This is a genomic window from Aromatoleum anaerobium (assembly GCF_012910705.2).
GTDB classification, from domain to species: Bacteria; Pseudomonadota; Gammaproteobacteria; order Burkholderiales; family Rhodocyclaceae; genus Aromatoleum; species Aromatoleum anaerobium.
The window spans coordinates 1-115,343 of record NZ_WTVG02000036.1; the positions used below are offsets into that span (position 1 = coordinate 1).

Below are 115,343 nucleotides of genomic sequence, written 5' to 3' on the forward strand. Positions count from 1 at the left end.
TTGATGCCGAGGCGCTTGGCGGTGCCCGCGTTGATGATCACGCCGGTGTGGCCGCGCACGTTCTGCGCGACTTCGCGCATCAGCGCGATCGAGACGTTGCCGCCGGTGTGGTACTGCATGCTCTTGGTCGCGAGCAGCCACAGCGGGAAGTCGTCCGGGTTGGCGCCGGCATTTTTGAGCTGCTCGGTCCAGCGCCCGGGCACGTCGTGCCACTCGGGCAGCGCCGTGTATTCGGAGAGCTGCGCGTCCCACCAGTGCATCTTCTGTTCGTGCAGCCGGTTGCCCAGTTCCCGGCCGATCCGCAGCAACCGCTCCTGGTACGGCATCTCGTAGCGGAGATTGTGCTTCTCCATCGTCGGCGTGAGGTACCAGTCGAACTTCGACATCGGCACGGTGTAGAAGCCGTGCTCCTTGAACCATTCGAGGTCGTGCGTCTCGGCCCCGTGCGACAGGCTCGCGGAAGACGCCTTGCAGATCGCGTCCCAGATCGCCTCGACGCCATGTTCCCGGCTTGGGTCGAGGGTATGGTCGTACTGCTCGCCTTTCAACGGCGCCCCGCCCCCGGCGCCGCGGTTGAGCGCCGTGTTGTAGCCTTCGAGCAGCCCGGTGCGCTTGGCCAGTTCCGTGCTGATCCACGTGAAGTCGCGCGCCTCGCCCTGCGGCGCGACCGCGGGCTGGCGCAGCACGACGCCGCGGTGCTCCCAGAACTGCTCGACGAACTTCGTGCCGCCGACCTTGATCATCTGCAGCGACTCGAGGTCGGTCGCCTCGGGCAGCAGCACGTCGGCCATCCAGTTGGTCTCGTCCACCGTGTAGGCAAAGCACACCGTGAAGGGAAACGTCGCGATCGTGTCGACCAGCGTCGGCGTGTCCCAGAACGAGATCGCCGGGTTCGAGCGATAGACGAACCATACGTCGGGCAGCGTCGGCACCGGCATCGACCAGTCGCTGGGCACTTCGCGCAGGTGCATCCACGCCAGTTGCGTCGGGCCCAGCGCCTGGCTCCAGGCGCTGTTGCCGACGATCGGCACGAGCGTGCGGTGCGCGTTACGCCCCGTCGGCGTCGACACCCAGTGTTCCTTGTCGGTCGGGTTGAAGTTCTGCGCCATGAAGCCGTCTTCGCCGGCCTTGACGCTGACGTGGCGATCATCGTGCGGGCGGTTCAGCCGCACCGTCGTGCCGAGCGTGCCGCCGGGGTTCTCGAGCGCGCCGACGAGGGTCGCCAAGAGCGTGCGCGCCCAGCAGCATTCGAACGCGCCCCAGCCGTTGTTGACCGACTTGCCGAGCGTCACCGCGACCGGGCGCAGCGGCAAGGTGTGGCCATCGATGTCGATCGTCGCGCCGATCGACGCGGCTTCGAGGTATTCGTTGGCGATGCGCCGGATCGTCGCCGCCGGCACGTCGCACACGCCTGCCGCCCATTCCGGGGTGTATTTCTTCATGTGCTCGACGAGCATCGTGTACGCGGTCTTGCCTTCGACCGTGCCCATTTCGCGACACACATCATCGGCGTCGACGCTCACGGCACCGGCCACGGGGAAGCATCCGGCCACCGCCGGCACTGCACCCGCCGTATCGAACGGCACGGCGCGCCCGCTCGCCTCGTCCCACAGCAGCGGTTTGCGTGTCGCCGCGTCGCGCAGGTACAGGCCATCGGGGCCGACGAGATACGGCGACGAGGTGCGATCACGCAGGAACGACACGTCGAGCTTATCCAGACCCTGTTCGCACACCAGCACGTGGATCAGTGCGAACATGAACGCCGGGTCGGTCTTCGGCCGGATCGGCACCCATTCGGCCGAACACGCGCCGGTCACCGACAGATGCGGCTCGACCTGCACGCGCTTGTAGCCGCGCACGCGCGCCCCGGCGTGGCGCGTCACCGCACAGGGGCCGCCGGAGGCTTCAACGTTCGAGCCGATCGAGATCACGTAGTCGGCGAGCGGCGTGTCGGCCGCGACCGTGAACGCGCGGTGCCAGAACTCGCCGTACAGGTGCTCCGAATGCACGCACTTGACGCCCTGGCCCGAACCGAAGCTGAAGTCGATCGGCCCCCACGCCGAAAGAAAGGCCGGGAACGTACCCATGTACATCGCCGGCGTGCCGCCGTGGCCGAAGCTCGCCGCGAGCCGCGGCAGGCCGGCTTCGTCCGTCACCCCTTTCGCGCGCGTCGCGGTGAGTTTCGCGGCGACCAGATCGAGCGCCTCGTCCCACGACACCGGCACGAAGCCGGGATCCTCGTTGCGCCCCTTCTTCGGGTTCGTGCGCTTCATCGGCTGCAGCACGCGGTGCGGATTGTAGGTCTTTTGCACCAGCCCGTAGGCTTTCACGCACACCCGCCCGCGCGCCGGATGCACGTCCTCGGCGGCGAAGTTCGGCTCGATCTCGGTCGCCACGCCGTCGACGACTTTCACCGTCATGAAGTCCGGGCCGGCGACGCAGTTGTAGCAGTAGCTCGCGACCTTGGCGACCGACTGCGGCTTGGGGGCAAGCGTCATGGTGTTCCTCACCTCAATGAATGCGTTGCGGGTGCGAATACACGCTGTGGCGCGCGCCGCGTGCAAACCCGATCAATGTGACCCCGGCCGCTTCGGCCAGGCGCACCGCCATGCCGGTCGGCGCCGACACCGCGGCGACGACCGCGATGCCCACCGCGGCGGCCTTTTGCACGATCTCGTAGCTCGCGCGGCTCGTCATCAGCACGAAGCCCTCGTCAAAGGCGTCCCCGTGCGCGGCGACCGCGCCGATCAGCTTGTCGAGCGCGTTGTGCCGGCCGACGTCCTCGCGCACGAGCGCGACCGCGCCGTCCAGGCCGCACCATGCGGCCGCGTGCACTGCGCCGGTCAGGTGGAACAGGTGCTGCCGTGCGTGCAGTTCTGCCTGCGCGCGGGACAAGGCGCCGGTGTGCAGCACGCCGCGGCTTGCGTTAACCGTTCCCACGGGGCGAGCAACGATCTGGTTCAGGCTCTCGATGCCGCACAGCCCGCAGCCGGTGCGCCCGGCCATCGCGCGGCGGCGCTGGCGCAGCCCGGCGAACCGCTCGCCGGCGATGCGCATCTGCACTTCACAGCCTTGGGGATGTTCGACGACTTCGATGTCATAGAGCTCGCACGCATCGGTGATGATGCCTTCGCTGAGGCTGAAACCGAGCGCGAAGTCTTCGAGGTCCTGGGGTGTGGTCATCATCACGGCGTGGGAAAAGCCGTTGTAGACGAGCGCGACAGGGACTTCTTCGGCAACCATGTCTTCTTCGCAGATCGCGCCGCCATCGACCCAACGCTCGACGTCGTATTGGCCATGAGCCACTGCCATGAAATCAGGACTGCGTCGCATCGTCCACCTCATCAACCGCTATCGCCAGGCCCTCGGACATCCGTCGGACCAACCACCGCTTCTGAAAGTCACGATACGAATCGTGCTCAACTTAGTCAATAGTTTTGTATCACGTTAGCAGCAATTGTCGAGGATGGTTGACCTAGATCAAACAGAGCCGGAGGGCGAAGCTCGGGCGGCGCTGATGCGCGGCGCGCGAACCCTCCGCGCCGGTTTCTGGAATGTGCATCCAGGCGCTAGAATCGATCCGCATCAAAGGCGCCGCGAGCCCCCACCCTACGGAAGACGTCATCAAAACAATGAAGAGCCGATTCATCGCGCAGTGGATCAACGACTACCTGGCCGAGCGCCGCGTACGCGCGAACTCCCTGATCATCACCATCTACGGAGACTTCATCGCCCCGCACGGCGGGACGGTGTGGCTCGGCAGTTTCATACGGCTGGTCGAGCCTCTCGGCCTGAACGAGAGGATGGTCCGCACCAGCGTCTATCGCCTGTCGCAGGACAAGTGGCTGGTTTCCGAGCAGATCGGGCGCAACAGCTATTACAGCCTCACCGCCTCCGGGCGGCGGCGGTTCGAACATGCCTACCGCCGGATCTACGACGCGCGGCAGCTACCGTGGAATGGCGAATGGCAGATCGTGATCCTGCCCTCGACGCTGGCCGCACCGCAGCGGGACGCGCTGCGCAAGGAACTGTCGTGGGCGGGCTACGGCACGATCGCTCCGGGCGTGCTTGCGCACCCATCGGCGGATACCGAAACCCTGCTGGAAATCCTGCAGGAGACCGGCACCCACGACAAGGTCGTGCCGATGACCGCCAACAATCTGGGCGCGCTGTCGAACCGCCCGCTGCAGGATCTGGCGCGCGAATGCTGGAACCTGGAGGCAATCGGGGCAACCTACCGCGAGTTCGCAGACCGGCTGCGCCCGGTGCTGCGGGCGCTGCGCACCGCTCGCGACCTGGATCCGGAACAATGCTTCCTCGTGCAGACCCTGACGATGCACGATTTTCGTCGCGCCCTGCTGCACGATCCGCTCCTCCCCGATCAACTGATGCCTGTCGACTGGAGCGGCTCGGTGGCCCGCGAAGTGTGCCGCGACATCTATCGCATCACGTACCGCCTCGCCCAGCAGCACCTGATGGCGACGTGCAGGACGCCGAATGGCCCGCTGCCGCCCGCCGCGCCGTATTTCTACGAACGTTTCGGCGGCCTCGAAGACACTACGCACCGGGAAGCGGCGGAGCAGCGGTAGCGCAGAAACCCGCCTTTGCTGACTGCTGGCCTGGAAACCGTTCCTGATCAATCAATCCACAACGCGTTCTTGATACACAAAAAGCGCTTTCGCGCTTTTTGTTTGTATCCCGTCACGCTCTTCTGTCCGCAGTTGCACTGCAATGGCCGGGTAGGCCGGGAAGAGACGCTACGCAGCGACCAGCGGCACGATGGCATCGACCGGACAGACGTCGATGCATTGCGGCGAGTCGAAGTAGCCGACACATTCCGTGCATTTGCCGGCATCGATCACGAAGATATCGTCTCCGGTGGCGATTGCCTCGTTCGGACACTCCGGAACGCACACGTCGCAACTGATGCAGTCGTCGTTGATCATCAAGGCCATTGCCGCTTTCTCCTGTTTTGTACGCTTGGGGGTCCATGGTGATTCGGCCCGGGTTCGCCGGAGGGGTGCATCGGCTGGACGCACTCGCCCGGCTATCGCCAGCATTCCGATGGCCGAACGGTAACACCCGCATTGCTCCAAGTCAAATTGTTTGACGTCTAACAATATAACCGCAGTTCAACGCGACGCCGATCTACGGTAGCATTCGAGCCTGGAACCCAAGTAGCGTCTGTGACGCCAAGCCCGGAATGGACATGACAAGAAAGAAGACATCCGCAGACAAAGGCCTCGATTTCGGCATTCTGCCCAGCCTGGCCGGCTATCAGCTGCGACTTGCGCAGATCGCGATCTTTCGCGATTTCGCCGCTGCGCTTGGCGAGTTCGACGTCACGCCCGGACTGTTCGGCGTCATCGTCATCATCGACGCGAACCCCGGCCTGAAGCAGAGCGAGCTTGCCCGCGCAGCGCACCTCGACCGCTCGACGGTGGTTTCGGTGATCGACAATCTCGAACGCCGCGGCCTCGTCGAACGACGGCCGGCCGACAACGACCGTCGCTCGAACGCGCTGGTGCTCACCCCGGACGGAGTCGCACTGCTGAAAAAGCTCAAGCGACGCGTCGGCGAACACGAGAAACGGCTGGTCGAGCACCTGTCCGAAGAGGAGCGCGCCACGCTGGTGACGCTGCTGCAGAAGATCTTCCCGGAACAGCGTTAACCCCACGCGCCGCCCCACGGGCGCAACGAATTCAGCCCCCGCACTGCCCATCGGGGCGCAGCGCGGGGACCGGGCCGCATCAGAACGGGAACTGCCGCTGCCCCAGTTGCACGGTGATCCACTTGAGCTCGGTCATCTCGTCCATCGAGTGATGCCCGCCCTCGCGGCCGAAGCCGCTGTCCTTGACGCCGCCGAACGGCACGTGCGGTTCGTCCATGATCGAAGAGTCGTTGATGTGCACCATCCCCGCCTCGAGCCGCAGCGACAGGTCGAACGCTTTTTGCAGGTCATTCGTGATCAGGCCCGACGAGAGCCCGTAGCACGAGTCGTTCGCGAGCGCGAGCGCCGCCTCGCTGTCCGCGGCGCGGATCACCGACACCACCGGGCCGAAGCTCTCTTCGCTGAACACCAGCATGTCTGGCGTCACGCCGGCGAGGATCGTCGGCTGGTAGAAAGCACCGTCGCTTTTTCCTCCGGTGAGCAGCTTCGCACCTTTCGCGACCGCGTCGACGACGTGAGCGTCGAGCACGCGGCACTGCTTGCGGTCGATCAGCGGGCCGATCACGGTCTGCGGGTCGTGCGGGTCGCCGACCTGAAAGCCCTTGATCTTGGTGGTCAGCTTGTCGCAGAACGTGTCGAAGATCGGCGCCTCGACGATCAGGCGCGAGTTCGCCATGCACACCTGGCCCTGGTGCAGGAAGATGCCGAACGCGGCGGCATTGACCGCGTAATCGACGTCGGCGTCCTTGAGCACGATCAGCGGACTCTTGCCGCCGAGTTCCAGCGTGATGCGCTTGAAGTGCTTGCCGGCCTCGGTCGACAGCTCCCGCCCCACTTCAGTCGAGCCGGTAAAGGTGATCATGCGGATGCGCGGGTCGGCGACGAAAGTGTTGCCGAGCACTGAACCTTGCACCGGCACGACGTTCAGCACGCCTTTCGGCAGGCCGGCGGCCGCGAAGATTTCGGCGATCTTGAGCCCCGTGACCGGCGTGTAGGTTGCAGGCTTCAGGATGAAAGTGTTGCCGGCGGCGAGCGCGAGCGCGACTTTCTTCGTCGCGAGGAGAAACGGGAAGTTGAACGGCGCGATGCCGGCGATCACCCCCAGCGGCCGGCGCACGCTCATCGAGAACACGCCGGGACTGTCGGACGGCATCGTCTCGCCGGTGATGCGTCGGCATTCTCCCGCGGCGCTGCGCAGCAGGTTCACGACGAACGAGGCCTCGAACATCGCCTTGCCGAAGGTCGAACCCGCTTCGTCGATCAGCACCTCGGCGACTTCCGGGATGCGCTTTTCGAGCACGTCGGCAGCACGCAGCAGAATCGCCTCGCGCTCGTTCGCGAGCGTGCCGCCCCAGCTTTCACGCGCGCGGTACGCCGCGGCGATCGCGCGCTCCAGATCCTCTGCGGAAGCCTGGTGCACGCGCCCGAACACTTCTCCCGTCGCCGGATTGAGGTCGTCGAGGATCGTGCCCGACGACGACTCCGCCCATTCGCCATCAATGAAGAGCTTGTATTCCTTCATGAGTGACCTCCTCACAGACTGATGCCGCACCGGCCCGGCGCGATGATGTTGTTCGGATCGAGCGCCTTCTTCAGGCGCTTCTCGATGTCGCGCTTGACCGGCCCGTAAGTCGCCGCGACCTTCTCGGCGAACGCGGTGCTCGCGCGGTACATGCCGTAGCCTTCCTTCGCGAAGGTGTGCAGCAGCTCGTCGTAGCACGCGTACGCGTTCTTCTGCTGCGTCTCGTCCGAACGGTCGTAGAGGAGGTCGATGACGTGATGCATGTCGCGCCAGCCGACGATGAATTCACCGACGTAGTCGAAGCCGTACTTGCCGAGGATCTCCTTCGCCATCTTCATCTGCTTGAGCGTCTCGGAGCCTTTCGCCTGCGACACCGGCGCGAACCAGATCGAGCCGCCGCCGCCGCGCCAGTTGTAGAGCCCGAACTCGCCAAGGTTGGGCTTGCCCTTCATCAGGTCGAAGCGGTATTCGAGCGCCTTGCTGCCGCGCGAAGCTTCCTCGGTGATGATCTTGCCGCCGGTGGCGGCCGCGACCGCCTCGATGATCTTCCAGTTCGCGTCGTTGGTTTCCTTGGTGCCGTAGAGGCCCGCGTACACGTTCCACGCGCCGATGTTGTGATCGGCCTGGATCTTCAGCACCGCGTCGTCGGAAATCGCGCCCGGCCCGGTAACGTAGTCGGTGCGCTTGACCGGGGTGCACGGCGCCTCCCACAGCGTATGGGCGATCACCACCGCGTTCGGAATCACCATCGCGATACGCAGCGGGCGCAACGCATCGACGATCTTCGTGATGTCGGTTTCGTTCGGATACTGGATGCAGAACGGGCGGAAGTCGGGCGGCGCCGGCATCAGCCACATCCCCATCTTCGTGACGATGCCGTAGTTCGACTGCGTGAAGATGCCGTCGAGCGTCGGTCCGTAGCCCCACTTGAACACCTGCCAGGTGTTGGAATTTTCCATCGCGCCCATGCCGGTGCGCAGTACGTCCCCGTTCGCGAGCACCACTTCCATGCCGCACGAGAACATGAAATGTTCGCCATACGGCGTGTAGCCGACGCCGCGATCGACCATGTTGCCGACCGGGCCGGCAATCGCCGACGGCGCGGGGCACGAGAACCACAGCGGCAGGTTGTGTTCCTGCAGGTAGTCGTAGAGCTGCTGGTAGGTCACGCCAGGTTCAACGAGCGCGGTGCACAACTCCGCATCGACCTCGATGATGCGGTTCATGCGCTTCAGATCCATGACGATCTGGCCGCGCTCGACGGGTGCGGCCGAACCGTAGCCGATGTTCTTGCCGGTCGAGATCGGATAGACCGGCACGCGGTACTTGTTCGCAACCTTCATGATTTTCCGGATCTGCTCGACGCCGTCGGGCATGACCGCCGCGGATGGGGCGTGCTGCGCGTCGGGCACCGGAATCATGATCTTGCTGTACGGCGCGAGCGGCTCCTCATCGACGAGCACGTACTCGGCGCCGACGATGGCGCGGATCTCCCGCATCGCCTTGTCGAAATCGCCCACCGTCACGCCTTTCGGCAATGCCCTTTTGTTTGAACTCATGCTGCTGTCTCCCTGGATGTATGACGCCGTCCGATGCTCGAGGTGTTGATGACGAAGGATACGAGGCTCGCCGCGGAAGCGTCGTTCGCAAGTGCGAATCCGTCTTTGGCAACCGCTGTCGGGCTGCCCGAGCTGGCGCGTCCACGGCCGACCGCCTGCGCGTACAGGTGCCCGATGCGGTCTGCCGGCGACGCGACGCCATCCGACCAGACGAGGTTCGATTCGAGGCCGGCAACGGTGCAGCAGTTACGGACATCTCGTGCTGACACCCTGTGGTGCGTCTGAATCACGCACGCCGCCCCGCGCGAAGCCGCGAGTTGCTGGACGATCACCGCGGAGGCATCGTCCATGACCCCGATCAGGTGCCCGTTCCGCGCGCCGTCGAGGATTGCCATGACGCTCGCGAAGCGACCAAGCTCGTCGCCGTGCGGCGCAAGCCGGGCAACGCGCATGCCTGCCGCATCCAGGCTGCCGCCGATCCGCCCGGCGAGCGCCGCCGCAAAGGGCAGATCGACCTGGCGGACAATTGTCACCGCGGCCCCCGCAGCGACACCGGCAGGCGTCGCTGCCGCGAGCGCCCCGAGCGGCACTCCCACCAGCGCTCCGCCCCCCACCATTCCCTTGAGGAAATCACGTCGTTCCATCACGCGCCTACTCCTTTGCCTTTGCAAGCGGCGCACCGCCGCCGATCAACCGGGCGACATCGACAAGCGCCGCATCGTCGATCTCGCTCGGCCGAAAGCTCGGCATCGCCCGATTGCCATAGCGCACAACGCGCTCGACGTACGCCACCGGAAGCTGGCGACCCTTGAGCACCGGCCCGACGTTGGCCTCATGACAATGGCTGCAGACCTTCTCGTACCTGCGCCCCGTCCCGCCACTGTCCCGCCCCGGCCCCAGCGGATCCCAGCATCGCCCCGGCACCGACCACCCAACACGCCAACCTCTTGGCACGCATCCCGTTTTCCTCCCTGTTCATGGTCTTTGCGACATTCTCGAAAGGGGATTAAAGCAAAGGCCGTGCCGAAAGCTTCATAGCATGAAAGTTTTCGTGTTAACAGTTACTTATAGAACCGAGGAGAACACCGTCCGCAGCCGGTTGGGTGTCTGGAATCTGAACACATCGAGGTCACCCCTCGCTTCGGCCGCTCGCTTCGCGACGTCGCGCCGGCGCTTTCGTGGCAGTGTTGCAAATCGGGGCAGTGTCGGTTTTTGCGACAAAACAGCGCGAGTGAGAGTTACCGCCGACAGTGCGACGGCGAGAAATCGAGCCAACTCCGGGATGAGTAAGCCGTGGTGGCGCCTCCGATCGTAGACACAGCAGCCCACCATTACTCGATCATCCAATAGACATAAAAATGCTTTTGGTCTATCCTGTCGCCACGTAACCGAATATTTCCAGCAGTGGACCAACTGAAACACGCTTACGCGGCACGGCTTGAATCATTTTTACCAGCAGTCCGCGTACCGGCACTGAAGCCCTACATATAAACGATGGGCGCGTAATGCTCACGTTCACGTTAACGGGCTGAGATACGATGAAAGGAGCACCATGAGACACTTTATTTTTGGCGCTGTAGTAGCGACCATCTTAGCAGGGTGCGGAACCACCAATAACTATCTTTCCCAAAAAACCAAGACCGTCGAATACTACCGAATTTACGATATCAAGACCGCAGCCACCCGACAGAGTGTGGCAAAGGCAGCCAGTGACGGTATCGGACGAAATGTTGGCAATGCTCAGGAAGCCACGCCAATCCCAACTTCAGGAGAAATTCCTGAAAAGGCGGGTCGATTCAAGCTCGTCAATCCCCTTGAAGGTACAAGGTTGGCGGCGTTGGCGGGCGGGGCGGGTAGCTTGGGCTTTCGCATGGCCACATGCGAAGGGGCCACATGGACCGCTAAAGCCGAAAGGCGCGTTACAGGCAGCAACAATCTGAACCTCACTGCATGCCTCTTTCAATATAAGAATGGCTATCATCTTGACATGTATGCCGTCTTTGTCAAACATGAAGGTGGTCTAATTCAGGTCAGCAGAGACATGGCAAATGCGATAGTCGGTACACCCGAGGAATGGACAGAGAAGGTTTTTCTCGACATCGTGCGTTCAATCGGTGCTAACACCACTGCCGAAATTGCCCTGCTTGAAGCCCAACCGGAGATCTCAGGTACTCCGTGGCTCGACCCGCTGGACCACATACCGCAGCGCAAGTGATAGATCGGCAGACCGTCGGCCGTCTGCATCACGCTCAGCATAGGACTCGACGAGCTGGACGTAACGGCGGTCGGCGGAGGTGGGGAGCGCGCTCGCCGAAAAGGACGTTCGCGACCTCCTGCATGAAAATGCTAGCGTTGATCATTGCGCGCCAGGTAGGCTCCCAGCGCGTCGAGTTCGGCGTCGCTGATCTCGGTCTTGCGGAAGAACGGCATGACCGAGATTCCGTTCCGGACGAATGCCTTGACAATCTCCGGTGACAGATCGGTGCGCTGCTCCAGCGCTCCTGCGAGGGCGCCCTGATAGCGATGATCGAGCGCCTGGGTTCCCGGGTGTCCGGGACCGATTCCGTGGCACGAGACACACCATTCCTGGAATACGGCCAGGCCGCGCTCGGCCTCCGTCTGTCCGCCGGCCCATGCCTGTCCGGATGCCAGCGCCGTCACCAGGGCGGTACATACACCAAACAGCTTTTTCATCATGAATTCTCCCGGTATCGTTTGGGCCAGATGCCTCCGCGTCCTGGCGCCAGGATGCCGTGGGGGTCGATGGCATCCTTGAGCCGTTCCTGGAATTTCAGCAGGATGTTGTTGTTGAAGGAGTAAGTTGCTGCCACCGCATCCTGGAATATGGGCGGCGTGCGGTATTCGGACCAGCCGTTCTCGGCAGCCAGGGTGATGAGTTTGTTGAAGTCGTCAACGGACTTCCTGTTGCGCTCCTTGTCGGAACGGGAAACGAAAACAGGGAACAGGTAAAGGTAGGTACGGTACTGCCATGACATGGGCACATTGGTGACGCTGATGGGGGCCGACGTGATGTTCATTTCGCGCGCGGCCTTGGTGAATACCTTGTGCGCGTGGATGAATTCTTCACCGTTGCGGGGGACGATCGGTGAGAACCACGCATGGCCGTCCCCGGTCGGGTAGACCTGGGAGCGGGAAAAGGAGTGCTCAAAAACGTGCAGGCCGAAACGGATGAAATTTCTGGGACGCCACCCGATTTGCTGCAGATGTTGTTGCAGACTCAAGGGGACGGAAAATCGATTTCCCTGGAGGGAATAGAACGAACCCTGGTCGAGAATGCTGTCTCCATTTCAAATGGCAATTACTCCGCGGCGGCGAGACTGCTTGGCATCACCCGGTCGCAACTGGCGTATCGGTGCGAAAAATACAAACTCGAAGGCGAGGCCTGATGGCCGGCCGGCCGGACTGCATGGGTCAGTACTGGTTTTTCGATGCTTGGAGTTGGCCGTCTGCACGCCCCTGCGCCGACTTTTGCACTGCATGACGAAGGGTCGTGCCATCTGCCCTGCATAGGGTTCGCCTCCCTGCAGGGCAGTCCGCAGCATTCAACCACCCGCCGCGGCCTTGGCGACAAAAACCGGAAGCGGCGAGTGGGTGAGCACTTTCTGGGTCTGGGACCCGAGCATCAAAGCCTTCAGTCCACGACGGCCGTGCGATGCCATATAGATCAGATCGCAGCCCTTTTCCTGCGCGACCTGAATAATCTGTACATACGCTTCCGAGCCGACGCGCACAACCGCGTCACAGACCAGCGCCGCGGCCTGGCCCGCTTCCAGGGCTTTCGACAGGATGTGCGAGGCTTCGCGTTTCATCTCGTTTTCAAACGTTTCGGGGGACAGCGTGCGCATCAGTGCACCCTCCTGCGTGGCGCCGTAATCCTCCGCCATCGTGAAGAAGGTTATCCGGGCGCCGAGGGCGCGGGCGAATTCCACTGCCTGCGCGAGCAGAGAGCCCGCCAGTTCCGATCCATCGAGTGGCACGAGTATGTGACGGTACATTCCATTTTTCCCCTTGTTTTCAGCCCAGCACAGGTTTTTTCGGCCGCAGCAGGAAATGCCCCAGCGCCGGCAGCAGGATGAGCGCGCCGAGCATGTTCCAGATGAACATGAACGCGAGGAGTATCCCCATGTCGGCCTGGAACTTGATCGGCGACCAGGCCCAGGTGGCGACAGCCAGGCCCAGCGTGATCCCGGTCAGCACCACCACCTTGCCGGTGAAGATCAGGGCCTTGTAGTACGACTCGGACAGGCTCATGCCTTCCTTGAGCCGCGCCAGGGTGACCGTCATCACGTACAGCGCGTAATCGACGCCGATCCCCACCCCGAGCGCGATCACCGGCAGGGTGGCGACCTTGACGCCGATGTTGAGCCACACCATCAGCGCCTCGCACAGCACCGAGGTGATCATCAGCGGCACCACCGCGCACACCACCGCGCGCCACGAGCGGAAGGTGATGAACGCGAGCACGATCACCGCCGCATAGACCAGGAACAGCATCTGCACGTTGGCCTTCTTCACCACGATGTTGGTCGCCGCCTCGATGCCCGCGTTGCCCGCCGCGTTGAGGAAGCGCACCTCCTCGGTGTCGTGGCGCGCGGCGAAGGCTTCGACCACGCCGACCACGCTGGCGAGCGTGTCGGCCTTGTGATCCTTGAGGTAGGCATAGACGGTGAGCAGGTCGCAGTTCTGGTTGAACATCTCGCGCGGGGCGCGCGTGATGATCGCGTTGAGCATGTCCTGCGAGCGCGGGATCTCGAACCACTTCAGGCTGCCCTCGTTCATGCCGGCATTCGACGCCTTCGCGAGGCCCGCCAGCGAGCTGGTCGCTTCCACCCCCGGCAGCTGCTGCAGCTCGCGCTCGAGCGCATCGACCGCCATCAGCGTGTCGTACTGGCCGCAGGCGTATTGCGGCGTGCGCACCATGACGATGTACACGTCGCTGCTCGCGGCATAGTTGGCCGTCATGAACGCGTTGTCGCGGTTGTAGCGCGAGTCCGGGCGCAGCTCGGGGGCGCCGGGGTCGGTGTCGCCGATCTTGAGCTGAAAGCTCACCGCAAGGCCCACCGCCCCCATCGCCAGCCCCGTCAGCACCGCGATGCGGGCCCATTTGCGCTGCGTGAACAGATCCAGGAAGGCCCAGAACGGATGCTTGCCGTGGTGGGCGCCGCCCGCCTCCATCAACTCGGCCTTCAAGCTGCGCTGGGCGGCGACCGGGCTCACCCCGGTGTAGGACAGCAGGATCGGCAGCAGCACGAGGTTGGTGAAGATCAGCACTGCGACCCCGATGCTGGCGGTGATCGCCAGATCCTGGATAACCTGGATATCGACAACCATCAGTACCGCGAAGCCGACCGCGTCGGCCAGGAGCGCCGTCAGCCCGGCAAGGAACAGGCGGCGAAAGGTGTAGCGTGCCGCCACCAGGCTATGCGTGCCACGCCCGATGTCCTGCATGATGCCGTTCATCTTCTGCGCGCCATGGCTCATGCCGATGGCGAAGACGAGAAAGGGCACCAGCACCGAGTACGGGTCGAGTTCGTAACCGAGCGTGGGCAGCAGGCCCAGCAGCCACACCACGGCCACCACCGAGCACCCCACCACCAGCAGCGTGCTGCGCAGGCAGCGGGTGTACCAGTACAGCACGCCGGTGCAGATGACGATCGCCCCGGCGAAGAACATCATCACCTGCTGCAGGCCCTCGATCAGGTCACCCACCACCTTGGCGAAACCGGTGACGTGGATCCTGATCTTCTGCGACTCGTACTTCGCGCGCAGCGTCTCGATGCGCTTTGACAGCGCGTGGTAATCGATGCGCTCCCCGGTGTCGGCGATCTTGTCCTGCAGCGGGACAAAAATGATGCTCGATGTATAGCTCGCAGCCACCAGCTGGCCGATCTCGCCGGAGCGCTCGACGTTGACGCGCACCTGCTCGAGGCTCTGCGGCGAGCCGTCGTAGTCGTCCGGGATGACCGGCCCGCCGTCGAGCCCTTCCTCGGTCACGCCGGTCCAGCGCACCGCGGGCGCCCACAGCGACTTCATGTAGGGCCGGTCGACGCCCGGCATCAGGAACAGCTCGTCGCTCATCTTGCGCACGGTATCGAGGTACTCCGCGTCGAAGATGTCCCCTTCCGTCGTCGCCACCGCGATGCGCAGGCTGTTGCCCATGCCCGCGAGCTGACTGCGGTTGTCGAGGAAGTTCACGATGTAAGGGTGGCTGGTCGGGATCATCTTGTCGAACGCGGCGTTCAACTTGAGTCCGAATGCCTGGTAGCCAAGCACCAGCGTGGCCAGAAAGCACAGGGTGACGATGATCAGGCGATTGTTGAACAGCACGCGCTCGGCAAGCGAACCGGAACGCGCATCGAAGTCGGCAAGATTGCCTATGACCGCTTCAGCGGGAAGTGAATAGGCCGACATTATCTACTTTCCCTGACAACGAGTCGGGCTGCGTCGACACGGTCGAGGCCGCGTGCGCCGGACATGACGAGTGCGCCGTCGTCGCTCTGCACCAGCGCGGTGACCGCGTTGGGGGCCTTGGCTTTGAGTGCGCTGAAACTGCGCCCCTGGTCGTCGCTGCGCAGCAGCCGCCCGCTCTCGTCCGCCAGCACGACGGCGCCGTCCTTGAGCCGCACGCCACTCGTGATCGTAATGTCCTGATCGATGGCGATCTGCGTCCAGGCCGCGCCCCCGTCCCCGCTGCGCCACACATTGCCCCTCAAGCCGTACGCCAGAACAGTGTCTTCAGCGAGCGAAAGGACGCCGAAGAACGTGCCGGGGTAAGGCGTCCTGACTTCGGCGAAGGAAAGCCCGGCGTCATCCGAATGAAACAGCGCGCCCTGTTCTCCTGATATGAGCAGTTTGGCACCGTCGGCACGAACCTGATAAAGATGTTTGCCGCGCGGATTCGGCAGGCGTGCCATGAAAGCCTGCCAGGACTGGCCGCCATCCTCGGTGGCAAGGGCGAGTCCGTAGGCGCCGACCACGTAGCCGCGACGTTCGTTGGTGAAACTCACGCTCAGCAGCGGCTTGTCCGGGCCGTCCTCGACCATCCCCTGGGCATCGCGCAGCAGCCGCCCGGCCCCTTCCCTGCCGCCGGTCGCTGCGAGGGCCTGGGCTTCTTCCAGCACCTGTTGCGCCGCCTGCCGGCCCTCCAGTTGGCGCACCCAGCTTTCACCGCCATCCCGGGAATGCAGCACGATGCCGCTATGGCCGACCGCCCAGCCCAGTTTGTCATTGACGAAGCAGACATCGGTCAGCGCCACGCTCGAAGGGACCGAACGGGCCTGCCGCCAGGTTTTACCGCCATCGTCCGAAAGGAGCACTGTTCCCCGGGGGCCCACCGAGACCAGCCGATCCCCGGCTCGTGTGACCGCCAGCTGGACAGCGCTGGTGGCGCGCACATCTATGCTTGCCGCCACCTCCATCAGATCCGGCACAGGCTGGCCGGCAGGCGCCGCCACCGCAAGCTGACCCATCACACTCAAAAGGGTGGCAGCCATCAGGGGCCGCACTGCAGTGTTGAAAACCATATTGCTTACTCTCACTCGCGCTTCGCCACGCCAGGACAGACCCTGTGGATCCGTGCTGAGGACGGAACGTCATTCAAAAGCGAAAAACCCGGGTTGAGAATCAAGGGCCTGCCTGCCTGTGGCCGGGCAGGCCCTTTAACGACTGTCAAGCAGCCCGGCGAGATCAGCGTGAGGCGTCGGCGGCGACGGCATCTCCGGTGAAGAAAGTCTCGGGTTTGCGCGGCACGACACGGTATGACTCGTCATTCAGGCCCTGCACCGTGCTCATCGTGCCCGCCTGCAGGTTGAATACCGTCACCTGTTTGACCAACATCGCCGGAACGGCGGGGACAAAGAAGTTCGGCATCTGCGAGGTGCGCCACAGCTTGCCTTCGGAATCGTAGCCGTCCATCAGCACCAACAGCGCAGTATCCTCATCGAAGTAATACTTGCGCTTCGGCACCGCATGACGCTTGCCCGACACCACCGTGGCCTCGACTTCCCACACCCGGTGCAGTTCCCAGCGTACCTTGGCGGGATTCAGGTGGAACTTGTCGTAGGCTTCCGCCACCTTGGCCGTGACCAGTTCATTGTTGTTGTAGGGAACGTACATCTCGCGCTTGCCGACCAGCTTCCATTCGTAGCGGTCGGTGTGGCCGAAGAAACCTTGCACCTCGTCGAAATAGTTCGCGCCCGAGGCGACAAAGTCCGGCGTGTCGTAGGCGACCGTCGGCGCGCGGCGCACGCGGCGCTGGCCGACCAGGTACTGCCAGGCTTGACGTGAGGTCTTGGGATCGATGCTGTCGCGAATGACCAGCGATTCACCCACCTTGAAGGACGGCGCCGTGGTATTGAAGCGCTGTATCGAATACTCGCCCTTGCTGTCCTTCGACCACGTCTCCCACGAGCCATCCTTGTAGTGGTAAGGGTATTGCCAGAAGTTGTCGTTGCGGGTGGCCAGCGTATGGCTGCCATCCGAGGAGCCGACGATGTTCTTAAAGCCGAATTCGACCGACTCGGGCTCGACCCGCAGTAGATAGTTCCAGATGACCTCCACGCCGGTCTTCGGGATCGGGAACGGGAGGCCGCCGAAACAGCCCTCGATCGAATGGCCGCCTTCGGTCGTCTTGCAACTGGTCGCATTCTTGAACGTGTTTGCAGCCACGTGTTCCGGCACCGTCGCCGTGCGATGCGTCGGATAAACGTCGACACGGAAGCTTTCCGGGTATTTCTTCAGCAGCGCCTGCGTGCCCTCGGAGAGCTTGTCCGCATGCTGGGCCATATTGGACGCAGTGATTTGCAGGACCGGCTTTTCATTCGGAAAAAGGCTTACCGGAATGTCGCCGACTTTCGCGCCTGCGACCGCGCCGGCATGCCCTCCCGTCCAGGCCGGGATGGTTCCCTCCTTATTGCCGGCTTTTTCCCCGCCGAGCGGCGTAAGGGAGGTTTTCAGCTTGCCGGCTTCCTCTGCACTGACTGCGGCCCATGCCGGCTGAATGCCTGCGATCAGTGCCAATGCCATCGTGCATACCACTGTTTTCTTGTGCATAACTAGTCTCCGTCTCCTCAAGCTTTAGGTCCGATATCAGAACGTGCGCTGAATCGTGAGCGATACGAAATCGCGGTCGCCATGAAAATTGTCATAGGACAGCTCTCCTGCCGGATTCACCACCGAACCCGAGGAGCCGATATAGTGGGTGTAATTCAAGCCGCCCTGCCAGGTCTTACGGTAATCGGCCTTTACGCCAATGCTCAGGCTGCCGCCATTTTCAGACGGGAACAGAACGCCATTGACGGAGGAGCGCCCCGCCAGGCCATAACTGACCCCGATCGGCACCTGCAAATCAAGCCCGGGAGCGACCTGGAAATATTCCGGGGTAAAAACGAACTGGAGGGCGCTCGCTTCACGCGTGGCATTGGGGTCGAGCACTGCCTTGTTGTCGGTGACGCTCAACACCCGGTTGTAGGCAAACTCGCCTACAAAGGCCGCCCCCTCCCAGAGCGCATTGGCCGGCAGAACGGTGATCGCCGAAAGGCTCACATGCATCGTCTTGCCTTTCGGAAAGGTGGCGTTGTCGTCGTTGTCCGCGCCCCCCAGACCCAGCGCGATGTTGCCCGAAGCCACCAGCGGCTGATTTTCGCGGAAGGACAGTTCGCCCGAGACGTTCGTCTCCCCCAGCAGCGTGGCAAAGCTTGCGCCTACGGTGCGGATGTTTTCCGCAAAAACCAGGACGTAATCGCCGTCCGTGCCGTTGGCCGGATCGGCGTGCAGGCCCGGCCGTACGTAAAACTGCGGGAGCTTGTCGTGAAACTGGGCGGCGTACAGTCCGTACTCGGTGTCGCCGGCGCGGAATTTGACCTGCATGCCGCCCTGGCCGGAGTCCTTGGCATCCAGGTCGCCTCCGCGGTGCAGCGTGCCGTTCGGTCCGAAAGGGCCATACAGGAATTCACCGCCTGCCCCGGGGAAATCCGCAAACGCAAAATAGCTTCCCGCTCCCGGCAGTCGCGATTCGCGCCATTCGTACTGATAGTAGGCGCCGACCGATACTTCCGGGCTGAGCTGCAATTGGGCCGAAACCTGCCCGACCGGGCGGGCGACTTCCTTGAACTGCGAGTTCGGCACCGACAGGGCACGGGCCAGATCGAGCGGGGTCTGGGCTCCGGCGATCCCGTTGGCGCCGAAGTAAAGGGTTTCGCCGTAGAGCTGGGTGAAGCGTCCTGCCTTCAGGTTGAGGCCCTTGCCGGCAATGTCGGTTCGGCCATAGATAAAGGCATCAAGGAATTCCGCTTTCCGGCCGTGCAGCTTTTCGGTGGCCGTCGTGAATTCGTCGAAATCCGCGGAGCGCTGGTTGAGGGACCCGGCGTGGCGTGGGCTGCGGTCATTGGACTCGTTGTAGACCTGGTCGTACCAAGCGGCGCCGCTGACGCGGATGCCCATGTTGTTGCGGTAGCGCAAGTCGAACTCGGAGAGCAGGTCAACCCGGTTCGAAATCAGGCCGCGGGAGAAATTACGGTCGCCGTCATCGGTGTTGATCTGCGCGCCTGCATCCGAGGCCGGCCCGCTCGCGTCCTGCTGCTCGACACGCCAGCTCGCATTGTATTTGACGGTATTGTCCCAGCGCATCGACAGATCGGGATTGCCTGTATCGATGGTGACGCCGAAAACTGCCCCTGAAACCGCCATGCCTGCGCAAAGGGCGGCGACGGCCTTGCTGACTGATTTGATGCGTGGCGTGCAATTGTGGTTAAGACGGGGCTGCTGGTCGTTCACGACTTCCTCCTCGAGCAAATACAACTGTGGTAAATGCAAAGTTGGTATTTTTATATGAAACGAAATACTCAGGATTTTCAACAGTATTTCGAATGGCAGGGCTGGTGGAATGCTGTTATTTGCCCTTGATTGTTTCGAGTAAATTCAATGCTTGAGTCATGAATGCTCGAGGTGAACTTCGGCTTTTGCAAAGATCCGTTCTCGGGCCGGCTGTCCGCATGAACGCCGGAGATGCCCGATTCCGGATGACAAGGAATAAAAAGCATGGATCGTACCAGTTGCCTTGTTAATGTCTCTGCTGCATCGCAGTAAAAAATGACCCCCTTCAAAAATCTGGCTTTAAGCGTGTGACATCCGCAGTGCCTTGCGCAGTGCAAAAGAAAATCGGTTTGCAGCAGGTTCATAAAATTGTGAAACCTCGCTCAGAAGGTGCTGCGGAACTTCATGATTTTCGTGCTTCCGTTCATGGTCTTGTACTCGCAGTTTTCCGCATCAGGCAGACCGGCGACGCGGGCTCTCGAATTCAGCAATAAGAGTGAATCGCATTCGCGAGGTGTGCCGCAGGGCGGGCACGGAGATTTTCCATATGCTAAAACCATATACAGGATGTCACAAGATTCCGCTGCGTGGGGGTGCACCTTCCGGCAGGTCAGAACGGGTAATGACGGGGTGTGGTCTGCATCGTGATCCAGCGCAGTTCGGTGAAAGCCTCGATGCCGGCCTTGCCGCCGAAGCGCCCGTATCCCGAATCCTTGACTCCGCCGAAGGGCATCTGGGCCTCGTCATGAACGGTGGGGCCGTTGATGTGGCAGATACCCGACTGGATGCGTGAGGCCACCTGCCAGGCACGCGCGAGGTCACGCCCGAACACGGCTGCGGCGAGACCGAAAGCGTTGTCGTTGGCGCAGGCAATGGCCTCCTCGATGCCGCGCACGCGAACGATCGCCTTCACCGGGGCGAAGGTCTCCTCGCGGTAAATGCGCATATCCGCGCTTACCCGATCGAGCAGCGTCGCCGGCATCAGGGTGTTGTCGGTCTTGCCGCCGCACACCAGGGTAGCGCCCTTGGCCAGCGCGTCGTCGATCAGCGCGTTGCAGCGTTCGACCGTACCCATGTCCACCACCGAACCGAGCACCACCGGCCCCTTGCGCGGGTCGCCCAGCGGCAGGCCGCGCGCGCGTCCGGCGAGGCGTTCGACGAAGTCGTCGGCGACTGCAGCATCCACGATGATGCGCTCGGTCGACATGCAGATCTGCCCCGAGTTGGCGAAGGCACCGAAGGTCGCCGCGGTCACCGCAGCGTCGAGGTCGGCGTCGTCGAGCACCACCAGCGGTGCCTTGCCGCCCAGTTCGAGCACTGCGGGCTTGAGGTACTTGGCGCAGGTCTGCGCGATCAGGCGGCCGACCCGGGTCGAGCCGGTGAAGTTGACCCGGCGCAGCGCCGGGTGGGCGACCATCGCTTCGACTACCGCACCGGCATCGGCGGGCGCGTTGGTGACGAAGTTGACCACGCCGGGGGGCAGGCCCGCTTCCTGCAGCGCCTCGATGATCAGGCCGTGCGTGGCCGGGCACAGCTCCGAGCCTTTGAGCACGACGGTGTTGCCGCAGGCCAGCGGGGTGGCGATCGCGCGCACGCCGAGGATCACCGGCGCGTTCCAGGGCGCGATGCCGAGCACCACGCCGGCGGGCTGACGCACCGCCATCGCCACGTTGCCGGGCACGTCGGAGGGAATCAGCTCGCCCGTGATCTGGGTGGTCAGTGACGCGGCCTCGAGCAATATGCCGGCTCCCAGGCGCACGTTGAAACCGGCCCAAATGCCGGAGGCGCCGGTCTCGGCGGCCATTGCCGCGGCGATAGCGTCACTCTTGGCCTCGAGCGCCCGGGATGCCTTCAGCAGCAGCGCCCGCCGTTCGCCCGGACCCATCGCGGCCCAGGCGGGAAACGCCGCTGCGGCGGCGTCGACTGCGGCGACCGCATCGGCTGCAGTGGCGGCGGGCGCGCGCGTGGCCACGCTGTGGTCAAGCGGGTTGCGGCGCTCGAAGCTTGCGCCGTTGGCGGCAGCACGCGGCTCGCCGCCGATCAACATGCGGATGTCAGTCATGGAGTGGTTCCTCGAGCGGCAATTGCGCCAGGTCCTGTCGCCGCACTGCGGCCGGCGAAGGGAAAGTTTGAATATGGCGGCGTCCCGGCCAGCCCCCCACCATTCCCTTGAGGAAATCGCGTCGTTCCGTCACGCGCCTACTCCTTCCCAAGCGGCGCACTGGCAGCCAACAGCCGCGCGACATCGGCAAGCGCCGCATCGTCGATCTCACTCGGCCGAAAGCTCGGCATCGCCCGATTGCCGTGGCGCACGACGCGCTCGATGTACACCACCGGAAGCTGGCGACCCTTGAGCACCGGCCCGACATTGGCCTCATGACAATGCGCACAGACCTTCTCGTACACCTGCGCCCCGTCGCGCCACTGCCCCGCCCCTGCTCCGGCGGCCCCCAGCATTGCGCCGGCAGCGACAATCAAACACGCCACCCTGTTGGCACGCATCCCGTTCTCCTCCCTGTTCCTGGTCTTTGCGGCATTCCCGAAACGGGATTAAAGCAAAGGCCGTGCCGGAAGTTGCAGAGCGAGAAAGTTATCGTGTTAACAGTTACTTATTGAACTGATCAGAATCCCGCCGGCAGTCGACTTGGTGTCTGGAATCTGAACACATCCAGGTCAACACTCGCCTCGGCCGCTCGCTTCGTGACGTCGCCCCGTGGCTTTCGTGACGGTGTCGCAAATCCGGGCAGTGTCGGTTTTTGCGACAGGCGACGCGAGTGAGTGTCACCATCGCGCAGCGTGACGCGGAGAGACCGAGCAAACAGCGCGATCCGGCAGTCTCTGTCATGGGGAATCAAATCAGCCGGCCGCAAATACGCATCGGCGGAACATGCGCCGACGAGTCACGGATATACCGGATATACCAATACCCGCAAGCCATGATGCGGTTGGCCTAACGTAGCGTTTCCGGAACCAAGCGACCTATGCGGCACGCGCGCAACAACAGCGGAAGCAGCGCAGGCATCGGAAACCGCGAATGGAACCATGACGATTTCGTCATGGTTCCCGGAATATCGTGTCGCAAACACCAGCCCTCGACATTCCGCTGACTGGATAGCGGGAGGCACCGAGTTCCGGATCAGCCGCCCTATCAAACAGCAGTGATACATCTGGCAGGGGAGTCGGCGGCGACGCGATTCCACGCGACATACGCGGAGGTGATCCCCAATACGACGGCGGCGACCGGCCCGGCCGCCACCATACCGATGTTCCACGCTCCGGCGCCCCACCCTATCGACCCGAGCAGCGAGCGCGCCGTGACACACTCTGCCAGGCCGCGTGAATTTGCGTATTGCACGGCGCCGAGCTTCAGCCCGACCACCGCAACAATCCCCGCTGGCGTGCCGATGAGCGCTGCAACCGCCGGGTTGCCTTCCGCGAATCCCATGCCGAGTGCCGCTGCGGTTGTGCCAATGTCGGCGGCCTGCCCGGCCATCGCGAGGTCCACCGCGGCGGCGGATTCGATGACGGCGTGTTCCTCGCGTACCACTTTGCCATCCTCCACATACAAGGACATGACGCCGCGTTGCTCGTAGGGCTGGCCATCGAACAGCATTGCGGTGTAATACCATGCGTCGATTCGGCCATCGAATTGCTGCGCGTGGGTGATTTCGATTGTCCGGCCGGTCGATCTGGAATAGAGGGCGGCGTAGTCCGGCTCGTGGGCAAGAAATGTCCCGTCCTCATATCGCGCCTTGAATTCGTCGAGCGGGGAAGCGAACGCGTGGGCCGCCATGGCTGCCAGCGACAGGACGACCACAAGTGCCGCCAGGAACGCCGTTGCGCACCTCGGAAACATACCAGCCCCCTGCTCCCACCGATGCGGCTCGATCACCGGCATACACAGAATCAGTCTCATGGTTTTCCCCTTGGCGGATTGTTGAAATCACCGCATGCGTTCGGTTTGCGCTTTAAAAATCCCTGATCAATTGACGAATTGGAGAAGCGTGGAAATGGGGTCAGAGTCGACTTGTTTGCGTTCTCCTTCACCGACGAGATGGGAAGAAAGTCGGGTCTGCCTCCCGTTTTCCGCCTTCCTGTTCCCTATTTCTGGCGCGCCTTGCGTCGATCGGTAAAAGCCAGCGCGGCGAGCCCGATTCCGAGCAAAGCGAGCAGGTCCGGCTCGGGAACGGCGGTCGGGCCGATATCCGAGGGACGGGCGACGACGATGCCCTTGAAGGTCAGATCCAGCGCATAGGCGGAACGGGTCGCGGCGACCCCGACATCGGCATCGGAGAAGAACAGACGGTACGTGGAGCTGAAGGTCCCCTCGGCCGAGGTATCCATCATCGCCGTGTAACCGAGGAGGCCGCCGGCCTCCAGACCGGCAAAAGTCGCGAGATCGCTGCTGAAGGGCCCGGAGAAGGGGTCGAAGCCGTCGAGATCCAGGCCGACGCGATCGCCCGCGAGGTTCAGGATGTCGAAGCTCAGGCTGGCGGTTTCGTCCAGGAACAGCGTGCCGAAATCCAGCGTCAGCGCCGTGAGGCCGGGCGCCGCGTGCAGCAGGTAATCGTAGGTGACGCCGACCTCACCCGCCCACGTCACGCCGTAGCTCGTGGTCTCGGTACCGGTGAAAAAGTTCGTCGTCTGCGTCGCCGACAGGGTCGGCGCACTGCGGCTGACGTCGATCGTGCCGCCACCGACGTAACTGCCGAGATCCGCGGAAGAAATCGTCGCCGTGAGGTTCGTCGCGGCCGACGAAGTCGTACCTGCCCCGCTGCAGGCCCCCTTGCGATTGTCCGTACAGCCGTCCGAACCGCTGATCGCCGGCGAAAAAGTGTTGTTCACGCCCGGCGCGACAATCCTCGCGGTGCTCTGCCCCGTGCCGGTGGTGGTGACACTCGGGTTTGATCCGCTATTCGGTCCGTCGGTGGATGACACAGTCACAGTCTGCGTCCGCGTCGAAGTGAGATTCAACGTCGCGCCCGTCAGCACGCCGGCGCTCGCGTCGAATTGCGCCAGCTCGCTGGTGCCGAAACTTGCGCCGCTGACGGTCGTCGCGCCCCCGCCCTCGGTGTCGGTGACGCTCGCCGAATCGCCGAAGGTCACCGTATCCGTCATCAGCAGCGCATGCGCTGCGGACGGCACAATCGCCGCGAAGAGTGACGCAATGGCGATGCCGGAAGTTCTGAGCTGTGTTTGCATTTTTGTTGTCCTTTGCATTTGCGGATGGAATACACGCAAAATCCCCCTGCCAGCTCCGCAATGCATTTTCCGGACCAGACTTTAAATTCCCTTTCCTCCCAAGCCTTTGCAAATCAATACCGGGACGCCGAGCAGGCGAATGTAAAAATTTCCGACAAACCTTCAGAACGAGGTCTGCCTCACCTTCTGCGAGATCACGTCAGGAAAATGGGACCAGCCGCGGCATTCCGGTGACAGGACAGCGGCAAGCGCCAGGCCCCGGTGGCCGTGGCGGCAGCGGTGCCTGGCGGTCGCTCGCTACCCGGCCAGTTGCGCCGCGCGCAGAAAGCGATAAACCGTCGAGCGCGATACGCCCAGCGCCGCGGCGGCCGCGCTGACGTTGCCGTCCAGTTTGTCGAGCACCCAGACGATGTAGTCGCGCTCGAAGTCTTCGAGCGGCGTGATGGCGGAAAAGGCACGCTGTGCAGCCGGCGTCGACGCTTTTTCCGGCGGGATCGACAGGATCGAGCAGACCGTCGCCTCGTCGATCGTCTCGCCGTCGTTGAAGACCAGCAGGCGCTCGATGACGTTGCGCAATTCGCGCACGTTGCCGGGCCACGGATAATCGACCAGGCGCGACAGTGCCGCCGGAGAGACACGCGGCAGGCGGGTTACATGGGAGGCGGCGCGGCGCATCAGGTAATCGACGAGCAGCGGGATGTCCTCGCGCCGCTCGCGCAGCGCCGGGACATGGATATGGACGACGTTCAGCCGATACAGGAGGTCGTGGCGGAACTTGCCCTCCGCGACCAGCGCATCGAGGTCGCGGTGCGTCGCGGCGATGAGCCGGGCGTGGGTGTGGCGCAGTGCCGTCGAGCCCAGTTGCCGGAATTCGCCGCTGTCGAGCACGCGCAGCAGCTTCGCCTGGCACGCGGCGGGAAGTTCGCCGATTTCGTCGAGGAACAGCGTCCCGGCGCTCGCGACCTGGAACAGGCCGTCCTTGTCGCTCGTCGCACCGGAAAACGCGCCGCGTTTGTGGCCGAACAGTTCGCTTTCGACGAGATCGTCGTCGAGCAGACCGCAGTTCAGCGGCACGTACGATTCGGCCGCGCGGCCGCTCCAGCGGTGCAGCGCGCTCGCGACGACCTCCTTGCCGGCGCCGCTCTCGCCGGTGATCAGCACCGGCAGGTCGAGCGGTGCGGCCTTGCGGACGAGCGCGAGCGTGCGCTGCCAGGCGGCGCTCGCGCCGATCACGGCCGCCTCCTCCGGACCGCGCAGATGGGCAATTTCCGCGCTCAGCGCCGCGCAGCGCTGCGCCATCGCGCGCTTTTCGAGCGCACGCTCGACGACGATGTCGAGCTCGGTCAGCTTGTAAGGCTTTGACAGGTAGTCGAAGGCACCGAGCTTCATTGCCGAGATCGCGGTGTCGACGTTGCCGTGGCCGGTCAGGATCACAACTTCGATCAGCGGATCGAGCACCTTGAGGCGCTTCAACACCTCGATGCCGTCGATGCCCGGCATCTTGATGTCGACCAGCGCGAGGTCGATTCCGCCGTGCTGCGCACATTCGAGCGCCGCCTCGCCGTCCGCGGCCTCGCTGAGGCGGTAGCCGGCGCGGCCGAGCCGGCTGGTGAGCAACTGGCGGTACAGCGCCTCGTCGTCGACGATCAGGATATGCCCGTTCATCACTGCGCGCCCTCGATGCCGGCTTCGTCGTACGGCAGCAAAATCCGGAACCACGCCCCGCCTTCATGCCGGTTGCCGCAGGTGATCCTGCCGTGCAGCTCGGACATGATCCCGTAGCAGATCGACAGCCCCAGGCCGGTGCCGCGGCCCGGCGGCTTGGTCGTGAAGAAGGGGTCGAAGACATGGTCGATGACGCCCGCAGGCAAACCAGAGCCTTCGTCGAGCACGCCGAGTTCGACGGCGTCGTCCGCGCACCGCAGCTCGACCCGCAGCCGGCCCGCGCCATTCATCGCGTCGCGTGCATTCTTGACGAGATTCTGGATCACCTGGTCGAGCAGCGTCGGATTCGTGCGCACCGGCGCCAGGCAGTCCTCAATGTCGAACGTGATCTCCAGCCCGCGCGTGAGGCCGACATCGCGGTACGAGGCAAAGCGCTCACGCACGTACAACGCGACGTCCACCGGTTCGATCGGCGGGGTCTGCCGGCGCGAGAAAAGCAGCAGATTGTCGGTGATCGCCTTGCAGCGCTGCGCCTGTTCCTGGATCGTCGTCAGCCCGTCGCGGATGATTTCCAGGTCGGGGATCTGTGCTGCATTCGGGATCGCCTCCATCAGCGCTTGCAGCTCTTCGGCGAATCCGGAAACGAGGCCGAGCGGATTGTTGATCTCGTGCGCGATGCCGGAAGCGAACTGCCCCAGCGAACTGAGGCGATTCGCCTGCGCGAGCTGGCGCTCCATTTCGCGCCGGGCGGTGATGTCGCGTGCGACCCCGATTACGCCTTCGGCTTTTCCGTTCGCCAGCAGCACCGCGGTGCTGACTTCGAGGAGGCAGTTCGTCCCGCACGGCGCCTCGATCGCGATCTCGAACGGCAGCCCCGGCCCGCCGGCCAGGCGCCGCCGGAAATCCCGCTCCACGCGCAATGCCGACGAATGCAGCATGAATTCGCCGCAGTGCCGGCCGATCGCGCGGTCGGCCGGCACGCGGAGGAGCTCCGCCATGCGCGTGTTGACGAAGCTCAGGCGCCCGTCCAGATCGAGGATGTACACCGCGTCGTTGATGATGTCCTGGATCTGCTGTTCACGGTTTTCGAGCCGCGCGGCATATTCGGTGAGCTTGCGTTCACGTTCCTGTTGCGCGGTGACGTCGAGCGCGAGGCCGCTGTAGCCGACGATCTTGTCGCCCTTGATGACCGGCTCGACCTGCAGCTGAACCGGAAAAGGATGTCCTGCCGAATCGCTCATCACGACGTCGAGGCGGCTCACGCTGCGCTGGCGCGCGCTCTGCTTCAGGAAGCTCGACGCCTGGGCGCGATACTCCGGCAGCACCAGATCCTTCAGACGCAGCGACGGCAGCTCGGCCTCGTCGATGCCCAGGCGCGTGCGCCCGGCCTTGTTGAGCTGCACCAGACGGCCGGACAGATGCAGCGCGAAGACGATTTCCGGCAGGTCCTCGATCAGGTTGCGGTAACGCTGCTCGGACGCCTCGAGCTCGCGCGTGCGCTCGAAGACCTTGGTTTCGAGGCCGTTGATCTGATCCTTGATGTTCAGCGGCTGGAAATACTTGCGCAGTTCGGCGAGTTCGGGCGAACAGTCGTCGGCATTCATCAATGTCCACGAACAGCGCTCGTCGCCGCGCCCTTCGCATTCATGTTCGATGCAGATCATGTCGGTCTGGAACACGAAGGACGCGAAGCCGGACGCGTAGCCGGCCAGCGTCCAGCACACCGCCTCATGAGAGCGGCCGAACAGGCGCAAGTGCTGTTCGGCTTCGTAGGAGCGCTGCCAAAAGCCGCCCATGCGATAGCGCCGGCGCTCGCAGTCGATCTCGACATAGCGGGTCTCGACTTCGGCGATGCCGGCGAACATGTGCGTGCGCGGGCCGCCGCGGACGAACTGCTCGATGGTGTCCGGATGCATGTACGCGGCGAGGAGGCCGGCATCCTCGTGGCCGCAGCTGAAGCCGTAGCGCGTCAGGACGACTTTCGCCGCCTCCGCGCCGAGCGTCTCGACGAGCTCCTTGCGCAGCGCTCCCATCGCATCGGTATGCAACAGGATCGCGCGGCGGCCGCAGAACTCGATCGCTCCCTCGTTGGGCCGGAGCTCGACAAGGGAGAAGAAATCAAGTTCGTCCGCGCGCATTCCCGTTCTCCCCTGCCCTGGCAGAATTTTCCCAAAGCGCGCGGCGCAAACCCAAGTCAGGACACGCCGACTGCACTCTCGTGCAACGCCCGCAGACGTCCGCGCTGAAGCTTGCCGGTGGCCGTCAGCGGCAGCTCGTCCAGCCAGTGTACCCAGCGTGGACGGCGATGGCCGGGCAGCGTCGCGATGCCTTCGTCCATCCGCCGGCGCGCTTCGCTGCCGCGCTCCGGCGCCGCCACGGCAAGCACTGCGAGCGCCGTCAGGCCGTCAGCGGAGCTTACTCCGACGGACGCGATCTGATGAAGCGTTTCACCACAAACCGATGCGAGCGACTGCTCCACCCACAAGGTGCTGACCCACTGGCCGGCGATCTTCAGCATGTCGTCGTTACGCCCGGTGTATTCGAGGCGCCCGTCGGGGTGGCGCAGGAACATGTCGCCGGGAGAAAACCAGCCGTCGCGGAACCCGTCCGCCTGCGCTTCAGGCCGCTTCCAGTAGCCGAGCGCGACTGCCGAATGACGAATCCACAGGCGCTGCGGCACGTCCGCATCGACGTCGTCGGCATAGCGGACCTCGGTCAGCGGGGTCGGCCGCATCAGGCCGGAGTCGTCGTCGCTGAAGAGCATCAGACAGAGCGTCTCGGATGTCCCGTAGCCGCTGATCAGCGTGTGGCCCGTCGCGTCGCGCCAGTCCTGGCGCACTGCCAGCGGCAGCGCCTCACCGGCCGAGACGTAGTGGCGGATGCCGTATTTCGCGATCCGCCGGGCGACGCCGGTCTGCAGCATCTTGCGGTACAGCGTCGGCACGCTGAACAGCAGCGTCGGGCGGTATTTTTCGACCATGTACTCGACGCGCTCCGCAGTCGGCCATTCGCGATCGAGGATCACCGTCGCGCCGACGCGCAGGCCCGCGAACAGGCTGTTGCCGAGCGCGTAGGCGAAAAACAGCTTGGAGCTGGCGTAGAGCCGGTCAGCCGCAGTCAGCCCGAGGATGCCGCAGGCAAACGAATGCGCGTCGGCCACCGTGCGCTGCGCATGGACGACGCCTTTCGGCACGCCCGTCGTCCCGGACGTCCCGATCCACAGCGCGGCGTCCTCGGTGGCGCGCTCGAGCGGCGCGATCGGTTCGGCCGCGGCCAGGTGCGCCGTCCAGTTGCACGTGCCGGGGCCGTTCGCGACGATCTCTGCGGCGGTCCGCGCTTGCGCGACCAGCGCGCTGGCCTGCTCGTTCTCGCACCACACGAAGCGCGGTTCGCATTCGTTGAGGATCGGCGCGAACTCGTTCATCGACAGGCGCGGATTGACGCCGATCGCGACCCCGCCCGCCCAGATCGCGCCAAGGTAGGCAACGACCCAGTCGACGCTGTCCGGCGCGAACACGATGACGCGGTTGCCGGGTTGCAGGCCGAGTTCCTTCCATGCGCCGGCCGCGCGGCTGACGCGGTCGCGCAGCACCGCGTAACTCACTTTCTCATCGTCGCATTCGATCGCGATCGCCGTGTCCGCGCCCGTCGACAACAAAGTTTCCGCAGCATTCATTGCGATTTCTCCTCTAACCCGGAAGGCCCGGGCTTCATTCAATTACCCGGACCAGAAACAGCGACAGGACCGGGAAGAAAACCAGCAGGATGACGCGCAGCGCGTCCGACATCAGAAACGGCACGATGCCGCGGAAAGTCGCCGACATCGGGACGTTCTTCGCCATGCTGTTGATGATGTAGACGTTCATGCCGACGGGCGGCGTGATGAGGCCGACTTCGACGACCATCAGCGCGAGGATGCCGAACCAGATCGCCTTTTCGGTTTGATCCAGGCCCCAGAAATCGAGTCCCATGATCACCGGGAAGAAGATCGGGATCGTCAGCAGGATCATCGACAGGCTGTCCATGACGCAGCCGAGGAACACGTAAATCACGATGATCGCGAACAGCACCAGCAGCGGCGGCAGTCCCGAACCCGAAACCCAGCTCGCCAGCTCCGCCGGCATCTGCGTCAGCGCGAGAAACACGTTGAGCACGTCGGCCCCGAGCAGGATCAGGAAGATCATCGCCGTGGCCTCGGCGGTCGAGTACAGCGACTCCATCAGTCCGTCGAAGCGCATGCCCTTCGCCACCGCCAGCACGCCGGCACCGATCGTGCCCACCGAAGCCGCTTCGGTCGGCGTGAAGATGCCGCCGTAGATGCCGCCGATGACGACGACGAAGATCGCCAGCACCGGCCATACGTCAATCAGCGCACGGACCCGCATCGCCACGCTCTTGCGTTCGGCTGCCGGACCCGCCTCCGGATTGAGCCGGCAGTGCAGCGCGATGACGGCGATGTAGCCGAGGGCGGCGATGATGCCGGGAATGAGCGCCGCGGCGAACAGCTTGGCAATGTTCTGCTCGGCGAGGATCGCGTAGATCACCAGCACGACCGACGGCGGGATCAGGATGCCCAGCGTCCCGCCGGCGGCGAGCGTCGCCGTCGCGAGTGCCGGCGAGTAATTGAGCCGGCGCAGTTCCGGCAGCGCAACCTGCCCCATCGTTGCCGCCGTCGCGAGCGACGAGCCGCAGATCGCGCCGAACCCCGCACAGGCGCCGACCGCCGCCATCGCCACGCCGCCGCGGTAATGGCCGATCATCGATTCGGCGGCGCCGAACAGCGCTTTCGACAGGCCGCCGCGCGACGCGAAGCTGCCCATCAGCAGGAACAGCGGGACCACCGACAGATCGTAGATCGAATAGCGCCCGTAGGCGGCGGTCTTCAGATAACCGAGCAGCGGATCCCAGCCCGCCATCGTGACGTAGCCGGCCACACCGGTGATCAGCATCGAGATCGCGATCGGCACCCGCAGCGCCAGCAACACCAGCAGGAAAACGAAGAAACTTGCACCGATAGCCGTACCGCTCATGCTGGCTGCTCCCGGAATTTCTGTGAGGACGTGTAAAACGCGGTCGCGGCGAGCAGCGCGAAGGACGGCGACATCAGCATGTATGCATACCAGGTCGGCACGCCGAGCAGCATCGAGGTTTCACTGCTGGCCCTGAGATCGACCGTGCCGATCGTCATCCGCCAGGCGACGATCGCAGCGCAGATCGCGAGCAGCAGGGCACCGAGACCGTCGAGCCGTGCCCGCATACAGGGGCGCAGGCCGGTGGTGAAGAAGTCGACAAACACGTGGCTGCCGCGCATCTGGCCCCACGGCAGGAACGCGGCGACCGCAACGGCGGAGCCGATCTGCACCAGTTCGAAATCGCCGAGCACGGCGTTGCCGGTCAGCGCGCGGCTCGCGATGCTGAACACCGACATGATGCTGACCGCGACCAGCACCAGTCCGCCGGTCGCGGCGAAGGTGCGGGAAAGAAAAAACAGTGAGCGGCCGATCGGGTCCTGTGGCGGACAGACCGGCGTTGCAATGGGTTCGGACACTTGAAGTCTCCCGGTGAGGCGATCCCGGCCGGCGGACGGATTCGTCCCCCGGACCCGCAGACCGCGGGTCATGTGGCCGCGGCGCGAACCTTGGCGGTTCGCGCCGCGGTACGCCGAATGCTTCAGATCGGGTCGTGTTTCTGGATCAGGTCCTGCGCGCTCTTGAGCAGCGTCTTGCCGTCGTATCCCTTCCCCGAGACTTCCGAGACCCAGGAGTCATAGACGTGCTGGCCGGCCTTCTCCCAGTTCTTGAGCTCGGCCGCCGGGATGACGTTGAACTGGTTGCCACGGTCCGACGCCAGCTTGCGCGCGGCGGTCGCCGACTCGTCCCACACCTTGCCCACCCACGCCGATGCCTCGGCTCCGCCATTGGCGTCGATGACCTGCTTCAGGTCGGCCGGCAGGCTGTCGTACTTCGCCTTGTTCATCGCGAAAATGAAGGCGGTCGTGTAGAGCGCGCGCGCCTTCGGGTCGCCTTCGCTGTGGAACTTGACCAGCTCGTGTGCCTTGACCGCCGGGACCACTTCCCACGGCAGCATCGCCCCGTCGATAACGCCTTTCGACAGTGCTTCGGAAACCTGCGGTACCGGCATGCCGACCGGCGTCGCACCGAGCGCGGCGAGGAACTTGTTCGTCTGGCGCGTCGGCGCCCGCAGCTTGAGGCCGCGGAAGTTCGACTGCTGGCCGATCGCCCCCTTGACGAGGTGCAGTTGCCCGCTGTCATGGACGTGGAAAAGGATCGGATGGACGTCCTTGAACTCGGTCTGGTCGAGCTTGTTCACCGTGACGTATTCCCACAGCGCGCGGCTCGACAATTCCGCCGTCTTGGTCATGAACGGCAACTCGAACACTTCGACCGCGGGGAAGCGTCCGGCGCTGTAGCCGGGCAGCGTCCAGACGATGTCGGCGATGCCGTCACGCGCCTGGTCGATCAGCTGCGGCGGCGTGCCGCCAAGTTGCATCGCCGGGTAGATCTGGCATTTCAGCCGGCCGGCAGATTCCTTGTTGATCTTGTCGCACCACGGCGTGATGAACTTCGCGTGCGCCGTCGAACCCGGCGGCAGAAAGTGGTGCACCTTCAGCGTCACTTCCTCCGCTGACACTGCACTGAACGCCAGCGCCATCGTCGCGCCGGCCACTACCCTCAATCCAGCTGAAATACCTTTGCTCATGTGCTCCTCCGGTGTATCGGTTCGTGGTTTTTGTTTTTCTGCACGATAGGCTTGGGGCAGGCGCCCGACAACACGAAGCGCTGTCTATTTTCGCTTAGATTGATGAATATCAAACAATCTACGATATTCACAAACGTCTCTTGCAAGTGACCTCGGAAGGGCGTCGCCCCCGACCCGCGGATGGGTCTGCAGCGGCAGGCGCCGGGAGTCGTCCGACCCCTGCCGGATAAATTCGTTGATCTTTTGCCAGGTTTCACCAAGGAGAGCAGCACCATTCCATAACAAAGTTCAACTTGCCGACCCGCGTCGGACGAGTTGCAACGGGCTTCGAATCCAAAAAGGGGAAATCAATGCACAAAAAACGTCTCGCCATAGCGGTCTCTTGTATCGTCGCCGGTCTGGCTTCGGCTTCGGCCGCAGCCCAGTCGAATGTGACGGTATATGGCGTGGCCGATGCTTTCATCGGCCACGGTAAGACCGGAGACGCCAAATTTACCGGCGTGCAGAGTGGCGGCTGGGCGGGTTCGCGCCTCGGCTTCCGCGGCACCGAAGACCTCGGCAATGGGCTCAAGGCCGTCTTCACGCTGGAGTACGGAATCGAGATGGACGCAAACGACGGTCTCGGTGCGGCGCCCAACCGTTCCCGCCAGCAGTTCATCGGCCTGCAGGGCAATTTCGGCTTCATCGGCCTCGGTCGCCAGTACCACCCGGGCTACTACGTATTCAAGTACGACGCCATCGTTCCCGTGCCGATCAGCCCGCAATTTGCCCTGGCGGCTTCCGCCGGATCAAACCTGGTGGCGGGCGGTGCCGCGCGCGTCAGCAACTCGATCAACTACAAGTCGCCGAACTTCGGCGGCCTGACGCTCAACGCGATCTATGGCCTCAATGAAGTCAACCAGACCAGCGACCGTCAGAAAGGCGACATCGCGGCCATCGGCGCCGAATACGCGAACGGCCCGCTCGCCGTCGGCCTGATCTACAGCCAGGTGAAGGAACCCGTCGGCGACGAGGACAAGCGCGAAGCGTACCTCGGCGGCTCCTACGACTTCGGCATGTTCAAGCTGGCAGGCTCGTACCAGCGCATCGAGGACGCCACTGCGGCGGAAGACACCGACAACGTCTGGCATATCGGCGGCACCGTCCCGATTGGCACCTCGGGCAAATTCTCCGTGGGTTATGGCCAACTGGACGCGGATGCGAAGGACAGCGACGCCGACTCGTGGGCCGTGGTGTATTCCCACTCGCTGTCGAAGCGCACGCTCGCCTATGCCGGTTACGGCCACATCAGCAACGACGACGGACGGGCGGTGCGCTCCCCGTCGTTTGTCAGTGCGGCCAATACTTCGCCCGGCGACACGAGCCGCAACCTGATGGTCGGTTTGAACCACCTGTTCTGATCATCTCCCGACTGGAATAGACGGGCGCTGCGGCGCCCGTTTTCATTTACACCCCCGTTTCGGTGCCCATACGGGCCGGGCGATCGGGAGGATGAAACAACGAGGAGATTCGTCGCCGAAATATCGAAAATCGATCGTCGTCCACCGACATTCATTGCTCGCCACCATTGTTTGACGTCAAACAATTTGCTCTCTATACTTCGAACCACTCTCTTGATCGCCACGGACACGCCAATGAATATCAGGACGAAGGTCGAGCAGTTGTGCGCCAGAATGCATGACGAGCCGCAGTTCCCCACGCAGGGCCTCACCCTGTTCGTCGATCTCGAACGCCGTGAGACGCGCCGCAAATACCTGCCGCGCGACGTGCTGCAGACGTTCCTCGGCGGTCGCGGCGCGAACATGTACCTGCTCTACAACCTGCTGCAGGAAGAACGCGACGCCCTCGACCCCGAAGTGCCGCTGATCTTCGGTGCCGGCACGCTCACCGGGGACATGCCGGCCGCGACGCGCGGCAACTTCACCAGCCGCTCCCCTGAAAGCGACGCGATCCTCGACACCAACGGCGGCGACTACTTCCCGTCCTTCGTCAAGCGCCACGGCTACGACCACATCGTGCTGTACGGCCTGGCGCCGCAATGGACGCTGCTGCGCATCGCGCACGACGAAGTCCAGTTCCTCGACGCGACGCCTTACGTCGGCCTCGACAACCTCGAGATCCCCGGCGCAATCGAGCGCGACTTCGACTGCACCGAACGCAAGGACATGGCGCTCGCCCGTATCACGAGCGCGGGTGAAAACCTCGCGCTGTGCAGCGGCATCATGGGCGGCATCAAGGCGATCTGGGCGCGTGGCGGCGGCGGTGCGAAGATGGGCGCGCTGCACCTGAAAGCGATCATGGTGCACGGCAAGCCGGGCGACGCGCCGAAGGTCGCGGAGCTCAAGGCGCACAACAAGGTGATCGGCAAGAAGATCACCTCGACGTCGGTCATCAAGAACGCGCTCAAGCAGGTCGGCACGCCGTTCCTCTACAAGCCTTCGCGCGTGCTCGGCGCGCTGGGCACGATGAACAACCAGAAGACTGCATGGCACGAGACGCTCGACGCCGACAACTTCGACCCCTACCGCCCCGGTATGGACGGCTGCTATAAGTGCCCGGTGCATTGCCGCAACCTCAACGACATGACTCCCGAAGGCAAGGGCGGCTGGGGTTCGGCGGCACTGAAAGGCCTCAAGGGCAATGCGAGCTACGACAAGGCGCAGGCCGACATCGAGCACGGCAAAGAGCGCACCTACAACGGCATCCATGGCGACGGCCAGTTCGACAAGTACGACAAGGGCGACGGCCCCGAGTACGTCACCGTCGGCAAATTCGGCCCGATGATCGGGCTGAAGGAGCCGGAGCATGTGCTGCGCCTGAACAACATCCTCAACGACCTCGGCCTCGACTCGGCCTCGACCGGCAGCGCAATCGCATGGGCAATGGAACTGTGGCAGCGCGGCATCATCGACGCCAGTCACACCGGTGGCCTCGACCTGTCATGGGGCAACTACGAGACCGTCGAGAAACTGCTGTTCATGACGGCCAAGCGCGAAGGCTTCGGCGACACCATCGCGGATTCGTCGCGCGCCGTCGAGCGCGGCAAGTACCCGAAGGAAGCGCTCGATTACCGCATGGCGGTCAAGGGCCTGTTCCAGTCCGACCCGCACGACGCACGCATCCTCAAGGCGTTCGCGCTTGGCCTGTCGGTCGCGACGCGCGGCATGGACCATCTCAGGAACCGCGTGACGCTGGAGATCAACGCGCGCATCAACGACGACGCGGCATTCAAGACGCAGCTCTACGGCGGCGCCGTCGTGCCGGAGCCGAACGGCTATGGAGGCAAGGAATTCGCGGTGCGTCGCTGCGAGAACACTTTCGCCGTCGGCGACTCGGTCGGCATGTGCCGCTTCAACACCAAGCTGTTCAACTCGCCCACCACGCCCGACTGCGGCGACTTCGCGACACAGGTGTCGACGGCCACCGACGTGACGCTCAGCGCCGACGAGCTCAACGAAATCGGCCGCAACATCACCGGCATCGAGCGGCTGCTGAACTTCCGCCTCGGCCTGCGGGCGAAGGACGACACGCTGCCGCGGCGCTGGTTCGACGAGGAAATCGAAGTCGGTCCGTTCAAGGGCGAGAAAGTCGATCGCAAGGAATTCGAGGCAATGAAGTCGCGCTTCTACGCGGTCACGGGGCTCAATGCCGAAGGCGTGCCGAGCGCCGACTGGCACGAGCAGCTCGCCCACACGATGACCGGCTTTGCAGTCCGCGTCGAGCTGCCAAAGCCGCTTCCGGGCGCCCCCGACAAGGACGTCGTCATCGACGAGCCGGTATCGAACGTGATCGCGCTGCGCGAAGCCCTGCGCCGCCGGTTCCCGGAAGCGCAGGAGGAACTCGGCGATCATTCGTGGAACGTCGCGGTCAATGGCCGCATGGTACTGTCGGGCGAACGCGAGACCGCGTTGAACGACGGCGACCGGGTGACGCTGGTGCCGATCATCGCCGGCGGCTGAGGTCACGGCCGCCGATCGGCCGCGGCCGGACAGTAAAGAGCGCCACAGCGCCCCGCCAGTCGCGGGGCGCTGTGCTTTTGGGGCCCGGATCGGGCCGCATTGCTCCGGCCTGCTGCACCACCTCCACCCCTGCGGATCGCGCCACTGCGGGTTCGTTGTCTATGATCAGACAAACGGCCCTGCCGACATCGCCGAAGGAGACGGATCATGCAGACGAAAGATGACATCGTGCGCCGCATTCTTGCCGCACTCGAGCGCGGCGCACATATCGATCCCGTTCTTTATCCGCTCGAGGTGAGCGCTGCCGCAGACGGCGCAGTGACCCTGTCGGGCGAGGTACCGGCAATCGCGAACAAGCGACGCGCGGTTGCGGCCGCCACCGAGGTCGAGGGTGTGCGGGCGGTCATCGATCGGCTGCGGATTCCACCGGCCGTGGAGGCAGGCGACGGGGCGATCCGCGACGCGGCCTGCAAATGGATTTCGCGCGACGTGGATTTCTTCAACTGCACGCTGCGGGTGCTGAGTTCGGGCCGTCTGGAAGTGCTGCGCGACGCGAGTGTCGATCCGAGCGGGGCCATCGATATCGCCGTCGAGGGCGGCGTGATCACGCTGAGCGGCCACGTCATCAGCCTGTCCCACAAACGCCTGGCGGGCGTGCTGGCGTGGTGGGCGCGCGGCTGTCGCGACGTGGACAACGCGCTCGAAATCAGGCCTCCGGAAGAGGACAATGACGAGGAAGTCGTCGAAGCGATGCGTCTCGTGCTCGAAACCGACCCGCTCGTGCATGCGGAGCAGATCGCCGTCGGCAGTCGCGATTTCGTCATCACGCTCAAGGGCGTCGTCTCCTCCGAGGACGAACGCCAGCGCGCCGAACTGGACGCGTGGTATCTGCACGGCGTCAGGGCGGTGATCAACGAGATCGAGGTACGCTGAACCGGCCTGCCCGCTCGTCTGCCCGACCTGCCGGTCCGGCGTGTCGGCTCACCCGCGCGATAAACCGTCAGGAGATATACGTTCCAGCATGGCAGACGCCGAAAACACCGACCGCATGCGCCTCGACAAATGGCTGTGGGCGGCGCGTTTTTACAAGACCCGCTCGCTCGCCAGCCAGTCGGTCGAGGCCGGCCACGTCAGGCTCAACGGTCACGCCGTCAAGCCCGCGCGGGACGTGCGCTCGGGCGACATGCTCGAGATCGTCGCGGGCGATGCGCACTGGACGGTCATCGTGCGCGGTCTCAACGAACAGCGGCGCCCCGCCCCGGAAGCACGGGAGCTGTACGAGGAGACCATCGAAAGCAGTGAACGGCGCGCGGCGGAAAAGGAAAACCGCCGGCTCGCGCCGGTACCGGGGAGCGATCTGCGCGGGCGCCCGACGAAGAAGGCGCGGCGGCAGATCAGGGGATTCAACGAAAGCGGGTGAAGGCCGCGCGCATCACGCTTCCGTATCGATCCGCGCGAGCGCCTCTGCGATCGCTTTCGCCTCCACAGGGCGGACCAGGCGGGCGACTTCCCTTCCCTCGTTGAGGAAGATCAGTGTCGGCCACAGCTTGACGCCGAACGAGCGGCCCAGCTTGCGTCCTTTGCCGTCTTCGATCCTGATATGTCGCACCCCCGGATGGCGGGCGAACGCGGCGGCAATCGGCGCTTGCGCCGCCTGGCAATACCCGCACCAGTTCGCACCGAACTCGACCACGGTGGGCGCCTGCAGCGCATCGATCTCGGTGCGGTCGGGGGCGGTCGCGGAATAGGCGGTGTTCGTCGTCATGTTTTTTCCTCCCGGCAAAGTCTGGTGCCGGAAAGGTACATCAAAAAGCGGACCCGAAGGCTCGCTGAAAGCGCGAGGCTCAGCTGCTCGCCCGAAGGCAGGAACGCATAGCTGTAGCTCGCGTAGTAGGTCTGCGCCGCCGTCGGCGTCCAGATCAAGCTGAAACGCGGGCTAACTTCCTCGTCGGTGCTGGATGTATCGGCGTTCGCGCTGCCGCGGGAGACCGGCCCCTACCCGTTTTGTTCCTTTCGGACTGCCTCAGGACTTCGGCCACAGGATCATCTGGGTGCAGCGGAACAGCGCGAGTTTGCGCCCGCTCGCCTCGTCGGTCACGACGGCGTCCCATACCTGCGTGCTCTTGCCGAGGTGCTGCGCGGTCGCCACACACGCGATGCTCCCGTCCCTGACCGTGCCGAGATGGTTGCTCTTCAGTTCGATCGTCGTGAACGATTCGGCGCCGTCCGGCAGGTGCGCCATCGTGCCGTAGCCGCAAGTGGTGTCGGCCAGCGCCACGATGCTTGCCGCGTGGAGAAAATTGTTTGGTGCGAAATGCAGCTGCCTGACCGGCATCCGGCTGCTGAGCGCACCCTGCCCCACGGAAAGGATTTCGATGCCGAGGTAGCCCGGCAGGTATTCGCTGCCGCGCTCGTTGAGCACGTCGAGTGTTACATCGGAGCGGAGTCGGCTCATTGCTGTCCTTGAGGGGGACCCCGGCCGCATACGCCGGGGGATATCGACTGATGCTTGCGGTCCGTCAGAACGGCAGGCGACGCTTCGGAGGCAGCGCAGGCTTTCCGTCCCGTGCGGCAGGCGCGGCCTTTACCGGCTTGCGCGGCAGATTCATCTCGTCGCGCGCGAACCGGACTTTGCCTTCCAGTTCGCAACCGCGCATGCCGGGCGAACAGACCGCGCCCTGCACCCGCTGACAAATTCCCTTCAGATCGTGAGGGCAACTCCAGGCACTCATGTCGTCAAACACTCCGCTTCAAGATCGGACAAACCGCTTACGCCCCTGGCCACACGACTCGGGCAAGGCCTGTCGTGACACCCCAAAACATGGTCAAGAACCGGCCGGGGCGCGCAACACGGCTGTTCGCAGTAAAAAATAACCGGCCACCAGCCTAACGCAACGGCGGCGCCGTCTCAAGAACTACGCCGGATAAATGCGGGCGGACAAGCGATCGTGAGACCTCCGAACCGGGCGTTTGAACGGCAACCAACAAGATCAACCATCGAATCCTGGCCCGGCTGCGTGTGGTCATTGAATCTGCCCAAGGGTAATAATTGGCATGTAAGGCAAGAAGCGCGACAAGGTACGCGCGGGAAAGAGGAAAATCACTCTCGGTAGTGGATATCCTCATATTGGTAAGTTTCCTGACGCAAGCCAACAGTGCAATGAACGAACTTCTTCGACAGTTAGAGAGCATTTCGGCATGTCGCGATCGCGATCTTCTGGCTATAAGCCTGGTCTCGACCCTGAAAACCGTTTTCAGACCCGGTACCGTTCGGCTGTACAGGCTGAGCAGCAATGTCGGCGCCGAATCCCAGGTAACGATTGTGGTCGCCGCTTCCGACGCCGGGGTTGAGTTCCGTGAAAAGGCCGGCGAGGACGAGCGGGGCGAGCCGCTTGCGGCGCATCCGCTGATCACTGCGGCAGCGCGCGATTCGAGGCCGGTCTGGAAAGCCGGGCCGACGCACAGCGATTGCGTCTTCCCCTTGCCGGACGCAGGCAATTCCAATCTTTGCATCCTCGCGGTAATGGGCCTTCCACCGCTGGTTCAGGTTGAACGCGAAGCGCTCGAGCAATTCGTCAAGATCTACGTGAACTTCATCGGCCTTCTCGACTACAGCGAACGCGACTCGCTGACCGGACTGCTCAACCGCAAAACCTTTGACGAAGCCTTCGACCGCATGCTGGCCCGTATTCCCGTTGACGTGGCGCTGGAACCGCCCGCAGAACGGCGGGGCGAGCGACCGCCCGACGACCCCCGCTGGATCGGGGTTATCGATATCGACCACTTCAAGCGCGTCAATGACACGTACGGTCACCTGTTCGGTGACGAAGTCCTGCTTCGCGTCGCGAACGTCATGAAAACCGCGTTTCGCCGGACCGATCGATTATTCCGGTTTGGTGGCGAAGAATTCGTGGTCATGCTCCAGCCCACGCCACAGGAACACGTGTTCAACATTTTCGACCGTTTCCGGCAAATGCTCGAAAAACATGAGTTCCCGCAAATCGGGCAGATTACATGCAGTCTCGGCTTCACCCGGGTTGATCCGGCAGCCGCCCCGACGGACATCCTCGGCAGCGCCGATCAGGCGTTGTATTTTGCGAAGGAGCACGGCCGCAACCAGACGCGGAACTTCGAGCAATTGGTAGCCGAGGGATTGATTGTCTTGCAGCAGGCCGAGGCGACCCAGACCGGCCCCGATCTCGACGCACTCTTCGGCTAGCGGCTCTGCGCCGGCGCGGATCACTGCAGGATATCGCTCACCGCAACGCCCGGGCGACGAAATGGCGGGGGACACTGGGGCGGGGGACGCGGTCGGAAAACCAGCTGCGAACGTCTTCTTCCAGGCCGATGCCGTGCATGTAGTTGTACAGCGCCTTGTTGAGGGCAACGCCCAGAACGTCGTGGTCGACGCCGGTCGGGTCGACGAAGCGGACGTCGTTCCTGGCAAAGGAGCCCGGCGGCAGCGGCACGAGCGTGACACCGTATTCCTCCGGGCGCTGGCCCACCGGTGAATGCACGGTGCAGGCGAAGCGATGGAAAAACCCCGACTGGATGCAGCCGGCTGCGAAAAGCTGCCGCACGTATTCGAGCGCATCCACCGTGTCCTGCACGGTCTGGGTCGGAAACCCGTACATCAGGTAGGCGTGGACGAGGATGCCGGCTTCGCTGAAACCGTGCGTGACGCGCGCGACCTGCTCGACCGAGACGCCTTTGTTCATGAGTTTCAGCAGACGATCCGACGCGACTTCGAGACCGCCGGAAATCGCGATGCAGCCGCTGTCGGCCAGCAGCCGGCACAGCTGCGGCGTGAAGGATTTTTCGAAGCGGATGTTGCCCCACCACGAGATCGCACGGCGGCGGGCCAGAAGCTCCTGCGCGAGCGCCTTCAATGCCTTCGGCGGCGCGGCTTCGTCGACGAAATGGAAACCCGTCTGCCCGGTCTCGTCGATGATCGCCTCGATGCGGTCGACGAGCGTCGTCGCGGCCACGCCGTCGTAGCGCGAGATGTAGTCGAGGCTGACGTCGCAGAAACTGCACTTTTTCCAGTAGCAGCCGTGCGCGACGGTGAGCTTGTTCCAGCGCCCGTCTGACCACAGCCGGTGCATCGGGTTGAGCATGTCGAGGACCGAAAGGTAGCGGTCCAGCGGCAGGCCGTCCCAGGTCGGCGTGCCGACTTCGGCGAACGCGATGTCGGCTTCGTCGAAGTGGATGTAACGCACCGTCGCAGCGTCGCCGCGCACGAAAGTGCGCACCAGCCGCTCCCGCGGACGTGCGCCGGCGAGGTGATCGAGCAGCGCCAGGATCGGGCGCTCGCCGTCGTCGAGCGTCACGTAGTCGAAATAATCGAACACCCGCGGTTCGCGCAGATCCCGCAACTCGGTGTTCACGAATCCGCCGCCGAGGACAGTGACGATCGCCGGGTCGTGTTCCTTGATCGCCTGCGCGATGCGGAACGCCGCGTAGACGGCCCCCGGGAACGGCACCGACAGCAGCACGAGCTGCGGCGCATGGCGTGCGATCGCGTCGAGCGTCAGTTCGCGCAGCGTGCGATCGACGAGATTGAGCGGCGCCGCGAGCGCTTCGGCGAGCGGATCGAAAGTCGGCTGGCTCTGCGCCAGCGATTCGGCGTAGCGCACGAACTCGAAGCGCGGGTCGACGGCCTCGCGCAGCACGTCGGCGACGTCGTTCAGATACAGCGTCGCCAGATGCCGCGCGCGATCCTGCAGCCCGAGCGCGCCGAACGCCCACGCGAGCGGATCGCCTCCGTCCGGGTCGACATAGACGTCGAGCGATTCGAAGCGCGAGCCTTCGGGCAGGAAGCTGCGCCCGGCAATACGATGCGCGACGGTCGGATCGCGCCCCTGCAGGAACGCGATCGCGGGTCCGATCGTCGTCCGGTAGCGGTCGAATTGCGCGAGGAAAGCCTGCACGCGCGGCGGGCGTTCGCATTCGGGCGTCGCTTCGATGCCGTCGCGGATCGCCGTGAGGCCATCACCGGAAAACAGCCGCAGCACGAGTGCCAGTGCCAGATCCTCCTGCACCGCGTCGACGCCGCGCGAGCGCAGGAAGCCGGTCAGGTACGCGGTGGACGGGTACGGCGTGTTGAGTTGCGTCATCGGCGGGATCACCGACAAAACGCGCAGGGAGGTGTCTGACATCAGCTCGGGGAGTTGCTCGGGCCGGACATTCTAGAGGCAATCGGCGCGCTTCGGCTGCGCCCGAACAAAGGAGTCAGCCGTGATACGGAGCCCTGCTGGCGCACCCAAGCCGCCGGCAAACATCCCGACGATCCTGTTCGGCGCGTTCGACCGCCACAACTTCGGCGACCTGCTGTTCCCGCACGTCGTCGCCGCGATGCTCGACGACGAAAATCCGGTCTTCGCCGGTCTCGTCGACGCCGATCTGCGGCGTTTCGGCGGACATGCAGTCAGCGCGATCGCGCCACTCGCGGCAGCCTGGGGCGAGCGCCCAGTCAACATCATCCACGTCGGCGGCGAGATTCTCACCTGCGGCGCGTGGCACGCCGCAGTGATGCTGCTACCGCCGCAGCAGGCGCACGAGGCCATCACCCGCCTCGACGCGCGACCGCGGGAGGCGCTGGAATGGGCGCAGCGCCGGCTCGGCACGCGGGCGCTCGCACCGTACTGCCTGCCGAAGGGCCTTTTCTCCGGCGCGGCCCACGTGATCTTCAACGCCGTCGGCGGCACCGAGCTCGGCCAGTGCGATGCGGCATTGCGCGCCGAAGTCCTCGCGAATCTGCACGCCGCCGAAGAGGTCGGGGTGCGGGACCGGGAAACGCTCGCGCAGCTCGCCGCGGCGGGTGTCCCCGCCCGCCTCGTGCCCGACCCCGCAGTCATGGTCGCGGCGCTCTTTGGCGAGCGCATCGCCCGGCACGCCCGCGCCGGCGAAATCGCACAGATCCGCGCCGCATTCCCGCAGGGCTATCTCGCGGTGCAGTTCAGCGCCGATTTTGGCGACGACGCGACGCTCGACGCGATCGCCGCCGGGCTCGAACGCAGCGCGCGCTCGAGCGGCCATGGCGTCGCCCTGTTCCGCGCCGGCGCGGCGCCGTGGCACGACGACAGGGCCTGCTACGCGCGGCTCGTGGCGCGCCTGCCGGCGACACCGGTGAGGATTCTGGAATCGCTCGACATCTGGGACATCTGCGCGCTGATCGCCGCGAGTCAGGGGTACTGCGGCAGCAGCCTGCACGGCCGGATCGTCGCGATGGCGTTCGCGCTGCCGCGCCTCAACCTGCTCCATCCGGCAGCGCCGGGACGGCCCGGCAAGCAGACGGCTTTCGCCGCGACGTGGGAGCCGCCGGAAGTGCGTGCGACGGTCGCGGTGGACGAGCTCGCGGGCGGGATCGCGAACGCATTGAACGCCAACCCGGAGCGGCTCCGGCACACCGCACGCGAACTCGTCGAACAGTACCGCAGCGAATTCGACGCGATCCGGCAGCGACTCGAATGAAGCGAGCGGTCCGGCATCAGAAAGCAGCGGCGTCGAAGCGGATCAGCGGCCCGCCGGCCTCCCGCACGGCCTGCGAGCAGGCGACGGCCTGCGGGCCGAAGCTTGCGATGTAGAAACGGGCGAGCTCGACGAGGCTCGCGAGGTAGACCGGGTCGCCCTGGCCGGCGGCAAGCCGGCGCTGCGCGGCGAGCGCGAGGCGCGCCATCTGCCACGCACCGCACGTGATTCCGAGCAGATGCAGGAACGGCACTGCACCGGCGAGCACCTCGGCAAAGCGTTCCTTCCCGTTCGCGAGCACCCAGTCGGCCGCCCGTTCGACGGCGGCGATGCTGTCGGCGAATCCGTCGGCAAGCGATGAGAGTTCGGCCTCTTCGCGCAATTGGGCAGCCGTCGCATGCAGGTCGGCGACCAGTTCGCGCAGCGTCTCGCCGCCTTCGCGCAGGATCTTGCGGCCGACGAGGTCGTTGGCCTGGATGCCGGTCGTGCCTTCATAGATCGTGATGATGCGCGCGTCGCGGGCGAACTGCGCGATGCCGGTCTCCTCGACGAAGCCCATGCCGCCGAACACCTGGATCGCGTCGCTGCACACCTGCTGGCCGACTTCGGTGCACCAGCCTTTCGCGACCGGCATCAGCAGGTCGACATAACGCCGGCATTTCGCGGCGAGCGCGGCGTCCGGATGATGCTCCGCGAGGTCGAACCAGCCGGCAGCGGTGTATAGCAGCGCGCGCATCGCCATCACCCGCGCGCGCATCGACAGCAGCATGCGCTTGACGTCGGGGTGATGGAGGATCGGCCGGCCGGCTTCGCCGGTGATCGCGTCGCGGCCCTGCACGCGTTCGCGCGCATAGCCGAGCGCGAGCTGGTAGGCGCGCTCGCCGAGCCCGGCGCCCTGCACGCCAACGCCGAAGCGCGCCTCGTTCATCATGATGAACATCGTCTCCAGGCCGCGGTTCGGCGCGCCGACGAGGTAACCGACGGCCCCGCCGGCGTCGCCGTAGCTCATCGTGCAGGTCGGGCTGCCGTGGATGCCGAGCTTGTGCTCGATCGCGATGCAGCGCACGTCGTTCTTCGCGCCCGGATTGCCATCGGCGTCGAGCAGGAACTTCGGCACGAGGAACAGCGACAGCCCTTTCACGCCGGCCGGCGCATCCGGCAGCCGGGCGAGCACGAGGTGGACGATGTTGCTCGTCAGTTCGTGCTCGCCGTACGAGATGAAGATCTTCTGGCCGAACACGCGATAGCTGTCGTCGGCGGCAGGCTCCGCGCGGGTGCGCGTCGCCGCGAGGTCGGAGCCCGCCTGCGGCTCGGTGAGGTTCATCGTGCTGCCCCACTCGCCGCTGACAACCTTGTGCAGCCAGGTCTGCTTGAGCTCGTCGCTGGCGGCGATCAGCAGGGCTTCGGCCTGGCCGACGTTCAGTTGCGGCAGCATCGCGAACGCCATGTTCGTCGCGAACCACATCTCCCACACCGGCGTCGACACCAGCTTCGGCAGGCCCTGTCCGCCGAATTCCGGCGGCAGCGACAGGCCGGTCCAGCCGGCCTCGACGAAGCGGTCCCACGCATCCTCCCAGCCCTCGGGCGTGACGACGCGCCCGTCGGCGTCGAGCCGGCAACCCTGCACGTCGCCCCGGGCGTTGATCGGGCCGAGCACGCCGGCGGCGAACTTGCCGGCTTCATCGAGGATCGCCTCGATGACGTCCGGCGTCGCGTCCTCGAATCCCGGCAGCGCAGAAACCGCGTCCTGCCCGGCCAACTCGCGGAGGATGAAATGCATGTCGCGCAGCGGCGCGGCGTAATCGTGCATGGTGGCGGCTCCGGCCGGCGCAGGTCCGGCCAAGTGGTCTTAGCGGGGTGCGAGGCGGATCGCGCCGTCGAGGCGGATCGTCTCGCCGTTGAGCATCGCGTTCTCGACGATCTGGCGCGCGAGTTGCGCGTATTCGGCGGGTTCGCCGAGGCGCGGCGGGAACGGCACGGCTTCGCCGAGCGATTTCTGCGCCTCGGGCGGCAGCGCCTGCATCATCGGCGTCAGGAACAGGCCCGGCGCGATCGTCACGACGCGGATGCCGAAACGCGCGAGCTCGCGCGCGATCGGCAGCGTCATCGACACGATGCCGCCTTTCGACGCGGCGTAGCCGGCCTGGCCGATCTGGCCGTCGTACGCGGCGACCGACGCGGTGTTGATGATCACGCCACGCTCGCCGCCGGCGTTCGGCTCAGTTTTCGACATCGCTTCGGACGCGAGCCGGATCATGTTGAAAGTGCCGACCAGGTTGATGTTCACGATGCGCGCGAACGTGTCGAGCGGATGCGGGCCGTCGCGGCCGAGCACTTTCGCGGCGCTGCCGATGCCCGCGCAGTTGACGAGCCCGTTGAGCGCGCCGAAGCGTGCGAGCGCGAGCTCGACGCAGCCGCGTGCATCGGCTTCGGACGCGACGTCGGTGCGGTGGAACGCCGCGCGGATGCCGAGCTCGTCGGCAAGCTTTTCGCCGCCGACGCTGTTCAGGTCCGCGATGACGACATTCGCGCCGGCGCCGTGGAACGCGCGCACGGTCGCTTCGCCGAGCCCCGACGCCCCGCCGGTGACGATAAAAGTGCTGCTTTCGAGTTTCATCGTTTTTCCCCTTTTCTGCGACCGGTCGTTCAGCCGGCGTTCTCGACGACGATCGCGACACCCTGGCCGCCGCCGCAGCACGCCGACGACACGCCGAACTGCAGCCGCGCCTCCTGCAGCGCGCGCGCCACCGTCGTCGTCAGCCGCACGCCGGACGCACCCAGCGGATGGCCGATCGCGATTGCGCCGCCATGCACGTTGGCACGCTCGCGGTCGAGCCCCAGTTCGCGCTCGCACGCGAGATATTGCGCGCCGAAGGCTTCGTTGATCTCGACGCGCCCGAACTCGCCGACGGTGAGTCCGGCCTTCGCCGCTGCGGCACGGATCGCCGGCGCCGGCCCGATGCCCATGATCTCCGGCGGCACCGCCACCGACGCTGCCGCGACGATGCGCGCCAGCGGGCGGATGCCGTGCGCGCGCACCCAGTCGCCGTGCGCGACGATCACCGCAGCGGCGCCGTCGACGATTGCCGAACTGTTGCCGCCGGTCTGCACGCCGCCGAACGCCGGTTTCAGTTTTTGCAGCGCGTCGAACGACGTCGGGCGCACATGGCCGTCCCGATCGCACACTTCAGCGCGGTCGGCGAGCTTCAGCGACCGGGCGTTGTAGCCGTCGAATTCCCATTTCGCATTGACGACCGGCGTCACCTCGCCGGCGAACCAGCCCGACTCCCACGCCGCGACGGCGCGTGCAAAGCTCTGCTCGGCGAAGCGGTCGACCTCCTCGCGCGAAATGCCGTAGCGCTTTGCAAGGTTCTCGGCGGTGTCGCCCATGCTCGCGCCGGGCGCAGTGTCCTTCGTCGCTTCCCACAGGAAGTCGCGGAAATCGAGCTGGCCCATGCGGAAACCGGCGCGGTGCGTGTACGCGGCGATCGGGTTGCGCGACATCGACTCGGTGCCGACACACAGCGCGACTTTCGCCTTGCCGAGCGTGATCTGGTCGGCGGCGGCGATGATCGTCTCGAAGCCGGTGCCGCACAGCCGCTGCACGAGTAATGCCGGCACCGCGGGATCTACGCCCGAATACAGGCCGATGTGGCGCGGCAGGAAATACGCGTCGAAGCTCGCCTGCGCCATGTTGCCGGCGACGATCGCGTCGATCTCAGTGGCCGGGATGCCGCTCCTGTCGAACAGCGCACGCGCCGCGAAAATGCCGAGATCGGTCGGCGACACGTCGCGCAGCACGCCGTTGTAGTCGGCGAAAGGCGTGCGGCTGCCGGCGACGAGCCAGATGTCGTCATAGCGCGCGACATGGGCCGCGGCTTGCGACGCGGCGTAGGAATTCGTTGTATTCATCGCTGTGCTCCCTGACCTTTGCGCTGCAGGAACTGGCCGATGCGCTCGGCGACTTCCGGGCCGGTCTGCGTGACCGCGGCGGTCAGCGACTCGACGAAGAAGCCGTCGTCGGCCGCCATGTTCTCGATGCGGGCGATCGATGTGACCATCGCCCAGTTCGCCATCGGGGCGTTCTCGGCAATCCGGCGCGCGAGCTGCTGCGCCTTCGCGAGCGCTTCGCCGGGGCCGACGAGGTAATGCGACAGGCCGAGGCGCTGGCCTTCGTCGGCATCGAGGATGCGTCCGGTCAGCATCATTTCGCCCATCCGCCCGGCGCCGAGGATCCGCGCGACCCGCACCGAGGCGCCGCCGCCGACGAAGATGCCGTGGCGCCCTTCGGGCAGCTGGTAGATCGTGTTCGGCTCGGCGACGCGCACGTGGGTCGCGGCCGCCAGCTCGAGGCCGCCGCCGATGACCGCGCCGTGCAGCGCGGCAACGACCGGAATGCCGCCGTTCTGGATGCGGCTGAACACGCGGTGCCAGCCCTGCGAGTGCTTCATGACGCCGAAAGGCTCGCGGTGCTGGTGCTCGGTCAAGTCGAGGCCGGCGCAGAAATGCTCGCCGTCACCAGCCAGCACGATAACTCGCGCGTCGTCGGGGACGGTCGCGAAAGCTTCGTCGATCGCGGCCAGCAGGCGGTCGCTGATTGCGTTGCGCTTGGCGGGGCGCGCCAGCGTAACGGTGTAGATGTCGTCCTCATACGAGGTTCTTACCAGTTGTTCGGTCATCAAAATGATCCTTTCGTGATTCATGCCGAAATTCTCCGGTCGGCGTCCGGCTACACGGTAACGACGGACTTGTCCGGCATCGCCGCGTACAGGGATTCGACGAGGTCGCTGCGCCGGGTCAGGACCGCGCGCTGGTTGATGTAGCCTTTGTCGGTGATCTCGCCGGCTTCGACCGACGGCGGCTCGGCCATCAGCAGTGCGCGGGTCGGACACATGGACGAGCCGCCGCCCGCCTGCGTCATCGCCGCCATGCCGAGGCGCACGCGGGCGAGCACCGCCGGGTTCGACAGCACCTGCTCGACCGGCGCATCGGCAGGCAGGCCCGGGCACAGGGAACGGCACTCGGGAATGTTGGGGAACACCAGCAGACCGATGTCGTCGCGGTCGTGGCCGGTGACGACGATGTCCTGCGCGACGGGCTTGAGCGCGTCGATGGCCTTCACGCGCAGCGCTCCGACATGCACCCAGGTGCCGGTCAGCAGCTTGAAGTCCTCGCCGACGCGACCGTCGAACAGCAGGCCCTGTTCCGGATGCGCCGGATCGACGAACTCGACCGCGTCGCCGATCAGGTAGAAGCCTTCGTCGTCGAAGGATTTCGCCGTCAGCTCAGGCTGCTTCCAGTAACCGGGGAACACGTTCGGCCCTCTGACCCGCACTTCGAGCTTGTCGGCCGAAGGCACCAGCTTCAGTTCGGTGCCGGGCACCGGCACGCCGATGACGCCCGAGCGCACCGCCTGGAAGTGACAGTCGGTCGCGAGCGGCGAAGTCTCGGTCGAGCCCCACGACGACACCATCGTGACGCGGCGGCCGGTCGCTTCCTCGGAGAGGTTCTCCAGCTCGGCCCACAGGTGCTGCGGCAGCGCGGCGCCGGCGTAGAAAATCAGCTTCAGGCGCTTGAAGAAGCTGTCGCGCAGCGCCTTGTCGCGACGCAGCACCGGCACCAGCATGTCGAACGCGCGCGGCACGCTGAAATAGATCGTCGGCGAGACGTCGCGCAGGTTGCGCAGCGTCCGGTCGAGCAGCGCCGGCGTCGGCTTGCCGTCGTCGAGATACATGCTGCCGCCAAAGCGCAGCACCATGTTGAAGTTGTGGTTGCTGCCGAAAGTGTGGCTCCACGGCAGCCATTCCATCAGCAGCGGCGGCTCGTCGACCAGGAAAGGCCACACCAGCTCCTTCGCGAGCTGGCTCGCACACAGCATGCGCTGGGTGTTGATGACCGCTTTCGGCGTGCCAACCGAGCCCGACGTGAACAGGAACTTCGCGATCGTGTCCGGGGTGATGCGGGCATATGCATCCATCACCGCGGCCTCGTCGCTTTCCGCCTCGATATCGGCGAACCGCAAGTAGCCAGCGGCCGATTCGCTGCCGCCCCCGGCGACGACGACGCCGTCGTGCAGCGGTCCGATCGCATCGATCGCGGCAGCGAAACGCCCGACCGGACCGGCATAGATGACGCCCGGCCGCAGCAGCTCGATGTTCGCCTTCAGCTTGGCGAAGTCCTTCGACATCAGCGAGTTGCCCGACGAGATCGCGCACGACGGCACGCCGATGTGCATCGCCGCGAGCATCAGCAGCGCATGCTCGATCGAGTTGTCGGAGAGGATCGCGACCGGCCGCTCGGCCGACAGGTTCTGGCCGAGCAGCCAGGTCGCGATCGCGACGACGCGGCGCCGCGCTTCGCCATAGCTGACCCGGTCCCACTCGCCGGCCGCGTTGCGCTCGGCGAGGAACAGGCGCTCGGGCGTGTCGCGCGCCCAGCGTTCGAGCCACTCGCCGACACAGCGCGCATAGCTGTCCGGCAAGGGAATCCCCGAACGCAGGATGCGGCTGCCGTCCGGGCGCGCCTCGACGTTCACGACCGGCCGGGCGAACATCGCGTCGATATCGGATATCACGGTGCTCATGGGATTTTCCGCCCGGTCCGGTTACTGCGGGATCATCTTGTATGCACCGCTCTCGATCTTCACGAGCACGTGCGAGCGTTCGTCGAGACCGAAATGGTCCGCAGGACTCATGTTGAACACGCCGTGGCTGCCGACGACCTCCTTGTTCGACTCGATCGCGTCCCGCAGCGCCGCACGGAACTGAGGCGTGCCCGGCCTGGCTGCCTTCAGCGCGACCGGGATTGCCTGTTCAATGAGGCGGAACGCATCGAACGCATGTCCCGCGAACGACGAGAACGAGCCCGCGCCGTAGGCGGCTTCGTACTTGCGCACGAGCTCGTGCCCGGCGGTTTTCGACGGGTGCGTGTCCGGCACCTGGTCCACGACGACGACCGGTCCGACCGGCATGATCACGCCCTCGGCGGCCTTGCCGGCGACTTTCAGGAAAGCCTGGCTCGCGGCCGCGTGCGTCTGGTAGATCTGCCCCTTGTACCCGCGCTCCCCGAGCGTCGTCTGCGGTAGTGCGGCGGGGCTTCCGGAGCCCACCACCAGCACCGCGTCGGGCCGCGCCGCGACCAGCTTCAGCACCTGCCCGCTGACTGAGGTGTCGGCACGCGCGTAACGCTCGACCGCCACCATTTTGATGCCCGTCGCCTCGGCGCGGCTCTTCACAGCGCCGAGCCAGTCTTCGCCGTAGGCGTCGGAAAAGCCGATGAAGCCGAGCGTCTTCACCCCGGTGGCTTTCATATGTGCAAGCAGCGCATCGGCCATCACGCTGTTCTGCTGCGGCGTACGGAACACCCATTTGTTGCGGTCCCCGGGCAGCGATACCGGACTGATCGCGACCTGCGGCGTCCCGCTCTCTGTAGCGACTTCGGCCATCGCGGCGGTGGCCGGCGTCGTCGACGAACCAACCAGCACGTCGACGCTGCTTTCCGTGACCAGCTTGCGCGCATTCTTCGTCGCGATCGACGGATCGGTCGCGTCGTCCAGCACGATGTAGTGAATTTTTTCCCCTGCGATCTGCGTCGGCAGCAGCGCGAAGACGTTTTTCTCGGGAATGCCGAGCGAGGCACCGGGGCCGGTCGCCGACAGTGAAACACCCACCGTGATATCGGCGACAGCCGGTTGAACGAACGACAGCGACGCGAACGAGCACAGGACTGCGAGCTTCTTGACTTGCATGGTCACTCCTCTGGTTCTGACTCCGGACTTCCCCGGGTCAATCGAACGGCGGCTGGACCGCTCTGGGTATCGCGCCGAAAGATGTCGGCGTGTCGCAAAGTTAGCAATGCCGAACCATCTTGTCAAACACTTGTTCAAGTAGTTTGTCAGAGGATGCTGCAAAGCGGACGGACTGCAGCACGCGACGATTCGACGCGACGCAGGCACCCGTTATGCAGGGGCGTCCCCGGCCATTGCTCGCTATCATTGCGGCCCCGATGCACTGCAGGATTCCGGATGGCACCGAAAACGACTTCCGCTGACGACACGCCAGAACTCGACCCCGAGCAGGCGATACTGCGGCTGGCGCGGGAGGAGCCCGAGCTCGGGCAGGCTGCGGTGGCGGCGCGGCTGGGGCGCTCGGGGATGCGGATTTCAGCGTCCGGCGTGCGCTACCTGTGGCAGAAACACGGGCTGGAGACGGCGGCGAAGCGTCTGCAGGCACTGATGCGCGATTCGGATCGCGGCCTCGCGGCACTGAGCGACGGCCAGCGCCGGCTGCTCGAGCGCGCGACGCTGAGCGCGCAGGCGGCCCGCGGGCCGTCCGGAGGTGAGGCCGGGGCGCATGACGAGCCGCTGGACCGGCGCCAGGTGATCCTCAACGCGGCTGCCGAACTGTTTTCGGAACAGGGCTACGACCGTGCCTCGATCCGCGATATCGCGAACAAGGCCGGATTGCTCGCCGGATCGGTCTATCACCACTTCGCGTCGAAGGATGAGTTGTATCTGGCGGTGCACCGCGAAGGTTTCCGCGACGTCATGGAAGCGGTGCAGCGCGCCGTCGACAGCGCGAGCGACCCGTGGGAACGCCTCACGCGCGCGTGCGAGGTGCATGTGCATCTCATCGTCGGCGGCTCGCCGGTGCACCGCGTAACCGGCCACAGCCTGGCGCTGATCGGCCACGATACGCTGCTGGCAAAAATCCGGCCGGTGCGCGACGCTTACGAAGATCTGTACCGCGGGCTCATCGACGCCCTGCCCGTCGCGCCGGGCACCGACCGCTCGCTGCTGCGGCTGACGCTGCTCGGCGCGATGAACTGGGTATACCTGTGGTACCGCGAGGGGCGGCGGTCGCCGCAGGAAATCGCGGCGACGATGGTGGGAATGCTGCGCTGGGGCACCAGCCCGCGGTAGCGGGCGCTGCCCGCGCGCCGCGCGAACGCGGCGCGCGGCGGGCTCAATCGGAAATGGCGCCCGATTCCGCGGCGAACGGCAGCGGCAGCTCCTCCGTCGGAGCGTGCGCCGCGCTGCGGGCGACCAGCGATACCGCGAACGCCGCGATCGCGCCGGGGATCGCGAAGAACATGAAGTTGTATTCCAGAGGCATCGCCATGCCGAGCAGCGTGCCGCCGAGGATCGGACCGACGATCGCGCCGCTGCGCCCGACGCCGGAGGCCCAGCCGATGCCGGTCGAGCGGATCGCCATCGGGTAGAACTGCGCGACGTACGCATAGAGCAGGATCTGCGATCCGATCGTCGTCGCGCCGGCCGCGGCCACCAGCAGGTAGAGCACGGCAGTCGGGCTCTTGAAACCGAGCAGGCTGATCGAGAACGCGGCGATGACGAAGAACACCATCAGCACGGTCTTCAGGTGCAGCCGGTCGGCGATGAAGCCGCCCCCGACGGCGCCGAAAATCGCACCGAAATTGAGCACCAGCAGGAACGACAGGCTCGAGCCGAGCCCGTAGCCCGCCTGGGTCATCAGCTTCGGCAGCCAGGACGCGAGCGCGTACACCATCAGCAGGCACATGAAGAACGCCAGCCAGAACATCAGCGTGCTCAATGCGCGTCCGTTCTTGAACAGCGCGACCAGCGACACGTGGGCGGTCTTGCCGGTCGGCATCTCGTAGCGGTCGCCGATCCGCGCCGCGAAGTTCGGCTCGACCCTGCCGAGCAGTACGCCCGCTTCGGCATCGCGCTTCGCATGCAGCAGGAAGCCGATCGACTCCGGCAGCGCGTAGAGGATCACCGGCAGCAGCAGCAGCGGAATGCCGGCGACGAAGAACACCGACGGCCAGCCGAAATTCGGGATCAGGTACATGCCGAGGCCGGCCGACAGCATGCCGCCCACCGAATAGCCGCTGAACATGATCGCGACCAGCGTCGTGCGCAGCTTTTTCGGCGAGTACTCGGTCATCAGCGCGACCACGTTCGGCATCACCCCGCCGATACCCAGCCCGGCGAGGAAGCGGCAGATCGCGAACTCGGTCGGCGTCGTCGCGAAGCCGTTTATGAACGTGAAGAAACTGAACAGCACGACGCAGATCGCGATCACCCGCTTGCGCCCGAACCGGTCGGACAACGGGCCGAAGATCAGCGCCCCGAACATCATCCCGAACAGCGCGTAGCTGCCGAGCGTGCCGGCCTGCAGCGGCGTCAGGTCCCACTCTTTCATCAGCACCGGCAGCACGACGCCGTAGATCACCAGGTCGTAGCCGTCAAAAATGATGATCAGCGCACACCAGAACAGCACCTGCCAGTGAAAGCGGTTGAATTTCGCCTTGTCGATCAACTCGTGAACATCGATTTTCCGCATTGCCCTGTCTCCTGTTGGTTAAATCCTGTGCCACGCCGCTTCGTGAGGTGTCGGCGGGATCAATATCGAATTCGCCGCACGGTGCGCGCCGTGCGGCCCGCGTCGAATCGCGTCAGCCTGCGCCGAGATGCTTGTGCAGGAGTTCCGGCTGCGCGCGCAGCTCCGCGCTCGAGCCTTCGAACGCGACCTTGCCCTTGACGAGGATCACGTTGCGATCCGAAATCGACGTCACCGCGGCGTGGTTCTTGTCGATGACGATCGTCGCGATGCCGGTCGCGCGGATCTGGCGGACGATGTACCAGATCTCTTTCGCGATCAGCGGCGCCAGGCCTTCGGTCGCCTCGTCGAGGATCAGCACGTCCGGGTTCGTCATCAGCGCGCGGCCGATCGTCAGCATCTGCTGCTCGCCGCCGGAGAGCTGCCCGCCACCGTTTGTCAGCCGTTCGCCGAGGCGCGGAAAGGTCTCCAGCACCCGCTCGTACGTCCAGTCCCGGCGTCCGTCGATACCCGGCTTGGCGGCCATCAGCAGGTTTTCCCGCACCGAAAGGTTCGGGAAGATGCCCCGCCCTTCCGGCACGTAGGCGATGCCCTTGCGCGCGATCAGATACGGCGCCGAACCGGTCATCGTCTTGCCGCGCACTGCGACGCGGCCGTGGCGCGGGCGAACGTGGCCGAGCATGCTGCGGATCAGCGTCGTCTTGCCCATGCCGTTGCGGCCCATCAGCCCGATCGTCTCGCCGCGGCGCACGACAAAATCGATGCCGTGCAGGATGTGGCTGCTGCCGTAGAAGGAATGAAGGCCTTCGGCTTCCAGCAAGGTTTCACTCATCGTCGGGTTCTCCTCCGCCCAGGTAGGCTTCCTGCACCGCGAGGCTCGCGCGGATCTGATCCGGCGGCCCGCTCTCGAGCACCTGCCCGGTCACCATCACGGTAATGACGTCCGCGACCGCGAACACCGCGTCCATGTCGTGCTCGACGAGCAGGATCGCGTGATCGGCCGACAGCTTCTGCAGCAGCGTCACCATCAGCTGCGACTCCTCCGAACCCATGCCGGCGAGCGGCTCGTCGAGCAGCAGCACCGACGGCGCGGTCGCGAGCACCATCGCGATCTCGAGCTGGCGCTGCTCGCCATGGCTCAGCGTCGCGGCGACGATGTCGCGCCGCGCCGCGAGTCCGGCCTGTTCGAGCGCACGATCGGCCGCGCTGCGCAGGTCGTCGTAGTTCTGTGCCCGCGAGAAGATATGCAATGCCCGCGGCGTGCGCGACTGCGCCGCGAGCCGGCAGTTTTCGAACGCCGTGAACGCCGGGAAGATGTTCGTGCGCTGGTAGCTGCGCCCGATCCCGGCGCGCGAGCGCCGGTCCGGGCTCCAGCCCGAAATATCCTGCCCGCGGTAGAGAATCTGCCCGCCCGACGGCGGCAGATCGCCCGACAGCAGGTTGATCAGCGTCGATTTCCCGGCGCCGTTCGGCCCCAGCACCGCGTGCAGTTCACCGCGATGCATGTCGAGCGACACGTCCTTGTTTGCGGCCAACCCGCCGAACTGGCGCGACAGGCCGCGCGCAGCCAGTACCAATTCACCCATTCGAGCCACCTCCCAGAAGCAGGCGGCGCAGCCGCTGCGTCAGGCTCGCCAGGCCGCCCGGCAGCAACATCACCACCAGAACGATCACCGTGCCCATCAGGAACTGCCAGTGCTTGGTCAGCGCCGAGAACACCTCCTGCAGCACGACGAACGCGAACGCGCCGATCGCAGCACCGTTGAGGGTGCCCATGCCGCCCAAAATCACCATCAGCAGCACGTTGCCCGACTGGTGCCACGACAGGATCTCCGGCGTCACGAAGCCGAACTGGCACGCCGAGAGGAACCCGGCCACGCCGGCCAGCGCGCCCGCGATGACGAAACCGGCGAGCTTGTACAGGAACACCGGGAAGCCCAGCGACAGCATGCGGTGCTCGTTGCTCTTGATCCCGGCGAGCGCGTGCCCGAGCGGCGAGCGCAACAGGATGCGCAGGAACACGTACGTCGCGACCAGCAGCAGCAGCACGACGTAGTAGAAGTGCCCTGCGTCGCCGAGGTCGAGCAGCTGCGTCTCGCCGATCCGCAGTTCCGGCTTGAAGTTGATGAACACGCCGTCCGACCCGCCGCCGAGCGGAGAGTCGTGGAACACGAAGTAGATCATCTGGGCGAACGCGAGCGTCACCATGATGAAATAGATCCCCTTCGTGCGCAGCACGAACAGGCCAACGACGAACGCGGCGACGGCCGCTGCGAGCACCGCAGCCGGCAGCACGAGCCACAGGCTGGACGGGTCGTACTGCGGCGACACCAGCACCACCGCATACGCGGCGATGCCGAAGAACGCGGCGTGGCCGAAGCTGACGAGGCCGGTGAAACCGACCAGCAGGTCGAGGCTCATGGCGAAGATCGCCATGATCATGATCTTCGTCAGCAGTTCACTGTAGTAGTCCGAGCCGAACAACGGGAAAACCGACAGCACCAGCAGCGTCGCCAGCAGGGCGGCGCGCGGGGTCTTGATGGCTGAAGACATGGTCATATCCTCCGGAAGATGCCTTCGGGCCGCCACAGCAGCACCGCGGCCATCAGCAGATAGACGGTCAGTCCGGCGTAGTCGGGGATGATGACCTTGCCGAACGTGTCGGCGAGGCCGATCAGCAGCGCCGCGACGAGCGCGCCCCATACCGAACCGACGCCGCCGATGACGACGACGACGAAACAGATGATCAGCACCTGGTTGCCCATGCCCGGATAGACCGACGACACCGGCGCCGCGAGCATGCCGGCGAACGCGGCGAGCGTGACGCCGAGCGCGAACACGAGGCGGTAGATGAGATCGATGTTGATGCCGAGCGACTGGACCATCTCGCGGTTGCTGCTGCCCGCGCGAATCATCATGCCGAGCCGGGTGTGGCGGATCAGCCAGTACATCAGCACCGCGAGCACGATACAGACCGCCGACATGAACAGCCGATATACGGGATAGCTGAGGGTCTCGCTGAGCTGGATCGACGCCGAAAGCATCTCGGGAATCCGCACGCCGTGCACGTCGTCGCCGACAATCATGCTGCGTATCTCCTCGAACACCAGGATCAGGCCGTAGGTCAGCAGCACCTGATCGAGGTGGTCCCGCTTGTAGAGCCGGCTGAACAGTCCCCACTCGAGCAGGAATCCGATCAGCGCGCTGAGCGCGATGCCGAGGAGGATCGCGACGAAGAGATTGCCCGTCGCCGAGGTCAGCGCGAACGCCATGTAGGCGCCCATCATGTAGAAGCTGCCGTGGGCGAGGTTGATGATGCCCATGATGCCGAAAATCAGGGTCAGTCCGCTGGCGACGAGGAACAGCAGCAACCCGTACTGCAACGCATTCAGTAGCTGAATCAGGAAGGTCGTCAAGTCCATGAAGGCTCCAGTCCGGGCCGCCGCGAAGGCGCCCGGATGACGGCGAGGCGAGGGGGTGGAGCCGCAGATGCGGCCCCGCACAGAGAGGATTACATGCGGCAGCCGCGCGCCGGGTCGGCCAGCGCCTTCGCTGCCACCGCCACGACCTTGTTTTCCTTCCCCTCGACCTTGCGCAGGTAGATGTCCTGCACCGGGTTGTGGGCCTTCGACAGCGTGAACTTCCCGCGCGGGCTGTCGATCGTCGCGGACTCCATCGCCTTGACCAGCTCGTCGCGCTTGCCGACGTCACCCTTGACGGCCGCAAGGCCTGCGGCGAAGAGCTGGGCGGCGTCATAGCCCTGCACCGCATAGACGTCCGGCTGCATCTTGAACGCGGATGCGTAGGCAGCGCGGAACTCCTTGTCCTTCGGGATATCCAGGCCGTCGGCGTAATGCAGCGTCGTCAGCAGGCCCTCGGCGGCATCGCCCTGGGCCTCGAGCGTGCCGTCGGTGAGGAAGCCCGATCCGTACAGCGGGATCGTGCTCTTGAGTCCTGCCGCCGCGTAGTCCTTGACGAACTTGACCGCGCCGCCGCCGGCGAAGAACACGAACACCGCGTCCGGCTTGAGCGCCGCGATTTCGGTCAGGTACGGCTGGAACTCGACGTTCGGGAACGGCAGGTACAGCTCCTTGACGACCTTGCCGCCGGCCTTCTCGAACGCTTCCTTGAAACCCGCCACCGACTGCTCGCCGAACGAATACTTCCAGCTCAGCGTGACGACGTTCTTGTGCTTGCGCTCGGCCATCACGTTGCCCATCGCATAGGCCGGCTGCCACGCCGAGAACGAGGTGCGGAAGATGTTCGGCGCGCACAGCGGGCCGGTGATCTCGTCGGCGCCGGCGTTCGGCACGATCAGCAAGGACTTGGTCTCGCGCGCCACGCGCGCCATCGCCAGCGCGACACCGGAGTGCACCGTGCCGACGAGCACGTCGACGTTGTCGCGCTTGATCAGCTTGTTCGCATTCTCCGGCGCCTTCGCCGCATCCGACTCGTCGTCGACGGTGAAGTATTCGACCTCGCTCCCACCGAGCTTGCCGCCGCCCTGCTCGACCGCCAGCTTGAAACCGTTGGTGATCGCATTGCCGAGCGCCGCGTAGGTGCCGGTATAAGGCAGCATCAGCCCGACCCGCACTTTCCTCGCGCCCTGCGCGAACAACGGCGCAGACGGCAGCGCCAGGCCTGCCGCGACCGCGGCGCTGGACAGAAGAAACTGGCGACGATTGACTTCATGACTCATGGCAACACTCCTCCGGTGATTGGCCGCTCATTCGGCGCGTTACGTTTTTTATTTGGATCGTGATGTTACACGGAGGACGCGGCGCGCAGCTTGAATCGCTGGATTTTTCCGGTCGCGGTTTTCGGCAATTCGTCGACGAATTCGAGCCAGCGCGGATACTTGTACGGCGCGAGTTTCGATTTCACGTGCAGCTTGAGTTCGTCGCCGAGGCCGGTCGACGGGCGCAAGCCGGGCTTGAGCACGACGAACGCGAGCGGCTTGATCAGGCCGTCGACGTCGGCCTTGCCGACGACCGCCGCTTCGAGCACCGCCTCGTGAGTGATCAGCGCAGACTCGACCTCGATCGGCGACACGTAGATGCCGCCCACCTTGAGCATGTCGTCGTTGCGGCCCGCGTAGGCGAAGTTGCCGTCCGCGTCCTGGCTGTACTTGTCGCCGCTGCGCGTCCACTGCCCCATGAAGGTGTCGCGGCTCTTGCTGCGGTTGTTCCAGTAGAACGCCGCGCTGGTCGGCCCGCGCACCTGCAGTTCGCCGGATTCGCCGGGCGCAACTTCTTCGCCGTCGTCGCCGATGAGGCGAAGCTCATAGCCGGGCACCGGCTTTCCGCTGGTGCCGTAGCGCGCCTCGCCGTGCCGGTTCGACAGGAAGATGTGCAGCATCTCGGTCGACCCGAGGCCGTCGAGGATCTCGACGCCGAAGTGCTCCGTCCAGCGCTTGCCCACTTCGGCCGGCAGGGCTTCGCCCGCGGAGGCGCAGCGGCGGATCGATACTTCATCGCGCCCGGGAAGTTCCGGGCTGGCGAGCATCGACGCGTACAGCGTCGGCACGCCGCAATACACCGTCGGCTGGTGCTGGCGCAGCACGCGGGAGACGGACGCGGGCGTCGGGCGTTCAGCCATCAGCACTGCCGTCGCGCCCGCCGCCAGCGGAAAAGTCAGGCCGTTGCCCAGACCGTAGGCGAAGAACAGCTTGGCGGCGGAGAACACGACGTCGCTTTCCTGCACGCCGAGGATCGGCCGCGCGTACAGCTCGAACGTGTTGATCAGGCTCGAATGCAGATGGACCGTCCCCTTCGGCGCACCCGTCGAGCCCGACGAGTACAGCCAGAAACAGGGGTCGTCGGCACACGTCGGCGCGGCTTCGAACGGCGGGCGCGGTGCGGCCACGAGATCGGCAAAATCGAGATGGCTGCCCCTGACGCCTTCATCTCCGCCGGATACGACGACGTTCTTGACGAACGGGCTCTGCTCGATCGCATTCGCGAACGCCGGCAGCAGCAGCGACGACACCACCAGCACGCGGGCGCGGCTGTCCCGCAGCATGTAGCTGTAGTCGGACGCGGTCAGCAGCGTGTTGATCGGCACCGGGACGACGCCGGCCTTGATGCAGCCGAGAAACGCCACCGGAAAATCGACCGTATCGAGCAGGCACAGCAACACCCGCTCTTCCATGCGCACGCCCAGTTCACCGAGTGCGTGGGCGAAGCGGTCGACCCGCTCGGCCAGCTGCGCATAGGTGTATTGGCCGGCGTCGTCGATCACCGCGATCTTGTTGCCGCGGCCGGCGCGCAGGTTGCGCTCGATCAGGTCATGGGCAGCGTTGTAGTCGCGCGGAATCGTGATGTGCGGGGGGCTCGACGTGTGGTCTGCGGTACTCAGTTCTGGCATGGTCTCTTCTCCAATTGGACTCGATTGACGATTTCTTTCACCGACGCGATCCGAGTCCCGCCCAATCGTTTCGACCCGCCGCGTCGATGCCGCGCGTTCACGCAGTGGCGCAGTGGCTAGCGGATCGTCATGCCGCCGTCAGCTGCCAGTATTTGTCCGGTGACGTAGCTCGACGCGTCGGAGGCGAAGAACAGGAATACCGGTGCGATCTCTTCCGGTTCGGCCCAGCGGCCGAGCGGAATGCGGTCGAGATACTTTTCCTTGAAGCGCTCGTCGGTGCGGATGGTTTCCGTCATCGGCGTCGCCGCGCCCGGTGCGATCGCGTTGGCCGTGATGTTGTAGCGCGCGAGCTCCTTCGCGGTGCTCATCGTCATGCCGACGATGCCCGCCTTCGCGGCACTGTAGTTGATCTGCCCGATCGTGCCCAGCAGGCCCGCTGTCGAGGTGACGTAGATGATGCGGCCGTACTGACGCTCGATCATGCCGCCAACGACCGCCTGAAGACAGTTGAATGCGCCGGTCAGATGCACGCCGAGGACCTGCTGCCACTGCTCGGGCGTCATCTTGTTGAGCATCGCGGTGCGCGTGATGCCGGCGTTGTTGACGAGAATGTCGACGCGTCCCCATTTGGCCGTGACCTGCTCGGCCATCGCCAGCACCTGGTCGCGGTTCGACACGTCGCACGCGACGCCGAGCGCCTCGCCACCGTTCGCGACGATCTCGGCCGCAACGGCATTGGCGGCGTCGATGTTCAGATCGATCACCGCCACTTTCGCGCCCTCGCGGGCGTAGGCCCTCGCCACCGTGGCGCCGATGCCCTGCCCGGCGCCGGTGACGATGGCGACTCTGTCCTTCAATTGCATGTCTGCTCCCCTTGTTGCGGACGCGACTGTTCGAATTAGGTGCAGCCAGGGATTTCGCTCTCTCCCGCGCGAAAAAAAACGGGGTGGGTTAAAGACGGATTACCGTCGCCCCCACCCCGAGAAGGGAGAGACTTTTGACTCTAGGACTGCGGCTTGGCCAGGACCTGCTCGGCGAAGGCGTCGTTGAACGCATGGCCTTCGGCGACGAGCTGGCGGAACTTGATGAAGTCGATGACGTCCTTGCCCGTTGCCTTCTTGTTGTTGAAGGCGGTGAAGCCGAGGTACGCCTCGTGGTTCATGTTCGCGGCGAGCCAGTGGCGGTTCGGGGTCTTGAGCTGGTCCCAGAAGAACTTCTTCTTGCCGCGAATGCCTTCGATCGACTTGATCAGGCATTGCGGGAAGAGGTTCGTGAACTTCCACACCAGCGCATTGACGGCTTCGTCGAGCTTCGCGAAGTCGGTCGTGCATTGCGCGATCAGTTCCTTCGCGGCCTTGGCCTTGTCGGCTGCGACGGGCTCGCCGTAGACCAGCTCGCCGTCATCGACATACGCGTCGGTGCGGACCAGCGGGTTGCGGACCCATTCGCCGTCCTTTTTCAGCACCGGCACGACCTTCGTGACGAGGTTCTTCGCCTTCATCTTGTACGCGCTCCACGGCTCGCACGAGACGCAGTTGTACATCGCGTCTTCCATGTTCAGCATCCACGGCAGGAAGTCGGTCGAGCCGCCGTCGGGCGCGCTGCCGTGCTTCGGGCCGGCCTGACCGAACACCGCCATGTCGGAGGTGATCGTGAGGTCGGTCGCCATGCCGATTTCCTGGCCGCCGCCAACGCGCATGCCGTTCACACGGCAGATCGTCGGCTTCTTGCAGTTCAGGATGCCATCGACCATCGCGTTGAAGAGGTCCATGTACTCGCCGTACTCGTTCGGGCGCTGTGCATAGTAGGACGCGTACTCGGCGGTGTTGCCGCCGGTGCAGAACGCCTTGTCGCCGACGGCGGTGAACACGGCCGCGACGATCGTGCGGTCGGACGACGCACGCTGGAAGCCGGCGATGATCGCCTTCACCATCTCGGTGGTGTAGGAGTTGTACTGCTTCGGGTTGTTCAGAATGATCCACGCTGCGTACAGGCCGGGAACCACGTTGCCCTGCGGATCCGTCACCGGGCGCTTCTCGAACAGGACCGAGGGAGCCTCGGTGCCGAAGTGCTCTTCGCCCAGCAGGGCGTGATCCTTGATTTCGTTGTCGCGGGGCAGCCAATCGAGTGCCATGAAATGTCTCCTGTTTTTACGGTGGTCAGCGTGGTTCAGAAATCGGGCGTCAGGATGACGCGTCGCTTGAGTTTGCCGTGGTGCGCCTCGTCGAACACGTGTTCGATCTGGCTCATCGGGCGCGTCTCGACGAACGGTCCGAGCTGGATGCGGCCGTCGAGGCACATGTCGCGCACGGCGGCATAGCGGTCCGGCGGGCAGCCCCAGGTGCCGATGATTTCGGCATCGAAGGCCATCAGCTTCGACAGCATGTAGTTCGTCTCGGCCGTGCCGTAGCCGACGATGACGAGCTTGCCGGTGAAGGACAGCAAGGACAGCGCCAACTCCTGGCCGGGCTTGCTGCCGGTGACCTCGAAGATCTTCCAGCCGTAGTTCGACGGCAGGCCGCGCTCCTTGCAGAAGCCCTTGAAGAGCTCCTTCACTTCCTTTGCGCTCTTGTCCTTCGGGTTGATGATGAAATCGGCGCCGAAGCCCTTCATCATCTCGAGCTTTTCTTCGTTGATGTCGATGCCGATGACGGCCTTCGCACCCATGCCTTTCGCAGTCTGCACCATGAAGCTGCCGACGCCGCCGGCGGCACCGACGACGATCACGAGGTCGTCCTTCTTCAGGTCCGCACGCACGGCAGCCTGGTAGGGCGTCGTCACCGCGTCGGCGACCACCGCGAGATGCTCGAGCGGCGTGTCGCCGCGGTTCTCGACCACGCACAGGTACTTCGACTGCGCGACGATGTGGCTCGAATAGCCGCCATAGATGCCCATCGAGTTGCCCGGCATCTTCTGCGCGAGGCAGCGGTTGCCGCGACCCGTCTTGCACAGCTCGCATTCACCGCACGGGATCACCGCCGGAACGATGACTTCCTTGCCGATCATCGACGCCTCGCCGCCGATGACGACGCCGGAGATTTCGTGGCCGAGCGACAGCGGCGGCTTCTGCACCGTCGGCACGCCCATGTAGAAATACGACAGGTCGGTGTGGCACACGCCACAGCCGGCGATCTTCACGACGACGTCGCCCGCTCCGAGTTCGGGCATCGGCACGCGCGTCTTTTGCAGCTTGCCCGGCTCGGTCATCTGCCAGGTATCGATGAATTGCGGAATCACGCTTGTCTCCATTAGATCAGTGTCGTTCGATCGATCGCAGCGGTCAGCGGTCACGCCACACCGGCTTGCGCTTTTCGAGGAAAGCGGCAAGGCCTTCTTTCGCATCCTCGGTCACCATCAGTTCGTTCAGATAGATGTTCTCGGCGACATCGAGCGCCTGCCCGAACGGCTTGCCGCTGGTCGCGCGGATCGTCTTGCGCGTGCTCACCAGCGCGGCGCGCGACAGCGCGAGATACGGCGCGACGAAAGCCTGCACGTCGGCGGCGAAAGTTTCCTTCGCGAAGACGCGATTCACGAGTCCGATCGCACGGGCTTCCTCGGCCGCGATGTTCTCGCCGCCGAGCAGCAGTTCCATCGCCCGCGCCGGCGGCACCAAGCGCGGCAGCAGCACCGCCGCGATCGGCGGGAACACCGCGAGCTTGATTTCGGGCTGGCCGAACTTGGCATTCGCCGCGGCGACGATCATGTCGCACGCGATCGCCACTTCCATGCCGCCACCGAGCGCCGCGCCATTGACTGCCGCGAGCGTCGGCACGGGCAGCTCCTGCAGGCGGCGGAAAATGCCGTGGAACACTTCGATCATGCGGTCGACCTTGTCCGGCGTGTGGTCCGCGACCTCGACACCGGCCGAGAACGCCTTTTCACCGGCGCCGGTGATCATCAGCAGCTTGACGTCGCTCGCCGCGAGGCACTGGTCGAGCGCGACGTTGACCTCTTCCATCGTCGGAATGTCGAGGACGTTGAACGGCGGCCGGTTGATCGTCAGCGTCGCCAGGCCATTGGCGACGCCGTAGGTGATGAACTTGAATTGCGCTTGCGTCATGTTGTCTCCCGTTTCCCGTTTCCCGTTTCCCGGGACGTGCGGTTGGATCGTGTTCAGTTTTCGTTCTTTATCTGCAGGCGGTACGGGCACACGGCGTCGCAGTCCGCACAGCACACTTCGCCGTCACAGCTGATGTGCCACAAGTCGGCGCCGCAATTCGTGCAGCGGCGTTTGGCCTCCGCCGAGATCGTCGGGCGGAGTTCCTCCGCCGACCAGAAATCGATGACTTGTCCCACGTCGGCCACTCCTCAGAACAGATCGTCGAGTTCGTCCGAGCCACCGCCGGGCATCTTGCCGTACTGCTGCAGGTAAGCCTGGATCATCTGGCTTTCGCGCGACGTGAACATCGCCGCTTCCTCGAACACGAAGTTCGTCGCGTCGCTGCCGCGTTCGAGCTGCTCGGTGAGGCCTTCGCGCAGGTTCTCGACGCCCTTGATCATCAGCACGTTCTTGTCGCCGTCGAGGAGCTGGAACACGCCGGCTTCGGTCGGCACTGCGGCAATCGCGGCGGCGTCGAAGGTCAGGGACGATTCCGGCGGCAGCACCGCTTCGGCGATCTTCGGCGCAAGGTTGCACTTGAAGCAGCGGGCGGCCTCCAGACGGGCGGTCGCATCGTCGAAGCCGAGCTCGACTTCGTCCCAGCCCGTGCGCTGTTCCGGCGCGAGCATGATCGGGTGGAACTTGCGCGTCGTGTTGAAGCCGTCCTTGCGACCGATGCGCGGGTTGGTTTCCCAGCCGTCGCGCAGCAGCACTTCGGAGATGTCGCCGTCGCCGCCGAGCGCCTTGTCCATCGCCGAGGCCGCGACCCGGCCTTGCGCGACCGACTCGATCAGCGTCGAGGGTCCGAGCACGCAGTCGCCGCCGGCATAGACCTTGGGCCGGCTCGTCAGCATCGAATCCTCGCGCACCGTGATGCGGCCCTTGCGGTCGGTCTCGACGCCGAAGCCTTCGAAGCGGTTCGGGAACTGGCCGATCGCCCCGATCACGAGATCGACGCCTTCGACGATTTCCTCGCCGGTCTCGACCGGGCGACGGCGACCGGAAGCGTCCGCTTCGCCCAGCGCCATCTTCGCGTACGTGATCTGCAGTCGGAAACCGTTGGTGCCCGGCTCGATCTTCTTCGGCGCGAGCAGGTAGCGGATATTCACGCCTTCCTCGACGCAGCCTTCGAACTCTTCGAGGCGCGCCGGCATTTCCTCGCGGGTGCGGCGATACACCATGTCGACTTCGGCACCGAAGCGTCGCGAGCTGCGGGCGTTGTCGGTCGCGACGTTGCCGCCGCCGATAACCGCGACCTTCTTGCCGGTCTGGATGCCCTCGGGCGTATTCACGAGGCCCATCGTCACCGCTTTCAGGTAAGTCGGACTGTCGACTACGCCCGGCAGGTCGTCGCCGGGGATGCCCAGCCTGTCGCCGCCCTGCGCGCCGATGCCGACGAACACCGCCCCATAGCCGTCATTGAAAAGTTCATCGACGTTCTCGACTTTCGCGCCGTAGCGGAACTCGACGCCGAGCGCCGCGACCTCGCTGACTTCGTCGTCGATGACTTCGGCCGGCACGCGGTACGACGGGATGCCGTAGCGCGCCATGCCGCCAGCGGCCGGCTGGGCGTCGAAAATCGTGACCGCGTGGCCCTGCTTCGCGAGGTAGTACGCGACGGTCAGGCCTGCCGGCCCGGCGCCGATGACGCCGGCCTTCTTGCCGGTCGCGGGAAGCTTCTTGGCGAATTCGCGCCAGATGCCGGTGTCGTTGTCCGCGGCGATGCGCTTGAGGTTGCGGATCGACAGCGGGTCGTCGAGGTCCTTGCGGCGGCAGGCCGATTCGCACATCGCGAAACAGGCGCGGCCGAGGATGCCCGGGAACGGGAGCTTTTCGCGCACCACCGCGATCGCCTCGCCATACTTGCCTTCGGCGGCGAGCTGCACGTAGCGCGGCACGTCGATGCCGGCCGGGCACGCGGACTTGCACGGCACCATCGATTCCTCGCGGTGGGCGGGGTCGAGCGTGCGGTCTATCAGCGCGCCGGTCGGACATACGGTCACGCAGGCCTGGCAGAACGTGCAGCCGGATTCGATCAGCGTCGGCGCGATCGTGCCGACATAGGTGCGCTTGCCTTGCGGCGTGTCGACTTCCTTGACTTCCAGGCAGCCCACGCCGCGCACGTCGTTACAGGCGACGAGGCAGCGGCGGCAGTCGATACAGAGGTTGTAGTCGCGGTCGAAGAACGGCTCGTTCTTGATGATCGGCAGCTGCGCCGGCTTGTACGGCGGGGTGCTGTTCGGGATGCCGATGAAGTCGGACACCTTGCGCAGCTCGCAGCTCGAGAAGATCGAGCAGCAGCGCGTCTCCTGCGGATTGCCGTACGAGCACTGCGAGCGCGAACAGCCTTCGCGCTGCGGACAGGTGAGGCAGACGTGAGGATGGGGACCGAGGATCTTCGCGAGGCTCGCCTGGCGCGATTCCTGGATCGCGGGCGACTGGGTCTTGACGACGAGGCCGGCCTTGACCGGCATCGAACAGGCCTTGCGCAGCCCCTCTTCGCCTTCGACCTCGACCATGCACAGGTTGCAGCCGCCGTCTCCCGCGCCGCGCTGGCCGGCCGGCGGCAGATCGGGATGCGCGCACAGCGCCGGAATGTAGAGGCCCGCCGCCGTCGCGGCATTGAGGATCGACGCGCCGGCGGGCGCTTCGATGTCGACGCCGTCGATGCTGAACTGCACCGGGGCGCCGAACTCCGGCATATCGACCGGCCGGCTGGCCTTCCACCACCTGATCTCGGATGTCTGTACGGCTTCCATGTCTCTCTCGTCCTATCTTGTTCCGGCGCTCATCGTAGGGCGGAAAAGCGCAGCGCCTTCCGCCACCCGGCACACTTTTCTCATCGCGGCGGCGCAGTGGCCAAATGAGCCCCGCTTCGCGGCTCATCCGCCCTACAGAGGCTACAAAAGCTGCATTCGTTTTCCGCGGTCGCGTCGCGGCCGTCCGCGCCGCTTCTCGCCCGCGATGTATCCCTACGCCGCGAGCGCCGCCTGGGCGAAACCGGGGAAGTACCCTCCCCGGCACGCTCCGGCGCGCACCGCCGCGATGAAACTCTTCATGTCGGTCACCGGCTGCAGGAACTGCGTCGCGCAGCGGCCGACCGCTTCGGTCTTGTGGCAATCGCTGCCGCCGAGCGACGGCAGAGCCATGTGTCGCGCGGCAGAGATCGCCAGTTCGTTGTCGCTCTCGCGGTTGCCGCCGTTGTGCGTCTCGACCGCTGCAAGCCCCGTCAGGTCAAGCACGCTTTCGAGCAGGCACGCCCCGACTTCGCGGAACGGATGCGCCGGCACGCAGATGCCACCGATTCCGTTGATGCGTTCCACGACTTCGGCCAGCGGGAGGTAGTTGTCCCGCCCCCAGATGTTCCAGCCGTCGTCCTCGACCCCGTAGGCCAGCATGTGGCCCCGGTCCGTCGCAATCTCGACGCCGCGCAGAACCAGCATCCCCTCGTCGCGACCGACCTGTTCGACCGGCTCCGACGCCTCGTACGAGTAATGCTCGGTGATGCAAACCGCATCAAGCCCGAGTTCACGGGCACGCCGGATCAGGTTCACCGGCTCCAGCCAGTTGTCGTACGAGTACTTGGTGTGGCAATGGCAATCGATCCACATGGGGATGGGCTCCGCGCGTGGGTGTTTCTCAGACCACGGTGTATTCGAGGTTGATGCGCTTGGACGGCGCGAACTTCTGCCGCGAGAAGAATTTCTCGAGCGCGAAATCGTCCCAGTTCACCAGCGTGTAGACCTTGCTCACGCCGCCCGCCTTCATGTTCATCATGAACTGGTCGAGCAGTTCGCTCGCGACGCCATGGTTCTGGAAGCGCGGGTCGACGCCGATCGTGTCGATCGTCGCGGTGCTTTCCGGAATCCCGAATTCGCCGAAATAGATGTCGCCCATGACGAAGCCGGCCAGTTTGCCGTCAATCTCACAGACCAGCGATGCATTGATGTTGTGCTTCGGGTTCAGGATTGTTTCGATCTTGCGCTCGTAGTAATCGCGACGATTCTGCTTGGAAGCGGCAGCATCGATTTCGACGATCGCATTCAGGTCGTCCTTGTTCAGCAACCGCATTACGCGCTTCTGTTCGGCCATTTGCACTCCTCCTTGGATATCGCGGCTTCGCGCTGGACGCGCGTCGCACGCCGTTCAGAACAACTCGTCATCCTTTTGCGGCACAGCCGCGCGGCGCGTGTACACCGTGCCGATGATCTTGCCCATTTCCTGGTCGGCGTCGAGGCAGGTGTTGCAGCCGTCGCCTTCGCTCTTGTAAGTCTCGACGTGCACCTCGAAACCCATGCCGCGATAAGCCTCGGCGATCTCCGACAACCGTGGTTCGCCGATCGTCGTCAGTCGCTTCCAACCCTGGCGCAACAGACGGTCTTCGATCTCCTCTTCTTCATTCGCCGAAGCAAGCTTGATCGGGATCATCTTCTTCACGTTCACCGCAGAACCCTCCGTCGTCACGCCTTTCATCTCGTCCGGCCTACCAGGAATGCTTGATCGCGCCCGGGGTACAGGCGGTGGTACAGGGCAGGCTGGTGTAGCCACCGGCCGGCTTGCATGCGGCGCAGTCGTAAGCGAGGGCGCGCGTGCATTCCTTCTTCACCCATGCCACTTCGTCGTCGTAATCATCGGTGATGATTTCGAACATATTCTTCGGGCACGCGGTCAGGCAGGCGCGCCCCGCAGTACAGTCGATGCACTTGTCGGTATCGATGCTGATGTAATACTCGCCGGACCCGTCCTTGTAGCCGTAGTTCGCGATCATGTCCGTTCTCTCCTGTGAATTGAGTCGTAGGCCGCCGGCCGTCCGGAAAAACCGCCGCGTTCAATCGCGGCGTTTCTCCGAGACGGCCGGCGCTGCTTCAGCCCCGACTTCAGGCCGCCTTCGCCTGCTTCTGCATCAGCGTGTAGCCGAAGAGCGCCGCGCCCAGCGCGCCGGCGATCTGGCTGTCGATCTTGGTGTCGACCGCCTTGATGCCGAGGATGCGCTCGATGCGCTTCACGACCCCCGGGTTCTTCGCGATGCCGCCGGTGATGAAGAAGCCTTCCTCGACGCCGATGCGCTCCAAGAGGCTCACGACGCGCTCGGCCATCGCCTGGCAGTAGGCCGCGATCACCTTGTTCTTGGTGTAGCCGGCCTTCAGGAGCCCCAGCGCTTCGGACTTGGCGAACACGACGCAGATCGACGACACCGCTTCGGGTTCGACATCGACGTCGAACGAGCGCGGGCCCAGTTCGGCGATCGGGATCTGCATCAGGTCGGAGATGACCTCCATGCCGCGCCCGGTGCCGGCCGCGCACTTGTCGTTCATCAGGAAGTTGGTGACCTTGCCTTTCTCGTCGCAGTGGATCGCCTTGCAGTCCTGGCCGCCCATGTCGAGGATCGTGCGCACCTTGTTGCCGCCCATGTAGTTCGCGCCGCGCGCGTGGCAGGCGATCTCGGTGATCGCCTTGTGGGCGAAGGGCACGTTCACCCGGCCGTAGCCGGTGCCGACGACGTAGTTGATGTCCTCGAGCTTCATGCCGATCTTGTCCATGATGCCCTGCAGGGCATTCTTGGCCGAGTCCGGCGAGTTGTTGCCGGTGCGCATGCTGTTGTAGCCGTACAGCTCGCCGTCACAGACCAGCACCGCTTGCGAGGACACCGAACCGACGTCGATGCCGCAGGTGATGATCTTCGCCTCTCTCCAGTCCTTCTTCGTCTCGTCGAACCAGACGTTTTCCTGCCAGCGCCAGAATTCCTTCTTCTCGGGGGCCGCTTCTGCCACCGGTGCCGTAGCAACTTCTGCATTCATTTGATCGCTCCTTTATCCGTGTCGTGTGGCGGTTCAGTGCTGGCGCTCGGCCGCGATCAGCGCGCAGCCCAGCGCACTGACGAATTCGGGCAGCTCGGGCAGCAGCACCTGATCGACGTCCATCGCGTTCTTGAGCGAGGCGACGAAGCCGGGGTTGTGCACCATGCCGCCGATCAGCACCACGTTGCCTTCGATGCCGACGCGGCGCACCATCGCGCACACCCGGCTGGCGACCGCGTCGAGCACGGCCTTGGCGATGTCTTCCTTGGGCGTCGCGGAGTGGATCAGCGACACCACTTCGGACTCGGCGAACACCGTGCATTGGGCGTTCATCGGGATCGACTTGTCCGAGCGCAGGCTCGCTTCGCCGAATTCCTTGAGCGTCAATTGCAGCGCGCGGCTCATCGCTTCGGCAAACGAACCCGCCCCGGCGGCGCACTTCTCGTTGCCGGCGAAGTCGATCGCCTTGCCGTCCGCGTCGGTCTTGATGCCGCGCCCTTCCTCGGCACCGACGTCGACCACGGTGCGCGCCTGCGGGTACATGTACACCGCGCCGCGCGCACCCGCCGTCATCTCGGTGACGCCTTCGGTCGCGAACTCGACCTGCTTGCGCCCGGCCCCAGTCGCGAACACCGACTTCACCTGGTCACGCGACACCCCGGCCGCGGCCAGCGCTTCGGTAAAGGCCTTCTCGGCGGCCTGGTCGGCGTCGATGTCGCCCGGCATCATCAGGTGCGCTTTCTTCACCGCGTAGTTCAGTTGCGGCGCCCCATCCACCTTGATCTCCTCCAGCAGCACAACCTTCACGCTGCGGGAGCCCATGTCGATTCCAGCGGTAATCATTCTCGTGTCCTCCTTGGGTTCTCAGTTCTGATCAAGCGGCTTGCCGGCGCATGCCGAGCTGTTCCATGAACGCATCGACACGGGCCTGGGTGCGGACTTCGTCGAACTCGCGCTCGTCGCCCATGTTCCCTTCGAACGTCATCACCGGGGTACCGGCCTGGGCGATCGCGAGGCGGTTTTCCATGATGCCGATCGACAGGCCTTCGCAGCCGCGGTTCAGGTGCAGCATGACGCCGTCGACCTGCCATTCCCTGATGATGCGCAGCATCATTTCGCTCTTGATGCTCGGGTCGTAGAAGTGCTGCCACTGCGGCTTGGACAGATTCCAGTCTGCATACAGGCGCACTGCCGTATCGCGGTCGTTGATCTCGATGCCCTTTTCCCACGGCAGCGTGCGGCCGCCCCAGGAACCGTCCGGCTTGTCTTCCCAGATGCCTTCGAGCGCGAAGGTGTAGAGGGAGCCGATCGACACCGCACCGAAGGTCTCGAGGTAGCGGAAGATCTTCAGGAAGGACCAGGGCGGCTGCGTGTCGGTCATCAGGCGAACGGTCTCGTTCGGCACTGCGGCGATGCCACGAGCGACGCGATCCTTCACTTCCTCGTACAGCTCGTCCATGAAGTCAGCACACCATTGCGACGACTTCGACAGCGTGCAAAGCACGTACAGCGAGTACATCGTCTTCTCGTCGAGCGGCGCGGGCTTGACCTTGTTCAGCGCGCAAATGTCGGCCCAGCGGCTGGTCGAACGCATCTCGTTCTTGACCGCCTTGATGAACAACTCGTCGTTGAACTTGCGGCCGCTCGCCTTCTCGACGAACTCGATGCCGTCGTGCAGCTGGTTGGCGACGTAGTCGAGACGCGCATCGGTCATGTCCCGGTACGGGCCGACGCCGACGTCAAGGTAGAACTCGGGAACCTTCTCTTCCTTGGCGACGTGCTGGTACCACTTCGAGTGCGAGCAGCAGATCTGGGTCTGGAAGACGAAGTCGGGCTTCGGGAACTCGCCGCCGAAGGCGTACTTGTTCAGGTGCATGCCGCCCCAGTAGATGCGCATGTACGAGCACAGGTCGCGGGCAAAGCCGTAGGCTTCCGCAGCGTCCATACACTCCTTCGCGAACTTGCGATCGTGCGCGACGGCTGCCGCGTACGGCTCGCCGGTCAACGAATACACGTCCTCGCCGAGGCCGGCCGGGATCGCGTCGAGCGCCCATGCCGAACCGGACCAGCGGATGCCGCCCTTTTCCTTCGCCCGGGCGTAGTTCTGGTAGTACTGCTCGCGCAGCTGCTTGGCCTTGCCCCAGAGCTTGAGCGGCTCGGTCGGATACTTGTTTGCCATTGCGTTCATCGTTCTCTCCGCAGTCAGTTCAGAACAGCTCTTCTTCGCTCAACGTCTCGAGGAATGCCTCGATACGGATGCGGAAGGGGCCGATCGGGTTCGTGATGTCGAATTCCAGGAACAGCGTCGGGATGCCGTTGGCTTCCAGGTGACGCTTCAGGTCCGGGTAGTCGCCCTCGTGCGGATCGCAGAACTTCTGCTGCAGGAAAATCGCACCCTGAACGTCGTAGTCCTTGGCCAGGCCGAGCACGTGGTCGTAACGGGTATGAACCGGGTAATCCTTGGTCGGACAGGCCGGACGATCGCAGTAACGATCGGCAATCGCCTTGATGACGTCGGTTTCGGGCTTCGACTCGTTCCAGAAGTAACGGGTACCGGAGCACTGGTCGTCGATGACGATCGTCGCGCCGACCGATTCGACCATCGCCATGAACGCGATGTCGTCGTTTTCCGACCCGATGGTCATGAAACGGGCACCCGTCTTGCGCTCGACCTTGCGCGACGGCAGCGCGGCGAGAACCTTCTTCAGCTGCTCGTTGTGCTCGCGCTTGTCGATGAACTGGGCGGTCAGCGATGCATAGACCGCTTCAACGCCGGTCACCTTCGGATTGGCATCCTTGCGGTAGTCGAACAGTTCGCGCAGCAGGCGGCGATTCTCGTCGACCACGGCGAGCGACTCACGCAGCATGTCGTCGGTGATTTCCTTGCCGGTCAGCGTCTGCAGGAACACGCGGAACGACTGCAGCTCTTCGTAATGCGCTTTCTTCGCATGTTGCGACTGGACTTCGTTCGGCATCGGCACATAGTAGTCCCACTTCACCGTCGGGACATGCAGGCGCCACGAACCGAAGGTCTGGCGATACTGGATGCACGACTGCGTCAGCGTCACGCCTTCAGCGTAGTCGAAACGGCCCAGCAGGCCCTGTGCGAGCGAGTCGCGGCAGAACGGGCAGAACATGCCGAAGATGTGCGGCTCGGTCACGTTCTGGGGTTCGTGGGCACCGAGCACGCGCACCGGCAGCATCCCGGCGGCAATCAGCAATTCCTCGGCAGTGTAGGTACACATCGTTGCCACCACTTGCCCGCCGGTCCGCGCCTTCCAGTCCCGTGCATAATCGTGGCGCTTCTCGTACCAGGTCTTGAACTGGTCGAACAAACCATCGCTCATCGAACTATCTCCTCTGATTTATCCGCGTTGCCTGTGACCGACCCCGCGGCTGCTGCATTATTTTTCCGGCCCTGCATGATTACGCATAGTACGCACTCCAGTGCAGCCGCTATTGACATAGATCAAACACGACACAGGAAAACTGCACTCCCGTGCATTTTTCTTCGGCATTTTTTTCATACATGCATTTTTGTGCATTGCAGCAAGATAAATCAGTCCATACAGAAACACTAAGCGTGCCGTGGCGGCCTCCGCGGTCACCCGGCGAGGAGTACGTACACGGCCAAAATGCTGCGGGGGACTCCCGCGGCGACTCTGGTGCAACGGGAAATGAGAGGGGGAGATTCGGCGCGCGGATGCAGGGAGGAAAAGCGGGCGCCGGACAACGCCGTCGACACAGCCGGTGACACCGGCCGTGCGAATTCAGGCCAGCACGGCTTCGCGCAGCGCAGCCAGGCTCTGCTCGACAGTCTTGCCCGACGTTTCAACGATCGCGTCGGCCTTGCTGTACATCGCGATCCGGCCGGCGAGAATGCGGCGGAGGTCATCCATCGCCTCCTGGCTGTCTTTCATCGGGCGGTAGTCGCCCTGCGCGACGACGCGCTCCATGTGCTCTTCGGGCGAAGCCTTGAGCCACACCGTGTAGCACGATGAAAGCAGGAACTCGAAGGTCGCCGGCTCGGAGACGATGCTTCCGCCCGGAACAAGCACGAAGCGCTCATTGTTCTCCATGATCGATTCGAGGCTGCGGCGCTCGTAGCGCCGGTAGGCACTCTGCCCGTAGAGCGAAAAAATTTCCGAAAGCTCGGCTCCCGCTTCCTGCTCGATGGTCTTCGCCAGCTCGAAGAACGGCGCCCGGAGCTCTTTCGCCAGCAGGGAACCGAGTGTCGTCTTGCCCGCCCCGCGCAGCCCGATGAGCGCGATCCGCTCACGCCGAGCCGCCTTGCCGGACGATTCGAGTTCGTTTTCCAGCAGGCCGCGCGCCCAGTTCAGCTTTTTCGGCGAAAAGCGGCTCAGGTATTGCACCAGCAGCGTCAGCTCGGCCGGTTGCTCGGGCTCTTCGCGCACCAGGTCGACGAGCGGCAGCCCCATGCCCAGCGCGATCTGCCGCAGCAGGATGATCGAGATGTTGCCGTGCCCGGTTTCCAGTTGGGCAAGATAGCGTTCCGAGACACCGGACTGGTGCGCCAAGGCCTTGCGCGTCATTCCGCGCCGGGCACGCAATTCGCGTATACGCTCGCCCAGCATCAGCAGATAGCCGTTTTCTTCGACCGTCAAATCGGGCCGCTTCAGTCTTTCGCCACTGTTTTCGCTGTGCATGAGCGTTCACCGTTCGGAAGGATGATTCATATCGATGCATTATAGTGCACGGTTTTCGCATCTTTGCAACCGCTTAGGGCAATTGCGCGAAAACGGGTATTGTGCGCCCCGATACATGCCTTCAAGATTTCTTGCGGTACATCAACGCTTTTCGGCGACTGGCATCGCAGAGTTAGATGTGCTCCAAACGTCACCAACAAGGCGCAACCCAATGAAAAGACACTCCGACAACGAGACACACATCACGAATCTTCGTTATCACACGCAGGGGCCGGATGACCTTTACATACCGATTCCGTTCCTGTTCGTCACCAGCCGCATGTGCGACGAGATTGCCGCCGAGCGGCAGCTGATCATCGATCTCGCCCAGTCAGCGACGAAAGTTCGCCAGCTCGAACTTCTCTCGCGATACGACCCGTGCGTCAGCGCCGATGCCTTCAATTCGGTTCTCCATCTGTTCGAGGTCGATCAGCAGGATTGAGGCAGGTCCGGAATACTCCCGCAGTACGCGATTCACCCTGTCTTCAACTGAAAAGCACCCGCGCCCGCAGCGCGGCGAGACCGTTATCCTGGTCCATGGGCTATGGATGCACGGGGTCGTCTTTCATTTTCTGCGGCGAGCGCTCATGCGCTGCGGTTTCCGGGTGGAGACCTTCTCCTATCCTTCGGTGCGTCGGGGCCTTGCCGCGAACACCGATCGCCTTGCGCACTTCGTCGCCGGCCGGGATGCCGAAAAAGTGCACCTCGTCGGGCACAGCCTGGGCGGATTGCTGATATTGAACCTGCTGTCGCGGCCAGCCGTGCCGCCTATCGGCCGTGCCGTGCTGATGGGAACGCCGTGCCGCGGGTCGCATTGCGCGGCCATGCTGGCAGGGATTCCCGGGTGCGCCCGGATCGTCGGACACTCCATGCAGGACTGGCGGGGAGTCACGTCGCCGCTCGCCGCGGGGGTGGAGATCGGCGTCATCGCGGGCGATCGCGGCGTCGGCACGGGGCCGCTGCTGTTCGGCCTGCCCCAACCCAATGACGGCATCGTGGCAGTCGCCGAAACGCAGCTCGCCGAGGCGACCGACTCGCTCACGCTGCACGTCGCTCATTCCGAAATGCTGTTCTCGAAAGCCTGCGCCCGCCAGGTCGCAGCCTTCCTCGCGACGGGACGCTTCCTGCACGACGGCGACGAACGGCCGTAGCGCGGCGCAGTGCGCAGTTGGCAGCCTTGCCTCGGAACGGACGTCAGGACGGTGTCCTGCGCGTCGCAAGGAGGCTGACAACGACGCTCGATCCGATCAGCACGGCGATGATCGTCAATGAGGCGGCAACCGGGACGTGATACCAGGGGGCGATGAGCATCTTCACGCCGATGAAGGTCAGCACCATGGCCAGGCCATACTTCAGCAGGTGGAAGCGGCTCGCGACGTCGGCGAGCAGGAAGTACAGCGCCCGCAAGCCGAGGATCGCGAAGATGTTGGAAGTGAACACGATGAAGGGGTCCGTCGTGACGGCGAAGATGGCCGGAATGGAATCCACCGCGAACACCAGGTCGGATGCCTCGATCAGGATCAGCACCAGGAAAAGCGGCGTGAAGTGGCGGACGCCGTTCTTCATCACGGTGAAATCCTCGCCGTGCTCGCCTTCGGCGATCCGCAGGTGGCGACGCGCGAATTTCAGCACGGGGTTCTTCTCCAGGTCGGGCTCCTTGTCCGCCATGAACAACATGCGCATGCCGGTGACGACGAGGAAGAAACCGAAAACGTAAAGGACCCACGAGAACTCGCGCACCAGCCACGCCCCGGCCAGGATCATCACCGCGCGCATGACAATCGCGCCCAGCACGCCATAGATCAGCACTCGTCGCTGGAATTCGGGCGCGACATGGAAAGACGAAAAGATCAGCAGGAAGACGAACACGTTGTCGACCGACAGCGACTTCTCGATCAGGTAGCCGGTGAGAAACTCCAGCGCCTTGCTGTCGGCGACGTCCCGCCCCACGGTGCCGTCCAGATACCACCACAGGGCGGCGTTGAAGAGGACCGCGAGGCTGACCCACACCAGCGACCACAAGGCCGCCTCCTTCACGCTCACCTTGTGCGCTTTCCGTCCACCGAACACGAACAGGTCCAGCGCCAGCATGGCCAGCACGAACGCGACGAAAGCAGCCCACATCCACGGTTCGCCGATCGTGACGTCGTTGCTCATTGAATTGTCGTTTTGCAAAGCCGCGAAGCGATCGCCATCCAAGGAAGAGGCCCTGCCCTGGCGCAGCACATTACGCCGCGCCTCACTGGTGCGTCACTGGTTCTTTTCGCAGTTGACCATCCACGGCACGCCGAAGCGATCGACGCACATGCCGAAGCGCGCCGCCCAGAATGTCTGCGCCAGCGGCATCTGCACCGTGCCGCCTTCGGCCAGCGCCCTGAAGATGCGTTCGGCCTCGGCGATGGAGTCCACGTTCAGCGACACTGCGCAGCCGTGGATGCCTTCGTACGGGTGCTCGGGAGTCGTGTCCGAACCCATCAGCACCTGGTCGCCGACCGCCAGGCGCGCGTGCATGATCCGCTCACGCTGCTCCGGCGTCAGCACCTCGTCGCACTGGGGCGCTTCACCGAAGCGGGCCAACGCCGTCACGGTGCCGCCAAGACAATCGGCATAGAAGTGGAAAGCGGCCTCGCACTGGCCATCGAACGTCAGATAGGGGTTGAGTAGCATCGCGTGCTCCTTTGGCAAGTCGGAGTTTCACTGTCGGGTGCGGACTCGGCGCCGGACCAGACATCTCCGTCGCCTGGTTTTCATCGTAGTACAACAGCGGAGCCACGCATTCGACCACGCCGGTCCGGGGTGGAACGGGAGTGCACGGGGCGTCAAGGAACTTGCTGAAGGCTTTCAAGCATAGACATCCCCTGCAGCCGCTCCCGGAGGACTGTTACCAGCCTCGACATAGGGCGAATAGCGTCCGGCGAGTGGAACCTGGAAAACGCGCGGATGAGAACCCCGTTTGTTGGCTACCTGGTTACGCAATCCCAAATTGCGCAGTACATTCGCGCCTTCGAGGAACTCCTGTGCTGGCTCTCCTCAAAGAACATGTTGGGATTAATGTAACGCGTTCCGGGATACCGCCATGACCCCCTCGCAATTGCTCGCCACACACCGCGACAAGATTCTGCGCATCGTCGCCGCGCACCGGGCCAGCCACCCGAGGGTTTTCGGATCCGTTTTGCGCGGCGAGGACTCCGAGTCGAGCGACCTGGATCTACTGGTGGACCCCGATGCCGGCGCCACCCTGCTTGATCTGGGTGACATTCAGCTCGATCTCGAGGAGTTGCTCGGGATCCGCGTCGACGTTTTGACACCCGGCGACCTACCCCAAAAATTCCGCAATCAAGTGCTCAAGGAAGCCCGCCCGCTATGAGCCCGCTCCGAAAAGCGAACGCCCCTGCCGGCTTCCCGGACAGGGGCGTTCTGCTTGCCCGGCACGGCGGGATGCGCGCTGCGCTCCCGCCGCCGGGGTGACGGTCAGACTTCGACCGTGTCGGCCACGCTCTTGAACTCCTCGATCTGGTCGAAGTTCATGTAGCGGTAGACGTCCTTCGCCTTGGCGTTGACCACTTCCACCTGCGACATGTACTCCGCAACCGTCGGGATCTTGCCCATCAGCGCGCACACCGCCGCGAGCTCGGCCGAGCCCAGATAGACACGCGTATCGATGCCCAGCCGGTTCGGGAAGTTGCGCGTCGAGGTCGACATCGCGGTCGAACCCTTGCGCACCTGCGCCTGGTTGCCCATGCACAGCGAGCAGCCGGGCATTTCCATGCGCGCGCCGGACTTGCCGAGCACCGAGTAGTAGCCTTCCTCGTTGAGCACCATCGCGTCCATCTTCGTCGGCGGGGCGATCCACAGGCGCGTCGGGATGTCCGACTTGCCGTCGAGCACTTTGCCCGCGGCGCGGAAGTGGCCGATGTTGGTCATGCACGAGCCAATGAAGACTTCGTCGATCTTGTCGCCGGCGACTTCCGACAGCAGCTTGACGTCGTCCGGGTCGTTCGGGCACGCGACGATCGGTTCCTGGATGTCGGCGAGATCGATCTCGATCACCGCGGCGTAGTCGGCGTCGGCGTCGCCCTTCAGCAGCTGCGGGTCGGCAATCCAGCTTTCCATCGCCTTGATGCGGCGGCCAAGCGTGCGCTTGTCCTCGTAGCCGTTGGCGATCATCCACTTCATCAGCGTGATGTTCGAGCGCATGTACTCGATGATCGGCGCCTTGTCGAGGTGCACCGTGCAGCCGGCGGCGGAACGCTCGGCCGAGGCGTCGGACAGCTCGAAAGCCTGTTCGACCTTGAGGTCCGGCAGGCCTTCGATCTCGAGGATGCGGCCGGAGAAGACGTTCTTCTTGCCTTTCTTCTCGACGGTCAAGAGGCCCTGGCGGATCGCGTACAGCGGGATCGCGTTGACGAGATCACGCAGCGTGACGCCCGGCTGCATCGTGCCCTTGAAGCGCACCAGCACCGATTCGGGCATGTCGAGCGGCATCACGCCGGTCGCCGCGGCGAAGGCGACCAAGCCCGAGCCGGCCGGGAAGGAGATGCCGATCGGGAAGCGCGTGTGGCTGTCGCCGCCGGTGCCGACGGTGTCGGGCAGCAGCAGGCGGTTGAGCCACGAGTGGATCACGCCGTCGCCCGGACGCAGCGCGACGCCGCCGCGCGTGCTGATGAAAGACGGCAGCTCGCGGTGCATCTTGACGTCGACCAGCTTCGGGTAGGCCGCGGTATGGCAGAAGGACTGCATCACCAGATCGGCGGAGAAGCCGAGGCAGGCCAGATCCTTCAGCTCGTCGCGGGTCATCGGGCCGGTGGTGTCCTGCGAGCCGACAGTGGTCATCTTCGGTTCGCAGTAGGTGCCCGGGCGCACGCCCTGGCCTTCCGGGAAACCGCAGGCGCGGCCGACCATCTTCTGCGCCAGCGAGAAGCCCTTGCCGGAATCGGCCGGAGCCTGCGGCAGGCGGAACAGGGTGCTCACCGGCAGGCCCAGCGCTTCGCGCGCCTTGGCGGTGAGACCGCGCCCGATGATCAGCGGAATGCGGCCGCCGGCGCGCACTTCGTCGAGGATCACGAGGGTCTTGAGCTGCGATTCGGACACCACGGCGCCGTTCTTGAGCGCGGTGACCTTGCCGCTGGCGGCGTCGACCTGGAGCTCGATCTCGTCGCCCATGTCGAGCTGGCCGCAGTCGAGCTCGATCGGCAGCGCGCCGGCGTCTTCCATTGTATTGAAGAAGATCGGAGCGATCTTGGAGCCCAGGCACACGCCGCCGAAACGCTTGTTCGGCACGAACGGGATGTCCTCACCGGTGAACCACAGCACCGAGTTGGTGGCCGACTTGCGCGAGGAACCGGTACCGACCACGTCGCCGACGTAGGCGACCAGGTTGCCCTTGGCGCGCAGGTCTTCGAGGAACTTGACCGGGCCGCGCACGCCGGATTCTTCCGGCGTGATGCCCGGACGCGGGTTCTTCAGCATCGCCAGCGCGTGCAGCGGGATATCGGGCCGCGACCACGCGTCCGGCGCGGGCGACAGGTCGTCGGTGTTGGTTTCGCCGGTGACCTTGAACACGGTGAGCTTCTGCGAGGCCGGCACTTCCGGACGGCTGGTGAACCACTCGGCGTCGGCCCACGACTGCATCACGGCCTTGGCGTTGGCGTTGCCTTGCTCAGCCAGTTCCTTGACGTCGTGGAAGTAATCGAACATCAGCAGGGTCTTCTTCAACCCTTCGGCCGCACCCGCGCCGACTTCGGCATCGCCAAGCAAGTCGATCATCGGCTTGATGTTGAAGCCGCCGAGCATCGTGCCGAGCAGTTCGGTCGCCTTCGTGCGGGACACCAGTGCACAGGTCTCCTCACCCTTTGTGACTTTGGCGAGGAATTCCGCCTTGACCTTCGCGGCATCGTCGACGCCCGCCGGCACGCGGTAGGTCAGGAGTTCGACGAGGAACTCTTCCTCGCCCTTCGGGGGATTCTTCAGCAACGCGACCAGTTCCTCGGTCTGCTGCTTCGACAGCGGCAGCGGCGGGATTCCGAGGGCGGCACGTTCGGCGACATGGGCACGGTAGGCTTCAAGCACGGGCGATTCCTTCCAATATCGTGGCGGTGGCAGGGCGTCCGGGTGCGTACCCGAACGGAACTCTGTGATTATATGTCTTTTATAAGACCTGGGGTGCAATGCAGCATTCGGGGCATCCCGTTGCCGCGCCGGGATTCTACTCTTCCCGCTCCGGTTGCGGGCCGGGTGGCGTCACTCTCATCGCGCCGTCATTGCTTTGCGCGGGGCTTTCAACTAAACAGGGCAAAGGAGTACGACGGGAACGAGCGCCGCCAGCAGGGGTTCTAATGGTGGATGTGCACCCGGCGGCGTCACCTCGCGCCCTTCGACGAAGCCCCATTCATCGGGAGACCGACCATGCTCCACACTCTGTTCGACACGCTGAAAACCTTTTTCACGCCCAGCGGGCGCAGCGGCCGGTTTTACTCGCTACCGGCACTCGAAACCGCCGGCGTCGCGACAATCTCGCGCCTGCCGGTGTCGATCCGCATCGTGCTGGAAGCCGTGCTGCGCCATTGCGACGGCAGGAAGGTCACCGAAGACCACGTGCGCCAGCTCGCGGGCTGGAAAGCGAACGCGCCGCGCACCGCCGAAATCCCGTTCGTCGTCGCCCGTGTCGTGCTGCAGGACTTTACCGGCGTGCCGCTGCTGTGCGACCTCGCCGCGATGCGCAACGTCGCGGCCGACATGGGCAAGGACCCGAAGCTGATCGAACCGCTCGTGCCGGTGGATCTGGTCGTCGACCATTCCGTGCAAGTCGACCACTACGGATCGCCGCTCGCGCTGCGGCAGAACATGGAACTCGAATTCCAGCGCAACCGCGAGCGCTATCAGTTCATGAAATGGGGGATGCAGGCATTCGACACGTTTCGGGTCGTGCCGCCGGGCATCGGCATCGTCCACCAGGTCAATCTCGAATATCTGTTCCGCGGCGTGCGCGGGCACGACAGCGGGGATGGCATGCTGTATTACCCGGACACGCTGGTCGGCACCGACTCGCACACGACGATGATCAACGGCGTCGGCGTCGTCGGCTGGGGTGTCGGCGGAATCGAAGCCGAAGCCGGCATGCTGGGCCAACCGGTCTACCTGCTGACGCCGGACGTCGTCGGCGTCGAGCTGAAGGGGCGACTGAACGAAGGCGTCACCGCGACCGACCTCGTGCTGACCGTCACCGAACTGCTGCGGCAGCGCAAGGTCGTCGGCAAGTTCGTCGAGTTCTTCGGCGAAGGTACCGCGAGCCTGACCGTAACCGACCGGGCGACGATCGCCAACATGGCCCCCGAATACGGCGCGACGATGGGCTTCTTCCCGGTCGATGACAAGACCGTCGCCTACATGCGCGGCACCGGTCGCAGCGACGCCGAGTGCGAACTGTTCGAAGCCTATTTCCGGGCGCAGCAGCTGTTCGGCGTTCCGCAGGCGGGCGAGATCGACTACTCGGAGACGGTCACGCTCGATCTGGCATCGATCGTCCCGTCGCTCGCCGGGCCGAAGCGGCCGCAGGACCGCATCCCGCTGTCCGACATGGAGGACATGTTCGACCGCCTGTTCTCCCGGCCGGCAAGCGAAAACGGCTTCGGCCAGCCGGAAGCTGCACTCGGCACGCGTTTTCCGACGAAGCTGCCGGGCGTCGACCTCGGCCATGGCGACATCCTCATCGCCGCGATCACGTCCTGCACGAACACCAGTAACCCGGCCGTGCTGATCGCCGCCGGCCTGCTGGCGAAGAAAGCGGTTGCAAAGGGCCTCCGCGTGAAACCCCACGTCAAGACTTCGCTCGCGCCGGGCTCGCGCGTCGTCACCGACTACCTGCAGAAAGCCGGGCTGCTCGAACCGCTCGCCGAGCTCGGCTTTGCGCTGGCCGGCTACGGCTGCACGACCTGCATCGGGAACTCGGGCGACCTCGCGCCGGAGCTGAACGAGGCGATCAGCGAGCACGATGTCATCGCCGCCGCGGTGCTGTCGGGCAACCGCAATTTCGAAGCGCGCATTCATCCGAACATCCGCGCCAACTTTCTCGCATCGCCGCCGCTCGTGGTTGCGTTCGCGATCGCGGGACGGGCCAACGTCGATCTCACCGAGAACCCGCTGGGCACCGGATCGGACGGCCACCATGTGTACCTGAAGGACATCTGGCCGACGTCCGACGAGATCGCCGCAGTGATGCCTTATGCAATGGACCCGGCGACTTTCACGCGCCTGTATTCCGACTTCACGAAGGACCACGACCTGTGGAACGAGATCTCGGCACCGGCGGGGCAGGTGTACGCATGGCCGGAATCGACCTACATCGCGCGTCCGCCGTTCTTCGAGGGCTTCTCGCCGCAGCCGGGACCGATCGCAGACATTAAGGGCGCACGCGTGCTGCTGCTGCTCGGCGATTCGGTCACGACCGACCACATCTCGCCAGCCGGTTCGTTCAGGGAGACGACCCCGGCAGGGCAGTGGCTGATCGCCAGGGGCATCGCGAAGCAGGATTTCAACTCCTACGGCTCGCGGCGCGGTATTCACGACGTGATGGTGCGCGGCACTTTTGCCAACGTGCGGATCAGGAACATGATGCTGCCGCCGAAACAGGACGGCTCGCGCGTCGAAGGAGGCTACACGCTTCTCGACGGCCGGCAGACGACGGTGTTCGACGCGGCGATGGCATACATGGCGAACGGCACGCCGACGGTGATCTTCGCCGGCGAGGAGTACGGCACCGGCTCGAGCCGCGACTGGGCCGCGAAAGGCACGCAGCTGCTCGGCGTCAGGGCCGTCATCGCAAGAAGTTTCGAGCGCATCCATCGCTCGAACCTCGTCGGCATGGGCGTGCTGCCGCTGCAGTTCAAGGGTCAGGACTCGTGGGAGAGTCTCGGTCTGGTCGGCGACGAGACGTTCGACATCCTCGGCATCGATGCAACGCTCAAACCCCAGCAGGATCTACCGCTGGTCGTGCACCGGCGCAATGGCGAGCGGACCGAGGTCCCGGTGTTGTGCCGCATCGACACGCCGGTCGAAGTCGATTACTACCGTCATGGCGGCATCCTGCCGTATGTGCTGCGGGAGATTCTCGGGCGCGTGCAATAGAATTGAATGCGCCGATGCGACGAACCGCCGCCCCACCCTGCCCCTGCCAGTCGGGCAAGTCGTTCGACGACTGCTGCGCTGCACTCATCGCCGGGGAGCTTCTGCCCGACACCGCGGAGGCGCTGATGCGCAGCCGCTATACCGCGTACACACTGGGCGACGAGTCGTATCTCCTCGCGAGCTGGCATCCGTCGACCCGCCCGGCAGCGATCGATTTCACGACCGACCCGGCGCCCAAATGGATCGGGCTGCAGATCCGCCAACACGTCCAGACCGGTGCGGATGCCGCGGTCGTCGAGTTCGTCGCGCGATATCGCGTCGGCGGCCGCGCCCATCGCCTGCACGAGACGAGCCGCTTCGTGCGCACGCAGGGTCGCTGGCAGTATGTGGAGGGCGATATTCACGAGTGAAGCAGTCGTGCGTCACCCCCGACCCCTATAATTGCCCGGGGAATATCCCGCCCGACTGAATCCCGATGACAACCGACGAGCCGCAGAGCGATCCGGCAACGAGAAAAACATGAACCTCGAAAAAGTCATCTTCGGCTTCTTCATCGTGCTCGCCGCCACACTCAACTTTGGCTTCTTCGTCGGCGACATCGACGACCCTTCGCACCACGACATCTACGAGCTTTTCGCCGCGATCGTCGTGAGCCTGATCGCGACCGTCCTCAAGTTCGGCGACCGCACCCAGATCGGCGCGGTCCATCTGGCGACGAGCCTGGTGGCAGACCTGCAGCTCATCGCCGCCGCGATGGTATGGGGCTATGCCGCGCATGTCTCCGCCGGTGGGGTGACGCCCGAGATGGTCGCCCGGGTGGTTTCACTGTCGGGCGGAGCGCTGTTCGCGAACGTCGTGTCGGTGGCCATCCTGATCGCCGAAACGATCATGCAGCGCCGCTAGGCGGCCAGGCGCACCGATGACGCCCCTGCTGCGCCATCACAGCATCATCTTCCTGATCATGCGCCGCCTGCGGGCGCCGCTGATCCTGCTCATCAGCATCCTTGCGGTCTCGGTGCTCGGCCTGACGCTCGCGCCGGGCGTGGACGACGAAGGCAAGGTCCACTACCTGAGCTTCTTCCACGCGCTCTATTTCATGAGCTACACGGCGACGACGATCGGCTTCGGCGAGATTCCGTACGCATTTTCCGACCAGCAGCGCCTGTGGGTGACGCTGTGCATCTACCTGTCGGTGATCGGCTGGGCATACAGCGTCGGAACCGTGTTTGCCCTGCTCGCCGATCGCAGCCTGCAACTGGCGATCCGCACGCATCGCTTCCTGCGCGCAGTCAAGCGCCTGCGCGAGCCGTTCTACCTCGTGTGCGGATATGGCGAGACCGGACGGCTGATCTGCAGCGCGCTCGACCAGCTTGGCTATCGCGCCGTCGTCGTCGAATGCGACGAAGTCAAGGCCGGCGAAATCGACCTGCACAGCTACCGGGCGGACGTGCCGACGATGTGTGCCGACGCACGCAATCCCGACCTGCTGCAGTTCGCCGGCCTCACCCATCCGTATTGCATCGGCGTGATCGCATTGACGAACGACGACAGCGCGAACCTCGCAATTGCGATCGCCGCCCGTCTGCTCGCGCCGAAGATCCCGGCGCTGTGCCGCGCCGAGACGCCGGAAACCGCTGCGAACATGGCCTCGTTCGGCACGCGTTACATCATCAACCCGTTCGAGAAGTTCGCCGAATACCTGTCGCTCGCGTTGCACGCGCCGGCCGCGTGGCATTTGCTGACCTGGCTGACGGGACTGCCGGGGACGACCATCGAGCGTGAGCGGGACCCGCCGCCGGGCGGCTGGATCGTATGCGGACACGGGCGCTTCGGGCGAGTGCTGGTGCAGGCGATGGAACAGGAATCGGCGGTATCGATCACGATCATCGACCGCGAACCATCCGACGACCCTCACCACCGCTGGGTGCAGGGGGATGGCACCGGCGCAGCGGCGCTCGAGCAGGCGGGCGTGCGCGAAGCTGCCGGCATCATCGCCGGCACCGGGAACGATGTCGACAACCTGTCGATCGCGGTGACCGCGCGCGAACTGAACCCGGCGCTGTTCGTGATCCTGCGCCAGAACCACTATGCCAACCACTCACTGTTCGAGGCTTACGATTCCGACGTCGACGTCGTGCCCAGCGAAATCATCGCGCACGAATGCCTGGCGATCCTGACGACGCCGCTGCTCGTGCCCTTCCTGAACGAGGTCAAGCGCCGCGACGAACCCTGGTGCGCGGCGCTGCTCGACAGGCTGACCGGACGATTCGGCTGGCAGGTACCCAGCGTCTGGAGCGAACGCATCAGCTTCACCCAGGCACCGGCACTTCACCACAAGCTGATGCATGGCGCGACGATCGCCCTGCGAGAAATCTTGCGCGCCCCGTCGAACCGCGACGATGAACTCGCGTGCGAGGTGCTGTACCTGCACCGCGACGACGACGATCACCTCCTGCTGCCCGATCCCGACACTGAAATCCGCGCTGGCGACGAACTGCTGCTGGTCGGCCGGCAGGAGGCGAGGCATGAATTCGACCTGACGCTATCGAACGAACACGCCCTCACCTATGTGCTGAGCGGTCGGGATCTGCCGGGAGGATGGCTGTGGGAGAAATTCTCGCGCGATCCGGTGGCCAGCCCGGCCCCGCACGAACGCTGAGCCGGTTCAGCCCTGCGCGGCAACGAGGACGACCGTCTCGTCGCCGAAAGTGACCGTCTGGCCCGGGCGCAGCTTGGCCCGCTTGCGCGATTCGGCCCGCCCGTCGACGAGGACCCGCTGGCCTTCGACGGCGGCATGCGCTTCGCCGCCGGTTCCGGTCAGCCCGGTCGCTTTCAACAGCTGGTCGAGCTGGATGTATTCGCCGCGCACGGCAAAGGAAATTGTCATTGCATACTCCCGCACAGCCCTCTCGAGCTGCGCGAATCAATTGATCGATCGGAAGCCGCAAGCCTACACTGCCAACTCACTGTCTGCCGCCTCCGCGAACGAGAAACATGCCGCTGCCGCTCCTGCCAAGAATCGACCGCACGTACGTCCACGCGAACGAATCGGGGGCGCTGCAGCCGATCCGCACGGAGCGTGCATTCATCCGCGACGAAGACTTCGACTTCACCGTTCGCTGGGTATCTTCGCTCGCGCTGAAGGATGCCGGCCGGGTCAGCGCGGCGTTGCGCCGCGATCCGGACTACAACCCCTTTCTGCCGCCCGAAGAGGACCTGAACGTCGGGCCGGTCGGCAAACATCATCTCGCCGTGCTGAACAAATATCCGGTGATCGAGCGCCATCTGCTCATCGTCACGCGGGCGTTCGAATCCCAGACCGTGCCGCTCAGCCTTGCGGATTTCGTCGCCCTCGCGCGCGTCACCACCGAGCTCGGCGGACTCGGCTTCTACAATGGCGGCACCGAAGCCGGCGCGAGCCAGCGCCACAAGCATCTGCAATGGATTCCCGCCACTGCCGGCAGTTCGAACTTCGACGGCTTCACCGCCCGCCTGCCGGCGGATGTGCCCGGTGACGTCACATTCGACGCGACGCTGCCGTGGCGGCATTGTTTCGTGCGCCTCCGGCCTGCACCGCCAGGCAGCGATTGCGCCCTCAATGGAGCAACCCTGCACCAGGCCTTCCACGCCGCCTGCGACGCACTCGGCATCGCTGCCGACCGCGATCCGATGCTGCCCTACAACATGCTGACCGGCGGCGGCTGGCTCGTCGTGATTCCGCGCCGCCGCGAGCAGCATGAAGGCATCTCGGTGAACGCGCTGGGCTTCGCGGGATCGCTGTTCGTGCGCCGCCCGGAACAGATCGAGGTCGTGCGCCGCATCGGCCCGCTGCACCTGCTGGCGGCGGTCGGATTTCCAGCGTGATCGAAACCAGAAACGCCCGGAAGCCGACACCGGCGGACGCGCCGGGGCGCCAAGCCGCTTCAGGACTGCAGCGGCGGCAGACCGTGCCGGGTGCGCGCGCGGTCGCACGCGTCTTCGCCGATCCCGAGCGCCGCATAGGGCGCAAAGTCGCGGCACGGCGAAGGCCGGTTCAAATAGATCGTGCAATGGGCGCGGACACCGATCTCGCCGGCCAGGGCCACGCAACGCGGCGGCCCTTCATCGGTGCCCCGCATGCGCACGAGCGCCCCGGTGACCGGCACGGTCATCGCGTCCGGCACGCCGCCCGCCGTCGCGCCAGCCAGCTCGGAGCGGTGAAAATCCACCCGGAAAGCCGCACAGCACGCGCCGCACCGGACGCAGTGATCGTCGCTCATCGGCTCGCCGGACCGCACGCCATGCGTTCGATGACGGGAACCGGATCGGCCGAACTGCCCATCATCGCGGGGCGCCGCAGCATTTCTTGTATTTCTTGCCGCTGCCGCACGGACAGGCCTCGTTGCGCCCCGCACTTGCCGGTGCCGGTGCAGCCGGCTCATCGACCGACAGCAGCTCGACCGGTGCGAGCCCGAGCTTTCGCCACTGCCCGATGATCTCGCCGACTCCCGTGACGGCGAGTTCCAGCCATTGCAGCCGCGTGGCATCATCCGCCGCGCTTGCCGACGCTTCGTCGGCCCATGGCGTCATCATCGTGTCGATCGCATCCCGGACGGCCTGCGCCGCGTCCTCGGGCACGCCCTGGTCCCAATCGTCCGACCACAGCTCGAGCCCCTGGGCGAAGCCTTCGATCCATTCCTCGCCGATCCGCAGCGAATCGCCGTCGCCTGCCGCGTAGCAAAAAGGCTCCCAGCCTTCGGGCTCGCCGATCGTGGTCGCCAGTTCGTTGTAATAACGCCGCACCAGCCCGATTGCCCGCTGCATCTGGCTTCCCGAACCGAACGACACGTCCTCGCCATGCGCGGACCACACCTCGGGCAGCCACCGCTCGGGCGCGATCCGCCGCGGCGACGCGAGCACCGCGACGAGATATCCGTCGAGCATCTCCAGGTCCATGCAGTCTTCGGGCACCGCGTCGGACGTGAGCAGCTCTTCGAGGGCTTCGAACTGCGCGTCGTCGAGCAGATGGGAGTTCGGCGTTTCGTCCTGGGGCGCTGCTTCGATATTCATCATTTCTTCTCCGTCAAGGCAGGCAGGGTGCGCCTTCGGACAGCGGCGCGCAAGCCGCAGGGCCGAGGTCGCAGATGACGCGATACAGCTGCTGGCCGGAGTCCCGATATTTGCGCTCGAAAGGCGTCAGCGGGATCGGCGCGGCGAATTCCTCCGGGATGATTTCCTGTCCCGTCACGCGCCCGAGCGCACACGCGAACTCCTCGATATAGACATGCCAGTTGCTGCGGCACTCCAGCACGCCGCCGAGCCGCGGGATGAACGGGAACACCGGATGGGCATGCCAGCGCCGCGCCAGATGCCCGATCTTCGGCCAGGGGTTCGGATAAAGGATGTAGTGGCGTGCAAGCGTCAGGCCGGCATCGCAGCACAGTCTCCAGTAATCGACGAGATCGGCGCGCACGAACACCATGTTCGTCGGCAACAGCGCCTGCGGGTAGGGCTTGCGCCGGTTCAGGCGGTCCTCCGACTGGTCGACACCGATCACCCAGTGATCGGGAAAGCTGCGCGCCAGCTGGATCGTGCTGTGCCCGACGCCGCAGCCGGCGTCGAGGATCAGCGGCGCCGTTCCGTTCCACCCTTCCAGGCTCGCGGTGAAGGCCGCCTGGTTGTAGTCGGCATAGGGCTTGCGGAAGGATTCGGCGAGATGGCGCTCGACGCGACGCAACAGCTGCTCGTGGACGCCGGACTGGGCGCTCGCGGGAATGCGTGAATTGGCGTAGCTCATCGACTCGGGACTCCGGCGGCACGCGCCAGGCCGACGATCCCGCGACGCATCAGGACAGGGTCGATTTCGGCCCGAAGGCGCATCAAACACATCTCCTCGAAAAGGCTACCGGCGCGAGGATGATTACTGCGCAGCAGGTTCGGCTTTCGATAGTTATCCATTGGTATCAATATTTAGCAAATGTCAATGATCGCCATGTCTAGCTACTCGACGCCCAACGCCTTGAACGCAGCATCCACCGGGTCCGAGTAAAAACTTGTCTGGAACTTTGCAAAGAGCTCACCTGGAACCGTCGGAATGTCGGTCACGCTCGACATCGGCAACAGTATTCGCTTGGCACCCGCATCAAAGGCCACCTGCAGGCTCTCGGCCAGATTGCGGACCTGGACCACGGTACCACCAAGACTCATATCGCCCAGCACCACCATTTGAGGCTGAATCGGTTTGGCGAGCGCGGCAGAACACAAAGCGATCAGTCCTGCGAGGGTGAATGCCTTCGGCGTCCCGGTGTGCTGCAGCTCCAGCAGATGCAGGTGGAAGTCGTGCTCACCCGGTTTGATAGAAGCGCTGATCCGGCTTGCATTGGCCTTGAAATAATCGAAGGCCACCTTTACGGCTTCGCGCGGTGCCACACCGGAGACCGATGCCTTGCCGTTACCGGCGATAGCCTGGACTTCCACCCTGTAGGTACCCGGCATTTCAGACTCTCCCAGGCTGATCGTATGCAGCGTGCCGGGATTGAGCCGCCCCTCGGGAATAAGCGCACCGCCTGACTGTTCGGGCACGGTGACGAAGCGCTCCTGGCTGTCTTCCAGGTCAATGTAGCTGAAATGCACATCGTAAAACTCCATCCCGCCGATCTTCTTCAACTGCTCCTTCACCCGACGACGGCTCTCGAGCGCGTACTCCAGGCAGCGGCGCACGCTCTCCTTGTCGTACTCGCCATGCGGGCAGATCAGCTTGAGCAGGCCGGAGACGGTCCGGCGCACGGCGATGGTGTCGCGCTGGTTGAGGTTATTGCCCAGCTTGAACCACTTGTCGATCGCGTCGGCGAAGTTGCGCTTGCGCATCTCGCGCAGGTACTCGGCCAGATAGTCGACGATCAGGCCGTACTGGTTGGTGAAGAACTCCGGGCGCATCTTCGGAATCTCCCAGCCCGGCACGTAGGCGTGGAAGCGGTCGAAGAAGGCGGAGTCGATCATGGCCTCGGGAAAGGGTGCGAGCAGATGGCTGGTCTTCACCAGGGATTCGACGCTCTGGTTGATGTTTCCGACGAAGACCATCGAGGCATTGGCGTTGATCGCCTCCCTGCCCCGGCTGAAGGAGCCGGACGCCATGTAGTCCTTCATGATCTGCACGCCGTCGTGGTCCTTGAAGTTGATGCCAGCCACCTCATCGAAGGCGACCGTATCCCACAGGCCGACCAGGCCCACCTTGCGCGCGCTCATGTTGTAGAAGAGGTTGGCGACGGTCGTCTGCCCCCCCGACACCAGGATGCTGTTCGGGCTGATTTCCTTGTAGATGTGGCTCTTGCCCGTGCCGCGCGGACCCAGCTCGCAGAAGTTGTAGTTGTTCTCGACCAGCGGAATCATCCGCGCGAGCAGATGCCACTTCACCCGATCCTTGAAGCAGCCCGGCTCCATGCCGGTCGAGCGGATCAGCGCGTCGATCCATTCATCCTCGGTAAAGGCGCGCCGCCCCTCGAACAGGCCCGCCATGTCCATGTTGGGCATCTGGATCGGCTTGAGATCGGTCACCGTGAAGGGCGAGCCGCGCTGGTTCTCCTCGAACTGGTAGTTCAGGGTGACGATGCACCAGATGCCGCCCACCAGGAGCTTCTCGAACTGGCGCACGAAGGCGTCCGACACCTCGGCGTTCTTCACCCCCAGGTTCGAGAGCAGCGCCTCGTAGACGTCGCGCTTCTCGTTGAGCTTCACGGTCACCTTGTCGATGACCTTGTAGCTGCCGCTCTCGCGGATCTTCGACTTGATCTTCTCGGCCTCATCCGGCCGCACGTAGTTCTCGGCCAGGATGCGCTTGACCATCGTCATCCCGTTCTGGATCGTCGCCTCGTCGTCCGACGCGCAGTACATCCCGAGCAGGTACTCGAGCACATAAACGGGAACGTTTGCGCCCTCCTTGATCAGCTTGGTCAGGTCCTTGCGGACCACCTTGCCGGCGAAGTGGGTGTTGAGAAGCCGATCAAGTCGGGCGGTATCCACGGGTTCGGTCATGTGTGTTTCAGAAGTCATTCGTAAATGCGAGATCAACCCGCAGCGGCACACGCAGCACTTCGACCTTGGTGGCCGCATCGCGCGTGGTCAGCCAGTAGTCGCGCGTCTTGTCGTAAGTGCCTGCGAGCACGGTCAGGAACACCGAGCGCTTACGCTCGTCGAGCAGCTGCGAGGCGCTGTCGAAGGTCAGCGTCTGCTCGTTGCTGATCAGCCGGTCACCATCGCGCAGCGCGATCACCACCGTGCGCGGCAGCACCTTGTCGGAGACTGCCTCGGTCTGGATGAACTCGAAGCGCTGGGTGTTGGTGACGACCTTGTTCGACGCACCGAGCAGGCTGAACTCCACATGCCGCGCCTTCTCCTTGTCGGACTCGCTCTCGCGCACCGTGATCACCGGCACCACGATCTCCTGCGGCATCGCGCTGCCGTGCACGAAGCGCGCCCCACCGGCAAAGTGGAAGCGGCTCGCGCCCTTCGGTACCCAAAAGTCCAGGCTACCGTCCGGATCCGTGCCTGCCGTCAGCGCCGTGTTGCCGCACCATGCCTTGGGCGACGTGCCGATGCCGCGCCCGAGCAGGTAGCGCTTCTTCGCCTTCAGCGTGCCCTCCGGCTGCGCGTCGAGCGCCGACTTGTCCGCAGCCAGCAGCGGCGCCTCCTGATAGATGAAGCCGTGGTCGGCGGTAAGCAGCACCGTCGAGCCGTTCAAGCTGTTGATGATGAAGCTCACGAGCTGCGAGAGCTGGGCCAGAGCCTCGTCCACCGCGCGGAACGTCATCCCCTCGGTGGCCTGCTTGTCGCCCAGGGCATCGATGTGGTCGTGATACACATAGATCACCCGCCGATCGCGCACCAGCGCCCTGCCCTTGTCCTTGCCCAAGGCGAGCAGCTCGTCGGCCTTCATCGCCAGCCCCTCGTACTTCTCCAGGTGTGCGTGGCGCTGTTCCAGCGTGGCCACCGGCTGGCCATCGGCCACCACATCGAGATTGCTGTTGGCCTTGTAGGCCAGACTGTGATGCGGCAGCAGCGCCGCCATTCCCAGCGTGGTATAGCTCGGCAGCACGCCCAGCTGCGACGACAGCCCCGCCTTGAACCGACTCTTGCTGTTGAGCTGCTGCACCAGCTCCTCAGCGGCCTCGTAACGGAAGGCATCCGAGATCACCACGAACACCCGCTTCGCACCGGCCGCCAGCAGTGGCGCAACCTGGATGTCGAAGAATCGATGCTGGTTCGGCATCCCGGCGGCCGTCCATTGACTCAGCAAGCCCCCCTCGCCCTCGATCACCTTGGCCCAGGCCGTACCGAACTGCGGCAGAAACCAACCCGTGTAAGTCTCCTCGATGCGCGTGCGCAGTTCGTGCAAGACTGCCCACCCCATCGGCTCGACCTTCTCCCCCGCCTCATGGAAATGCCGATACAACTGGTCGAAGCGGAACAGCTCTGACTGATAGGCCATCAGCGCCGCCTCGGCGTTGGCAAAGCTGAAGCCCGCATCGAAGCGCGCCTTCAGCTCGAAGAACGCCGCCCCAGCCTCGATCGCGTCGTAGCACGCCGCCAGCGCGCGGCTCTCGCTCGAGCTCTGCGCCATCAGCCGACTCGCCCAGTGGCCATCTCGCCGACGGGCGATCAGCGCCTGCATCGCCTCATCGCTCGCCCCTGCGCCGGCCAGCACACGATCCTTCAAGTCCTTCAGGATCCTCCGTTCGGCGACCGCAAAGGTCATGGTCTCGGCCAAGGCCTCGCCTGGCAGCACGCTCAGCACCCCATCCAGGCCGATCTCGCCGGCCACCGCATCCGAAAGCAGGCTGTAGCTCTCATAGGCGGCCATATCGGTCCGCCACCGCGCTGCAAACACCGACGCGTTAGCCGCCAGCGTGCGATCCGGCAACACAAAGTGCCGCAGCGACTCTGGCGCCTTTCCGGACAGGGAGCGGCAAAAATCCGTCACCAGAATCCGATACAACAGACCCCGCAAGGTGAAGGCCGGGGCCACGCCATCCGCACCGTAGCCCAGCGTTTGCCGAGCAAAAGCCCAGAACGCCGAATCCAGTTCGTTGGTAACGATGTCCTGCCAAATACGCGGCTCGCGCGCCAAATCTGCCTCGCCCTCATGCACCATCGAACTCAACAGGCGCAGCAGAATGGTCTGGAAATCCGCCTGCTCCGAGCGCACCAGCACGGCCAGCATCTTGCGGTCCAGCGCCTCGGCGTCGTCACTGGGTGTCACCAGCCGACGCAGCTTTTCGACGCGGTCCTTGGCACGCAGAAACTTGCTGCGCGCCTTCAGATGCGGGCGCAGGGCCTGGCCCGTCAGGCCCAGATCGTCCAGCAGCATGGAGTTCGAGTCGGCACGGAACGCCCGGCCGCGCAGGCGCAGGTCGAGCAGCCAGTCCTTCGCCGGATCCGGCTCGGCCGCCGGTCGATAAAACAACCAGCGCGTGCCGGGCGCGCGCTCTACGTCGAGCTTCACCTGCAGGGCTGGCGTGCGGTCGAGCCGCAGGATGTGCACCCCGTCCAGGCTGAGGCTATCTATCCAGGTAGAGAACTCCCCTTCCGGGTCATCCCAGAACAGAAGCTGCTGCGTCGCAAACTGCGCCTGCAGGGCCTCGATGATGCGTTGATGGCTCACTACGACTCCTGATCCACGAACCCAGAGGCCCGCTTAAAGGTAAACGGGACACAGCCGGTCCATCTTGGAAAGATCATCCAGATTGCACTCCTGCCGCAGTGTGGCGAAGCGGTCCGCATGGTGCGTCGTCACCGGCAGTCGCGGATGTCGGTAGAGCGATGCCCCGTGTATGCGGCTCAAGAGCACCACCTGTCTGGCGAGGGTGTGGAGATCCGTTTCACCGTAACGCTTGCGCAGGCGCAACGGCCGCACGGTGACCTTGTCTCCCCAACTCGATCCGAGCTCCTCGCCGCTGTAGGTGGCGATGATCAACTCATCCAGCCCCGGGAGTTCGAAGGCGTCGCCCACCTCAGGATTGCGGAATTCCTTCTTGTTCTCCGCAACGAAGGTGCGTCGATACAAGGGCGGACAACCGCTCTTCACGATTTCGAGCACATCCAGCCCCACCGAATGGTCGCGCTCGAAGTCGCAAATCACGTCCAGTGACTCAAAAAGCCGCCCATCGCGATGCAGCGCAATCCTGCGCGGCAGCGCACCGGAATGCGCCTGCCGATATGCCTCCAGGCTACGTTCCAGCAGATCACGCAACACGGCATCTTCAACCCGCTCGCCACGCTGCGCTTCGGCGAGTTGCCAACCCAGTTGTGCCCCCTCACGGGTAAACAGGAATGCAAGTCCGGGCGCCCGCTGGCTGACACCGCCCAGATCGAGACCAATGAAGAGGTCAGTCTCGCCCGGCATGTCGTCAATCGCACACAGCACGCCGCCACCCTTGCTGAACACGCCGGCCGCCAAGTTGTTGTAGTAGGTGGACTGATAGGTCCTCGGCGGGTAATCGAGCCGCATGAACTGCGTCGCCAGCCCGTAGCGGTAAGCCACGTTACGAATCTTCCGCTTGTCCGCGCCCCGTCCCAGACCAATCAGCAGCAAGGCGTTCTCCGGCTTACGCTGGCCAAGACGCTGGTTCAATGCTTCGGCATCCCCTGCAGGCGGCGCTGTCTTCCAGGACGGCAGATCGGAATGCCACTGGCGACAAACGCGCTCGACCGCCTCGAAGTGGCGAACAGCGACCGCCTGCTCCAAGGCCGTACCCCCTACGACCAAGGGCACAACCAGCTTTCGCGTCATCCCCTGGTAGGCGCCGTGGCGCAATACCGCCCTTTCGCTGTCTGCTACCGCAGCACCGCGAAAGCGTAGCCGAAACTCCGGCTTCAGATCGCGGGCAAAGCGCTGCGTATCCTCAACGGCCTGCAGACATGCGTCCAGTTCGCTGACCTTCAGCCCCTTGACCAGCCGGATTGCCGCCTTCAAGCGCTCCCCCACCGGCCATTTCAGACTGCGGGCAATCCGCTCCAGCATCGCACAGCGGCCGAGATCGCTCGGCCCTTCACCACTGAGCAACAACAGCATCAGCCCGCCTCCGCCGCTTCGCGGGCTGCATCCTCGTCATCCAGCGTCATGCATTCCTGCGCGAGCAGGTTGAGGTCCGTATCCACGAACGCCTCACCCGGCCCCATTACTTCCAGCTTCTTTGCAATGCGCGGCACCTCGAAGAACGGCCGCGCGCGGGTTTCTCCGCGCTCGCTCTTGTAGATGAAGCTTACCGACTCACGCGCAACGGCATCGTCCAGATAGTTCAGGATCATCGGGCTGTGGGTCGTCACCAGAATCTGCTGATGTGCCTCCACCAGCGCATCGACCAGCTTCTCGATGATCTCGGGGTTCATGCCGTTCTCGATCTCGTCGAGGAGGATCAGCGAACGGTCGGAATCTGCCTGCGCCAGCACGGCCAAGACACGCAACAAGCCGTCGTTGACGTGGCGTGCCTCGGTCTCGAGACGCTGCGTACCGAACTGCTCGATGACCGTCAGCCGCTTCCAGCCGGCACGTTGCGTCGACACCTTGAAGTCGACAAGCGTGGGATAAAAGCTTCGCAGCAGTTCGAGCAAGCGATCTCGTGCCGCGCCCTTGATGCCATGCAGAAACGCGGTCAGCTTCTCGCCACCCGCACCGATGTCGGTGTCCCCCGATCTGGCCCGGCGTCGCATCAGGTTGGGCGCGAGCAGTTCGAGGGAGCGGATCTTCCGCATGCAGTCGCGAAATTCGAGCAGTGACGCGGGCAATTCCTCGTCGCGCAACTGCGACAGAATCGAACCCTGATACTTGAAGGTGAGCGGGGCGTCTTTTCCGCCGCCGATCCGATAGTGTCGCCCCTTTACATGCAGCAAGACCCCGCCCGACCCGACGACCGTTTCGGTTGAGCATTGGAGCTCCGTCCTGTTGAAAGTCGCGACCCAGTTGAGCTGCTGGCCGCTCGAAGTGCGAAAGCTCACCGCCACCGAGATATTGCTCTCTGGGCGCAGCTTGCAGTTCAGCTCTGACGCGCTCCACTCGCGCATCGCCAGCCACTCGTCGATGCGCCCTTCCATCAGCTGTGCGATGAAGTCGATGGCCTGCAGCACGGTGGACTTGCCCGCGCCGTTCATGCCGACCAGGCAGTTGAACCGGTGCAGTCGTAACTTGAACTGAGCCAGTGACTTGAAGTTCCGGACTGCAATCAGCTCAATCATCGGATATCACCCCTCCAATCGACGCCATCCTGTGCGCACAAATCCGCTCCATCACTCAAACCCCATCCGCTGCCACACCACACCCAGATCGTCCGGGACCGCGCGGGTCCTGAGAACAGAAATCCGCCGTGTCCTGGCGTCCTTCTGACCCAGTAACCGGTCCAATAGCGGATGAACATACTTTGGGTAGAAACTCTTGGCGTGGATTCGCTGCGTACACAGCCTATGCAGCCCCTCCTCTGCCAACGCGGCCTCAAGCGCACGCACCGTTTCGACGATATTCTCAACATCGAGCGTATCTCGCCAGCCCAATAGCCTCTCACGCAGCGTCGGCTCGTCTGGAACATTCGGCGCATCAAGCACCGCATCCGGAAAGCCCGCCCCGCGCAGCCGCTGCCACAACGGCCGGATCTCCTGCCACAGAGCCGCATGGCGGATCCACGGCTTCAGCCCCTGTGAGAACGCCTCGAAGAACGCCGCCTGGCCACCCACAATCTTGTCCCGTTGCTTCTGCGGGAATGCGGCCCATAGTTCATCGGGGTCAACCAGATAGCTTTCCAGGCAGAACCTCGGCAGCACCAGCAGGTTTGGCGTCTCCTGCATGTACTGCTGGATCTCGTCCTCCATCCATTCATCGCGGTCGACGAGTCCCAGCCATTGCGGCTCAACGGCGGCGATCTTCTGCACCATTCTCTTGTTGCCCGCCTCCACAAGATGCCACGCTTGCTCCCAAGCCGGGAACTTCTTGTCGAGAAAGATGCGGAAGGCATCCACATCGTCCGAGCCTTCGACAAGCAAGACCCGAGCCCCCGATTCCCCTACGAGCTGTGTACGGATCTGCGCGATGCGCTCCTGCACCTTGCTCACTGCTCACCTCCGAGCTCGATGCGCTTGCCCGAGGCTTCATAGCGCTGCCATACCTCGGGCAGATGGGAGCTGATGATCAGTTGCCCGCCCAGATCGCTGACGAGCTTCTCCAAGCTCGACAACATACCAGCCACCAAAGACGGGTGAAGATAGAGATCCGGCTCGTCGATCAGCACCACGGCCCCCTTCTCCGCCCAGCGCGAAAGCAGATAAAGGAGGATCAGCACCTGGTGCTCTCCCGCACTCAACTCATCCAGGGTATGAAACTGAGCCCTGCGCCCCTTCAGCTTCACCCGCAGCCGGCCTTCACCGGGCTGAATATCCGGATCGATCTCCTTGCCCGACAGAAAGCCGTTCAGCAGTCGGATCACCTCGTGATACTTGTGCAGCTGAGTGGTTTTCAAGGTGATCAGCGAGGCTTCAAGTTGGTCCTTCCAGTCCTCACTCGCCACGTGCTTCGTCAGCCAGCGTCGCCCCGGATTCTCGGCGATGTGCTCCCCCACATTGCGTCGTGCAGGCACCCAGCGCCGCTCCTCCGCATCCAGAAAGATCACATTGGGGAAGTCGACCTTGTCGAAGCTCAGGATCATCTTCTTTCTGGCCTCGGACCACGTCTGAAGCCAGGGCTGTCTGGGCATCAGCAGTTCCCGCTTGGGGTTGCCCGGCTTGCCCGTTCGCGCCACGCCTTCGCCGATCCAGGCCACCTCGGCCAGTTCCGCCTGCAGCGCGTGACACCAGCTCAGCTCCCCGAACACCAGCCCCACCTCCTGGCCAGCGGTCGGCAAACCCTCCAGCACCACGGCACAACCGCCCCAGCGCTGCAGCCATTCCCGCGCCGCGTGGCTTCTTGGCAGCGCCTTGCGATGGTCGAGCCAATAGCCCAACGCCTCCCACAGCATGGCAACTGCCCGCAGCAAGGTGGATTTGCCACAACCGTTCGGCCCCGAAAGCAGCGCCCGGGCCTCGATGCTGTCATCCCAATCGTTCACCAGACGAATGGTCTGATCACCCAATGGGCCGACGTCCTGAAAGTAAAACGCCTTGATCTTCATTCTTCGCTCGCTCCCCCGCTCACCGCCTTCACCTCCGCCAGCAGATCGCCGAACTTGCCGTAGTTCACCTTCACCCCGTCATCCAGGTCCAGGCGGATGCGCATGTCGGCGTAGTGGCGGAGCTTTTCGTCGTAGGCGAGGAGTTCGACGTGTTTCTTGCGCAGCTTCTCGATCTGCTTGTTGAGCTTGTTGCGCGCGGCGGTGCTGGGGGCGGCGGTGGCGTCTTTTTCCAGCATCTCGATGCGGGCCTGCATCTTGCCGGTGAGCGGCACGACGTATTCGGCGCGTAGGCGGGCGAGCGTGCCATCAAAGTAGCGGTGCAGGTAGACCAGCGCCTGGAAGGCGCCTTGTTTGCCGCTGGAGAACAGCCAGTAGATGGGGCGCTTCTTGTAGGTCTGCAGGTGGTCCTTGAAGAACTTGTCGGCCAGGTAGCGGCGGAGGGTTTCGTCCGGCGTCTCGCCGGCCTTGGTGCCCAGGCTCTCGGCGAGCCAGGCCATGTTTTCGTCCAGCGTGTCGGCGCCCCACACGGCGCGCAGGAACTCGCGCACGCGGTTGGCGGCGTCGTCCTCGAACCAGAACTCGTCGGTGATCGGCACGATGCCGTCGGCGTCGGCCGGGAAGGTCGGGTAGCGGGTCGCGTCGAAGCCGATGTTACCGGCGTGGGCGTAGATCAGACCGGGTTCGTCGAGACTGTAGCGCCCCATCATGCAGCCGATGGTGTAGGAGATCAGGCGTTGGGAGTCTTTCTCGCGGTCGGCGCGAGCGAGGGTAATCTGGTCTTCTGGAAATCGAGGATCAACTTCGTTCTGCAGTGAAAAGGCGTTAATAAAGACAGTATTGTTTCGCTCTTCGAGGATCTTCATATCACTGAACGATGCTGCCGTCACTGCGGCGTGCTTCAACCATGAGCTTTCCAGTTCTGCCGTCCGTGGCGAGCTACTCAGAAGCGGCGACACTGCGAAATCTGCCGAAACCTCATTCGCATCCCAATCTGATTTAGCATGCGACACACAAGCTTGTGCAATTGCCATCAGTTCTTCACCGCGACCACTAAAAATTGACGACGGAAATGGAAGGCTAGCGATATTTCCAACCGAAAAATTCATGGTTGGATTTATATTCTTCATTATCAGAGAACCAATCGACGAACAAAGGTAAGCTGCTGCGAATATTGCGTCTGAACCAAAAAGCATTGGTCCTTTATTGTTAAACGTAAACCCTTGTGGCGAATACCTAACTCCAAAGTAGCTTGCGGATATATATGACCAAGTGACGCCCTCCTTGAGTTGATAGCCGAGGTTGCTGACCGTACTCTTTGGATGACTCTTTACTTCTTGCCCGTTATTGGACCAGTTGATCACGTACTCGTGGTTTCCATACCAGCGTCGATACTCTCCTCCCTTGTGATGCCAAAGCCACTTGAATTTAGTGCCGGTCAGCGCTTCAAACGAAGTTGCATTGGTTGCTATTTTATTGTGATCAACTTCGTACCAATACCTTAAAAAAAGATTATTATCCCCAGTCTTCAACCCTTCGCATGGACGGTAGTATTTGTCCAGTCTTTCGTTCTGGAGAAATGCATCAAATAGCTTATCGCTCATCCCGTACGAAATTGGCTTTCCGGGTAATAGCTCAAAGCGCCTCCATTGCTGTCGATGACGACCACCTGAATCCTCGTCCTCGATGAGTAATTTCAGCTTTCCAGCCTGTGAATCGCCCGAACCCAAGTGACCTAGGTCAAAGTACTCACCACGAAAATCCGGCAGGGTGCGCTGGAATACGAATGCACATAAAGAGACAATCGCCGACTCAAAGAAAGCTGTAAATGATGGCTTTACAAGACTGGTGACGGCCCCTGCTTCCATAAGTTTTTCCCGGAGAGCGGCGTATGACGAGGTAAAAAGCCATGTGAAAGGCGTTACACAACCAAGGGCACCACTTCTCCTGAGAAACAGGATGTACCTAGCAACAGACGACGAAAACAAGTCTTTCTCGCAACCAGCGAAAAAGCTTTTTAAATGTGTTTTCAGCAGTTGGTTGATGTAGCTTGACCCCATATACGGCGGATTCGCCACCACCGCATCGAACTTCCGCCCCAGCACCCGTGCCTGCTCCACCAACGGCATCAAGTCCTGCGCCGCCGCCTGCGCATACAGATCCCCGGTCTCGTTGGCCTTCGCCAACGCCTCCGCCAGCGTCGGCAGTTGCCCGTTCAGCGCATCCGGAATCTGGATCAGCGAACCGAAGGTCTTGGCGTGCTCAAAGGTGTCGAGCAGCGCCTTGACGGTGGCGCGCTGCACGCCGAAGGGCGCGAGATGGTTGGCGAGTTCGTCCAGGTCCAGCCCTTTGCTCTCCTGCAGGCTCAGCACATTGAGTCGGGGCGGGTCGTTGAACAGGCGGCGGTCGTCGGCGCGGGCCTTCATCAGCAGGGCGAATCCTGCGAGCTGGGCGGCGCGGTCGTCGATGTCGAGGGCGTAGAGGTTCTTTTGCAGGATCAGGCGCGGGATGTCGCGCAGGCGGTAGCCGCGTTCCAGGTAGATGCCTTTGAGCAGGGCGTAGGCTTCGACCAGGATGTGGCCGGAGCCGCAGGCGGGGTCGAGCACGGTGATGGATTCGGGATTCAGGCTGCCGCCGTCCTCGGCCATGCGGGTCTGGATGAGGGCGTCGAGCTGGGCGTTGACCTCGGGGGTCTGCTCGGCGGGCTCGATGTAGTACGGCCATTCGCTCTTGAGCGTGCTCGACGGGTTGGCCATCAGCCACAGGCGACCGACGCTGTTCTGCACCAGGTATTGCACGATCCAGTTGGGGGTGAAGAGCTGGGTGGCGGCGGGGATGTCCTCGCTCTTGACCACCTTGCCGATGACCTGGTCCTTCTTCTCGCTGATGTAGAACTGGTAGAGCCAGCCGATGATCTCGACCTGCGCCCAGTCTTCTTCCGCAATCTCGGCGACCAGCCGAGCGATCACCGAGTCGGTACGGAGCAGGTTATCGGGCAGCAGCAGCTCGGTTTCGTCGTCGATGCGCTCGAAGAGGAAGGGCATGGCGGCGGAAAGCGCGTTGCACTGGGCGACCAGCAGCAGGCGGTAGAGCTCGCCATCCTTGTTGCCGGCGAGCTTGAGCTCGGCGATGTGGGCGGCATCCAGTCCGGGCAGTTCGCGACTGGTGGCGAGGTCGGCGGCGTGGGCAAGGATGTCCGGCAGGCCGCCGGCGGTGGCGCTGGAGAGCACGCGGTGACCGTGGCTGAGGTATTCGTGCAGCTCCATGAAGCGCAGCGCGGCAAAGCGGTTGAACCAGGTGTAGGCAACTGCTTCCATGGTCTGGGCGAAGCCGTCACGCCGAATGCGTCTGATGAGCCGTTCGCGCTGCTCATGCACTTTGGCCGGCCATTCGCGGCCGGCGATGATCGCCACGTCGCCCCGACGTTCGTTGGGCAGCACCTCCAGCTGGCCTGCAGCTTCGGAGATGCCGAGCAGATTCGCCCGTTGCGTCACGGCAGCAATGAAATCCCTGCGGGCCTGGGGAGCGTAGGTCTTGAGTTTTGATTTGTTCATGGGGCAGGTCTTGTTCGGGTTCTGGGGTGGCGCAGGGAGTGGGCTGAGCGTATAAACACATAAACACCGATCATCAGGAGAACCCGATGCCGACGACACGCTGGAATGTGGCGGTTTCGACCGAAACCGACCAGGCTCTGCGGATGTTTCTCGCCAGCCAGGGCGGCGGACGCAAGGGCGATTTGTCCCGCTTCATCGAGGAAGCGGTGCGCGCCCATATCCTGGAATTGAGCGCAGAGGAAGCCAAGGCGGCCAATGCCGGCGTGAGCGAGACGGGTCTTGCCGCCATGGTCGAAGAGGCGCTTGACTGGGCCAAGGCGCCGTAACGCAGGCGACGACGCCGGAAAAGCTGCACCAGTTCAGCGCCGATAACCCGGACGATGTCTTCCTGCTGGCCATGGCTGCCGCCGGCAAGGCGGACTACCTGGTGACAGGAGACCGCCGGGCCGGCCTTCTGCAACGCGGCCACCTCGGGCGCACCCGCATCCTGACGCCGACAGCGTTCTGCGCCGAGGTGCTGAAGGCCTGAACCCGGCATCACGCTTTTCTCATTGCAGCCGGGCACGCTGGCCGGCATTAATGATTTTGAGCAGCTCCGACTTGAGGCGGACAAGGTAAGTGTCGACCTCGGCTTCGGTTTCCAGATAGGTTTTGCCGGCAAGATCAGCCACGCGGACGACCTTGCTCGGCTTGGGCGGAGCGACCGTCGGGCCGGTCTTGGTGGCGGTGTTCTGGTTGCCATGCTCGGCCGCGGTGCCGGGCGCTGTTTTCGGCGTGGCGGCTTCGATCATCGCCATCGCCGCATCGAGGGCGTCGCCGGCCTGATCCTGGCAGTAGAAGATCATCGGGATACTGGTCAGCCCGGCAACCTTGATCTTGAGCTCCTGCAACTTGAGCAAAGCACGATTGCGCAGGGCGGCGTCGGCATGGACCGCATCCAGGGCCTGTTCGACCTCTGCGATTTTCGCGTCGATCGACAACAGAGCGTGCTCGCGCCTGCCTTGGGCCAGCCCTTCGTTGATCGCATCGACGGTGGCGATGAGCGGCTCGATCTGGCTCACCATGCCCCAGGGGGCGGGATTATCGCGCAGGCTTTCCAGGGTGCCCAGTGCGGCCGCGGCCTGGATGTTCTTGTCCAGCGCGTCGTGGTTGTCGGCGTAGCGCTCCAGCGTATCGAGCAGGCGTTGCCAGGTGGGGCGCTGAGTCTTGTAGAAGCTGGCAACGTCGTGAGCATCATCGGCAAGATCCAGCCAGGCGTCCCGATCCTTCACCAGTGACTCGACGAACTCGAAGCTGTCTGCGATGGCCAGTTGTTTGCCGATACGGGCGACGACGGTATCGATGATGGTTTTGCCCGGATGGTGCTTGGTGGCGGCCAGCGGGGCATAACCCTTGAGCTCGCTGTGCCAGCCGGCGAGCCGGGTGCGCATGGCGGCCACGAGGCCGTCTTCGTCCTCGGGCGGCAGACTGGAGAACAGCGCCTGATGCAGCTTGCGCGCCTTCTTGATGCTTTCCGCGTCGGCGACCTTGCGCTTCAGGATGGAAACCTGCTTGAAGCGCGCCGACTTGGTGAGAGGCTCGATGGCCGCGCGGGGTTCGAGGTCGGCGCTGTCCATGACGAGCTTGATTTCTCCCGCCATGAAGAGCCGTGCCACCAGCAGCACGACTTCCCACTCGGGTTTCCAGCCCCAGGGAATGCCGGTGAAGCGGGCGACGACCTCATCGAGCATCACGCGACTGGCGCTGGCCTTGAGCTGCAGGTATTCGCGCATTTCGGCCAGCGCCAGCGGATTACCCTCGTCTCCGCCCAGGGCAAGCTTCTTCTGGATGATGTCGTCGGCCAACAACACCGCCTTGATCTCGGCGGTGGGGTCGGGATTGCGATGCTTCAGGTAGCCGAGCTTGGTATAGGTGTTGGTGATGAGGTAGTTGCCAAGCTCGTCCAGCAGGCTGCTGGCGTTACCGGCCTTGAGTTCGACGCGCTGGCCCAAAGCGTAGCAATCGCCCTGCAGCAGCATGGCGGACAACTGTTCCCGCAGACGGGTACGCCGTTCGCGGTTTTCGTCCTTGCGGTTGAGGAGGATGGTGCGCAACGACGGCGTGGCGTTGCTGGCCTTGGGGCTGTCGATGTACTTCTCGATCTGCCGGTAGAGGTTCAGCTCGATGTCGAAGCGCTCGCCTTCCGCGAGCTTGATCAGGACGCGCCCGTGACCTTCGCTGCTGCGCAGGACGGCCTTGGCATCGGACAGGGTTTCGTAGTCGTCGCCGAGGGGCGAGACGATCTCGACGCTGAGTTCGTGGGTGGCATTCTTGTAGGGAACGCCGTCGAGCAGGCGGTTGAAGTCGTAATCGCCCTTGGTGTCACGGTGACGGATGCGGGTGGCGCCCTGCAGGATGTCGTCGAACAGCAATTCACACAGCAGCCGGGCCTTTTCGGCCGAGGGGACTTCGACATTGCCGATTTCGCGGGCGACGTCACGTTCTTCGTTGGTGAGGAAGAACCACAGGTCGCCGTTGCGGCTGACCAGCCGCTGCGCCTCGAGGCGGGCGAGGCTTTCCTGGATTTTGCGTTTGAGGGCGAGTTTGTCGGTGTCGATGCGATCCACGCACAAGGTGGCGAGGTTGTCGACGTTGGGTTTGACGATATCGCCGATGTAGCGGATCAGGAACAGCGCCTTGAGCAGAAGTACGTCATAGGCTTCGAGTGCGCCGTTTTGTGGTGCCTCGTCGATCGAACGCTTGGCGACGGTGTCGATGAAGCTTTCGATCGACGGGTAGAAGTCGTAAAGCGGAATCAGCAAACCGACGGGATGGTCGGCATTGCGCACGGCCGCTGACTGGAAGGCGTCGAGAAGTGACCGTTCGCCGCGAGAAAGGTGCTTGCCGGTGGCGCCGACCTTGCGGATGGATTCGAACACCTTCTGCAGCAGCGTGAACTGGTAGGGGGCGTAGGGATAGACGCCGACGAATTCGGCCGCATCCTTGTAGCTGCGCAGGTTGACCGAGTTGCCGACAAAGGCGAGTTGGTTGTTGATGATGTCGCCGGACTTTTCGAAGGTGTCACGCAACGCGCCATGGGCGGCCTCGGTCTTGGCGAGCAGGCGTTCGCCGATCACCTCGTCGGTGTTCGAACTGGCCAGCGACAGCCGGGTATGGAAGCGCCCCTGGATCTTGGAGAAATCCTGCGATTTCGCCTTGTTTGCCTCGCCCAGGGCGGCGTCGATGTCTTCCTGACTGGTAACGATCACCCATGCCCTGCCCTGCGTGGCCGTGCCGAGTTGCTCGGTGATGGTTTGCAGCGTGAGCATGAGCTGGGTGTTGTCGCCGATGAACTGACCGACTTCGTCCGCCAGGAAGATGATGCGATGGCCGGCAGGCCTGGTATCCAGATAGTCGCGCACCAATCTGGCGAAGGATTCGATGTTGATGCGGTATTCGTCGCGGGCGCGGTCGAACCACTGGCCAGCCGATTCGTCGCTTTGTTTGAGGGCAACCGCAAGGGCATGAACGACGTCATCGCGCAGAAAATCGACTGCATCGCGTTCGGCTTCCCACGTGGAGCCGTTGCTTTGCGCGAAGGCGGACTTGAACGCGTCGTAGGCGCCCTTCTCCACCAGGTAGCGCTCCATGTGCGCGATGTGGGGTGCATCCGCGCTAAAGCCGAGTTTCTCGTTGAATACCCGCAAGAAGACCTGCAGGATGACGTCGCGCTCGTCTTTGCTGTCGGCCTTGGCGTCGATGTTGAAGAGGATCACGTCCGCACTGCCGCGCACCGCGCGCTGAATGTCGGCGAGCAGCATCGGATCCTTGATCTTGCGCTCATCGAAGAATGCCGCGGCCCGTTTCCTTTCACCGGTGGCTGGGTTGGTCGCTTGGAGGCTCTCCAGCAAATAGGAGAGGATCTTGATGAAGTGCGACTTGCCCGAGCCGAAGAAGCCGGACACCCATACGCCCATGCGTGCTCCCAGCACCGGGTCGTTGGGGTTGTCTGCCGCCGCAAGATAGGCATCGAAGAAACGGCGGAAGTGGTCGGTGAGCTGCTTGGTGACGACGTATTCGTCCAGTTCCTGCCAAATGCTTTCGGCGTCTTTCTGGTCGGCCTTGATCACGCCGTTGATCGGACGGTCGATGGCTTTGGTGAAGAGTTCCCTGATCTGCATTATCGGTATCCGAAGTTTGGTCAAGGCACAAGCCGGAAGGCGCGGTAGTAGTGGTCTTCCGACAACTTGTTGAAGAGGCGTAGCGAGTAGCCGTCATAGCGGCCGGGGTAGAACATCAGCAGAGGCGTTTGCTTCATGTGCGGATGTAGCGCGGAGAGCAGCGTATGTGTGCGAAGCATGGGGTACGCGGCCCCCACACCGGTGAGCATCAGGAGGTCTAGTGCGTCCGGGTTGTGTTGCTGCACGATGCGCTCGGCGAGCTTGTCTTCCTTGAGCACGCGACGCAGAGATTCGAGCGCCTTGTCGTCCCCCTGCTTGCCTTGCATGTCGATGGCCTTGTCCAGCAGCTTGCGATCTTCGAGGAGGTTCACCACCAGTTCGAACAGGTCGAGCGTTGCAAAACTCAGGGGCGGCTGATGTTTCTTGAGAACGGGTTCGATCACGCTGGAAATGAAATCCCGCATGGCGATTTCCGCATCAGGCGGATAGTCGAAGATCCAGAAGCCAATCTCGTTGCCAAGGCCACGGTTCTGCAGGAAGTCCTCGGACGTGACGCGAGGCAGGATCTGATTGAGGCGGTCCTCGAAAGTGTCGGTCATTGCTTGAGTTCCATGGCGGCAAGCACTGCGGTTTCCGATCGCGCCTGCAAGTAGCGCAGCACCTCGGGGTGCAACATCGGGGGCGTCAGCTGCAAGTTGCGGGTGGATTCGAGATAGCGCGCTTCGGCCAGCATGCGCAGCACGACCTGCAGAAGCTTGGCCTGCGTGCTGGGCGACCACGTCCCCACTATGGAGTCGCGCTGTGCGCAATCAGCCAGAAAGGCGTCCCAGTTGGCGGGCGACAAGGTGTGCTCCAGTCGGCGCAAGTGCCCGGCCACCACATCGCGCATGAAATCCCCAAGCAACCGGCTGTGCTTGATTGCCGCAGCGAGCAGGATCTGCAGCGCGATTTCCTGTTCCCCATCGGCCACCATCTGCCAGCCCAATTCGTCCAGCGTTTCCAGCCGATTGCGGATGAGTCGCGCCTGGCGACGGGCGGTGGCCGGAGACTTCTTTTGCAGGATGTTGTCGTACTTGAGGGTGTCAAACCAGGTGACGCGATCCGGATGAGTGAGCAGCAGGCGGGCGATGCGGCGACTTTCGACCAGCATCAGAGAGCCAGCCGAGATTTCGGCGTTGTAGAGCACAGGAGATTTTGTCACCGTCCCGCTCCGCCATCGCCGGCTGCACCATGGCCCGGCGCGAGAGCGGCGCTCTCAACGCCATTGAGCGTTTGCGGATTCGCAAGCCAAAGGTGATGGCGAGAAGGATCCAGGCGGTGATCTACGGAGCAATCCACCCCCCACCGCAGCACTGCATAACCGGCCAGCGCGGCACGAACTTGAAGGTGCAATTGCCCATCCTTCATGCCGTAATCCGCCACGACCGCTTCCGGGTGCGAGAGTCCGGGATGCGGCACCAGTTGCAGGTCAACAATACGATTCCACTCTGTATCCGCCCGGATCTGCTCATGATCCGCGCCGCGTTCTGACAGTGTCCGGGCCTTGGTGATGCGCGTCAGCACGAAGTCGGAAAAATGGCTTCGCTTGCGGTCATAGGCGCGTACATGCCATCGAGAACCGTTGTCGGCCAGTGCCACCGGAACAATCACCCGTTTGGCGACACCGGAGCTCAAGGAGAGATACTCAATCTTCATTGCCTGTCCGGCATGAATCGCCCGGGTCAGTTCGGCCAGCACTGCGAAATCGGGCTGAACGAGATTGCCTGCTCCCTCGCATGGAATCGTGCGGCTGATCTTCAATGCCTGCCCATCGCCGAAGCCGTTCAGCAGCCACGAAAGCACTCGATCCGCAGAAAATCCAAAGACGGGGCGAAAGCGTGCAGTCGGCACGTACGCCTTCACATAGCGGTCGTAGATCAGATTGTCTGGCGCTTGCTCGCGGTACGCATTGAGATCGCGGGTCGCCGCCGCGGGCTTGATCGAAAAGCGTGCCTCCAGATCACCCCGCCGCAACTCCCCCACGAAGTACGCTCGCAATTCGAGGTACGCGAGACGCTCGCGTTGCGAGTGGGAAAGTGGTAGCGGCATAGCGACGATTCTGGGGTGAGAACGGCGTCATCGATAGTAGCAGTCTCAGCCCTGCATGGGCATCATTTTGATGCTCACTATGCGAATAACTGAACACTGGCCACCGCGGCGAGCGCGAGCGCGTCTCGCCCGGTGGCTACCGCCCAGCCCAGCCCCTACCGCGCTTGACCGCGCTTTCCATCCTTGCTTTTGCTCCCTTCATCCCCGATAATTCTGCGTTTTCAATCAGCTCTCAGGGCGGCCACAGTCACCGCCCGCTCGTACAAGGGAATCATCATGAAAGCGGACATCCATCCCAAATACGCCGCAGTCCAGGTGACCTGCTCCTGCGGCAACACCTTCGAGACGCGCTCGACGCTCGGCAAGCCGGCGCTGCACGTCGAAGTGTGCGCGGCCTGCCATCCGTTCTACACGGGCAAGCAGAAGATCGTCGACACCGCGGGCCGTGTCGAACGTTTCCGCCAGAAATACGGCAGCGTTCAGCGCCTCGGCTGATTCCTGGCCAAAGTCTAGAAAAGGCAGCTTCGGCTGCCTTTTTTATTCAACCGCTGCCGCGCCGTCGGCCCGTCGCAGCGCGCCCGATCGTTTGCCGGCTAGAATTCCGCCCTGACGACGACGGCGCGTCGCGAACGTGTCCGTGGTGGTCCTCTGGTCCCCGCACCTGAAAGTGCTGCCCGACACCCGTCCCGAATGACTCGCGCCCCCGACTCTCCCCTGCCGAAGCAGCACCTTTACGGAGCAGCCGGGCTGGCCGTGCTCGTCGCGCTGTACCTTCTTGTCGGCCTGACCGGCCACGTCCCCTGGCGCGGCGACGACGCCCGGCATTTCGGCCCGATCTTCGAGATGCTGCAGGGCAACGGCCTTCTGTTCCCGCTGATCGCCGGCGAACCCTCGACAAGTTTCCCGCCGCTGTATTACTGGACCGGTTCGGCGTTTGCGCTGCTGTTCGGCTGGCTGCTGCCGCCCCACGATGCGGCGCGCCTCGCCACCACGCTATTCACGGCGCTCGCGATCTTCTGGATCGCCCGTGCTTCCGCGCGGCTGTACGGCAAGCACACGCGCACGCCGGCCGCGCTGCTGACGCTGGGCACGCTGGGACTGGTGCTCCACGCGCACGAAACCCAGCCGATGATCGCCGTGATGTCGTTCGTCGCGATGACCCTTGCCGGCCTGTCGCTGATCCCGACGCGGCCCGCACTCGGCAGCCTGCAGGCCGCTGCGGGCTCGGTGCTCGCATTTCTCGCCGGAGGCCTGCCCGGCGTGATGCTGACGCTGCCGCTGTTCCTCGTCGTCGTCATTGCGTGCCCGGAATGCCGCAACCCGCGCGCCAGCGGCGGATTGATTCTCGGCCTGAGCCTCGCGGTCGGAGCCGGCGCGCTGTGGCCGCTGGTTCTTCACTATCAGGCTCCCGAACTGCTCGCGCTGTGGTGGCGCAGGGAATGGCTCGAGTTCGGCGCGGACCCCCTGCGGCCCGACGAGTTTTCACGCCTCGTCGAACTGTTCGGCTGGTTCGTCTGGCCGTTGTGGCCGATCGCGCTGTGGTCGTTGTGGCGGGCGCGCCGCCAGCTGATGCGGATTTCCTGGCTCCTGCCGATCGCCTCAGCGCTGCTTGCCGGCGGCTGGATCATCGCCAACGGGAGTCTCGCGCAGGCGACGATGCTCCCGCTGATCCCCCCGCTCGCGTTGCTCGCCGCGGCGGGCATTCCGACGCTGCGGCGCGGCGCAGCCAACGCTTTCGACTGGTTTGCGGTAATGACCTTCGTCGTCTTCGCGCTGCTGGTGTGGATCGCATGGACGGCCCAGGCCGTTTCCTGGCCCCCCGGGCTCGCGCGCCACGTCGCGAGGGTCGCTCCGGGGTTCGAACTCAAAGGGAGCGTGTCACAGGCGCTCGCCGGGATCGGCATCTGCGTGACCTGGGTCGTGCTGATGTGGCGCCTGCCGCGCTCCTTCAATCGCGGCCCGGCAAGCTGGGCGATGGGCATGACGACGCTGTGGTGCCTCGCGGTGGTGCTGTTGATGCCGTGGTTCGACTACGGCCGCAGCTACCGGCCGGTTGCCACGTCGCTGGCGATCGCGCTGGCCGGGGAAAGGAGCGACTGCGTCGCGATGCTCGGGCTGTCGCCAAGCCAGCGGGCCTCGTTCCATTATTTCGCCGGCGTGCGTCCTCAAAGCGTTTCGGGCAACGAAACGGCCTGCGGCTTTTTGCTGGTATATGATAGCCGCAACCCCGCCACGCTCCGGCCGGCCGAGGAATGGCAGCAGATCTGGGAGTATCGCCGCGGGGGTGGCAAACAACTCGAAACATTCCGTCTTTATCGCCGTGACTGAACCCCGTGACTGAGCCCTTTACCCCTCCGCACCGGCTGCCCGCCTGGAGCGTGCTCGAAAATCGTGCCAACCGGTTGCGCAGCACGCGCGTCGCGGAATTGTTCGAGCGCGACCCCTCGCGCTTCACGACCTTGTCCTTCGGCCACCGGGGCCTGCTGCTCGACCTGTCGAAGCAATCGATCGACGCCCCGACCCTCGCGGCCCTCGTCGATCTCGCTGGCCAGGCACGCCTGTTTGACGGTATCGAGGCGCTTTTCGCCGGCGAGCATCTCAATTTCACCGAAGACCGCGCAGCGCTGCACATGGCATTGCGTGGTGCTTGCCCGGCTCCGCCCCAAGACGCCGCAACCCTCGCGCACTCGCAACAGCGCATGCGTGCTTTCGCAGCGGCGCTGCGCAGCGGAACGATGACCGGCGCGAGCGGAAAACCGATCCGCCTGGTCGTCAACCTCGGCATCGGCGGCTCCGATCTCGGCCCCCGGATGACAGTGCAGGCACTCCTGCCAGCCGGGCCGCAGGCGACACCGGAAGTCCGCTTTGTCGCGAACATCGATCGGCGCGAATTCGACGAAGCGCTCGCCGACGCCGACCCGGCAGGCACGTTGTTCATCGTCTCCTCGAAAAGCTTTGCGACCGCCGAAACCCTGGCCAATGCGCAGGCAGCCCGGAGCTGGCTGCAGGCAGGGCTGGGAGCGGGCTGCGACCCGGCGCTGCATTTCGCCGCGGTCAGCAATGCGACCGACATTGCCGTCGCATTCGGCATTGCCGCGGAGCGCGTTTTCCCGCTGCCCGAGTGGGTCGGAGGACGCTACTCCGTGTGGTCGACGATCGGCCTGCCGCTGATGATCGCGATCGGCGAGAGCGGATTCGACGCGTTTCTGGCCGGCGCCCGGGCGATGGACGAACACTTCCGCAATGCGCCGCCGGGCGAAAATCTTCCGGTCCTGATGGGCCTGACAGGCCTGTGGAATACCGATTTCCTCGGCATCGAAAGTCTCGCGCTGCTGCCCTACGCACACGGCCTGCGCAGTTTCGCCGCCTGGCTGCAGCAGCTCGAGATGGAAAGCAACGGCAAGCGCTGCCTGCGCGACGGCTCCGCGAGCGGCGTCCACACTTCGCCGATCGTGTGGGGCGGCGTCGGCACCGTCGGCCAGCATGCGTTCCACCAGCTGTTTTACCAGGGCACTCGTCGCGTCGCGCTCGATTTCATCGTCCCGGTCGGGGCGGACGACGCCTGTCAGCGTTCGCTGGTTGAGAACGCGTTCGCGCAAGCCGCCGCGCTGATGGCGGGGCGCAGCCTCGACACGGCACTTGCCAGCCTGCGCGCCAAAGGACTTGCGGAAAGCGAAGCGGCAAGGCTCGCGCCGCATCTGGCCTGTCCGGGCAACCAGCCGAGCACGACGGTGCTGCTGCCCGCGCTCGATGCGTTCTCGCTCGGCCAGCTGATGGCCTTGTACGAGCACAAGGTGTTCGTGCAAGGCTGGATCTGGGGAATCAACAGCTTCGACCAGTATGGCGTCGAGCTGGGCAAGGAGATGGCGCGCAGTCTTTCAGCGGGCGCGCGCGAGAATCACGACGCCTCCACGGCAGGCCTGATGGCGGCGGCCGAGGCGATGCGGCGCCCTCCCGACGGCAGCTGATCGCGCCCGCCCCGGCCGAAAATCACGGCACGAGGCGCAGGAAATTGTCCCGGTAGTGGCGCAGTTCGGCGATCGACTCGTAGATGTCGGCGAGCGCTTCGTGCTTGCCCTTTTTCTCGACGGCTTTGTACACCTCGGGCCGCCAGCGTTTCGCGAGTTCCTTCAGCGTCGACACGTCGAGGTTGCGATAGTGGAACCAGGCTTCGAGCTGAGGCATGTAGCGCGCCATGAAGCGGCGGTCCTGGCATATCGAGTTGCCGCACATCGGTGAGGTGCGCGCCGGCACGTGTTGCTGCAGGAACGCGAGCATCTGCGCTTCGGCGTCGGCTTCGCCGATCAGCGACGCCTTGACACGATCGGTCAGGCCGGATTTGCCGTGCGTGTTCCGGTTCCACTCGTCCATTGCGTCGAGCACGCGGTCGGGCTGATGGACAGCGATCACCGGCGCTTCGGCGATGGTGTTGAGCTGGGAGTCGGTGATCACGATCGCGATCTCGATGATGCGATCGGAATCGGGCTCAAGGCCGGTCATCTCCATGTCCAGCCAGATGAGGTGGTTCTGATCCTGTGCCATAATCCTTCGGCCCGGTTTAATAAAGCGCAGATTGTGGCATAAATCGCCGCCCCGCCGCCTTCCACCCCCTCCCGCATGTCACCCGACACCTTCTCGAATCTGTTTGTTGCCGCGCTTCTCGCCACCTTGTTCATCAAGGTCGCGCTGATGCTGCGCCAGAGGCATCACGTGCGGATGCGGCGGGAACAGGTGCCCGCGCCGTTCGCGGATTCGATCAGTCTCGAATCGCACCGCAAGGCCGCCGACTACACCTGTGCACGAATGGCACTGGGCATCGTCGACGCAACGATCGGTGCGGCCTTCGTGCTGGCGCTGACGCTCGGCGGCGGCCTGCAGGCGATGCACCAGGGGCTTGCGGCGTGGTTCGACGCCGGAGGACTGGCCCATGGCATCGCGCTGCTCGCCGCGCTCGGCGTCCTGGGCTGGCTCATCGAATTGCCGTTCGCGCTGTACCGCACTTTCGTCATCGAAAAACGCTTCGGCTTCAACAGGATGACGCCGGCGCTGTACGCCGCCGACGTCGCACGCGAAGCGCTCCTTGCCGCGCTCATCGGCCTGCCGGTGCTCGCCGCGGTGCTGTGGCTGATGGGCGCGATGGGCGAGCACTGGTGGCTGTGGGTATGGCTGTTCTGGTTCGCATTCAACCTGCTCGGACTGTTCGTCTGGCCGACTTTCATCGCCCCGCTGTTCAACAAGTTCACCCCGCTCGCCGACGAGGCGCTGCGAAAGCGCGTCGAAAACCTTCTCGCGCGCTGCGGCTTCCGCTCGCGTGGACTGTTCGTCATGGACGGCTCGCGTCGTTCGGCGCACGGCAACGCCTACTTCACGGGTTTCGGCGCCGCCAAGCGCATCGTGTTCTTCGATA

Annotated in this window: 101 protein-coding genes (1 of these 101 running past the window's edge); 25 read left to right on the forward strand and 76 right to left on the reverse strand. The window is 64.2% G+C overall.

Annotated features, from left to right (window positions below):
- Both GO606_RS04485 and fdhD read right to left on the reverse strand, forming a co-directional pair.
- The coding region (locus GO606_RS04485; RefSeq protein ID WP_246979360.1) for a molybdopterin-dependent oxidoreductase at positions 1-2,498 on the reverse strand (2,498 nt) is incomplete at its 3' end.
- A gap of 13 nt (positions 2,499-2,511) precedes the next feature.
- Positions 2,512-3,333: a formate dehydrogenase accessory sulfurtransferase FdhD gene (fdhD, locus tag GO606_RS04490; protein WP_169120357.1), complete on the reverse strand. Its 822-nt coding sequence runs from the start codon at positions 3,331-3,333 to the stop codon at positions 2,512-2,514.
- A 299-nt stretch (positions 3,334-3,632) separates the two neighbouring features.
- Between fdhD and paaX the strand changes: the two genes are divergently transcribed.
- Positions 3,633-4,589 (forward strand): phenylacetic acid degradation operon negative regulatory protein PaaX, encoded by a 957-nt coding sequence (paaX, locus tag GO606_RS04495; RefSeq protein ID WP_169120358.1) that lies wholly within the window; start codon positions 3,633-3,635, stop codon positions 4,587-4,589.
- 168 nt (positions 4,590-4,757) lie between these two features.
- Here the strand turns inward: paaX and GO606_RS04500 are convergent, their stop codons facing one another.
- Complete coding sequence (locus tag GO606_RS04500; protein WP_169120359.1) at positions 4,758-4,955, reverse strand: YfhL family 4Fe-4S dicluster ferredoxin; 198 nt, start codon at positions 4,953-4,955, stop codon at positions 4,758-4,760.
- Between the two features lie 254 nt (positions 4,956-5,209).
- Between GO606_RS04500 and GO606_RS04505 the strand changes: the two genes are divergently transcribed.
- Complete coding sequence (locus tag GO606_RS04505) at positions 5,210-5,671, forward strand: MarR family winged helix-turn-helix transcriptional regulator (RefSeq protein ID WP_169120360.1); 462 nt, start codon at positions 5,210-5,212, stop codon at positions 5,669-5,671.
- 79 nt (positions 5,672-5,750) lie between these two features.
- Here the strand turns inward: GO606_RS04505 and GO606_RS04510 are convergent, their stop codons facing one another.
- Genes GO606_RS04510 through GO606_RS04525 form a run of 4 tightly spaced genes read right to left on the reverse strand, consistent with a single transcriptional unit; the run spans position 5,751 to position 9,706 of the window.
- The gene (locus tag GO606_RS04510) at positions 5,751-7,193 is read right to left on the reverse strand and encodes an aldehyde dehydrogenase family protein (protein WP_169120361.1); all 1,443 of its coding nucleotides are present in this window, start codon (positions 7,191-7,193) and stop codon (positions 5,751-5,753) included.
- A gap of 11 nt (positions 7,194-7,204) precedes the next feature.
- A complete protein-coding gene (locus GO606_RS04515; RefSeq protein WP_169120363.1) occupies positions 7,205-8,752 on the reverse strand; it encodes an FAD-binding oxidoreductase in 1,548 nt (515 codons plus the stop codon).
- A complete protein-coding gene (locus GO606_RS04520; protein ID WP_211166819.1) occupies positions 8,749-9,396 on the reverse strand; it encodes a hypothetical protein in 648 nt (215 codons plus the stop codon). Before GO606_RS04520 ends, GO606_RS04515 begins: the two co-directional genes overlap by 4 nt.
- 7 nt (positions 9,397-9,403) lie before the next feature.
- The gene (locus tag GO606_RS04525; protein WP_246979361.1) at positions 9,404-9,706 is read right to left on the reverse strand and encodes a c-type cytochrome; all 303 of its coding nucleotides are present in this window, start codon (positions 9,704-9,706) and stop codon (positions 9,404-9,406) included.
- 598 nt (positions 9,707-10,304) lie between these two features.
- Here GO606_RS04525 and GO606_RS04530 point away from each other — a divergent pair.
- Entirely contained in the window at positions 10,305-10,967 is a 663-nt protein-coding gene (locus GO606_RS04530) for a hypothetical protein (RefSeq protein ID WP_169117187.1), read from the forward strand.
- Between the two features lie 131 nt (positions 10,968-11,098).
- On the opposite strand, the gene GO606_RS04535 is transcribed toward GO606_RS04530, so the two are convergent.
- Together GO606_RS04535 and GO606_RS04540 are read right to left on the reverse strand one after the other, a co-directional pair.
- Positions 11,099-11,449 (reverse strand): c-type cytochrome, encoded by a 351-nt coding sequence (locus tag GO606_RS04535; protein WP_246979362.1) that lies wholly within the window; start codon positions 11,447-11,449, stop codon positions 11,099-11,101.
- On the reverse strand, positions 11,446-11,994 hold the full coding sequence (locus GO606_RS04540) for an FAD-linked oxidase C-terminal domain-containing protein (protein ID WP_246979364.1): 549 nt from the start codon (positions 11,992-11,994) through the stop codon (positions 11,446-11,448). The genes GO606_RS04535 and GO606_RS04540 overlap by 4 nt, the downstream gene beginning before the upstream one ends.
- Between GO606_RS04540 and GO606_RS04545 the strand changes: the two genes are divergently transcribed.
- Positions 11,977-12,159 (forward strand): helix-turn-helix domain-containing protein, encoded by a 183-nt coding sequence (locus tag GO606_RS04545; RefSeq protein ID WP_246979365.1) that lies wholly within the window; start codon positions 11,977-11,979, stop codon positions 12,157-12,159. The two genes, GO606_RS04540 and GO606_RS04545, sit on opposite strands and share 18 nt — an antisense overlap.
- A 156-nt stretch (positions 12,160-12,315) precedes the next feature.
- Here GO606_RS04545 and GO606_RS04550 read toward each other — a convergent pair whose 3' ends face one another.
- The 15 genes from GO606_RS04550 to GO606_RS04620 all read right to left on the reverse strand — a co-directional run bounded on the left by GO606_RS04550 (position 12,316) and on the right by GO606_RS04620 (position 33,172).
- Complete coding sequence (locus GO606_RS04550; RefSeq protein WP_169117188.1) at positions 12,316-12,768, reverse strand: universal stress protein; 453 nt, start codon at positions 12,766-12,768, stop codon at positions 12,316-12,318.
- Between the two features lie 19 nt (positions 12,769-12,787).
- Entirely contained in the window at positions 12,788-15,184 is a 2,397-nt protein-coding gene (locus GO606_RS04555; RefSeq protein WP_169117189.1) for an efflux RND transporter permease subunit, read from the reverse strand.
- On the reverse strand, positions 15,184-16,296 hold the full coding sequence (locus GO606_RS04560; RefSeq protein ID WP_246979367.1) for a WD40/YVTN/BNR-like repeat-containing protein: 1,113 nt from the start codon (positions 16,294-16,296) through the stop codon (positions 15,184-15,186). The genes GO606_RS04555 and GO606_RS04560 overlap by 1 nt, the downstream gene beginning before the upstream one ends.
- A 163-nt stretch (positions 16,297-16,459) precedes the next feature.
- Positions 16,460-17,824 carry a DUF1329 domain-containing protein gene (locus GO606_RS04565; protein ID WP_169117190.1) on the reverse strand — a complete coding sequence of 455 codons (1,365 nt, stop codon included), beginning with the start codon at positions 17,822-17,824 and terminating at the stop codon, positions 16,460-16,462.
- A 36-nt stretch (positions 17,825-17,860) separates the two neighbouring features.
- Positions 17,861-19,546, reverse strand: coding sequence for a DUF1302 domain-containing protein (locus GO606_RS04570; protein ID WP_169117191.1), 1,686 nt, complete (start codon positions 19,544-19,546; stop codon positions 17,861-17,863).
- 649 nt (positions 19,547-20,195) lie between these two features.
- Complete coding sequence (locus tag GO606_RS04575) at positions 20,196-21,647, reverse strand: aldehyde dehydrogenase (RefSeq protein WP_169117192.1); 1,452 nt, start codon at positions 21,645-21,647, stop codon at positions 20,196-20,198.
- Positions 21,648-21,784: 137 nt separating this feature from the next.
- A complete protein-coding gene (locus GO606_RS04580; protein WP_169117193.1) occupies positions 21,785-22,087 on the reverse strand; it encodes a c-type cytochrome in 303 nt (100 codons plus the stop codon).
- Between the two features lie 646 nt (positions 22,088-22,733).
- Positions 22,734-23,501 carry a hypothetical protein gene (locus GO606_RS04585; protein WP_169117194.1) on the reverse strand — a complete coding sequence of 256 codons (768 nt, stop codon included), beginning with the start codon at positions 23,499-23,501 and terminating at the stop codon, positions 22,734-22,736.
- Positions 23,502-23,686: 185 nt separating this feature from the next.
- A complete protein-coding gene (locus tag GO606_RS04590) occupies positions 23,687-24,787 on the reverse strand; it encodes a choice-of-anchor E domain-containing protein (protein WP_169117195.1) in 1,101 nt (366 codons plus the stop codon).
- Between the two features lie 297 nt (positions 24,788-25,084).
- On the reverse strand, positions 25,085-26,452 hold the full coding sequence (locus tag GO606_RS04595; protein WP_169117196.1) for a sigma-54-dependent transcriptional regulator: 1,368 nt from the start codon (positions 26,450-26,452) through the stop codon (positions 25,085-25,087).
- Positions 26,452-28,590, reverse strand: a complete 2,139-nt coding sequence (locus GO606_RS04600) for a XylR N-terminal domain-containing protein (RefSeq protein WP_169117197.1) — start codon at positions 28,588-28,590, stop codon at positions 26,452-26,454. The genes GO606_RS04595 and GO606_RS04600 overlap by 1 nt, the downstream gene beginning before the upstream one ends.
- 56 nt (positions 28,591-28,646) lie before the next feature.
- The gene (locus GO606_RS04605) at positions 28,647-30,128 is read right to left on the reverse strand and encodes an AMP-binding protein (RefSeq protein ID WP_169117198.1); all 1,482 of its coding nucleotides are present in this window, start codon (positions 30,126-30,128) and stop codon (positions 28,647-28,649) included.
- Between the two features lie 34 nt (positions 30,129-30,162).
- Positions 30,163-31,482, reverse strand: a complete 1,320-nt coding sequence (locus GO606_RS04610; RefSeq protein WP_169117199.1) for a TRAP transporter large permease — start codon at positions 31,480-31,482, stop codon at positions 30,163-30,165.
- On the reverse strand, positions 31,479-32,000 hold the full coding sequence (locus GO606_RS04615; RefSeq protein ID WP_169117200.1) for a TRAP transporter small permease: 522 nt from the start codon (positions 31,998-32,000) through the stop codon (positions 31,479-31,481). The genes GO606_RS04610 and GO606_RS04615 overlap by 4 nt, the downstream gene beginning before the upstream one ends.
- Positions 32,001-32,122: 122 nt before the next feature.
- On the reverse strand, positions 32,123-33,172 hold the full coding sequence (locus GO606_RS04620) for a TRAP transporter substrate-binding protein (RefSeq protein WP_211166484.1): 1,050 nt from the start codon (positions 33,170-33,172) through the stop codon (positions 32,123-32,125).
- 293 nt (positions 33,173-33,465) lie between these two features.
- Here GO606_RS04620 and GO606_RS04625 point away from each other — a divergent pair, with 293 nt between their 5' ends.
- From GO606_RS04625 to GO606_RS04640, 4 genes are all read left to right on the forward strand, one after another.
- Positions 33,466-34,572, forward strand: coding sequence for a porin (locus tag GO606_RS04625; RefSeq protein ID WP_246979368.1), 1,107 nt, complete (start codon positions 33,466-33,468; stop codon positions 34,570-34,572).
- A gap of 234 nt (positions 34,573-34,806) precedes the next feature.
- The gene (locus tag GO606_RS04630) at positions 34,807-37,131 is read left to right on the forward strand and encodes an aldehyde ferredoxin oxidoreductase C-terminal domain-containing protein (RefSeq protein WP_169117201.1); all 2,325 of its coding nucleotides are present in this window, start codon (positions 34,807-34,809) and stop codon (positions 37,129-37,131) included.
- 207 nt (positions 37,132-37,338) lie between these two features.
- The gene (locus GO606_RS04635) at positions 37,339-38,064 is read left to right on the forward strand and encodes a BON domain-containing protein (RefSeq protein WP_169117202.1); all 726 of its coding nucleotides are present in this window, start codon (positions 37,339-37,341) and stop codon (positions 38,062-38,064) included.
- An 88-nt stretch (positions 38,065-38,152) separates the two neighbouring features.
- A complete protein-coding gene (locus GO606_RS04640) occupies positions 38,153-38,551 on the forward strand; it encodes an RNA-binding S4 domain-containing protein (RefSeq protein WP_169117203.1) in 399 nt (132 codons plus the stop codon).
- Between the two features lie 12 nt (positions 38,552-38,563).
- Here GO606_RS04640 and GO606_RS04645 read toward each other — a convergent pair whose 3' ends face one another.
- From GO606_RS04645 to GO606_RS04660, 4 genes are all read right to left on the reverse strand, one after another.
- Entirely contained in the window at positions 38,564-38,896 is a 333-nt protein-coding gene (locus tag GO606_RS04645) for a thioredoxin family protein (protein WP_169117204.1), read from the reverse strand.
- Positions 38,893-39,054 (reverse strand): hypothetical protein, encoded by a 162-nt coding sequence (locus tag GO606_RS04650; RefSeq protein ID WP_246979369.1) that lies wholly within the window; start codon positions 39,052-39,054, stop codon positions 38,893-38,895. Before GO606_RS04650 ends, GO606_RS04645 begins: the two co-directional genes overlap by 4 nt.
- A gap of 100 nt (positions 39,055-39,154) precedes the next feature.
- Complete coding sequence (locus tag GO606_RS04655; protein ID WP_169117205.1) at positions 39,155-39,586, reverse strand: PaaI family thioesterase; 432 nt, start codon at positions 39,584-39,586, stop codon at positions 39,155-39,157.
- A gap of 64 nt (positions 39,587-39,650) precedes the next feature.
- Positions 39,651-39,875, reverse strand: coding sequence for a hypothetical protein (locus GO606_RS04660; protein ID WP_246979370.1), 225 nt, complete (start codon positions 39,873-39,875; stop codon positions 39,651-39,653).
- Positions 39,876-40,291: 416 nt separating this feature from the next.
- Between GO606_RS04660 and GO606_RS04665 the strand changes: the two genes are divergently transcribed.
- Positions 40,292-41,350, forward strand: coding sequence for a GGDEF domain-containing protein (locus GO606_RS04665; RefSeq protein ID WP_169117206.1), 1,059 nt, complete (start codon positions 40,292-40,294; stop codon positions 41,348-41,350).
- Between the two features lie 37 nt (positions 41,351-41,387).
- On the opposite strand, the gene GO606_RS04670 is transcribed toward GO606_RS04665, so the two are convergent.
- Positions 41,388-43,289, reverse strand: a complete 1,902-nt coding sequence (locus GO606_RS04670; protein ID WP_169117207.1) for a B12-binding domain-containing radical SAM protein — start codon at positions 43,287-43,289, stop codon at positions 41,388-41,390.
- Between the two features lie 79 nt (positions 43,290-43,368).
- Between GO606_RS04670 and GO606_RS04675 the strand changes: the two genes are divergently transcribed.
- Positions 43,369-44,604, forward strand: a complete 1,236-nt coding sequence (locus GO606_RS04675; protein ID WP_169117208.1) for a polysaccharide pyruvyl transferase family protein — start codon at positions 43,369-43,371, stop codon at positions 44,602-44,604.
- 16 nt (positions 44,605-44,620) lie between these two features.
- Here the strand turns inward: GO606_RS04675 and GO606_RS04680 are convergent, their stop codons facing one another.
- From GO606_RS04680 to GO606_RS04705, 6 genes are read right to left on the reverse strand one after another with little or no spacing between them, the layout of a single operon-like run.
- Positions 44,621-46,411, reverse strand: coding sequence for an acyl-CoA dehydrogenase (locus GO606_RS04680; protein WP_169117209.1), 1,791 nt, complete (start codon positions 46,409-46,411; stop codon positions 44,621-44,623).
- A gap of 39 nt (positions 46,412-46,450) precedes the next feature.
- A complete protein-coding gene (locus tag GO606_RS04685; protein WP_169117210.1) occupies positions 46,451-47,218 on the reverse strand; it encodes a 3-hydroxyacyl-CoA dehydrogenase in 768 nt (255 codons plus the stop codon).
- A gap of 29 nt (positions 47,219-47,247) precedes the next feature.
- Positions 47,248-48,513 (reverse strand): thiolase family protein, encoded by a 1,266-nt coding sequence (locus tag GO606_RS04690; protein WP_169117211.1) that lies wholly within the window; start codon positions 48,511-48,513, stop codon positions 47,248-47,250.
- Positions 48,510-49,280 (reverse strand): crotonase/enoyl-CoA hydratase family protein, encoded by a 771-nt coding sequence (locus GO606_RS04695; protein WP_169117266.1) that lies wholly within the window; start codon positions 49,278-49,280, stop codon positions 48,510-48,512. The genes GO606_RS04690 and GO606_RS04695 overlap by 4 nt, the downstream gene beginning before the upstream one ends.
- Positions 49,281-49,330: 50 nt before the next feature.
- The gene (locus GO606_RS04700) at positions 49,331-51,184 is read right to left on the reverse strand and encodes a feruloyl-CoA synthase (RefSeq protein WP_169117212.1); all 1,854 of its coding nucleotides are present in this window, start codon (positions 51,182-51,184) and stop codon (positions 49,331-49,333) included.
- A gap of 21 nt (positions 51,185-51,205) precedes the next feature.
- Positions 51,206-52,348, reverse strand: a complete 1,143-nt coding sequence (locus tag GO606_RS04705; RefSeq protein WP_169117213.1) for an ABC transporter substrate-binding protein — start codon at positions 52,346-52,348, stop codon at positions 51,206-51,208.
- Positions 52,349-52,624: 276 nt separating this feature from the next.
- Between GO606_RS04705 and GO606_RS04710 the strand changes: the two genes are divergently transcribed.
- Positions 52,625-53,521 carry a TetR/AcrR family transcriptional regulator gene (locus GO606_RS04710; protein ID WP_169117214.1) on the forward strand — a complete coding sequence of 299 codons (897 nt, stop codon included), beginning with the start codon at positions 52,625-52,627 and terminating at the stop codon, positions 53,519-53,521.
- Positions 53,522-53,564: 43 nt separating this feature from the next.
- Here GO606_RS04710 and GO606_RS04715 read toward each other — a convergent pair whose 3' ends face one another.
- From GO606_RS04715 to GO606_RS04820, 22 genes are all read right to left on the reverse strand, one after another.
- Positions 53,565-54,923 carry an MFS transporter gene (locus GO606_RS04715; protein ID WP_169117215.1) on the reverse strand — a complete coding sequence of 453 codons (1,359 nt, stop codon included), beginning with the start codon at positions 54,921-54,923 and terminating at the stop codon, positions 53,565-53,567.
- Positions 54,924-55,035: 112 nt separating this feature from the next.
- Complete coding sequence (locus GO606_RS04720; RefSeq protein ID WP_169117216.1) at positions 55,036-55,752, reverse strand: ABC transporter ATP-binding protein; 717 nt, start codon at positions 55,750-55,752, stop codon at positions 55,036-55,038.
- Positions 55,745-56,506, reverse strand: coding sequence for an ABC transporter ATP-binding protein (locus GO606_RS04725; protein WP_169117217.1), 762 nt, complete (start codon positions 56,504-56,506; stop codon positions 55,745-55,747). The genes GO606_RS04720 and GO606_RS04725 overlap by 8 nt, the downstream gene beginning before the upstream one ends.
- A complete protein-coding gene (locus GO606_RS04730) occupies positions 56,499-57,473 on the reverse strand; it encodes a branched-chain amino acid ABC transporter permease (protein ID WP_211166485.1) in 975 nt (324 codons plus the stop codon). Before GO606_RS04730 ends, GO606_RS04725 begins: the two co-directional genes overlap by 8 nt.
- A gap of 2 nt (positions 57,474-57,475) precedes the next feature.
- Entirely contained in the window at positions 57,476-58,342 is an 867-nt protein-coding gene (locus GO606_RS04735) for a branched-chain amino acid ABC transporter permease (protein ID WP_169117218.1), read from the reverse strand.
- Positions 58,343-58,431: 89 nt separating this feature from the next.
- A complete protein-coding gene (locus tag GO606_RS04740; RefSeq protein ID WP_169117219.1) occupies positions 58,432-59,619 on the reverse strand; it encodes an ABC transporter substrate-binding protein in 1,188 nt (395 codons plus the stop codon).
- A gap of 65 nt (positions 59,620-59,684) precedes the next feature.
- On the reverse strand, positions 59,685-61,286 hold the full coding sequence (locus tag GO606_RS04745; RefSeq protein ID WP_169117220.1) for a benzoate-CoA ligase family protein: 1,602 nt from the start codon (positions 61,284-61,286) through the stop codon (positions 59,685-59,687).
- Positions 61,287-61,402: 116 nt separating this feature from the next.
- A complete protein-coding gene (locus GO606_RS04750; RefSeq protein WP_169117221.1) occupies positions 61,403-62,149 on the reverse strand; it encodes an SDR family NAD(P)-dependent oxidoreductase in 747 nt (248 codons plus the stop codon).
- Positions 62,150-62,289: 140 nt separating this feature from the next.
- On the reverse strand, positions 62,290-63,420 hold the full coding sequence (gene oah / locus GO606_RS04755; RefSeq protein ID WP_169117222.1) for a 6-oxocyclohex-1-ene-1-carbonyl-CoA hydratase: 1,131 nt from the start codon (positions 63,418-63,420) through the stop codon (positions 62,290-62,292).
- Positions 63,421-63,455: 35 nt separating this feature from the next.
- Entirely contained in the window at positions 63,456-64,523 is a 1,068-nt protein-coding gene (gene had / locus GO606_RS04760) for a 6-hydroxycyclohex-1-ene-1-carbonyl-CoA dehydrogenase (protein WP_169117223.1), read from the reverse strand.
- Positions 64,524-64,566: 43 nt separating this feature from the next.
- Positions 64,567-65,346, reverse strand: coding sequence for an enoyl-CoA hydratase/isomerase family protein (locus tag GO606_RS04765; protein WP_169117224.1), 780 nt, complete (start codon positions 65,344-65,346; stop codon positions 64,567-64,569).
- A 53-nt stretch (positions 65,347-65,399) separates the two neighbouring features.
- The gene (locus GO606_RS04770; RefSeq protein WP_169117225.1) at positions 65,400-65,582 is read right to left on the reverse strand and encodes a hypothetical protein; all 183 of its coding nucleotides are present in this window, start codon (positions 65,580-65,582) and stop codon (positions 65,400-65,402) included.
- Between the two features lie 12 nt (positions 65,583-65,594).
- Positions 65,595-68,144, reverse strand: coding sequence for an FAD-dependent oxidoreductase (locus GO606_RS04775; protein ID WP_246979371.1), 2,550 nt, complete (start codon positions 68,142-68,144; stop codon positions 65,595-65,597).
- 213 nt (positions 68,145-68,357) lie between these two features.
- A complete protein-coding gene (locus GO606_RS04780; protein ID WP_169117226.1) occupies positions 68,358-68,996 on the reverse strand; it encodes a PHP domain-containing protein in 639 nt (212 codons plus the stop codon).
- 28 nt (positions 68,997-69,024) lie between these two features.
- Positions 69,025-69,477: a GNAT family N-acetyltransferase gene (locus GO606_RS04785; protein WP_169117227.1), complete on the reverse strand. Its 453-nt coding sequence runs from the start codon at positions 69,475-69,477 to the stop codon at positions 69,025-69,027.
- A 54-nt stretch (positions 69,478-69,531) separates the two neighbouring features.
- Positions 69,532-69,828: a hypothetical protein gene (locus GO606_RS04790; protein ID WP_236255353.1), complete on the reverse strand. Its 297-nt coding sequence runs from the start codon at positions 69,826-69,828 to the stop codon at positions 69,532-69,534.
- A 40-nt stretch (positions 69,829-69,868) separates the two neighbouring features.
- Positions 69,869-70,153 carry a ferredoxin gene (locus GO606_RS04795; protein ID WP_169117228.1) on the reverse strand — a complete coding sequence of 95 codons (285 nt, stop codon included), beginning with the start codon at positions 70,151-70,153 and terminating at the stop codon, positions 69,869-69,871.
- Between the two features lie 109 nt (positions 70,154-70,262).
- Positions 70,263-71,183: a benzoyl-CoA reductase, bzd-type, subunit Q gene (gene bzdQ, locus GO606_RS04800; RefSeq protein ID WP_169117229.1), complete on the reverse strand. Its 921-nt coding sequence runs from the start codon at positions 71,181-71,183 to the stop codon at positions 70,263-70,265.
- Positions 71,184-71,216: 33 nt separating this feature from the next.
- Positions 71,217-72,026, reverse strand: coding sequence for an acyl-CoA dehydratase activase (locus GO606_RS04805; protein WP_169117230.1), 810 nt, complete (start codon positions 72,024-72,026; stop codon positions 71,217-71,219).
- Between the two features lie 31 nt (positions 72,027-72,057).
- Positions 72,058-73,371, reverse strand: a complete 1,314-nt coding sequence (gene bzdO / locus GO606_RS04810) for a benzoyl-CoA reductase, bzd-type, subunit O (RefSeq protein WP_246979372.1) — start codon at positions 73,369-73,371, stop codon at positions 72,058-72,060.
- Between the two features lie 19 nt (positions 73,372-73,390).
- Positions 73,391-74,530, reverse strand: coding sequence for a benzoyl-CoA reductase, bzd-type, subunit N (gene bzdN / locus GO606_RS04815; protein ID WP_169117231.1), 1,140 nt, complete (start codon positions 74,528-74,530; stop codon positions 73,391-73,393).
- 423 nt (positions 74,531-74,953) lie between these two features.
- Positions 74,954-75,850 carry a helix-turn-helix transcriptional regulator gene (locus tag GO606_RS04820; protein WP_169117232.1) on the reverse strand — a complete coding sequence of 299 codons (897 nt, stop codon included), beginning with the start codon at positions 75,848-75,850 and terminating at the stop codon, positions 74,954-74,956.
- Positions 75,851-76,061: 211 nt separating this feature from the next.
- Between GO606_RS04820 and GO606_RS04825 the strand changes: the two genes are divergently transcribed.
- A complete protein-coding gene (locus tag GO606_RS04825; protein WP_211166487.1) occupies positions 76,062-76,331 on the forward strand; it encodes a hypothetical protein in 270 nt (89 codons plus the stop codon).
- Positions 76,332-76,419: 88 nt separating this feature from the next.
- Entirely contained in the window at positions 76,420-77,040 is a 621-nt protein-coding gene (locus GO606_RS04830) for an esterase/lipase family protein (RefSeq protein ID WP_281503914.1), read from the forward strand.
- Between the two features lie 43 nt (positions 77,041-77,083).
- Here GO606_RS04830 and GO606_RS04835 read toward each other — a convergent pair whose 3' ends face one another.
- Complete coding sequence (locus GO606_RS04835; protein ID WP_281503912.1) at positions 77,084-78,046, reverse strand: TerC family protein; 963 nt, start codon at positions 78,044-78,046, stop codon at positions 77,084-77,086.
- A gap of 93 nt (positions 78,047-78,139) precedes the next feature.
- Complete coding sequence (locus tag GO606_RS04840) at positions 78,140-78,556, reverse strand: VOC family protein (protein ID WP_169117233.1); 417 nt, start codon at positions 78,554-78,556, stop codon at positions 78,140-78,142.
- A 409-nt stretch (positions 78,557-78,965) separates the two neighbouring features.
- On the opposite strand from GO606_RS04840, the gene GO606_RS04845 reads away from it, so the two are divergent.
- On the forward strand, positions 78,966-79,256 hold the full coding sequence (locus tag GO606_RS04845) for a nucleotidyltransferase family protein (RefSeq protein WP_169117234.1): 291 nt from the start codon (positions 78,966-78,968) through the stop codon (positions 79,254-79,256).
- Between the two features lie 104 nt (positions 79,257-79,360).
- Here the strand turns inward: GO606_RS04845 and GO606_RS04850 are convergent, their stop codons facing one another.
- On the reverse strand, positions 79,361-81,958 hold the full coding sequence (locus GO606_RS04850) for a bifunctional aconitate hydratase 2/2-methylisocitrate dehydratase (protein WP_169117235.1): 2,598 nt from the start codon (positions 81,956-81,958) through the stop codon (positions 79,361-79,363).
- Between the two features lie 336 nt (positions 81,959-82,294).
- Here GO606_RS04850 and acnA point away from each other — a divergent pair, with 336 nt between their 5' ends.
- The 4 genes from acnA to GO606_RS04870 all read left to right on the forward strand — a co-directional run bounded on the left by acnA (position 82,295) and on the right by GO606_RS04870 (position 87,671).
- Positions 82,295-85,012, forward strand: coding sequence for an aconitate hydratase AcnA (gene acnA / locus GO606_RS04855; RefSeq protein ID WP_169117236.1), 2,718 nt, complete (start codon positions 82,295-82,297; stop codon positions 85,010-85,012).
- Positions 85,013-85,026: 14 nt separating this feature from the next.
- Positions 85,027-85,422: a YchJ family protein gene (locus GO606_RS04860; RefSeq protein ID WP_169117237.1), complete on the forward strand. Its 396-nt coding sequence runs from the start codon at positions 85,027-85,029 to the stop codon at positions 85,420-85,422.
- Positions 85,423-85,531: 109 nt separating this feature from the next.
- Positions 85,532-85,915, forward strand: a complete 384-nt coding sequence (locus GO606_RS04865; protein WP_053422113.1) for a DUF6394 family protein — start codon at positions 85,532-85,534, stop codon at positions 85,913-85,915.
- Positions 85,916-85,931: 16 nt separating this feature from the next.
- Positions 85,932-87,671: a potassium channel family protein gene (locus GO606_RS04870; protein WP_169117238.1), complete on the forward strand. Its 1,740-nt coding sequence runs from the start codon at positions 85,932-85,934 to the stop codon at positions 87,669-87,671.
- A 6-nt stretch (positions 87,672-87,677) separates the two neighbouring features.
- Here GO606_RS04870 and GO606_RS04875 read toward each other — a convergent pair whose 3' ends face one another.
- Complete coding sequence (locus GO606_RS04875) at positions 87,678-87,899, reverse strand: RNA-binding S4 domain-containing protein (protein ID WP_169117239.1); 222 nt, start codon at positions 87,897-87,899, stop codon at positions 87,678-87,680.
- A 107-nt stretch (positions 87,900-88,006) separates the two neighbouring features.
- On the opposite strand from GO606_RS04875, the gene GO606_RS04880 reads away from it, so the two are divergent.
- Positions 88,007-88,876, forward strand: coding sequence for an ATP adenylyltransferase family protein (locus GO606_RS04880; protein ID WP_169117240.1), 870 nt, complete (start codon positions 88,007-88,009; stop codon positions 88,874-88,876).
- A 59-nt stretch (positions 88,877-88,935) separates the two neighbouring features.
- On the opposite strand, the gene GO606_RS04885 is transcribed toward GO606_RS04880, so the two are convergent.
- The 10 genes from GO606_RS04885 to pglX all read right to left on the reverse strand — a co-directional run bounded on the left by GO606_RS04885 (position 88,936) and on the right by pglX (position 103,688).
- Positions 88,936-89,271 (reverse strand): YkgJ family cysteine cluster protein, encoded by a 336-nt coding sequence (locus tag GO606_RS04885; protein WP_169117241.1) that lies wholly within the window; start codon positions 89,269-89,271, stop codon positions 88,936-88,938.
- A gap of 61 nt (positions 89,272-89,332) precedes the next feature.
- A complete protein-coding gene (locus GO606_RS04890) occupies positions 89,333-90,061 on the reverse strand; it encodes a UPF0149 family protein (RefSeq protein ID WP_169117273.1) in 729 nt (242 codons plus the stop codon).
- A 13-nt stretch (positions 90,062-90,074) separates the two neighbouring features.
- Positions 90,075-90,788 carry a tRNA (guanine(46)-N(7))-methyltransferase TrmB gene (trmB, locus tag GO606_RS04895; protein WP_169117242.1) on the reverse strand — a complete coding sequence of 238 codons (714 nt, stop codon included), beginning with the start codon at positions 90,786-90,788 and terminating at the stop codon, positions 90,075-90,077.
- Positions 90,789-90,991: 203 nt separating this feature from the next.
- On the reverse strand, positions 90,992-93,022 hold the full coding sequence (brxL, locus tag GO606_RS04900) for a protease Lon-related BREX system protein BrxL (RefSeq protein ID WP_169117243.1): 2,031 nt from the start codon (positions 93,020-93,022) through the stop codon (positions 90,992-90,994).
- A 7-nt stretch (positions 93,023-93,029) separates the two neighbouring features.
- Positions 93,030-95,648, reverse strand: a complete 2,619-nt coding sequence (gene pglZ / locus GO606_RS04905; RefSeq protein WP_169117244.1) for a BREX-1 system phosphatase PglZ type A — start codon at positions 95,646-95,648, stop codon at positions 93,030-93,032.
- Between the two features lie 33 nt (positions 95,649-95,681).
- Positions 95,682-97,058: an argonaute/piwi family protein gene (locus GO606_RS04910; protein ID WP_246979374.1), complete on the reverse strand. Its 1,377-nt coding sequence runs from the start codon at positions 97,056-97,058 to the stop codon at positions 95,682-95,684.
- Complete coding sequence (locus GO606_RS04915; RefSeq protein ID WP_169117245.1) at positions 97,058-98,218, reverse strand: AAA family ATPase; 1,161 nt, start codon at positions 98,216-98,218, stop codon at positions 97,058-97,060. The genes GO606_RS04910 and GO606_RS04915 overlap by 1 nt, the downstream gene beginning before the upstream one ends.
- A 51-nt stretch (positions 98,219-98,269) precedes the next feature.
- On the reverse strand, positions 98,270-99,085 hold the full coding sequence (locus GO606_RS04920; protein ID WP_169117246.1) for a DUF4435 domain-containing protein: 816 nt from the start codon (positions 99,083-99,085) through the stop codon (positions 98,270-98,272).
- Positions 99,082-100,137 carry an ATP-binding protein gene (locus tag GO606_RS04925; RefSeq protein ID WP_169117247.1) on the reverse strand — a complete coding sequence of 352 codons (1,056 nt, stop codon included), beginning with the start codon at positions 100,135-100,137 and terminating at the stop codon, positions 99,082-99,084. The genes GO606_RS04920 and GO606_RS04925 overlap by 4 nt, the downstream gene beginning before the upstream one ends.
- Positions 100,134-103,688, reverse strand: coding sequence for a BREX-1 system adenine-specific DNA-methyltransferase PglX (gene pglX, locus GO606_RS04930; RefSeq protein WP_169117248.1), 3,555 nt, complete (start codon positions 103,686-103,688; stop codon positions 100,134-100,136). Before pglX ends, GO606_RS04925 begins: the two co-directional genes overlap by 4 nt.
- 86 nt (positions 103,689-103,774) lie before the next feature.
- On the opposite strand from pglX, the gene GO606_RS04935 reads away from it, so the two are divergent.
- Entirely contained in the window at positions 103,775-104,014 is a 240-nt protein-coding gene (locus GO606_RS04935; protein WP_169117249.1) for a ribbon-helix-helix domain-containing protein, read from the forward strand.
- Positions 104,015-104,085: 71 nt separating this feature from the next.
- Complete coding sequence (locus GO606_RS04940) at positions 104,086-104,217, forward strand: PIN domain-containing protein (protein WP_425532186.1); 132 nt, start codon at positions 104,086-104,088, stop codon at positions 104,215-104,217.
- Positions 104,218-104,236: 19 nt separating this feature from the next.
- On the opposite strand, the gene brxC is transcribed toward GO606_RS04940, so the two are convergent.
- Genes brxC through GO606_RS04960 form a run of 4 tightly spaced genes read right to left on the reverse strand, consistent with a single transcriptional unit; the run spans position 104,237 to position 109,936 of the window.
- Positions 104,237-107,848 carry a BREX system P-loop protein BrxC gene (gene brxC / locus GO606_RS04945; protein ID WP_169117250.1) on the reverse strand — a complete coding sequence of 1,204 codons (3,612 nt, stop codon included), beginning with the start codon at positions 107,846-107,848 and terminating at the stop codon, positions 104,237-104,239.
- 20 nt (positions 107,849-107,868) lie between these two features.
- Positions 107,869-108,447 carry a DUF1788 domain-containing protein gene (locus GO606_RS04950; RefSeq protein ID WP_169117251.1) on the reverse strand — a complete coding sequence of 193 codons (579 nt, stop codon included), beginning with the start codon at positions 108,445-108,447 and terminating at the stop codon, positions 107,869-107,871.
- Positions 108,444-109,034, reverse strand: a complete 591-nt coding sequence (locus GO606_RS04955; protein WP_246979376.1) for a DUF1819 family protein — start codon at positions 109,032-109,034, stop codon at positions 108,444-108,446. Before GO606_RS04955 ends, GO606_RS04950 begins: the two co-directional genes overlap by 4 nt.
- Positions 109,035-109,045: 11 nt before the next feature.
- Complete coding sequence (locus GO606_RS04960) at positions 109,046-109,936, reverse strand: BrxR family transcriptional regulator (protein ID WP_169117253.1); 891 nt, start codon at positions 109,934-109,936, stop codon at positions 109,046-109,048.
- 276 nt (positions 109,937-110,212) lie between these two features.
- On the opposite strand from GO606_RS04960, the gene rpmE reads away from it, so the two are divergent.
- The 3 genes from rpmE to pgi all read left to right on the forward strand — a co-directional run bounded on the left by rpmE (position 110,213) and on the right by pgi (position 113,904).
- Entirely contained in the window at positions 110,213-110,431 is a 219-nt protein-coding gene (rpmE, locus tag GO606_RS04965; RefSeq protein ID WP_169117254.1) for a 50S ribosomal protein L31, read from the forward strand.
- Between the two features lie 195 nt (positions 110,432-110,626).
- Positions 110,627-112,264: an ArnT family glycosyltransferase gene (locus GO606_RS04970; protein WP_169117255.1), complete on the forward strand. Its 1,638-nt coding sequence runs from the start codon at positions 110,627-110,629 to the stop codon at positions 112,262-112,264.
- A gap of 5 nt (positions 112,265-112,269) precedes the next feature.
- Positions 112,270-113,904 (forward strand): glucose-6-phosphate isomerase, encoded by a 1,635-nt coding sequence (pgi, locus tag GO606_RS04975; RefSeq protein ID WP_169117256.1) that lies wholly within the window; start codon positions 112,270-112,272, stop codon positions 113,902-113,904.
- A gap of 22 nt (positions 113,905-113,926) precedes the next feature.
- On the opposite strand, the gene orn is transcribed toward pgi, so the two are convergent.
- A complete protein-coding gene (gene orn / locus GO606_RS04980; protein WP_169117257.1) occupies positions 113,927-114,478 on the reverse strand; it encodes an oligoribonuclease in 552 nt (183 codons plus the stop codon).
- A 75-nt stretch (positions 114,479-114,553) separates the two neighbouring features.
- On the opposite strand from orn, the gene GO606_RS04985 reads away from it, so the two are divergent.
- On the forward strand, positions 114,554-115,343 hold the 5' portion of the coding sequence (locus GO606_RS04985; protein ID WP_169117258.1) for a M48 family metallopeptidase. It continues 467 nt past the right edge of the window; 790 of the gene's 1,257 nt are visible here — the first part of the coding sequence; it begins with the start codon at positions 114,554-114,556; the stop codon falls past the right edge of the window.

What these genes read in the sequence shown, in the direction of transcription:
- fdhD (WP_169120357.1), bottom strand. Translation starts at nt 3,333, where the DNA reads ATGCGACGCAGTCCTGATTTCATGGCAGTGGCTCATGGCCAATACGAC.
- paaX (WP_169120358.1), top strand. Translation starts at nt 3,633, where the DNA reads ATGAAGAGCCGATTCATCGCGCAGTGGATCAACGACTACCTGGCCGAG.
- GO606_RS04500 (WP_169120359.1), bottom strand. Translation starts at nt 4,955, where the DNA reads ATGGCCTTGATGATCAACGACGACTGCATCAGTTGCGACGTGTGCGTT.
- GO606_RS04505 (WP_169120360.1), top strand. Translation starts at nt 5,210, where the DNA reads ATGACAAGAAAGAAGACATCCGCAGACAAAGGCCTCGATTTCGGCATT.
- GO606_RS04510 (WP_169120361.1), bottom strand. Translation starts at nt 7,193, where the DNA reads ATGAAGGAATACAAGCTCTTCATTGATGGCGAATGGGCGGAGTCGTCG.
- GO606_RS04515 (WP_169120363.1), bottom strand. Translation starts at nt 8,752, where the DNA reads ATGAGTTCAAACAAAAGGGCATTGCCGAAAGGCGTGACGGTGGGCGAT.
- GO606_RS04520 (WP_211166819.1), bottom strand. Translation starts at nt 9,396, where the DNA reads ATGGAACGACGTGATTTCCTCAAGGGAATGGTGGGGGGCGGAGCGCTG.
- GO606_RS04530 (WP_169117187.1), top strand. Translation starts at nt 10,305, where the DNA reads ATGAGACACTTTATTTTTGGCGCTGTAGTAGCGACCATCTTAGCAGGG.
- GO606_RS04535 (WP_246979362.1), bottom strand. Translation starts at nt 11,449, where the DNA reads ATGATGAAAAAGCTGTTTGGTGTATGTACCGCCCTGGTGACGGCGCTG.
- GO606_RS04545 (WP_246979365.1), top strand. Translation starts at nt 11,977, where the DNA reads ATGTTGTTGCAGACTCAAGGGGACGGAAAATCGATTTCCCTGGAGGGA.
- GO606_RS04550 (WP_169117188.1), bottom strand. Translation starts at nt 12,768, where the DNA reads ATGTACCGTCACATACTCGTGCCACTCGATGGATCGGAACTGGCGGGC.
- GO606_RS04555 (WP_169117189.1), bottom strand. Translation starts at nt 15,184, where the DNA reads ATGTCGGCCTATTCACTTCCCGCTGAAGCGGTCATAGGCAATCTTGCC.
- GO606_RS04560 (WP_246979367.1), bottom strand. Translation starts at nt 16,296, where the DNA reads ATGGTTTTCAACACTGCAGTGCGGCCCCTGATGGCTGCCACCCTTTTG.
- GO606_RS04565 (WP_169117190.1), bottom strand. Translation starts at nt 17,824, where the DNA reads ATGCACAAGAAAACAGTGGTATGCACGATGGCATTGGCACTGATCGCA.
- GO606_RS04575 (WP_169117192.1), bottom strand. Translation starts at nt 21,647, where the DNA reads ATGACTGACATCCGCATGTTGATCGGCGGCGAGCCGCGTGCTGCCGCC.
- GO606_RS04580 (WP_169117193.1), bottom strand. Translation starts at nt 22,087, where the DNA reads ATGCGTGCCAACAGGGTGGCGTGTTTGATTGTCGCTGCCGGCGCAATG.
- GO606_RS04585 (WP_169117194.1), bottom strand. Translation starts at nt 23,501, where the DNA reads ATGAGACTGATTCTGTGTATGCCGGTGATCGAGCCGCATCGGTGGGAG.
- GO606_RS04590 (WP_169117195.1), bottom strand. Translation starts at nt 24,787, where the DNA reads ATGCAAACACAGCTCAGAACTTCCGGCATCGCCATTGCGTCACTCTTC.
- GO606_RS04595 (WP_169117196.1), bottom strand. Translation starts at nt 26,452, where the DNA reads ATGAACGGGCATATCCTGATCGTCGACGACGAGGCGCTGTACCGCCAG.
- GO606_RS04600 (WP_169117197.1), bottom strand. Translation starts at nt 28,590, where the DNA reads ATGCGCGCGGACGAACTTGATTTCTTCTCCCTTGTCGAGCTCCGGCCC.
- GO606_RS04605 (WP_169117198.1), bottom strand. Translation starts at nt 30,128, where the DNA reads ATGAATGCTGCGGAAACTTTGTTGTCGACGGGCGCGGACACGGCGATC.
- GO606_RS04610 (WP_169117199.1), bottom strand. Translation starts at nt 31,482, where the DNA reads ATGAGCGGTACGGCTATCGGTGCAAGTTTCTTCGTTTTCCTGCTGGTG.
- GO606_RS04620 (WP_211166484.1), bottom strand. Translation starts at nt 33,172, where the DNA reads ATGAGCAAAGGTATTTCAGCTGGATTGAGGGTAGTGGCCGGCGCGACG.
- GO606_RS04630 (WP_169117201.1), top strand. Translation starts at nt 34,807, where the DNA reads ATGAATATCAGGACGAAGGTCGAGCAGTTGTGCGCCAGAATGCATGAC.
- GO606_RS04635 (WP_169117202.1), top strand. Translation starts at nt 37,339, where the DNA reads ATGCAGACGAAAGATGACATCGTGCGCCGCATTCTTGCCGCACTCGAG.
- GO606_RS04640 (WP_169117203.1), top strand. Translation starts at nt 38,153, where the DNA reads ATGGCAGACGCCGAAAACACCGACCGCATGCGCCTCGACAAATGGCTG.
- GO606_RS04645 (WP_169117204.1), bottom strand. Translation starts at nt 38,896, where the DNA reads ATGACGACGAACACCGCCTATTCCGCGACCGCCCCCGACCGCACCGAG.
- GO606_RS04655 (WP_169117205.1), bottom strand. Translation starts at nt 39,586, where the DNA reads ATGAGCCGACTCCGCTCCGATGTAACACTCGACGTGCTCAACGAGCGC.
- GO606_RS04665 (WP_169117206.1), top strand. Translation starts at nt 40,292, where the DNA reads ATGAACGAACTTCTTCGACAGTTAGAGAGCATTTCGGCATGTCGCGAT.
- GO606_RS04670 (WP_169117207.1), bottom strand. Translation starts at nt 43,289, where the DNA reads ATGTCAGACACCTCCCTGCGCGTTTTGTCGGTGATCCCGCCGATGACG.
- GO606_RS04680 (WP_169117209.1), bottom strand. Translation starts at nt 46,411, where the DNA reads ATGCACGATTACGCCGCGCCGCTGCGCGACATGCATTTCATCCTCCGC.
- GO606_RS04685 (WP_169117210.1), bottom strand. Translation starts at nt 47,218, where the DNA reads ATGAAACTCGAAAGCAGCACTTTTATCGTCACCGGCGGGGCGTCGGGG.
- GO606_RS04690 (WP_169117211.1), bottom strand. Translation starts at nt 48,513, where the DNA reads ATGAATACAACGAATTCCTACGCCGCGTCGCAAGCCGCGGCCCATGTC.
- GO606_RS04695 (WP_169117266.1), bottom strand. Translation starts at nt 49,280, where the DNA reads ATGACCGAACAACTGGTAAGAACCTCGTATGAGGACGACATCTACACC.
- GO606_RS04700 (WP_169117212.1), bottom strand. Translation starts at nt 51,184, where the DNA reads ATGAGCACCGTGATATCCGATATCGACGCGATGTTCGCCCGGCCGGTC.
- GO606_RS04705 (WP_169117213.1), bottom strand. Translation starts at nt 52,348, where the DNA reads ATGCAAGTCAAGAAGCTCGCAGTCCTGTGCTCGTTCGCGTCGCTGTCG.
- GO606_RS04710 (WP_169117214.1), top strand. Translation starts at nt 52,625, where the DNA reads ATGGCACCGAAAACGACTTCCGCTGACGACACGCCAGAACTCGACCCC.
- GO606_RS04715 (WP_169117215.1), bottom strand. Translation starts at nt 54,923, where the DNA reads ATGCGGAAAATCGATGTTCACGAGTTGATCGACAAGGCGAAATTCAAC.
- GO606_RS04720 (WP_169117216.1), bottom strand. Translation starts at nt 55,752, where the DNA reads ATGAGTGAAACCTTGCTGGAAGCCGAAGGCCTTCATTCCTTCTACGGC.
- GO606_RS04725 (WP_169117217.1), bottom strand. Translation starts at nt 56,506, where the DNA reads ATGGGTGAATTGGTACTGGCTGCGCGCGGCCTGTCGCGCCAGTTCGGC.
- GO606_RS04730 (WP_211166485.1), bottom strand. Translation starts at nt 57,473, where the DNA reads ATGTCTTCAGCCATCAAGACCCCGCGCGCCGCCCTGCTGGCGACGCTG.
- GO606_RS04735 (WP_169117218.1), bottom strand. Translation starts at nt 58,342, where the DNA reads ATGGACTTGACGACCTTCCTGATTCAGCTACTGAATGCGTTGCAGTAC.
- GO606_RS04740 (WP_169117219.1), bottom strand. Translation starts at nt 59,619, where the DNA reads ATGAGTCATGAAGTCAATCGTCGCCAGTTTCTTCTGTCCAGCGCCGCG.
- GO606_RS04745 (WP_169117220.1), bottom strand. Translation starts at nt 61,286, where the DNA reads ATGCCAGAACTGAGTACCGCAGACCACACGTCGAGCCCCCCGCACATC.
- GO606_RS04750 (WP_169117221.1), bottom strand. Translation starts at nt 62,149, where the DNA reads ATGCAATTGAAGGACAGAGTCGCCATCGTCACCGGCGCCGGGCAGGGC.
- oah (WP_169117222.1), bottom strand. Translation starts at nt 63,420, where the DNA reads ATGGCACTCGATTGGCTGCCCCGCGACAACGAAATCAAGGATCACGCC.
- GO606_RS04765 (WP_169117224.1), bottom strand. Translation starts at nt 65,346, where the DNA reads ATGACGCAAGCGCAATTCAAGTTCATCACCTACGGCGTCGCCAATGGC.
- GO606_RS04775 (WP_246979371.1), bottom strand. Translation starts at nt 68,144, where the DNA reads ATGGAAGCCGTACAGACATCCGAGATCAGGTGGTGGAAGGCCAGCCGG.
- GO606_RS04780 (WP_169117226.1), bottom strand. Translation starts at nt 68,996, where the DNA reads ATGTGGATCGATTGCCATTGCCACACCAAGTACTCGTACGACAACTGG.
- GO606_RS04785 (WP_169117227.1), bottom strand. Translation starts at nt 69,477, where the DNA reads ATGGCCGAACAGAAGCGCGTAATGCGGTTGCTGAACAAGGACGACCTG.
- GO606_RS04795 (WP_169117228.1), bottom strand. Translation starts at nt 70,153, where the DNA reads ATGATCGCGAACTACGGCTACAAGGACGGGTCCGGCGAGTATTACATC.
- bzdQ (WP_169117229.1), bottom strand. Translation starts at nt 71,183, where the DNA reads ATGAATGCAGAAGTTGCTACGGCACCGGTGGCAGAAGCGGCCCCCGAG.
- GO606_RS04805 (WP_169117230.1), bottom strand. Translation starts at nt 72,026, where the DNA reads ATGATTACCGCTGGAATCGACATGGGCTCCCGCAGCGTGAAGGTTGTG.
- bzdO (WP_246979372.1), bottom strand. Translation starts at nt 73,371, where the DNA reads ATGAACGCAATGGCAAACAAGTATCCGACCGAGCCGCTCAAGCTCTGG.
- bzdN (WP_169117231.1), bottom strand. Translation starts at nt 74,530, where the DNA reads ATGAGCGATGGTTTGTTCGACCAGTTCAAGACCTGGTACGAGAAGCGC.
- GO606_RS04820 (WP_169117232.1), bottom strand. Translation starts at nt 75,850, where the DNA reads ATGCACAGCGAAAACAGTGGCGAAAGACTGAAGCGGCCCGATTTGACG.
- GO606_RS04825 (WP_211166487.1), top strand. Translation starts at nt 76,062, where the DNA reads ATGAAAAGACACTCCGACAACGAGACACACATCACGAATCTTCGTTAT.
- GO606_RS04835 (WP_281503912.1), bottom strand. Translation starts at nt 78,046, where the DNA reads ATGAGCAACGACGTCACGATCGGCGAACCGTGGATGTGGGCTGCTTTC.
- GO606_RS04840 (WP_169117233.1), bottom strand. Translation starts at nt 78,556, where the DNA reads ATGCTACTCAACCCCTATCTGACGTTCGATGGCCAGTGCGAGGCCGCT.
- GO606_RS04845 (WP_169117234.1), top strand. Translation starts at nt 78,966, where the DNA reads ATGACCCCCTCGCAATTGCTCGCCACACACCGCGACAAGATTCTGCGC.
- acnA (WP_169117236.1), top strand. Translation starts at nt 82,295, where the DNA reads ATGCTCCACACTCTGTTCGACACGCTGAAAACCTTTTTCACGCCCAGC.
- GO606_RS04860 (WP_169117237.1), top strand. Translation starts at nt 85,027, where the DNA reads ATGCGACGAACCGCCGCCCCACCCTGCCCCTGCCAGTCGGGCAAGTCG.
- GO606_RS04865 (WP_053422113.1), top strand. Translation starts at nt 85,532, where the DNA reads ATGAACCTCGAAAAAGTCATCTTCGGCTTCTTCATCGTGCTCGCCGCC.
- GO606_RS04870 (WP_169117238.1), top strand. Translation starts at nt 85,932, where the DNA reads ATGACGCCCCTGCTGCGCCATCACAGCATCATCTTCCTGATCATGCGC.
- GO606_RS04875 (WP_169117239.1), bottom strand. Translation starts at nt 87,899, where the DNA reads ATGACAATTTCCTTTGCCGTGCGCGGCGAATACATCCAGCTCGACCAG.
- GO606_RS04880 (WP_169117240.1), top strand. Translation starts at nt 88,007, where the DNA reads ATGCCGCTGCCGCTCCTGCCAAGAATCGACCGCACGTACGTCCACGCG.
- GO606_RS04885 (WP_169117241.1), bottom strand. Translation starts at nt 89,271, where the DNA reads ATGAGCGACGATCACTGCGTCCGGTGCGGCGCGTGCTGTGCGGCTTTC.
- GO606_RS04890 (WP_169117273.1), bottom strand. Translation starts at nt 90,061, where the DNA reads ATGAATATCGAAGCAGCGCCCCAGGACGAAACGCCGAACTCCCATCTG.
- trmB (WP_169117242.1), bottom strand. Translation starts at nt 90,788, where the DNA reads ATGAGCTACGCCAATTCACGCATTCCCGCGAGCGCCCAGTCCGGCGTC.
- brxL (WP_169117243.1), bottom strand. Translation starts at nt 93,022, where the DNA reads ATGACCGAACCCGTGGATACCGCCCGACTTGATCGGCTTCTCAACACC.
- GO606_RS04910 (WP_246979374.1), bottom strand. Translation starts at nt 97,058, where the DNA reads ATGCTGTTGTTGCTCAGTGGTGAAGGGCCGAGCGATCTCGGCCGCTGT.
- GO606_RS04915 (WP_169117245.1), bottom strand. Translation starts at nt 98,218, where the DNA reads ATGATTGAGCTGATTGCAGTCCGGAACTTCAAGTCACTGGCTCAGTTC.
- GO606_RS04925 (WP_169117247.1), bottom strand. Translation starts at nt 100,137, where the DNA reads ATGAAGATCAAGGCGTTTTACTTTCAGGACGTCGGCCCATTGGGTGAT.
- pglX (WP_169117248.1), bottom strand. Translation starts at nt 103,688, where the DNA reads ATGAACAAATCAAAACTCAAGACCTACGCTCCCCAGGCCCGCAGGGAT.
- GO606_RS04935 (WP_169117249.1), top strand. Translation starts at nt 103,775, where the DNA reads ATGCCGACGACACGCTGGAATGTGGCGGTTTCGACCGAAACCGACCAG.
- GO606_RS04940 (WP_425532186.1), top strand. Translation starts at nt 104,086, where the DNA reads ATGGCTGCCGCCGGCAAGGCGGACTACCTGGTGACAGGAGACCGCCGG.
- brxC (WP_169117250.1), bottom strand. Translation starts at nt 107,848, where the DNA reads ATGCAGATCAGGGAACTCTTCACCAAAGCCATCGACCGTCCGATCAAC.
- GO606_RS04950 (WP_169117251.1), bottom strand. Translation starts at nt 108,447, where the DNA reads ATGACCGACACTTTCGAGGACCGCCTCAATCAGATCCTGCCTCGCGTC.
- GO606_RS04960 (WP_169117253.1), bottom strand. Translation starts at nt 109,936, where the DNA reads ATGCCGCTACCACTTTCCCACTCGCAACGCGAGCGTCTCGCGTACCTC.
- rpmE (WP_169117254.1), top strand. Translation starts at nt 110,213, where the DNA reads ATGAAAGCGGACATCCATCCCAAATACGCCGCAGTCCAGGTGACCTGC.
- GO606_RS04970 (WP_169117255.1), top strand. Translation starts at nt 110,627, where the DNA reads ATGACTCGCGCCCCCGACTCTCCCCTGCCGAAGCAGCACCTTTACGGA.
- orn (WP_169117257.1), bottom strand. Translation starts at nt 114,478, where the DNA reads ATGGCACAGGATCAGAACCACCTCATCTGGCTGGACATGGAGATGACC.